Origin of the sequence: Rahnella sp. BIGb0603, from assembly GCF_024808755.1 — a bacterium.
GTDB classification, from domain to species: Bacteria; Pseudomonadota; Gammaproteobacteria; order Enterobacterales; family Enterobacteriaceae; genus Rahnella; species Rahnella contaminans.
The window spans coordinates 1-115,343 of record NZ_JANUEX010000012.1 but is presented as its reverse complement, the minus strand read 5'-3'; the positions used below and the strand labels follow the sequence as shown (position 1 = coordinate 115,343).

General features: G+C 53.8%; 102 protein-coding genes, 4 tRNA genes and 1 other RNA gene (1 of these 107 running past the window's edge). 76 read left to right on the top strand and 31 right to left on the bottom strand.

The window, feature by feature from the left end:
* Together ilvD and ilvA are read left to right on the top strand one after the other, a co-directional pair.
* Positions 1-1,268: the 3' portion of a dihydroxy-acid dehydratase gene (ilvD, locus tag M2403_RS23765; protein WP_259231160.1), read on the top strand. Its footprint begins 583 nt before the window's first position; the window shows 1,268 of its 1,851 coding nt (coding positions 584-1,851); its start codon lies beyond the left edge, outside the window; it ends in the stop codon at positions 1,266-1,268.
* A gap of 5 nt (positions 1,269-1,273) precedes the next feature.
* Positions 1,274-2,818 (top strand): threonine ammonia-lyase, biosynthetic, encoded by a 1,545-nt coding sequence (gene ilvA, locus M2403_RS23760; protein WP_208949955.1) that lies wholly within the window; start codon positions 1,274-1,276, stop codon positions 2,816-2,818.
* A gap of 50 nt (positions 2,819-2,868) precedes the next feature.
* On the opposite strand, the gene ilvY is transcribed toward ilvA, so the two are convergent.
* Entirely contained in the window at positions 2,869-3,750 is an 882-nt protein-coding gene (ilvY, locus tag M2403_RS23755) for an HTH-type transcriptional activator IlvY (protein WP_165061941.1), read from the bottom strand.
* A 186-nt stretch (positions 3,751-3,936) separates the two neighbouring features.
* Here ilvY and ilvC point away from each other — a divergent pair, with 186 nt between their 5' ends.
* Positions 3,937-5,412 carry a ketol-acid reductoisomerase gene (gene ilvC, locus M2403_RS23750; RefSeq protein WP_259231159.1) on the top strand — a complete coding sequence of 492 codons (1,476 nt, stop codon included), beginning with the start codon at positions 3,937-3,939 and terminating at the stop codon, positions 5,410-5,412.
* Positions 5,413-5,514: 102 nt separating this feature from the next.
* Here the strand turns inward: ilvC and ppiC are convergent, their stop codons facing one another.
* Entirely contained in the window at positions 5,515-5,796 is a 282-nt protein-coding gene (ppiC, locus tag M2403_RS23745; RefSeq protein WP_152324755.1) for a peptidylprolyl isomerase PpiC, read from the bottom strand.
* A gap of 177 nt (positions 5,797-5,973) precedes the next feature.
* Between ppiC and rep the strand changes: the two genes are divergently transcribed.
* Positions 5,974-7,998: a DNA helicase Rep gene (gene rep / locus M2403_RS23740; protein ID WP_152324756.1), complete on the top strand. Its 2,025-nt coding sequence runs from the start codon at positions 5,974-5,976 to the stop codon at positions 7,996-7,998.
* Between the two features lie 62 nt (positions 7,999-8,060).
* Here rep and gppA read toward each other — a convergent pair whose 3' ends face one another.
* Entirely contained in the window at positions 8,061-9,554 is a 1,494-nt protein-coding gene (gene gppA, locus M2403_RS23735) for a guanosine-5'-triphosphate,3'-diphosphate diphosphatase (protein WP_152324757.1), read from the bottom strand.
* Between the two features lie 6 nt (positions 9,555-9,560).
* The gene (gene rhlB / locus M2403_RS23730; RefSeq protein WP_101079469.1) at positions 9,561-10,853 is read right to left on the bottom strand and encodes an ATP-dependent RNA helicase RhlB; all 1,293 of its coding nucleotides are present in this window, start codon (positions 10,851-10,853) and stop codon (positions 9,561-9,563) included.
* Positions 10,854-10,971: 118 nt separating this feature from the next.
* Between rhlB and trxA the strand changes: the two genes are divergently transcribed.
* From trxA to M2403_RS23640, 18 genes are all read left to right on the top strand, one after another.
* Positions 10,972-11,298: a thioredoxin TrxA gene (gene trxA / locus M2403_RS23725; RefSeq protein ID WP_013577537.1), complete on the top strand. Its 327-nt coding sequence runs from the start codon at positions 10,972-10,974 to the stop codon at positions 11,296-11,298.
* A gap of 416 nt (positions 11,299-11,714) precedes the next feature.
* A complete protein-coding gene (gene rho / locus M2403_RS23720; RefSeq protein WP_101079467.1) occupies positions 11,715-12,974 on the top strand; it encodes a transcription termination factor Rho in 1,260 nt (419 codons plus the stop codon).
* A gap of 288 nt (positions 12,975-13,262) precedes the next feature.
* On the top strand, positions 13,263-14,348 hold the full coding sequence (wecA, locus tag M2403_RS23715) for a UDP-N-acetylglucosamine--undecaprenyl-phosphate N-acetylglucosaminephosphotransferase (RefSeq protein ID WP_152324758.1): 1,086 nt from the start codon (positions 13,263-13,265) through the stop codon (positions 14,346-14,348).
* A gap of 44 nt (positions 14,349-14,392) precedes the next feature.
* Positions 14,393-15,445: an ECA polysaccharide chain length modulation protein gene (wzzE, locus tag M2403_RS23710; protein WP_152324759.1), complete on the top strand. Its 1,053-nt coding sequence runs from the start codon at positions 14,393-14,395 to the stop codon at positions 15,443-15,445.
* Entirely contained in the window at positions 15,442-16,566 is a 1,125-nt protein-coding gene (gene wecB, locus M2403_RS23705; RefSeq protein WP_195825706.1) for a non-hydrolyzing UDP-N-acetylglucosamine 2-epimerase, read from the top strand. The genes wzzE and wecB overlap by 4 nt, the downstream gene beginning before the upstream one ends.
* A gap of 2 nt (positions 16,567-16,568) precedes the next feature.
* A complete protein-coding gene (gene wecC, locus M2403_RS23700; RefSeq protein ID WP_259231153.1) occupies positions 16,569-17,831 on the top strand; it encodes a UDP-N-acetyl-D-mannosamine dehydrogenase in 1,263 nt (420 codons plus the stop codon).
* Between the two features lie 2 nt (positions 17,832-17,833).
* Entirely contained in the window at positions 17,834-18,523 is a 690-nt protein-coding gene (gene rffC, locus M2403_RS23695) for a dTDP-4-amino-4,6-dideoxy-D-galactose acyltransferase (RefSeq protein ID WP_193333099.1), read from the top strand.
* A gap of 4 nt (positions 18,524-18,527) precedes the next feature.
* Positions 18,528-19,658 carry a dTDP-4-amino-4,6-dideoxygalactose transaminase gene (gene rffA, locus M2403_RS23690; RefSeq protein WP_259231152.1) on the top strand — a complete coding sequence of 377 codons (1,131 nt, stop codon included), beginning with the start codon at positions 18,528-18,530 and terminating at the stop codon, positions 19,656-19,658.
* A gap of 1 nt (position 19,659) precedes the next feature.
* Positions 19,660-20,910 (top strand): lipid III flippase WzxE, encoded by a 1,251-nt coding sequence (wzxE, locus tag M2403_RS23685; RefSeq protein ID WP_259231151.1) that lies wholly within the window; start codon positions 19,660-19,662, stop codon positions 20,908-20,910.
* Positions 20,907-21,989 carry a TDP-N-acetylfucosamine:lipid II N-acetylfucosaminyltransferase gene (locus tag M2403_RS23680; RefSeq protein WP_208949949.1) on the top strand — a complete coding sequence of 361 codons (1,083 nt, stop codon included), beginning with the start codon at positions 20,907-20,909 and terminating at the stop codon, positions 21,987-21,989. The genes wzxE and M2403_RS23680 overlap by 4 nt, the downstream gene beginning before the upstream one ends.
* Positions 21,986-23,359: an ECA oligosaccharide polymerase gene (gene wzyE / locus M2403_RS23675; RefSeq protein WP_259231149.1), complete on the top strand. Its 1,374-nt coding sequence runs from the start codon at positions 21,986-21,988 to the stop codon at positions 23,357-23,359. The genes M2403_RS23680 and wzyE overlap by 4 nt, the downstream gene beginning before the upstream one ends.
* A complete protein-coding gene (gene wecG, locus M2403_RS23670; RefSeq protein ID WP_152324767.1) occupies positions 23,349-24,089 on the top strand; it encodes a lipopolysaccharide N-acetylmannosaminouronosyltransferase in 741 nt (246 codons plus the stop codon). The genes wzyE and wecG overlap by 11 nt, the downstream gene beginning before the upstream one ends.
* A 240-nt stretch (positions 24,090-24,329) precedes the next feature.
* Positions 24,330-25,724 carry an amino acid permease gene (locus tag M2403_RS23665; RefSeq protein WP_152324768.1) on the top strand — a complete coding sequence of 465 codons (1,395 nt, stop codon included), beginning with the start codon at positions 24,330-24,332 and terminating at the stop codon, positions 25,722-25,724.
* 143 nt (positions 25,725-25,867) lie between these two features.
* Positions 25,868-25,944: transfer RNA gene (locus tag M2403_RS23660), tRNA-Arg, on the top strand.
* 63 nt (positions 25,945-26,007) lie between these two features.
* Positions 26,008-26,083, top strand: a tRNA-His gene (locus M2403_RS23655).
* Between the two features lie 29 nt (positions 26,084-26,112).
* Positions 26,113-26,198, top strand: a tRNA-Leu gene (locus tag M2403_RS23650).
* Positions 26,199-26,258: 60 nt separating this feature from the next.
* Positions 26,259-26,335: transfer RNA gene (locus tag M2403_RS23645), tRNA-Pro, on the top strand.
* Between the two features lie 34 nt (positions 26,336-26,369).
* Positions 26,370-26,499: non-coding RNA, RtT sRNA (locus M2403_RS23640), on the top strand.
* Positions 26,500-27,093: 594 nt separating this feature from the next.
* Here M2403_RS23640 and hemY read toward each other — a convergent pair.
* From hemY to hemC, 4 genes are read right to left on the bottom strand one after another with little or no spacing between them, the layout of a single operon-like run.
* The gene (gene hemY, locus M2403_RS23635; protein WP_259231147.1) at positions 27,094-28,290 is read right to left on the bottom strand and encodes a protoheme IX biogenesis protein HemY; all 1,197 of its coding nucleotides are present in this window, start codon (positions 28,288-28,290) and stop codon (positions 27,094-27,096) included.
* Between the two features lie 3 nt (positions 28,291-28,293).
* Positions 28,294-29,445 (bottom strand): uroporphyrinogen-III C-methyltransferase, encoded by a 1,152-nt coding sequence (hemX, locus tag M2403_RS23630; RefSeq protein WP_259231146.1) that lies wholly within the window; start codon positions 29,443-29,445, stop codon positions 28,294-28,296.
* A gap of 13 nt (positions 29,446-29,458) precedes the next feature.
* Positions 29,459-30,208 carry a uroporphyrinogen-III synthase gene (gene hemD, locus M2403_RS23625; protein WP_165061917.1) on the bottom strand — a complete coding sequence of 250 codons (750 nt, stop codon included), beginning with the start codon at positions 30,206-30,208 and terminating at the stop codon, positions 29,459-29,461.
* Positions 30,205-31,146: a hydroxymethylbilane synthase gene (gene hemC / locus M2403_RS23620; RefSeq protein WP_259231145.1), complete on the bottom strand. Its 942-nt coding sequence runs from the start codon at positions 31,144-31,146 to the stop codon at positions 30,205-30,207. Before hemC ends, hemD begins: the two co-directional genes overlap by 4 nt.
* A gap of 330 nt (positions 31,147-31,476) precedes the next feature.
* Between hemC and M2403_RS23615 the strand changes: the two genes are divergently transcribed.
* The 7 genes from M2403_RS23615 (at position 31,477) to uvrD (ending at position 39,895) form a co-directional block, all read left to right on the top strand.
* Positions 31,477-34,035, top strand: a complete 2,559-nt coding sequence (locus tag M2403_RS23615) for a class I adenylate cyclase (protein WP_152324773.1) — start codon at positions 31,477-31,479, stop codon at positions 34,033-34,035.
* A 158-nt stretch (positions 34,036-34,193) separates the two neighbouring features.
* A complete protein-coding gene (locus M2403_RS23610; RefSeq protein WP_152324774.1) occupies positions 34,194-34,397 on the top strand; it encodes an LPS translocon maturation chaperone LptM in 204 nt (67 codons plus the stop codon).
* A gap of 97 nt (positions 34,398-34,494) precedes the next feature.
* Complete coding sequence (gene dapF, locus M2403_RS23605; protein WP_152324775.1) at positions 34,495-35,319, top strand: diaminopimelate epimerase; 825 nt, start codon at positions 34,495-34,497, stop codon at positions 35,317-35,319.
* Complete coding sequence (locus M2403_RS23600) at positions 35,316-36,020, top strand: DUF484 domain-containing protein (RefSeq protein ID WP_101079448.1); 705 nt, start codon at positions 35,316-35,318, stop codon at positions 36,018-36,020. The genes dapF and M2403_RS23600 overlap by 4 nt, the downstream gene beginning before the upstream one ends.
* Positions 36,017-36,928, top strand: coding sequence for a tyrosine recombinase XerC (gene xerC / locus M2403_RS23595; protein WP_165061908.1), 912 nt, complete (start codon positions 36,017-36,019; stop codon positions 36,926-36,928). The genes M2403_RS23600 and xerC overlap by 4 nt, the downstream gene beginning before the upstream one ends.
* The gene (yigB, locus tag M2403_RS23590; protein ID WP_152324838.1) at positions 36,928-37,644 is read left to right on the top strand and encodes a 5-amino-6-(5-phospho-D-ribitylamino)uracil phosphatase YigB; all 717 of its coding nucleotides are present in this window, start codon (positions 36,928-36,930) and stop codon (positions 37,642-37,644) included. Before xerC ends, yigB begins: the two co-directional genes overlap by 1 nt.
* An 85-nt stretch (positions 37,645-37,729) precedes the next feature.
* Complete coding sequence (uvrD, locus tag M2403_RS23585; RefSeq protein WP_259231143.1) at positions 37,730-39,895, top strand: DNA helicase II; 2,166 nt, start codon at positions 37,730-37,732, stop codon at positions 39,893-39,895.
* A gap of 122 nt (positions 39,896-40,017) precedes the next feature.
* Here the strand turns inward: uvrD and M2403_RS23580 are convergent, their stop codons facing one another.
* On the bottom strand, positions 40,018-40,494 hold the full coding sequence (locus M2403_RS23580; RefSeq protein ID WP_259231142.1) for a WbuC family cupin fold metalloprotein: 477 nt from the start codon (positions 40,492-40,494) through the stop codon (positions 40,018-40,020).
* A 419-nt stretch (positions 40,495-40,913) separates the two neighbouring features.
* On the opposite strand from M2403_RS23580, the gene corA reads away from it, so the two are divergent.
* A complete protein-coding gene (corA, locus tag M2403_RS23575) occupies positions 40,914-41,864 on the top strand; it encodes a magnesium/cobalt transporter CorA (protein WP_104924058.1) in 951 nt (316 codons plus the stop codon).
* A 138-nt stretch (positions 41,865-42,002) separates the two neighbouring features.
* Positions 42,003-43,070: an AbrB family transcriptional regulator gene (locus M2403_RS23570; RefSeq protein WP_405047855.1), complete on the top strand. Its 1,068-nt coding sequence runs from the start codon at positions 42,003-42,005 to the stop codon at positions 43,068-43,070.
* Here M2403_RS23570 and rarD read toward each other — a convergent pair.
* Together rarD and M2403_RS23560 are read right to left on the bottom strand one after the other, a co-directional pair.
* A complete protein-coding gene (rarD, locus tag M2403_RS23565) occupies positions 43,035-43,949 on the bottom strand; it encodes an EamA family transporter RarD (RefSeq protein WP_259231141.1) in 915 nt (304 codons plus the stop codon). The genes M2403_RS23570 and rarD overlap by 36 nt on opposite strands.
* Before the next feature lie 46 nt (positions 43,950-43,995).
* Positions 43,996-44,478 carry a thioesterase family protein gene (locus tag M2403_RS23560; protein WP_152324780.1) on the bottom strand — a complete coding sequence of 161 codons (483 nt, stop codon included), beginning with the start codon at positions 44,476-44,478 and terminating at the stop codon, positions 43,996-43,998.
* 250 nt (positions 44,479-44,728) lie between these two features.
* Here M2403_RS23560 and pldA point away from each other — a divergent pair, with 250 nt between their 5' ends.
* The 3 genes from pldA (at position 44,729) to rhtC (ending at position 48,223) form a co-directional block, all read left to right on the top strand.
* Entirely contained in the window at positions 44,729-45,607 is an 879-nt protein-coding gene (pldA, locus tag M2403_RS23555; RefSeq protein ID WP_152324781.1) for a phospholipase A, read from the top strand.
* Between the two features lie 128 nt (positions 45,608-45,735).
* A complete protein-coding gene (recQ, locus tag M2403_RS23550; RefSeq protein ID WP_165061894.1) occupies positions 45,736-47,568 on the top strand; it encodes an ATP-dependent DNA helicase RecQ in 1,833 nt (610 codons plus the stop codon).
* Between the two features lie 37 nt (positions 47,569-47,605).
* Positions 47,606-48,223, top strand: a complete 618-nt coding sequence (gene rhtC, locus M2403_RS23545) for a threonine export protein RhtC (protein ID WP_165061892.1) — start codon at positions 47,606-47,608, stop codon at positions 48,221-48,223.
* A 64-nt stretch (positions 48,224-48,287) separates the two neighbouring features.
* On the opposite strand, the gene rhtB is transcribed toward rhtC, so the two are convergent.
* Positions 48,288-48,908 carry a homoserine/homoserine lactone efflux protein gene (gene rhtB, locus M2403_RS23540; RefSeq protein ID WP_152324784.1) on the bottom strand — a complete coding sequence of 207 codons (621 nt, stop codon included), beginning with the start codon at positions 48,906-48,908 and terminating at the stop codon, positions 48,288-48,290.
* Between the two features lie 121 nt (positions 48,909-49,029).
* Here rhtB and pldB point away from each other — a divergent pair, with 121 nt between their 5' ends.
* Together pldB and yigL are read left to right on the top strand one after the other, a co-directional pair.
* Complete coding sequence (gene pldB, locus M2403_RS23535; RefSeq protein WP_208951475.1) at positions 49,030-50,022, top strand: lysophospholipase L2; 993 nt, start codon at positions 49,030-49,032, stop codon at positions 50,020-50,022.
* Between the two features lie 48 nt (positions 50,023-50,070).
* Positions 50,071-50,880: a sugar/pyridoxal phosphate phosphatase YigL gene (gene yigL, locus M2403_RS23530; protein ID WP_152324786.1), complete on the top strand. Its 810-nt coding sequence runs from the start codon at positions 50,071-50,073 to the stop codon at positions 50,878-50,880.
* Positions 50,881-50,956: 76 nt separating this feature from the next.
* On the opposite strand, the gene glpT is transcribed toward yigL, so the two are convergent.
* From glpT to M2403_RS23515, 3 genes are all read right to left on the bottom strand, one after another.
* Positions 50,957-52,309, bottom strand: a complete 1,353-nt coding sequence (glpT, locus tag M2403_RS23525; protein ID WP_208951476.1) for a glycerol-3-phosphate transporter — start codon at positions 52,307-52,309, stop codon at positions 50,957-50,959.
* A gap of 238 nt (positions 52,310-52,547) precedes the next feature.
* Positions 52,548-53,114 carry a DcrB family lipoprotein gene (locus M2403_RS23520; protein ID WP_165061883.1) on the bottom strand — a complete coding sequence of 189 codons (567 nt, stop codon included), beginning with the start codon at positions 53,112-53,114 and terminating at the stop codon, positions 52,548-52,550.
* Between the two features lie 124 nt (positions 53,115-53,238).
* The gene (locus M2403_RS23515) at positions 53,239-53,910 is read right to left on the bottom strand and encodes a 7-cyano-7-deazaguanine/7-aminomethyl-7-deazaguanine transporter (RefSeq protein ID WP_152324789.1); all 672 of its coding nucleotides are present in this window, start codon (positions 53,908-53,910) and stop codon (positions 53,239-53,241) included.
* A gap of 221 nt (positions 53,911-54,131) precedes the next feature.
* Between M2403_RS23515 and tusA the strand changes: the two genes are divergently transcribed.
* Positions 54,132-54,392, top strand: coding sequence for a sulfurtransferase TusA (gene tusA / locus M2403_RS23510; protein WP_217153499.1), 261 nt, complete (start codon positions 54,132-54,134; stop codon positions 54,390-54,392).
* A 17-nt stretch (positions 54,393-54,409) separates the two neighbouring features.
* Here tusA and M2403_RS23505 read toward each other — a convergent pair whose 3' ends face one another.
* From M2403_RS23505 to rsmD, 4 genes are all read right to left on the bottom strand, one after another.
* Complete coding sequence (locus M2403_RS23505) at positions 54,410-56,767, bottom strand: zinc/cadmium/mercury/lead-transporting ATPase (protein WP_259231138.1); 2,358 nt, start codon at positions 56,765-56,767, stop codon at positions 54,410-54,412.
* Positions 56,768-56,881: 114 nt separating this feature from the next.
* Complete coding sequence (locus tag M2403_RS23500; RefSeq protein ID WP_101079422.1) at positions 56,882-57,508, bottom strand: lysoplasmalogenase; 627 nt, start codon at positions 57,506-57,508, stop codon at positions 56,882-56,884.
* Positions 57,509-57,729: 221 nt separating this feature from the next.
* On the bottom strand, positions 57,730-58,008 hold the full coding sequence (locus M2403_RS23495) for a DUF1145 family protein (RefSeq protein ID WP_152324792.1): 279 nt from the start codon (positions 58,006-58,008) through the stop codon (positions 57,730-57,732).
* 1 nt (position 58,009) lies between these two features.
* Complete coding sequence (gene rsmD, locus M2403_RS23490; protein ID WP_165061869.1) at positions 58,010-58,621, bottom strand: 16S rRNA (guanine(966)-N(2))-methyltransferase; 612 nt, start codon at positions 58,619-58,621, stop codon at positions 58,010-58,012.
* A 226-nt stretch (positions 58,622-58,847) separates the two neighbouring features.
* Here rsmD and ftsY point away from each other — a divergent pair, with 226 nt between their 5' ends.
* From ftsY to rpoH, 4 genes are all read left to right on the top strand, one after another.
* Positions 58,848-60,290 carry a signal recognition particle-docking protein FtsY gene (gene ftsY, locus M2403_RS23485; RefSeq protein WP_259231137.1) on the top strand — a complete coding sequence of 481 codons (1,443 nt, stop codon included), beginning with the start codon at positions 58,848-58,850 and terminating at the stop codon, positions 60,288-60,290.
* 5 nt (positions 60,291-60,295) lie between these two features.
* The gene (ftsE, locus tag M2403_RS23480) at positions 60,296-60,961 is read left to right on the top strand and encodes a cell division ATP-binding protein FtsE (RefSeq protein WP_152324795.1); all 666 of its coding nucleotides are present in this window, start codon (positions 60,296-60,298) and stop codon (positions 60,959-60,961) included.
* Positions 60,961-61,941, top strand: a complete 981-nt coding sequence (gene ftsX, locus M2403_RS23475; protein ID WP_259231136.1) for a permease-like cell division protein FtsX — start codon at positions 60,961-60,963, stop codon at positions 61,939-61,941. The genes ftsE and ftsX overlap by 1 nt, the downstream gene beginning before the upstream one ends.
* Positions 61,942-62,260: 319 nt before the next feature.
* Positions 62,261-63,118 (top strand): RNA polymerase sigma factor RpoH, encoded by an 858-nt coding sequence (gene rpoH, locus M2403_RS23470; RefSeq protein WP_152324796.1) that lies wholly within the window; start codon positions 62,261-62,263, stop codon positions 63,116-63,118.
* A 69-nt stretch (positions 63,119-63,187) separates the two neighbouring features.
* Here rpoH and panM read toward each other — a convergent pair whose 3' ends face one another.
* The gene (gene panM, locus M2403_RS23465) at positions 63,188-63,568 is read right to left on the bottom strand and encodes an aspartate 1-decarboxylase autocleavage activator PanM (RefSeq protein ID WP_165061863.1); all 381 of its coding nucleotides are present in this window, start codon (positions 63,566-63,568) and stop codon (positions 63,188-63,190) included.
* Between the two features lie 404 nt (positions 63,569-63,972).
* Between panM and M2403_RS23460 the strand changes: the two genes are divergently transcribed.
* From M2403_RS23460 to ugpQ, 11 genes are all read left to right on the top strand, one after another.
* Positions 63,973-65,085, top strand: a complete 1,113-nt coding sequence (locus M2403_RS23460; protein WP_152324798.1) for a branched-chain amino acid ABC transporter substrate-binding protein — start codon at positions 63,973-63,975, stop codon at positions 65,083-65,085.
* Positions 65,086-65,317: 232 nt separating this feature from the next.
* Positions 65,318-66,244, top strand: coding sequence for a high-affinity branched-chain amino acid ABC transporter permease LivH (gene livH / locus M2403_RS23455; RefSeq protein ID WP_095924234.1), 927 nt, complete (start codon positions 65,318-65,320; stop codon positions 66,242-66,244).
* Positions 66,241-67,530 (top strand): high-affinity branched-chain amino acid ABC transporter permease LivM, encoded by a 1,290-nt coding sequence (locus M2403_RS23450; RefSeq protein WP_152324799.1) that lies wholly within the window; start codon positions 66,241-66,243, stop codon positions 67,528-67,530. Before livH ends, M2403_RS23450 begins: the two co-directional genes overlap by 4 nt.
* Positions 67,527-68,297, top strand: coding sequence for a high-affinity branched-chain amino acid ABC transporter ATP-binding protein LivG (gene livG / locus M2403_RS23445; protein WP_165061854.1), 771 nt, complete (start codon positions 67,527-67,529; stop codon positions 68,295-68,297). Before M2403_RS23450 ends, livG begins: the two co-directional genes overlap by 4 nt.
* Before the next feature lie 27 nt (positions 68,298-68,324).
* Positions 68,325-69,026 (top strand): high-affinity branched-chain amino acid ABC transporter ATP-binding protein LivF, encoded by a 702-nt coding sequence (gene livF / locus M2403_RS23440; RefSeq protein WP_259231135.1) that lies wholly within the window; start codon positions 68,325-68,327, stop codon positions 69,024-69,026.
* A 131-nt stretch (positions 69,027-69,157) separates the two neighbouring features.
* Entirely contained in the window at positions 69,158-70,345 is a 1,188-nt protein-coding gene (locus tag M2403_RS23435) for a PLP-dependent aminotransferase family protein (protein ID WP_259231134.1), read from the top strand.
* Positions 70,346-70,567: 222 nt separating this feature from the next.
* Positions 70,568-71,881: a sn-glycerol-3-phosphate ABC transporter substrate-binding protein UgpB gene (gene ugpB / locus M2403_RS23430; RefSeq protein ID WP_165061849.1), complete on the top strand. Its 1,314-nt coding sequence runs from the start codon at positions 70,568-70,570 to the stop codon at positions 71,879-71,881.
* A gap of 100 nt (positions 71,882-71,981) precedes the next feature.
* Positions 71,982-72,869 carry a sn-glycerol-3-phosphate ABC transporter permease UgpA gene (gene ugpA / locus M2403_RS23425; protein WP_152324804.1) on the top strand — a complete coding sequence of 296 codons (888 nt, stop codon included), beginning with the start codon at positions 71,982-71,984 and terminating at the stop codon, positions 72,867-72,869.
* Complete coding sequence (ugpE, locus tag M2403_RS23420; RefSeq protein ID WP_152324805.1) at positions 72,866-73,711, top strand: sn-glycerol-3-phosphate ABC transporter permease UgpE; 846 nt, start codon at positions 72,866-72,868, stop codon at positions 73,709-73,711. The genes ugpA and ugpE overlap by 4 nt, the downstream gene beginning before the upstream one ends.
* 5 nt (positions 73,712-73,716) lie before the next feature.
* Positions 73,717-74,790: a sn-glycerol-3-phosphate import ATP-binding protein UgpC gene (locus M2403_RS23415; RefSeq protein ID WP_120134718.1), complete on the top strand. Its 1,074-nt coding sequence runs from the start codon at positions 73,717-73,719 to the stop codon at positions 74,788-74,790.
* Between the two features lie 2 nt (positions 74,791-74,792).
* Positions 74,793-75,533 carry a glycerophosphodiester phosphodiesterase gene (ugpQ, locus tag M2403_RS23410; protein ID WP_152324806.1) on the top strand — a complete coding sequence of 247 codons (741 nt, stop codon included), beginning with the start codon at positions 74,793-74,795 and terminating at the stop codon, positions 75,531-75,533.
* 47 nt (positions 75,534-75,580) lie between these two features.
* Here ugpQ and M2403_RS23405 read toward each other — a convergent pair whose 3' ends face one another.
* The gene (locus M2403_RS23405) at positions 75,581-75,883 is read right to left on the bottom strand and encodes a DUF2756 domain-containing protein (protein WP_152324807.1); all 303 of its coding nucleotides are present in this window, start codon (positions 75,881-75,883) and stop codon (positions 75,581-75,583) included.
* Positions 75,884-76,085: 202 nt separating this feature from the next.
* On the opposite strand from M2403_RS23405, the gene M2403_RS23400 reads away from it, so the two are divergent.
* A complete protein-coding gene (locus tag M2403_RS23400; RefSeq protein WP_152324808.1) occupies positions 76,086-76,985 on the top strand; it encodes a carboxylate/amino acid/amine transporter in 900 nt (299 codons plus the stop codon).
* On the opposite strand, the gene metR is transcribed toward M2403_RS23400, so the two are convergent.
* Complete coding sequence (gene metR, locus M2403_RS23395; protein ID WP_165061841.1) at positions 76,891-77,826, bottom strand: HTH-type transcriptional regulator MetR; 936 nt, start codon at positions 77,824-77,826, stop codon at positions 76,891-76,893. The genes M2403_RS23400 and metR overlap by 95 nt on opposite strands.
* 104 nt (positions 77,827-77,930) lie before the next feature.
* Between metR and metE the strand changes: the two genes are divergently transcribed.
* The 3 genes from metE (at position 77,931) to M2403_RS23380 (ending at position 82,218) form a co-directional block, all read left to right on the top strand.
* Positions 77,931-80,210, top strand: coding sequence for a 5-methyltetrahydropteroyltriglutamate--homocysteine S-methyltransferase (gene metE, locus M2403_RS23390; protein ID WP_259231132.1), 2,280 nt, complete (start codon positions 77,931-77,933; stop codon positions 80,208-80,210).
* Between the two features lie 224 nt (positions 80,211-80,434).
* Entirely contained in the window at positions 80,435-81,199 is a 765-nt protein-coding gene (locus M2403_RS23385) for an SDR family NAD(P)-dependent oxidoreductase (protein WP_152324811.1), read from the top strand.
* Positions 81,200-81,354: 155 nt separating this feature from the next.
* Positions 81,355-82,218 (top strand): AraC family transcriptional regulator, encoded by an 864-nt coding sequence (locus M2403_RS23380; RefSeq protein WP_259231129.1) that lies wholly within the window; start codon positions 81,355-81,357, stop codon positions 82,216-82,218.
* A gap of 18 nt (positions 82,219-82,236) precedes the next feature.
* On the opposite strand, the gene M2403_RS23375 is transcribed toward M2403_RS23380, so the two are convergent.
* From M2403_RS23375 to M2403_RS23355, 5 genes are read right to left on the bottom strand one after another with little or no spacing between them, the layout of a single operon-like run.
* Positions 82,237-82,581, bottom strand: coding sequence for a PTS fructose-like transporter subunit IIB (locus tag M2403_RS23375; protein ID WP_152324813.1), 345 nt, complete (start codon positions 82,579-82,581; stop codon positions 82,237-82,239).
* Positions 82,582-82,606: 25 nt separating this feature from the next.
* Positions 82,607-83,464, bottom strand: a complete 858-nt coding sequence (locus M2403_RS23370) for a [formate-C-acetyltransferase]-activating enzyme (RefSeq protein WP_259231166.1) — start codon at positions 83,462-83,464, stop codon at positions 82,607-82,609.
* 13 nt (positions 83,465-83,477) lie between these two features.
* On the bottom strand, positions 83,478-85,775 hold the full coding sequence (locus M2403_RS23365; RefSeq protein ID WP_259231127.1) for a formate C-acetyltransferase: 2,298 nt from the start codon (positions 85,773-85,775) through the stop codon (positions 83,478-83,480).
* Between the two features lie 16 nt (positions 85,776-85,791).
* Positions 85,792-86,121 carry a PTS fructose-like transporter subunit IIB gene (locus M2403_RS23360; protein WP_259231126.1) on the bottom strand — a complete coding sequence of 110 codons (330 nt, stop codon included), beginning with the start codon at positions 86,119-86,121 and terminating at the stop codon, positions 85,792-85,794.
* A gap of 29 nt (positions 86,122-86,150) precedes the next feature.
* Complete coding sequence (locus M2403_RS23355; RefSeq protein WP_152324817.1) at positions 86,151-87,230, bottom strand: PTS fructose transporter subunit EIIC; 1,080 nt, start codon at positions 87,228-87,230, stop codon at positions 86,151-86,153.
* 351 nt (positions 87,231-87,581) lie between these two features.
* Here M2403_RS23355 and ptsP point away from each other — a divergent pair, with 351 nt between their 5' ends.
* Both ptsP and fsa read left to right on the top strand, forming a co-directional pair.
* Positions 87,582-90,086 (top strand): phosphoenolpyruvate--protein phosphotransferase, encoded by a 2,505-nt coding sequence (gene ptsP / locus M2403_RS23350; protein WP_259231125.1) that lies wholly within the window; start codon positions 87,582-87,584, stop codon positions 90,084-90,086.
* 11 nt (positions 90,087-90,097) lie between these two features.
* Positions 90,098-90,760 (top strand): fructose-6-phosphate aldolase, encoded by a 663-nt coding sequence (fsa, locus tag M2403_RS23345; protein WP_259231124.1) that lies wholly within the window; start codon positions 90,098-90,100, stop codon positions 90,758-90,760.
* Positions 90,761-90,850: 90 nt separating this feature from the next.
* Here fsa and M2403_RS23340 read toward each other — a convergent pair whose 3' ends face one another.
* Complete coding sequence (locus M2403_RS23340) at positions 90,851-91,681, bottom strand: dienelactone hydrolase family protein (RefSeq protein ID WP_259231122.1); 831 nt, start codon at positions 91,679-91,681, stop codon at positions 90,851-90,853.
* 171 nt (positions 91,682-91,852) lie between these two features.
* On the opposite strand from M2403_RS23340, the gene katE reads away from it, so the two are divergent.
* The 11 genes from katE to tatD all read left to right on the top strand — a co-directional run bounded on the left by katE (position 91,853) and on the right by tatD (position 103,376).
* Positions 91,853-94,135, top strand: a complete 2,283-nt coding sequence (gene katE, locus M2403_RS23335; RefSeq protein ID WP_165061824.1) for a catalase HPII — start codon at positions 91,853-91,855, stop codon at positions 94,133-94,135.
* Between the two features lie 289 nt (positions 94,136-94,424).
* Entirely contained in the window at positions 94,425-95,186 is a 762-nt protein-coding gene (gene udp / locus M2403_RS23330; protein WP_101079380.1) for a uridine phosphorylase, read from the top strand.
* 194 nt (positions 95,187-95,380) lie between these two features.
* Positions 95,381-95,908 carry a DedA family protein gene (locus tag M2403_RS23325; RefSeq protein WP_152324822.1) on the top strand — a complete coding sequence of 176 codons (528 nt, stop codon included), beginning with the start codon at positions 95,381-95,383 and terminating at the stop codon, positions 95,906-95,908.
* A gap of 157 nt (positions 95,909-96,065) precedes the next feature.
* Positions 96,066-97,586 (top strand): DNA recombination protein RmuC, encoded by a 1,521-nt coding sequence (gene rmuC, locus M2403_RS23320; RefSeq protein ID WP_259231119.1) that lies wholly within the window; start codon positions 96,066-96,068, stop codon positions 97,584-97,586.
* Between the two features lie 147 nt (positions 97,587-97,733).
* Entirely contained in the window at positions 97,734-98,489 is a 756-nt protein-coding gene (gene ubiE / locus M2403_RS23315; protein WP_101079375.1) for a bifunctional demethylmenaquinone methyltransferase/2-methoxy-6-polyprenyl-1,4-benzoquinol methylase UbiE, read from the top strand.
* A gap of 13 nt (positions 98,490-98,502) precedes the next feature.
* On the top strand, positions 98,503-99,111 hold the full coding sequence (locus M2403_RS23310; RefSeq protein ID WP_165061961.1) for an SCP2 domain-containing protein: 609 nt from the start codon (positions 98,503-98,505) through the stop codon (positions 99,109-99,111).
* Positions 99,108-100,739, top strand: a complete 1,632-nt coding sequence (ubiB, locus tag M2403_RS23305; protein ID WP_152324824.1) for a ubiquinone biosynthesis regulatory protein kinase UbiB — start codon at positions 99,108-99,110, stop codon at positions 100,737-100,739. The genes M2403_RS23310 and ubiB overlap by 4 nt, the downstream gene beginning before the upstream one ends.
* A 73-nt stretch (positions 100,740-100,812) precedes the next feature.
* A complete protein-coding gene (tatA, locus tag M2403_RS23300) occupies positions 100,813-101,079 on the top strand; it encodes a Sec-independent protein translocase subunit TatA (protein WP_101079372.1) in 267 nt (88 codons plus the stop codon).
* Positions 101,080-101,082: 3 nt separating this feature from the next.
* Entirely contained in the window at positions 101,083-101,760 is a 678-nt protein-coding gene (tatB, locus tag M2403_RS23295; RefSeq protein WP_259231118.1) for a Sec-independent protein translocase protein TatB, read from the top strand.
* Between the two features lie 2 nt (positions 101,761-101,762).
* A complete protein-coding gene (gene tatC / locus M2403_RS23290; RefSeq protein WP_259231117.1) occupies positions 101,763-102,530 on the top strand; it encodes a Sec-independent protein translocase subunit TatC in 768 nt (255 codons plus the stop codon).
* A gap of 57 nt (positions 102,531-102,587) precedes the next feature.
* On the top strand, positions 102,588-103,376 hold the full coding sequence (tatD, locus tag M2403_RS23285; RefSeq protein WP_259231116.1) for a 3'-5' ssDNA/RNA exonuclease TatD: 789 nt from the start codon (positions 102,588-102,590) through the stop codon (positions 103,374-103,376).
* A gap of 83 nt (positions 103,377-103,459) precedes the next feature.
* Here the strand turns inward: tatD and rfaH are convergent, their stop codons facing one another.
* Positions 103,460-103,948 (bottom strand): transcription/translation regulatory transformer protein RfaH, encoded by a 489-nt coding sequence (gene rfaH / locus M2403_RS23280; protein WP_193333097.1) that lies wholly within the window; start codon positions 103,946-103,948, stop codon positions 103,460-103,462.
* A 173-nt stretch (positions 103,949-104,121) separates the two neighbouring features.
* Between rfaH and pepE the strand changes: the two genes are divergently transcribed.
* From pepE to fre, 3 genes are all read left to right on the top strand, one after another.
* Entirely contained in the window at positions 104,122-104,847 is a 726-nt protein-coding gene (gene pepE, locus M2403_RS23275) for a dipeptidase PepE (protein WP_259231115.1), read from the top strand.
* A gap of 164 nt (positions 104,848-105,011) precedes the next feature.
* Positions 105,012-106,502, top strand: a complete 1,491-nt coding sequence (ubiD, locus tag M2403_RS23270; protein WP_152324831.1) for a 4-hydroxy-3-polyprenylbenzoate decarboxylase — start codon at positions 105,012-105,014, stop codon at positions 106,500-106,502.
* 48 nt (positions 106,503-106,550) lie between these two features.
* On the top strand, positions 106,551-107,252 hold the full coding sequence (gene fre / locus M2403_RS23265) for an NAD(P)H-flavin reductase (RefSeq protein ID WP_165061809.1): 702 nt from the start codon (positions 106,551-106,553) through the stop codon (positions 107,250-107,252).
* A 125-nt stretch (positions 107,253-107,377) separates the two neighbouring features.
* Here the strand turns inward: fre and fadA are convergent, their stop codons facing one another.
* Positions 107,378-108,541, bottom strand: coding sequence for an acetyl-CoA C-acyltransferase FadA (gene fadA, locus M2403_RS23260; RefSeq protein WP_259231114.1), 1,164 nt, complete (start codon positions 108,539-108,541; stop codon positions 107,378-107,380).
* 11 nt (positions 108,542-108,552) lie between these two features.
* On the bottom strand, positions 108,553-110,745 hold the full coding sequence (gene fadB / locus M2403_RS23255; RefSeq protein ID WP_259231113.1) for a fatty acid oxidation complex subunit alpha FadB: 2,193 nt from the start codon (positions 110,743-110,745) through the stop codon (positions 108,553-108,555).
* Positions 110,746-110,934: 189 nt separating this feature from the next.
* On the opposite strand from fadB, the gene pepQ reads away from it, so the two are divergent.
* From pepQ to hemG, 4 genes are read left to right on the top strand one after another with little or no spacing between them, the layout of a single operon-like run.
* Positions 110,935-112,266, top strand: coding sequence for a Xaa-Pro dipeptidase (gene pepQ / locus M2403_RS23250; RefSeq protein ID WP_165061805.1), 1,332 nt, complete (start codon positions 110,935-110,937; stop codon positions 112,264-112,266).
* A complete protein-coding gene (locus tag M2403_RS23245) occupies positions 112,266-112,877 on the top strand; it encodes an IMPACT family protein (protein ID WP_259231112.1) in 612 nt (203 codons plus the stop codon). Before pepQ ends, M2403_RS23245 begins: the two co-directional genes overlap by 1 nt.
* A 37-nt stretch (positions 112,878-112,914) precedes the next feature.
* The gene (trkH, locus tag M2403_RS23240) at positions 112,915-114,366 is read left to right on the top strand and encodes a Trk system potassium transporter TrkH (RefSeq protein ID WP_101079360.1); all 1,452 of its coding nucleotides are present in this window, start codon (positions 112,915-112,917) and stop codon (positions 114,364-114,366) included.
* Between the two features lie 20 nt (positions 114,367-114,386).
* Positions 114,387-114,926: a menaquinone-dependent protoporphyrinogen IX dehydrogenase gene (gene hemG / locus M2403_RS23235; RefSeq protein WP_152324837.1), complete on the top strand. Its 540-nt coding sequence runs from the start codon at positions 114,387-114,389 to the stop codon at positions 114,924-114,926.
* Positions 114,927-115,343: the final 417 nt, after the last annotated feature.

The window sequence follows — 115,343 nt, the reverse complement described above, 5'->3', positions numbered from 1 at the left end:
GTTCCGGTATGTTTACCGCTAACTCCATGAACTGTCTGACCGAAGCGTTGGGTCTGTCTCAGCCGGGTAACGGTTCATTGCTGGCAACGCACGCCGATCGCCGTGACCTGTTCCTGAACGCCGGTCGCCGCATCGTTGAGCTGACCAAGCGTTATTACGAACAGGATGACGCCAGCGCCTTGCCGCGCAGCATTGCCAGCAAAGCTGCATTCGAAAACGCCATGACGCTGGATATCGCGATGGGCGGCTCCACCAACACCGTTCTGCATCTGTTAGCGGCAGCGCAGGAAGGCGAAATCGACTTCGACATGACCGACATCGACCGTCTGTCACGCAAAGTACCGCATCTGTGTAAGGTTGCGCCAAGCACCCAGAAATATCACATGGAAGACGTTCACCGTGCCGGTGGCGTACTGGCGATTCTGGGTGAACTGGATCGCGCCAACCTTCTGAACCGCGACGTAAAAAATATTCTCGGTCTGACCCTGAACCAGACGCTGGATCAGTACGACATCATGCTGACCCAGGACGAAGCGGTGAAAAAAATGTTCCGTGCCGGTCCGGCGGGCATCCGTACCACACAGGCATTCTCACAAGATTGCCGCTGGGACACACTCGATGATGACCGCGCCGAAGGCTGTATCCGCTCTCTGGAACATGCGTTCAGCAAAGACGGCGGTCTGGCTGTGCTTTACGGCAATATCGCCGAAGCGGGCAGTATCGTTAAAACCGCAGGCGTGGATGAATCCAACCTGACGTTCCGGGGGCCGGCCAAGGTTTATGAGAGCCAGGACAGCGCAGTTGAAGCGATTCTCGGCGGTAAAGTGGTTTCCGGCGACGTGGTCGTTATCCGCTACGAAGGGCCAAAAGGCGGGCCTGGCATGCAGGAAATGCTGTATCCGACCACGTATCTGAAATCCATGGGGCTGGGTAAAGAGTGTGCGCTGATCACCGATGGTCGTTTCTCCGGCGGGACGTCCGGTCTGTCCATCGGCCACGTTTCTCCCGAAGCGGGCAGCGGCGGCCTGATTGCACTGGTTGAAGATGGCGACATCATCGACATCGACATTCCAAACCGCAAAATGGTGCTGGACGTTCCGGCGGCGGAACTGGCAGCGCGTCACGAAGCCGAACTGGCACGCGGCGATAAAGCCTGGACGCCTAAGAACCGTGAACGTGTGGTTTCTCTGGCGCTGCGTGCTTATGCATTGCTGGCGACCAGTGCGGACAAAGGCGCAGTACGCGACAAGTCTAAGCTGGGAGGCTGACAGTCATGGCGGTATCACAACCTTTACCCGACCAGCCGTGCGGCGCAGAATATCTGCGTGCCGTGCTGCGTGCGCCGGTTTATGAAGTCGCCCAGGTGACGCCTTTGCAGGTCATGGAAAAAATCTCTTCCCGGCTGGGTAACACCATTCTGGTGAAGAGGGAAGACCGCCAGGCTGTTCACAGTTTTAAACTACGCGGTGCGTATTCGATGATTGCCAGCCTGACCGAAGAACAGGCTGCACGCGGCGTCGTTACGGCGTCAGCGGGCAACCATGCGCAGGGTGTTGCGCTTTCAGCCACCAAAAAAGGCATCAAATCTCTGATTGTGATGCCGGTGGCGACTGCGGATATCAAAGTTGATGCGGTGCGTAATTTCGGCGGCGAAGTCCTGCTGTTTGGCGCGAATTTCGACGAAGCTAAAGGCAAAGCTATTGAGCTTTCGCAAAAGCAGGGCATGACCTTTGTGCCGCCGTTTGACCATCCGGCGGTGATCGCCGGACAAGGCACGCTGGCGATGGAACTGCTGCAACAGGATGCGCATTTGGATCGCGTTTTTGTTCCCGTCGGCGGCGGTGGTCTGGCCGCCGGTGTGGCGGTGCTTATCAAACAGCTGATGCCGCAGATTCAGGTGATCGGCGTCGAAGCCGAAGATTCTGCCTGTCTGCGTGCGGCGCTGGATGCCGGTGAACCGGTGGATCTGGCGCGTGTCGGCTTGTTCGCCGAAGGCGTGGCGGTAAAACGTATTGGCAACGAAACCTTCCGTCTGTGCCGCGAATATCTCGATGACGTGATCACTGTCGACAGCGATTCTATCTGTGCGGCGGTGAAAGATTTGTTCGAAGACGTGCGTGCGATTGCAGAACCTTCCGGCGCATTGGCGCTGGCGGGGCTGAAGAAATACGTGCAGCAGCACAACATTCAGGGCGAGCGTCTGGCGCATGTGCTTTCCGGCGCGAACGTCAATTTCCACGGTCTGCGTTATGTGTCAGAACGCTGCGAGCTGGGCGAACAACGCGAAGCACTGCTGGCGGTGACTATCCCTGAGCGCAAAGGCAGCTTCCTGAAATTCTGTCAGTTGCTGGGTGGCCGTTCGGTGACGGAGTTTAACTACCGTTATGCCGATGCGGACAATGCCTGCATTTTCGTCGGTGTGCGTCTGACGCGCGGTCACGCAGAGCGTCAGGAAATTATCGACGAACTGAACCACGACGGTTATCAGGTTGTGGATTTGTCCGACGATGAAATGGCGAAACTTCACGTGCGTTATATGGTGGGTGGGCGTCCGACCAAACCTCTGCGTGAGCGGCTTTACAGCTTTGAATTCCCGGAATCCCCGGGTGCTTTGCTGAAATTCCTGCATACGCTGGGCACGCACTGGAATATTTCACTGTTCCATTACCGCAGCCACGGCACTGATTTTGGTCGCGTGCTGGCGGCGTTTGAGCTCAATGAACAAGAGCCGGAGTTCGAACAGAACCTGACGGCGCTGGGCTATGACTGTCACAACGAAAGTGATAATCCGGCGTTCCGCTTCTTCCTGGCGGGCTAAAATCAAACGGGGCACCTTAAAAGTGTCCCGTTTTTTTTATCCTGAGACGCTCAGAGTAATTGCCAGAACGCCTCGATCAGGGGTTCGTTCAGCCTTTTTTTCTGCACGCAGACGCCCAGTTCCAGCGGCGCGCCGAGCGTGACGTTATCCAGAACAGAAATACGGTTGCGAACCGGTTCCGGGCTGTTATCAACGACTACCGAGGGGATGAGTGCGATGCCGCAACCGAGCGCGACCATCGACACAATGGCTTCGTGGCCGGACACCGTGGCGTAAATCAGCGGGTTGCTCAGACGGTTTCGTTTGAACCAGATGTCGATACGTTTTCGCGCCGGGCCGTGTTCCGGCAGGATAAACGGAATCTGTGACCAGTCGGGATGTGGCACGCTGACTTGCGTTCGCACCGCGCCCGGCAGAGACGGGGAAATCAGGATCATCGGGATTTCGCCGATCTGCGTGAAATCGACGCTGCCCGGCAGACTTTCCGGGCGGCCTGCAATCCCCAGGTCCGCTTCGGTGGACTGAACTTTTTCGACCGCGTCGGCGGCGTCGCCGGTGGTCAGTTTGATTTCGACCAGCGGATGTTGCGCGCGGAAGCGGTCAAGAATAGGGGGCAGGTGGCTGTACGCAGCGGTGACCGAGCAGAACAAATGCAGCTCACCACTGAGCGTCGGGCCATGCTGATCCAGCCCGCTGCGCAGTTGCTGGTAACTCAGCAGCGTTTGCTGGGCAAAAGTTTTGAGCTGTTCACCCGCGCTGGTCAGTTGCACGGTGCGGTTGTCACGCTGAAATAACGGCTGGCCGAGTTCTTCTTCCAGCCGCTGGATCTGGCGCGATAATGTAGACGGGCTGACATGCATCGCCTTCGACGAACGGCCAAAATGGCGGCTTTCCGCCAGATGTAAGAACAGTTTCAGATCACGCAAATCCATAAAGAAGTCCCGGCTTTTTAGTTACGCAAAGGTCAAACGAAGTATATTGCATTTTTTGCAACGTCATCTTCGTAATATATCAATTTAAGCAATGTGTCGCATGACATATAGTGAATTCACGGCGTTCACCGGCTCACCGGTGAAACAAAAAATAACAGCACTTACCTCGATAGAACGGAGCAAGACATGGCTAACTATTTCAACACACTGAACCTGCGTCAGCAGCTGGCACAACTGGGCAAATGCCGCTTCATGGGGCGCGATGAATTCGCGGACGAAGCCAGCTACCTCAAAGGTAAAAAAGTGGTGATTGTAGGCTGTGGCGCACAGGGCCTGAACCAGGGTCTGAACATGCGTGATTCCGGTCTGGATGTTTCCTACACCCTGCGTGCAGAAGCGATTGCTGAGAAGCGTGCTTCATGGCGTAAAGCGACCGAAAACGGCTTCAAAGTCGGCACTTACGAAGAACTGATCCCACAGGCTGACCTGGTCGTTAACCTGACGCCAGACAAACAGCACAGCGCTGTGGTTAAAGCGGTTCAGCCTCTGATGAAAGATGGCGCAACGCTGGGTTACTCACACGGCTTCAACATTGTTGAAGTGGGCGAGCAAATCCGTAAAGACATCACCGTCGTGATGGTTGCGCCGAAATGTCCGGGTACTGAAGTTCGTGAAGAATACAAACGTGGTTTCGGCGTTCCGACGCTGATCGCTGTTCACCCGGAAAACGACCCGAAAGGCGAGGGCATGGCGATTGCTAAAGCCTGGGCAGCAGCAACGGGCGGCCACCGCGCCGGTGTTCTGCAATCTTCTTTCGTTGCAGAAGTAAAATCTGACCTGATGGGCGAGCAGACTATCCTGTGCGGTATTTTGCAGGCCGGTTCTCTGCTTTGCTTTGACAAACTGGTTGCTGACGGCGTGGATGAAGCGTACGCAGAAAAACTGCTGCAATTCGGCTGGGAAACCATCACCGAAGCGCTGAAACAAGGCGGCATCACGCTGATGATGGATCGTTTGTCAAACCCGGCGAAACTGCGTGCTTATGCGCTGTCCGAACAACTGAAAGAGATCATGGCGCCGCTGTTCCAGAAACACATGGACGACATCATCTCCGGCGAATTCTCCCGCGGCATGATGGCTGACTGGGCGAACGACGACAAAAACCTGCTGACCTGGCGTGAAGAAACGGGCGCAACTGCGTTCGAAAATGCACCACAGTTCGACGGTAAAATTTCTGAGCAGGAATACTTCGACCACGGCGTTGTGATGATTGCGATGGTGAAAGCGGGCGTTGAGCTGGCCTTCGAAACCATGGTGGCTTCCGGCATCATCGAAGAATCCGCTTACTACGAATCACTGCACGAACTGCCGCTGATCGCCAACACCGTTGCGCGTAAGCGTCTGTACGAAATGAACGTGGTTATCTCTGATACCGCAGAATACGGTAACTACCTGTTTGCTAATGCCGCAGTACCGTTGCTGAAAGAGTTTATGACCACCCTGCAGGCGGGTGATTTGGGCAAATCTGTTGCAGAAACGCAGGTCGATAACGCACAGCTGCGTGACGTCAACGAAGCGATTCGCAACCACCCGATCGAGTCAATCGGCCGCACTTTACGTGGTTATATGACTGATATGAAACGCATCGCAGTAGCGAGCTGATCCTCTTCTTACTCGAATTCTTCCGGGTTTTCGGAAGATAAATAAAAAGGGCACTGCATGAAAATGCGGTGCCCTTTCTTTTTACTGCGCCGGAACGGTAACTCAGTTGCGGTACAGGATCTTAATGATGTGGTAACCGAACTGCGTGTGCAGCGGGCCTTGTGGCTCGATCAGCGGCGCAGAGAAAACCACTTTATCGAAAGCTGGCACCATTGCGCCTTGCTTGAATTCACCTAAATGGCCGCCTTTTTTGCCTGACGGGCAGGTAGAATGTTTTTTAGCCAGTTTTTCGAAATCGCCGCCATTCTTCAGTTGTTCCAGAATATCGAGCGCCTGTGCTTCTTCCTTAACAAGGATATGCATTGCTGCAGCAGTTTTTGCCATGATTGAGACCTTTTATGCGAGAGTGTTTCCAGGGGCGTAATGTAACATCTGCAACGCCGTATGTGGACTCCGGCCTGCATTCCAGACATCACAAATTGCACCGTAAAGGCTGTCAATCTCAGGCGACGTTTCTGCTACAATCGCCGTCCTTGTCCATCAGGTGAGCAAAAATACGCCATGCGATTAAACCCCAGCCAACAACATGCCGTCGAATTCGTCACCGGACCCTGCCTGGTTCTGGCGGGGGCTGGCTCCGGCAAAACCAGGGTGATTACCAATAAAATCGCACACCTGATCCGTGAATGCGGCTATCAGGCCCGCCACATTGCGGCTGTGACCTTCACCAATAAAGCAGCGCGCGAGATGAAAGAGCGTGTGGCGCAAACCCTTGGGCGTAAAGAATCACGCGGCTTGCTGATCGCGACTTTCCACACGCTGGGGCTGGAAATCATCAAGCGCGAATTTGCCGCGTTGGGCATGAAATCCAATTTCTCCCTGTTCGACGATCAGGATCAGCTGGCGCTGCTCAAAGAGCTGAGCGAGAAGTGGCTGGAAAATGACAAAACGCTGTTGCAACAGCTGATCTCGACGATCTCAAACTGGAAGAACGATCTGGTTGATCCGTCCCATGCGGCGGGCCTTGCGCGATCGGAACGCGATCAGATCTTCGCGCACTGCTACGGGCTTTATCATGACCATATGCGCGCCTGTAATATCCTCGATTTCGATGACCTGATCCTGCTGCCGACGCTGCTGTTGCAGAAGAATGAAGAAGTGCGCGAGCGCTGGCAGAACAAACTGCGCTATCTGCTGGTCGATGAATATCAGGACACCAACACCAGTCAGTACATGATGGTGAAACTGCTGGTTGGCAACCGCGCACGTTTCACTGTGGTGGGCGACGACGATCAGTCAATCTACTCCTGGCGCGGTGCGCGGCCGCAAAACCTGGTGCTGCTGAAAGAAGATTTCCCGCAGTTGCAGGTCGTTAAGCTTGAACAGAACTATCGTTCCTCGCAGCGCATTCTGAAAGCGGCTAACATCCTGATCGCCAACAACCCGCATGTGTTCGAGAAGCGGCTTTTCTCTGAGCTGGGTTACGGCGAAACGCTAAAAGTGGTGACCGCCAACAATGAAGATCACGAAGCCGAGCGCGTGGTTGGCGAGCTGATTGCGCATCACTTTATCAACAAGACCGGTTATGGCGATTACGCGATTTTGTATCGCGGTAACCACCAGTCACGCCTGTTTGAAAAAATGCTGATGCAGAACCGCATTCCGTACCGCATTTCCGGCGGCACGTCGTTCTTCTCGCGGCCTGAAATTAAAGATTTGCTTGCCTATCTGCGCGTCCTGACTAACCCTGACGATGACAGCGCTTTCCTGCGTATTGTGAATACACCGCGTCGTGAAATCGGTGCAGCGACGTTGCAGAAACTGGGTGAGTGGGCAAATCAGCGTAACAAAGGTTTGTTCAAAGCCAGTTTCGATATGGGGCTGAGCCAGTATCTGACTGGGCGTGGCCTGGAATCACTGCAACGGTTCACGCACTGGATGGGCACTATTTCTGAACTGGCCGAACGCGAACCGGTTGCGGCGGTACGGGATCTGATCCACGGCATCGATTACGAAAGCTGGTTGTTCGAAACCTCGCCGAGCCCGAAAGCGGCCGAAATGCGCATGAAAAACGTCAATCAGCTTTTCAGCTGGATGACCGAAATGCTTGAAGGTACCGATCTGGATGAGCCGATGACGCTCACTCAGGTGGTCACGCGCTTTACGCTGCGTGACATGATGGAACGTGGTGAAAGTGACGAAGAACTGGATCAGGTTCAGCTGATGACGCTGCACGCTTCGAAAGGTCTGGAATTCCCGTATGTGTTTCTGGTCGGCATGGAAGAAGGATTGTTGCCGCATCAGAGCAGCATCGATGAAGACAATGTCGATGAAGAACGGCGTCTGGCGTATGTGGGCATTACCCGCGCCCAAAAAGAGCTGACTTTTACCCTTTGCCGTGAACGCCGCCAGTACGGGGAATTAATTCGTCCGGAACCCAGCCGCTTCTTGATGGAACTGCCGCAGGATGATTTGGCCTGGGAAAGTGAGCGTAAAGTGGTCAGTGCGCAGGAGCGTATGGTGAAAGGGCAAAGCCATCTGGAGAAAATCCGTGAACAACTGGCGAAAGCCAAAGGCGGAAACTGACAGGCAAAGAAAAGGCAGGGGATAAGCCCTGCCTCATTCGGTGCGTTTTTTTACGAAAAAAATCAGAGCTGTTCTTCGACGAACAGCGGCCAGTGGACATAACTTTGCCAGTGGCTTTCCTGTTCCAGCTCTTCTGCCCGTAACGGATGCTGAGCCAGCCAGCCCTGCGGCACAATCACATTCAGTTCATCATCATTTGCCCGTAAACGCACGGCAGGCAACGTGTCGTCGCGGCGACGGCTGGCAAAGATAATCGCAAGCCGGAGAATGCGACAAAGACGTTGTGCCTGACGCGGCGGGACGGCGTTTTGCTCATTGAGCAACGGTAAATCGAGCGTCCCGTTCTGGTTTTGCAACAGCGTCGCCAGCAGTTTTTTCTGCGCCGGCGTAAAGCCCGGTAAGTCTAAATGACTGATCAGATAGGCTGCGTGCTGCGGCGCTTTTTTGAAATCAACACTCAGCCCGATTTCGTGGATCAAACAGGCGCTATTCAGCAGCTCACGGGCGCGGGCATCGAGCTTCCATTCCTGTGACACCTGCAACGAAAAGTTCTCTGCAAGCTGTGCTACGCGCTGTGCCTGTTCATTATCAAGCAGATAGCGGCGTTGCAGATTTCGCAATGTGCGCTGGCGAATATCCTGTTCAATCGGCAGGTGCAGCATGCCGTAAACCAGACCTTCACGCAGTGCGCCACCGGCCAGCGTCATGGTTTCGATATTCAGGGTTTTGAAAATGGCGATGAGAATCGACAGACCGCTTGGGAAAACCAGCGCACGTTCAAGCGTCAGGCCTTCAATTTCCAGCTCTTCCAGTTTTCCGCACTGAATCGCACGCTGTTTGAGCTGTTGAAGTTTCGGCAACGTAATGCGCTCATCCATACCCTGAGCGACCATGATTTCCTGAAGCGCCTGAACGGTGCCGGAAGCACCAACACAAATTTGCCAGCCATTGGCGATCAGTTGAGGCGCTATCGGAAGGATCATGTCGGTCGCGGCCTGTTCGGCCTGATCGAAGTTTTCCTTTGCCAGATTTCGGTCGGTAAAATAGCGCTCCAGCCAGGTCACGCAGCCCATCGAAAGGCTGAAAAGCGTGGTGGCCTGTGCGCCGATACCAGTGACCAGCTCTGTACTGCCGCCGCCAATATCGACGACCAGACGTTTATCCGGGCCACCCGTGGTATGGGCAACGCCGTGATAAATCAGACGGGCTTCTTCTTCACCGGCAATGACCTGAATCGGGCAACCGAGAATTTCCTGAGCTTTCCTCAAAAATTCGTCCGCATTACTGGCAAGCCGCAACGTTGCGGTGGCAACGACGCGGATTTGTTCGCGGGGAATATCCTGCAATCTTTCGGAAAACAGCTTCAGGCATTGCCAGCCACGTTGCATGGCTTCCTGAGAAAGCAGGTTTTGCTTATCCAGACCGGCAGCCAGACGCACTTTGCGCTTAATTCTGGCGAGGGTCTGGATACTGCCTGCCACCTCACGAACAACCAGCATGTGAAAGCTGTTAGAGCCCAAATCAATTGCTGCATAGAGTGAGGTGGAGCTTAGCATAGGTTATCAGCCCGGACGTTTACGGTTGCTACGTGGTGCGCTGCTGCGACGTGAAGACGAATTGCTGTTACGACGCGGACCGTTTCCGGTACGAGAGCGAGCCAGACGTTTCGGCGCAGGTAAATCAGTTAACAGCGCTTCGCTGCTGTATTTGCTGACAGGAATGCTGTGACCGGTGTAGGTTTCGATTGCCGTCAGGTTCAGCGCGTACTCTTCACAAGCCAGGCTGATGGAATGACCGCTCAGACCCGCACGGCCGGTACGACCAATACGGTGAACATAGTCTTCACAGTCGTCAGGCAGATCATAGTTAAAGACGTGCGTAACGGCAGGAATGTGCAAACCACGGGCTGCAACGTCAGTCGCAACCAGAATATCCAGCGTGCCTTTGGTGAAGTCTTCCAGAACGCGCAGGCGTTTTTTCTGCGGGACATCGCCGGTTAGTAAACCTACGCGATGACCGTCGGCTGCCAGATGGCCCCAGACGTCTTCACAACGGTGTTTAGTGTTAGCAAAAATGATGCAACGGTCTGGCCATTCTTCTTCAATCAGCGTCTGTAACAGGCGCATTTTCTCTTCATTCGAAGGGTAGAAGAGTTCTTCTTTAATACGGTGGCCCGTTTTTTGCTCCGGTTCGATCTCAATCGACTCGGCATTATTCATGTTTTCGAACGCCAGTTCTTTCACACGATAGGAAAGGGTTGCTGAGAACAGCATGTTGAGGCGTTGAGTCGCAGGTGGCATCCGGCGGAAGATCCAGCGGATATCTTTGATGAAGCCCAGATCGAACATGCGGTCTGCTTCATCCAGCACCACTACCTGAATCGCGCCCAGGTCGATGTGGTTCTGTTTTGTGTAATCGATTAAACGGCCGGTGGTTCCGATCAGGATGTCCACGCCGCTTTCCAGCACTTTAAGCTGTTTATCGTAACCGTCGCCGCCATAGGCCAGACCTAATTTCAGCCCGGTAGATTCAGATAATGCTTCGGCGTCGGAGTGGATCTGCACCGCGAGTTCACGCGTAGGTGCCATGATCAAGGCACGCGGCTGGTTAGTCTGACGACCTTCCGCAGCAGGGTGAGAAAGCAGATAATGGAAAGTAGACGCCAAAAAAGCCAGCGTCTTGCCGGTACCGGTTTGCGCCTGACCTGCAACATCACGCCCAGCGAGCGTGATCGGCAATGCCAATGCCTGAATAGGCGTACAGTAATGGAACCCTTTCTTTTCAAGGGCTTCTACTGCCAGCGGGTGCAGGGCGAAGTCGGAAAACTTCTGTTCGGTCAAGTGTGTTTTGCTCATAGTGTGGTAGAATATCAGCTAACTATTGCTTTACGAAAGCGTATCCGGTGAAATAAAGTCAACCTACTGTTGGTTAATGCTACATCAACAAGGTAAAGATAATCCTTTGGAGTAGAACATGAGCGATAAAATTATTCACCTGACCGATGACAGTTTCGACAACGACGTATTGAAAGCTGAAGGGCTGGTACTGGTCGATTTCTGGGCAGAGTGGTGTGGTCCTTGTAAAATGATCGCTCCGATTCTGGATGAAATTGCCACTGAGTTCGAAGGCAAGCTGACCATCGCGAAGCTGAACATTGATGAAAACCCAGGTACTGCACCTAAATACGGCATCCGTGGTATTCCTACCCTGCTGTTATTTAAAGGCGGCGAAGTCGCAGCAACTAAAGTTGGCGCACTGTCGAAAGGTCAGCTGAAAGAGTTCTTAACAGCTAATCTGTAATCGGTCGGGATGACCAAAGCCAGGTGTTTAGCGGGCTGCCGTGTTTTTCACATTGTCCGCTAGACGCCTGTCAAGAAGCGTGCTAAGTTTACGCTTACTGCAAATAGAGCTTACCTGTAGTTTGATTCTTACGTTTTACTCTGTTGTGTCAAAAACATCTGCCTATAAAGTTTCTTTGAATAATAATTAAATTGAACTGGCACTGTGCTTGACCATCTAACGGTTTTAACAAAAATCGGCTTTAAGACACCTTCAATATCATTGCCCCTCTAGAATATCGCCCGCGAGCGACTGCCTGCGGCTGGATTTCAAAGCTGTGATTTGAAGTGTCATACAATAAACAGGCATGGATGACCCTGCCATACCCATTCACGACAGATGTTCGAGACATACCCCGAGTTTAAGAACCCACCATTATGAATCTTACCGAATTAAAGAATACGCCGGTCTCTGACCTGATTGCACTCGGCGAAAATATGGGGCTGGAAAACCAGGCCCGCATGCGCAAGCAAGACATTATCTTTTCAATATTGAAGCAGCATGCGAAAAGCGGAGAAGACATCTTCGGTGATGGCGTACTGGAGATATTGCAGGATGGATTTGGTTTCCTCCGCTCCGGAGACAGTTCCTACCTCGCAGGCCCCGACGACATCTACGTATCACCAAGCCAAATTCGCCGCTTCAACCTTCGCACTGGCGACACCATTTCCGGTAAAATCCGCCCACCTAAAGAAGGTGAACGTTATTTTGCCCTGTTGAAAGTTAACGAAGTTAACTACGACAAACCAGAAAACGCCCGCAGCAAAATCCTGTTCGAAAACTTAACCCCTCTGCATGCAAATTCCCGTCTGCGTATGGAACGTGGTAATGGTTCAACGGAAGATTTAACCGCGCGTGTACTGGATCTGGCTGCTCCGATTGGCCGCGGCCAGCGTGGTCTGATTGTTGCTCCGCCGAAAGCGGGTAAAACCATGCTGCTGCAAAATATCGCGACAAGCATTGCGTACAATCATCCTGACTGTGTGCTGATGGTTCTGCTGATTGACGAACGTCCGGAAGAAGTGACCGAGATGCAGCGTCTGGTTAAAGGTGAAGTTATCGCTTCTACCTTTGATGAGCCGGCATCCCGTCACGTTCAGGTGGCTGAAATGGTCATCGAAAAAGCCAAACGCCTGGTTGAGCACAAGAAAGACGTCATCATCCTGCTGGACTCCATTACCCGTCTGGCTCGTGCTTACAACACCGTGGTTCCGTCATCAGGCAAAGTTCTGACCGGTGGTGTGGATGCTAACGCCTTACACCGTCCAAAACGTTTCTTCGGTGCAGCACGTAACGTGGAAGAGGGCGGAAGCCTGACCATCATCGCTACTGCGCTGGTCGATACCGGTTCTAAAATGGATGAAGTTATCTATGAAGAATTCAAAGGTACCGGCAACATGGAATTGCATCTGGCGCGCAAAATCGCTGAGAAACGCGTATTCCCTGCGATTGATTACAATCGTTCTGGTACCCGTAAAGAAGAGCTGCTGACCACGTCAGAAGAACTTCAGAAGATGTGGATCCTGCGTAAAATCATTCACCCGATGGGTGAGATTGATGCAATGGAATTCCTCATCAACAAACTCGCCATGACGAAAACCAATGACGACTTCTTCGATATGATGAAACGTTCGTAATTTGGTGTAAAACTCAAACTAACGCCACGCTAAGCCGTGGCGTTTTTTGCTTTTGGTAGCTACCATAATGCTACTTTGGTGAAATTGTCAGACTATTCGGATAATAGCTGATGGTTTTTCCAGTGCCCTTTCTTTATTTTATCGGTTTACTGCCCAAGAAATGGCAACAGATAAGGTCTTGCCTGAGACAAAACCATAACTGTCACCATAGGATTTGATTTAAGGCTGTGAGGTTTATGATGCTCTCGATTCCACGCACCTTATTTTTGCAGAAGAGATCTCTTAACTGTGAATTTACTCAATATGAGTACTGAGCTTGCCATTGTTTTCGTATTTTCATTCCTGTTTCTGTTCGTTGCCCGGAAGGTGGCGAATAAAATCGGACTCGTAGATAAACCCAATTTTCGCAAACGCCATCAGGGTTTGATCCCGCTGGTCGGCGGTATTTCTGTGTATGCAGGGGTTTGTTTCGCCTTTCTTATCACCAGCTATGTCATTCCGCATGGCAACCTTTATCTCGCCTGCGCGGGCTTGCTGGTACTGGTCGGCGCGCTCGATGACCGTTTCGATATCAGTGTAAAAACCCGCGCAATGGTGCAGGCTGTGGTGGCCGTGGCGATGATGAGTTTCGCAAATCTCACGCTACGTAATCTCGGGCATCTTATCGGCCCATGGGAAATGGCACTCGGGCCGTTCGGCTATCTGGTGACCCTGTTTGCCGTCTGGGCGGCGATCAACGCCTTTAACATGGTGGATGGTATCGACGGGCTTCTGGGCGGATTATCCTGCGTCAGTTTCGGTTCTTTAGGCATCATCATGTATGGCAGTGGTCACATGGAACTGGCGCTCTGGTGCTTCGCCATGATTGCCGCCATTTTGCCTTATATCCTGCTCAATCTGGGCGTCTTCGGCCCTCGCTATAAAGTGTTCATGGGCGATGCGGGTAGTACGCTGATTGGTTTTACGGTCATCTGGATCCTGCTGCAAAGCACGCAAGGCGAAACGCACCCGATGAACCCGGTAACCGCACTCTGGCTTATCGCAATCCCTCTGATGGACATGGTTGCCATCATGTACCGCCGTCTGCGCAAAGGCATGAGTCCGTTTTCTGCCGATCGCCAGCACATTCATCATTTGATCATGCGCGCCGGCTTTACTTCCCGTCAGGCCTTTATGCTAATTACCGTGGCCGCTGCACTTCTGGCGGCGGTTGGCGTGATTGGCGAACATCTGCCTTTCGTGCCTGAATGGGTCATGCTGGCTTTATTCTTTGTCGCTTTCCTGTTGTACGGCGTTTGCATCAAGCACGCCTGGCGCGTGGCCCGGTTTATCAAACGTCTTAAAAGGCGTTTGCGCCGTTCATCTCCTCAATAATTCATCTTTTACACAAGGGCATACTGGCTGTGGATAAACCAGAAATGATAAGAAACCAGAATGATCGTGACATCGAAAATGAACTCGATATTCGTGGTTTGTGCTGCACCTTATGGAAAGGTAAATTTTGGATTGCGGGCCTGGCAATACTGTTCGCGTTAGTGGCTTTGGGCTCCTCTTATCTGATGAAACAGGAGTGGAGCTCGACGGCCATTACCGACCGTCCCACCGTGAACAATCTCTCGTCTTATTTCTCACAAGCGCAGTTCCTGCGTAATCTGGATGTGCGCACTGCGTTGCCGTCGGATACCGGTCGTCCGCCGATCTCTGATGAATCCTATAATGAATTTGTGATGCAGCTGGCCGCTTACGACACACGTCGTGATTTCTGGCTGCAAAGCCCTTATTACAAGCAGCGCCTGGAAAATGATGCGCGCGCGGATGCCGTTTTGCTCGATGATCTGATTAACGATATTCAGTTCACACCGCGCGATGCAATGAAAGTCCCGAACGACATTGTGAAACTGACGGCGGAAGATGCCGCTGATGCCAACAAACTTTTGCGTCAGTATGTTAATTTCGCCAGCCAGCGCGCGGCGCAGCATCTTTACGATGAGTTGCAGGGCGCATGGGCTGCCCGGACGCAGTCGATGAAAGCGCAGGTCAAACGCCAGGAAGAAGTGGCGCAGAGCATTTTCAAACGTACGGTGAATAATACCGAGCAGGCGCTGAAAATCGCTCAGCAGCAAAACATCACCAAAAGCGTGACGGACACGCCAGCCGAAGAGCTGCCTGATTCCGACATGTTCCTGCTGGGTGTGCCTATGTTGAAAGCGCGCCTGGAATTATTACAGGCTTCCGGGCCGGGTTATGATCTGGATTACGACCAGAACCGCGCCATGCTGTCGACGCTGAATGTAGGCCCGACGCTGACCGCGAAATTCCAGACTTACCGTTACCTCAGAACGCCTGAGGAACCTGTAAAACGTGACAGCCCGCGCCGTGTGTTCCTGATGATCATGTGGGGGATTGTCGGTGGTTTAATCGGGGCAGGAGTTGCCCTGACGCGTCGTAAAAATAAGAGAAACACATTGTGAAAGTGTTGACGATTTTCGGCACCCGTCCGGAGGCCATTAAAATGGCGCCGCTGGTGCTTGCTTTGTCGCAGGATGCGGCTTTTGAATCTAAAGTTTGTGTCACGGCACAGCACCGTGAAATGCTCGATCAGGTATTGCGTCTGTTTGAGATTACGCCCGATTATGACCTCAATATTATGAAACCGGGGCAGGGTCTGACGGAAATCACCAGCCGTATTCTGACCGGCCTGAAGCCGGTGCTTGATGAATTTAAACCGGACGTCGTGCTGGTTCACGGCGATACCACCACGACGCTGTCCGCGAGTCTGGCGGCTTTTTATCATCAGATTGCGGTCGGTCATGTCGAAGCCGGTCTGCGCACAGGTGATCTTTCTTCGCCGTGGCCGGAAGAGGGCAATCGCCTGCTGACCGGTCATCTTGCGCGCTGGCATTTTGCCCCGACGGAAAACGCCCGTTCGAATCTGACGCGGGAAAATATTCCTGAAAGCCGCATTTTCGTCACCGGCAATACGGTGATTGATGCGCTGTTGTGGGTCCGTGATCGCTTTAACAGCGATGCGTCTCTGGCGCAGCAGCTGGCCAATACCTATCCGTTCCTCGATGCCAGTAAAAAACTGATCCTCGTAACGGGTCACCGCCGTGAAAGTTTTGGCGGCGGTTTTGAGCGGATTTGCTCGGCGCTGGCCGATATCGCCCGCCAGCATCCGGATGTTCAGATTGTGTATCCGGTGCACCTCAATCCTAACGTCAGTGAGCCGGTAAACCGTATTCTGGCGGGCATCGACAACATCGTGTTAATCGACCCGCAGGATTATCTGCCTTTCGTTTATCTGATGGATAAAGCCTATCTGATTCTGACGGATTCGGGCGGTGTGCAGGAAGAAGCGCCTTCACTGGGGAAACCGGTGCTGGTGATGCGGGAAACCACAGAGCGTCCGGAAGCCGTTGATGCCGGTACGGTACGTCTGGTCGGGACTGATCCTGCAAAAATTGTTAAGGAAGTGAACCGTCTGCTGAGCGATGAAAACGAATACAACAGCATGAGCAGGGCGCACAATCCTTATGGTGACGGACACGCGTGTCGCCATATTCTTGATGCATTAAAAAATCATCGGGTATGACCATGAATTTCAATACTATTTCTGTAATCGGACTGGGTTACATCGGTTTGCCGACGGCTGCCGCCTTCGCCTCACGCCAGAAAAAAGTCGTGGGGGTGGACATCAATCAGCACGCGGTTGAGACCATTAACCGTGGCGCCATTCATATCGTTGAACCCGATCTCGACACGCTGGTAAAACAGGCGGTAGAAGACGGTTTCCTCCGCGCCGTCACTCAGCCCGAACCTGCGGATGCTTTCCTGATCGCCGTGCCGACGCCTTTTATGGGCGATCATCTGCCGGATATGAAATACGTGGAATCCGCCGCGCGCTCTCTGGCGCCGGTACTCAAAAAGGGTGACCTGATCATTCTGGAATCTACGTCTCCGGTCGGCGCGACAGAACAAATGGCAGCATGGCTGGCCGAAGTTCGCCCGGATCTGAGCTTCCCGCAACAGGCGGGTGAACAGGCGGATATCAATATTGCTTACTGCCCTGAACGCGTTTTGCCGGGCCAGGTGATGGTTGAGCTGATCAAAAATGACCGCGTGATTGGCGGGATGACCTCCGTGTGCTCGCAGCGCGCCAGTGATTTGTACAACATTTTCCTGAAAGGAGAATGTGTGGTTACGAATTCGCGTACGGCGGAAATGTGCAAGCTGACCGAAAACAGCTTCCGCGACGTCAACATTGCTTTCGCTAATGAGCTCTCACTGATTTGCGATGCGCAGGGCATTAATGTCTGGGAGCTGATCAGCCTGGCAAACCGTCATCCGCGCGTGAATATTTTACAGCCGGGACCGGGTGTTGGCGGCCACTGTATCGCGGTCGATCCGTGGTTTATTGTGGCGCAGAACCCTGAGCTTGCGCGGATCATCCGTACGGCGCGCGAAGTGAATGACAGCAAACCGCACTGGGTGGTTGATCGCGTGAAGGCCGCGCTGGCCGATTGCCTTACCACCACCGGCAAGCGCGCTTCTGAAATCAAAATCGCCTGCTTTGGTCTGGCGTTTAAACCGAATATCGACGACCTGCGCGAAAGCCCTGCCGTAGAAGTCACCCACCTGATTGCCGACTGGCATGCAGGCGAGACCTGGGCCGTTGAACCGAATGTTCATCAGCTTCCGGCATCGCTGGCAGAAAAAGTGACACTGCATTCTCTGGATGATGCCCTGAAAGACGCCGATCTGCTGGTGATGCTGGTTGATCACACCTCGTTTAAGGCGATCCCGGCCAGCGCGATCCGCCAGTCCTGGATCGTAGACACCAAAGGTGTGTGGCGGTGAGCCTGCACGTCCACGGCAATATTGAACCGCTCGACTGGGAGAGCGATTTCTTCCAGTTGCGCAGTGCCAAATTGAGCCTGGATGCGTCGGTGGAAACCGTCGTGACGCCTGAGGCGCTGGCGCAATATGCGCTGGTGCAGGCAAAAGTGGATGCGGATCAGACCGAAATGCTGGATGCGCTGTCCGCGCTCGGCTTTCGTCTGGCCGAAGGTGAAACCGATGTGTGCGTCGCGGTGAGTGCGCAGGATATCGCGTTGCCCGCCGGGCGTCTGGCGGTGCCGGAAGATATTGCAAACGTGGTGACGATCGCCCGTCAGGCATTTCGCCTGAGCCGTTTTCGGTCTCCGTGGTATCAGCCGGATGACAGCGCGCGATTTTACGCAATGTGGGCGGAAAAAGCGGTGCTGGGCACATTCGACCATCTTTGCCTGTGGGCCGATGACGCGAGCGGATTTGTGACGCTGCGCCAGCTAGCCAAGGGCGAAGCAAGAATTGGCCTGCTGGCCGTCAAACCTGAATGTCAGGGGCGGGGAGTGGGCAAGACATTAATGGCGGCTGCGAAACAATGGTGTGCCGGTCAGGGCGTTTCGCGTCTTCACGTCGCGACACAAACCGGCAACCTTCCGGCTTTAAACCTTTATCTCGCCAGCGGTGGCAAAGTCACACGCACGGCGTACTGGCTGTACAGGTGAAACGATGATCCCTTTTAATGCGCCGCCGATTGTTGGCACTGAAATTGATTTCATGCGCGAGGCGATGAACAGCGGCAAACTTTGCGGCGATGGCGGATTCACGCTGCGCTGTCAGAAATGGTTCGAACAGCATTTTAACTGCCCGAAAGTATTGCTGACGCCGTCCTGCACGGCGTCGCTGGAAATGGCCGCATTGCTGCTTGATATCCAGCCCGGCGATGAAGTGATTATGCCGAGCTTCACGTTCGTCTCGACCGCCAATGCGTTTGTTCTGCGTGGCGCGAAAATCGTCTTTGTGGATGTCCGCCCGGACACCATGAATATCGATGAAACCCTGATTGAAGCGGCGATTACGGCTAAAACCAAAGTGATTGTGCCGGTGCATTACGCAGGCGTGGCCTGTGAAATGGACGCCATCATGGCGCTGGCTGAAAAGCATCATCTGTTCGTGGTGGAAGATGCCGCGCAGGGCGTGATGTCGACTTACAAAGGCAAGGCACTGGGAACGATCGGCCACATCGGCTGTTTCAGTTTCCACGAAACGAAAAATTACACCGCAGGCGGCGAAGGCGGTGCGACGCTGATCAACGATCCGGCGCTGATTGATCGTGCTGAAATCATTCGCGAAAAAGGCACCAACCGCAGCCAGTTTTTCCGCGGGCAGGTGGATAAATATACCTGGCGCGATATCGGCTCCAGCTATCTGATGTCTGATTTGCAGGCCGCGTATCTGTGGGGAAATCTGGATGCCGCTGAAAAGATTAATCAGCGCCGTCTGGCTATCTGGAATCAGTATTATGAAGCCTTGCAGGATCTGGCCGATGCGGGACGTATCCAGCTTCCGGCTATTCCGCAGGAATGTGTGCAAAACGCCCACATGTTCTATGTTCGACTGAACGATATCGAAGATCGCGATGCGTTCATCCGTCATATGAAAGCGGCAGATATCCTCACCGTATTCCATTACATTCCGCTGCATGCCTGTCCGGCTGGCGAAAACTTCGGGCGTTTCTCTGGCACCGACTGCTTTACCACGCAGGAAAGTGAGCGTCTGGTGCGCCTGCCGTTGTTCTACAACATGACCGACGACACCCAGCGCACCGTGATTGCGGTCATGCTGCAATACTTCGCCTGACATGTCGCTGGCAAAAGCGTCAGTCTGGACCGCCGGTTCCACGCTGATTAAAATCGGCACCGGATTGCTGGTAGTCAAATTGCTGGCCGTGGCGTTCGGGCCGGAGGGCGTGGGGCAGGCGGGGAATTTCCGTCAGATGGTCACGGTGTTGGGCGTATTGTCCGGTGCCGGGATCTTCAATGGCGTCACCAAATACGTTGCCGAACACCATGATAATCCTGAGCGCCTTAAAGCCGTGCTCGGGACGTCATCATCGCTGATTTTAGGTTTCTCCACTCTGCTGGCGGCGATATTTCTGCTGCTCGCTGCGCCGATCAGTAGCGGTCTGTTCGGGCATGAGCGCTATCAGGCGGTCGTTCGCGCCGTGGCCTTTATCCAGATGGGCATCGCCTATGCCAACTATTTTCAGGCAATCCTGAAAGGGTATCGCGACGCGATGGGCAACGCGCTGGCGGTGATTGGCGGAAGTCTGATTGGTTTAGTCGCTTATCTGGCTTGCTTCAAACTGGGCGGTTACGAAGGCGCGCTGGCCGGTCTGGCGCTGGTGCCTGCGCTGGTCATCCTGCCCGCGGCTGGTATGTTGTGGAAGCGCAAATCCTTTCCGCTGGAATACTTAAAACCGGGCTGGGATCGTTTTATTGCCAGCCATCTCGGCAAATTTACGCTGATGGCGCTGATCACTTCTGTCACGATCCCGGTGGCGTATGTGATGATGCGAAATCTGCTGGCTGAACATTACAGCTGGAAAGATGTGGGGATCTGGCAGGGCGTCAGCAGTATTTCGGATGCTTATCTGCAATTTATCACCGCCTCATTCAGCGTGTATTTATTGCCCACATTATCCCGGCTGACCGATAAACGGGATATTTCCCGGGAAATCGTGAAGTCGCTGAAATTTGTCATCCCCGTCGTGGCCGCAGTCAGTTTCACGGTCTGGTTACTGCGCGATTTTGCTATCTGGCTGTTGTTTTCAAAACAATTTATCGCGATGCGCGATTTGTTCGCCTGGCAACTGGTGGGCGATATACTGAAAGTAGGCTCGTATGTTTTTGGGTATCTGGTGATTGCCCGCGCGTCTCTGCGCTTTTATGTGCTGACAGAAATCAGTCAGTTCGCGCTGCTGACCGGTTTTTCACACTGGCTGATCCCGGTTCACGGTTCTCTGGGCGCCGCGCAGGCGTATATGGCGACGTATATCGTCTATTTTGCCGCGTGCTGCACTGTATTTGTTATCTATCGTAGACGAGCATGACAACGCTGATTCACGTTTTGGGATCTGACATCCCTCATCATAATGTAACCGTACTGCGCTTTTTCAACGACGTGCTGGCCGAATGCACGCCTGAAAAGCGGATTTGTCATTTTATGGTCGCGGCGGCGGATGCTTCGGCGTTTGCTGAGTTTACGCGCCTGGACATTCGGGTTTATCCGGACAAAAAAACGCTGGCGGCGGCGGTGATTTCCCGCGCGCAAGACCGGACGCACCACTTTTTCTTCCATGGGCAATTTAATCCCACGCTCTGGCTCGCGCTGCTGACGGGCAAAATTAAAGCCTCGCAGGCGAACTGGCATATCTGGGGTGCAGATTTGTATGAATCTGCCGGAGGTCTGAAATTCCGCCTGTTTTATTTCATGCGCCGCCTGGCGCAGGGACGTATCGGGCATGTCTTTGCCACGCGAGGCGACCTGATTTATTTCCATCAGCGCTACCCGCGTACGCCGTCTTCTTTACTGTATTTTCCGACGCGGATGGATCCGACGCTGACCCAACCCGCTGATCTGCCGGAACCCGAAGGGCCGATGACAGTGCTGGTGGGGAATTCCGGTGACCGCAGTAACCGCCACATTGAAGCACTGCGTTCGCTGCATCAGCAGTTCGGCAGCGGTATCCGCGTGATTATCCCGATGGGATATCCGGCGGATAATCAGACTTATATTGAGCAGGTTCGCACTGAAGCATTAACGCTGTTTGCGCCCGAAAATGTTGACCTGATGACCGGCGCCATGGCGTTCGACGATTATCTGAATGTGTTGCGTCGTTGCTCGCTGGGCTATTTTATTTTCGACCGTCAGCAGGGTATCGGGACGCAATGCCTTCTGATTCAGTTCGGCGTGCCGTTTGTCGTCAGCCGTCAGAATCCTTTCTGGCAGGATCTGGCCGAGCAACATCTGCCGGTGCTTTTCTACGGTGATATGCTGGATGAAAAAGTGGTCGCTGAAGCGCGGCGTCAGTTACTGAATGCCGATCGCAAAAACATCGCCTTCTTTAATCCGAACTATATTTCGGGCTGGCAGCAGGCATTACTGCTCGCGGCGGGAGAAACGTCATGACGCTGGCACAATTAGGCGGCCTGACCGTCGTTTACGTGCTGTCGCTGTTGTTTATTCTCACGCTGACGTACAAAGAGTTCCGGCGCGTGCGTTTCAACTTTAACGTCTTATTTTCGTTACTGTATCTGCTGACGTTCTACTTTGGTTTTCCGCTGACCTGTCTGCTGGTTTTCCAGTTTGACGTCAAAGTGGTGCCGGTGGAAAATCTGTTGCAGGCCATGCTGGCCGCGACCTGTTTCTATGGCATTTATTACGTTTGCTACAAAACGCGGCTGAAGGCTAAACGCGACGGTCCTTCACGACCGCTGTTTACGATGAACCGGGTCGAAACCCATCTGACCTGGATGCTGCTGGCGCTGATTGCAGTCGTCACAGTTTCCATCTTCTTTATGCACAACGGTTTTCTGCTGTTTAAGCTGAAATCCTACAGCCAGATTTTCTCCAGCGATGTCTCCGGTGTGGCGCTTAAGCGCTTCTTTTACTTCTTCATTCCGGCGATGCTGGTGGTGTTTTTCATCAAACCGGACGTCCGCCGCTGGCTTTTTTTCCTCGCCAGCACCGTGGCTTTTGGTTTCCTGACCTACGTTATCGTCGGCGGAACCCGCGCCAATATCATCATCGCATTTGCGCTGTTTTTGTTTATCGGCATTGTGCGCGGCTGGATCAGCCTGTGGATGCTGGCGGTGGCGGGCGTGCTGGGCATTGTCGGCATGTTCTGGCTGGCACTTAAACGCTATGGCCTGAACGTCAGCGGCCCGGAAGCGATTTATACTTTCCTGTATCTGACGCGCGACACGTTTTCTCCGTGGGAAAATCTGGGGCTGTTGTTGCAGAACTACGACAAAATCAGCTTCCAGGGTCTTGCGCCAATTGCGCGTGATTTCTACGTTTTCATCCCGACCTGGCTTTGGCATGACCGTCCGGGCATCGTGCTCAATTCTGCCAACTATTTCACCTGGGAAGTGCTCGATAACCACTCCGGTCTGGCGATTTCTCCGACCCTGATTGGTTCTCTGGTGGTGATGGGCGGCGTGTGGTTTATTCCGCTGGGTGCTGTCGCCGTGGGCATGATCATGAAATGGTTCGACTGGTTGTACGAAAAAGGCAAAGCGGATACCAACCGCTATAAAGCCGCTATCTTGCAAAGTTTTTGCTTCGGTGCGGTCTTTAATATGATTGTGCTGGCCCGTGAAGGCGTGGACTCCTTCTTCTCACGGGTGGTGTTTTTCTGCCTGGTGTTCGGCGCGTGTCTGGTTGTCGCCAAACTCCTGTACTGGATGTTTGATGCCGCCGGGCATATCCGTGTCAAAATTCCGCGCAGAAAAAACCTCATGGAGCCTCACTCTGGCAGGAATTTGAATGAACTCTGAGAATAATGTTCCACAATACGATATTCGCGGGATCCGACTGTGGGGCTTCCGCGATATGGCACATTTTATTGATTATCTGTTTGCCGAAAATCAGGTGAAAACCGGTTCGCTGGTGGCGATGAATGCCGAGAAAGTGCTGACCATCGAAAGCAATCCGGAAATGGGCGCACTGATTAAAGTGGCGGAATACAAATATCCCGACGGCATCAGCATGGTGCGGGCTATTCGCCGAAAATATCCACAGGCGCAGGTGTCCCGTATCGCCGGTGCCGATCTCTGGGAAGGGCTGATGGAACGCGCCGGTCGTGAAGGCACGCCGGTCTTTCTGATTGGCGGTAAACCTGACGTACTGGCACAAACGGAAGAAAAATTGCGCGCCCAGTGGAACGTCAATATTGCCGGCAGCCAGAATGGCTACTTTACGCCGGAGCAACGAAACGCTTTATTTGAACGGGTCAAAAGCAGCGGGGCTGCAATTGTGACGGTGGCGATGGGCTCGCCGAAGCAGGAAATCCTGATGCGCGATTGCCGTGAAGTTTATCCGGATGCGCTCTATATGGGCGTCGGTGGGACTTACGACGTCTTCACCGGCCACGTTAAACGGGCGCCAAAAATCTGGCAAAGCATGGGGCTGGAATGGTTATACCGCCTGATTTTACAGCCCAGCCGTTTGCGCCGTCAGCTCAAACTGCTGAAATTTGTCCGTTATTACTATACCGGTCGTCTGTAATGATTTCGCCGTTCTGAATCTTCAGGACGGCGCGCTACCTCTCATTTCTTCACTTCTGTTGCATGAGTTTCCTGTCCGCTTTTCATATCAGTGCTTATCTTTCTCAATAGGCGTTTGCAACTCGTCGGGAAATACGGAAACATAACGCCGTTTTTCCGCCCCATACGGGCATCATCACTATAAAAATAACATTCCGGTCATTCCGGAAGGCAAACACAATGAGAGAGAAATTGAGGATCTATGGAGAATAAAGAAGAAAAGGGTGGACTACACCGGGGGCTGGAAGCGAGGCACATTGAGCTGATTGCACTGGGTGGCACCATCGGTGTCGGATTATTTATGGGCGCGGCAAGCACCCTGAAATGGGCCGGGCCGTCAGTGTTACTGGCGTACATTCTGGCCGGTGTGTTCGTCTTCTTTATCATGCGCTCGATGGGCGAAATGCTGCATCTGGAGCCGGTCGCCGGTTCATTTGCGGTCTACGCCCATAAATATCTCGGTCCGTACTACGGCTATCTGACGGCGTGGAGCTACTGGTTTATGTGGATAGCGGTGGGGATTTCTGAAATCACCGCGATCGGCGTCTACGCGCAATACTGGTTCCCCGAACTGCCGCAGTGGATCCCGGCGCTGATAGCCGTGGCGATTGTGGCGTCGGCGAATCTCGCCGCCGTGAAGCTTTATGGCGAAATGGAGTTCTGGTTTGCGCTGATCAAAATCACCACCATCATTGTGATGATTGTGGTCGGGCTGGCGGTCATTTTCTTCGGTTTTGGTAATCATGGCGAACCGGTGGGATTTGCCAATCTGACGGCGCACGGCGGCTTCTTTGCCGGTGGCTGGAAAGGGTTCCTCTTCGCGCTGTGTATCGTCGTGGCGTCGTATCAGGGCGTTGAGCTGGTGGGGATTACTGCCGGTGAAGCGAAGAACCCGCAGGTGACGCTCAAACGCGCTATCAATAATATCCTGTGGCGTATCCTGATTTTCTATGTGGGCGCGATTTTCGTCATCATCACGATTTTCCCGTGGAACGAAATGGGCACGCACGGCAGCCCGTTCGTTTTAACCTTCGCGAAAATTGGTATTGCCTCTGCGGCTGGTATCATCAACTTTGTGGTACTGACGGCGGCGCTGTCGGGCTGTAACAGCGGCATGTACAGCTGCGGACGTATGCTTTACGCCTTGTCAAAGAACCGCCAGTTGCCTTCGTTTCTGAGCCGGGTTTCAAAAAGCGGCGTCCCGGTTTATGGCATCGCGATTACGATTTTATGTCTGCTGGTGGGTTCATGCCTGAACTATGTGATCCCGAATCCGGAGAAAGTGTTCGTTTATGTCTACAGCGCCAGCGTGCTGCCGGGCATGGTACCGTGGTTTGTTGTGCTGATTAGCCAGCTGCGTTTTCGCGACGCACATAAAGAGAAACTGAAAAATCATCCGTTCAAATCCGTGCTGTTCCCTTATACCAACTATCTGACGCTGATTTTCCTGGCGTGCGTGCTGGTGGGTATGGCAATTAACCCGGATACGCGGGTTTCTTTACTGGTAGGCGGTATTTTCATCGCGGCGGTGTCACTGATATACTTCGGCCTGGGCATGCATAAGCGTGCCGCGCTGACGGCGGAAAAGGCAAAATAACGCTGTAAGTCATGGGTGGGGAAGGGAAGGCGCTTACTTTTAATGCGGATTGGATAAAGCGTAATCAAACGCAATATTTCTGATAAAAAGCACTAGACAGCTTGGCGTTAAAACCGTAGTATCCCCACCCGCAACGGCGCTAAGCGCCCGTAGCTCAGCTGGATAGAGCGCTGCCCTCCGGAGGCAGAGGTCTCAGGTTCGAATCCTGTCGGGCGCACCATTAGTTTGCGCTAGAGTTGCGGTGAATTGTTGAGTTAAACATTTCACGTTAGTTAGAGATATGGTGGCTATAGCTCAGTTGGTAGAGCCCTGGATTGTGATTCCAGTTGTCGTGGGTTCGAGCCCCATTAGCCACCCCACTCTAAAAATGATTTTGTGATTGTGACATGCGATGGTGGCGGAATTGGTAGACGCGCTAGCTTCAGGTGTTAGTGTCCTTCGGATGTGAGGGTTCGAGTCCCTCCCTTCGCACCACACACAAAATTCATTTTAAATGATGCGGTTAGCATCATATAATAGTAAGATGCACGACATCGGCGAGTAGCGCAGCTTGGTAGCGCAACTGGTTTGGGACCAGTGGGTCGGAGGTTCGAATCCTCTCTCGCCGACCACATTTGAAAGACCTGCTTTTTAAAGCAGGTTTTTTTTCGTCTGTAGTAAAAGAGGATGAGAACCTCCGAAGGAGGTTTGAGCCGAGCGAAGCGAGACCACGTTGCTTTAGCAACGGCCCGCAGGGCAAGCATCGAAGATGCGCGTAATCCTCTCTCGCCGACCACATTTGAAAAACCTGCTTTTTAAAGCAGGTTTTTTTTCGTCTGTAGTATTTCAACTCAGCTTGTTGTTTATCCGCGACATTTCTCTGTATGCCTGTCTCTTTCAGGAGACACTTATCTTATTGATAAGTAAAGCTTCATATAAGCTGACACTCATACGTCGTTCACTGGCGACAGAATCGCAGTCTGGTGCCCGTTTTCTGACAACACAGAAATTGGGTGTTAGTGTTAAATTAAAATAAAGCTATTATTTATCAGTGTAATAGGAAATTTTTAACAGACGCTTGCCATACTGGCACGCCTCCTGCATTATTCCTGCCGTAGATGCTCATTCCACCCATTATGTTTGCTCCGGCTTCATAAACCTGGGAATGATGCAGAGCCAATTTATAGTGCCTATTGTCATCCTGACCGATAACGCTGATGCGTTATCAACCAGAAGGCAAAACGTTGAGTGAGGCACTCATCTGTTGTCCTGGACCTGATTGTTTTTATACACCTGCTTATATTGCAGGTGTTTTTTTATGTGCGGTTTGCACCAGGCGTAAAAAAGGCTCCCAAAGGAGCCTTTTGCATAATGTGAAGTCCTGTTCTGATTAACGTTGCTGATCGTTATTGAGCGTCAGCATCAGCCCTTCACGGCGCATCTCAGCCGCTTCAGCCGGTTTATGCAGTTTATCCAGTGCATCAGCCAGCCACGCGTAATCGTAAGCATCAGGACGCTGCTTCAGCGCTTCACGGAAAGCCTCGCTCGCTTTTAGCCATTCGCCATGCTTCATCAGCAACTGTCCCAGCGTGCTGCTCAGCAGCGGCGACGGACCGTTTTGTTTAATCAGTTGATACAGCGTTTTTTCCAGTTGCTCCGGATTACCGGAACGCAGTTTAGGCATCAGCGCGACCAGACGGTCGTCATACTGGCGTTTAAGGCCGTCGAGAATCACTTCCTGCGCCAGATCCTGATCGTTGCATTCAATCAAATGTTTCGCCATCGCGATCTGCAACGCCACTTCATGACGGGTCTTGCGACTCTGATCTTTCCACCAGCGCTTAAGGCCGTCGCTGCCTTCTTCTGCCATCAGCTGGTTCATCATGCCGATATACGCTTGTTCCTGAAGAACACGCAGTTCGTCGTCGGTATGAGTTTCCGCTTTCGCCATCGAAGGCAAAATTTCCAGCAGCGAACCGTAAGCGCCGGTGCGAAGATAAGCCTGCTCCGCCAGACGTAAAATTTCCGGATGGCGCGGCGACTGCCCGAGCAACCGGTCAACGCCGTGGCGCGCAGCATGGATTTCACCTTGCGCCAGCTGGATGCGGACACGGGTGATATCCACCGGCATCTGGTCGGTATCGGCAATTTCTGCCGCACGTTCAAGATACTGATTCGTGCGGATATCATCACCACGCTGTTGCGCTGCTTCAGCGGCAAGCAGGTAATTCACCACCGGCTGATCGGCGTGATCGGCATTGCGGGCCAGCAATTTCTCCATCTGACGATGATCGCCTTCCGCCAGTTTCAGCATGGCGGCTTTGGTCTGCTTGCGTGCTTTTGAGCTTTTACGCCCGGCAAACCAGCCGCGTGTTCGTGCGCCAGTGCGCAGAACGCGGCGAAGGATCCACTCGATGAAAAACAGCACCAGAATCAGGACGACCAGCATGATGACCAGACCGGTGACGCTGGTTTCAATGTTGTAATTGTCCGTCTGAATCAGAACGTAGCCCTGATGGCCGGCCAGTATCGGGCCGACGATGATCCCGGCAAACACAATCAGGAACAGCACGAAAACTCGTAACATGCGTTATTCCCCCTGTGTTGCGGCGGCGGGCTGCTGAAGCAGGTTACGCACGCGGGTCTGCATCAGTTTTTCCAGCATCGGCTGGCTTTTCAGCTCATCCGGCACATCCATCGAAACAGATTGCTGGCTGAGGTTGTCCAGTTCTTCCAGGAAAGCTTTGGTCGACGGATCTGACGTATCAAAGTAGGCGCGAACCCAGGTGGATACGCTTTCCAGCGACTGTTTGTAGACTTCATCCTGATGGCGCGGGACGGCTTGCGCAGCAATCAGCAGGCGCGAGCGGATATTTTCCCGCAGATACACATCCTGATTTGGCGCCAGCAGCGGTTCTGCGCTGGTATCACGACGGCGGATGGTGATGAAGTCATCCATAAAGTTGTGCCAGCTTTTGGTCAGATTCTGACGCCATTCGGCCAGTGAGCCGGATAAACTGGAACTGTCGCTGTCCATCGGGGAATCGTCGGTGTCATTGTCTGCCAGACGCAGGTTATCCACCTGATTCGACAGCTGATTCAGTTTCAGAATGATGCCGTCGAAATCGACCTGAGCTACAGCGGACAAACTGCCGACGTCTTCGTTCAGCGCACGGCGAACGTCGATGAGGCTGGGATCGTTCATATCAGCCAGGCTTGCATCAGCACTTTTCAGGAGCGCAGCGGCAGTCGTGACATCCTGATCGCTCCAGAGTTTACGGCCCGCCAGTTTCACCAGATAGTCGGCTTGCGCCAGTAACCAGGTTTTGGCATCGCTGCCGGAAATACTGGCCACTTTGTCCTGCAATTCGTTCAGCTGACGGCCGAATGATGCCTGCTGACGCTCGGCGTCCTGCCGGGTTTTGTCCTGCTGAGCGAGCAGGGCAGCAATTTGCTGTTTATCCTGTTGCTGGGTTTTTTGCAGGGCATCGAGTTGTTCAGAAAGCGCTTCGTTGGAAGCCGCCTGAGCCAGCGATTGCTGATGGCCGTGGTAATAAAGGCCCGCGCCAAGCGCAATCACTAAAATAATTGCGATAGCGCCTAACACCGGCGCGGTACGCTGCTTTCTTCGCAACGATTTCAGCTCCTGGTCGCGGCCGGAGGCGTCTGGCCGGGGGCTCTCAACCGCGCTGGAGATCATCACTTCGTCATCCGCAGCGGAAGGATTTTTTTGTTCCGTCATTTTGGCACATCCCTTAGTCAGGTAGTTGTAATGCGCGGATCAGCGCATCATTATCTGCATTATCGGCAACCCGAATGGCGCTCCAGCCAAGCTGGCGGGCAAGGGTTGCCAAACGTTCGCTGACCACCACCAGATTACAGCGCAGTAACCATGAGTTTCGGTAGTAATCAGGAACTAACTGGTACAGCTGTTGCAGCATTTCTCCGCTGGTTACCACCAGCGTGTCAATTCCGGCGCGTTGCCATTGGGCGCTTTGCTCGCTGGCATCGTAATGAATCGGGCTGCGCTGATAGCACTCGCAGTACGTCACGTCGACGCCCCGTTCAGTCAGTGTTTCCGCCAGGAGTTCACGCCCGCCGTTGCCGCGCAGTATCAGCGCTTTTTTGCCTTCGAGGCGGCGCAGCGTCGGAAGCTTGAGCAGCATTTCGCTGGTTTCACCGTCCTGCGGATAAAGTACAGGCAGGCTGCTGACCCGGTGAAAAAGCAGGCCGGTGGTTCGGCCAATCGCGTAATAATTGAGGCTCTCCGGCCAGCGAACCACGGCCTGACGTAATGCGCGATCGGCGTAATTCACGGCATGTTGTGAGAGTACAAACACCAGATCCTGCTGATTTAATGAGGATAGCAGGTTCGGCAACATTGCGAGCTGGTTCCCCGGTGCAAATTCAATCAGCGGGGAATGGAAGGCCACCCGGCCTAAAGTGCGCAACCGGCTGACCAGTGCTTCTCCTCCCGGAGAGGGGCGGGTGACCAGAATGGTCATTTCGGGGCGTTTCCCTGATAGACCTCATGCAGAATTTCACGGGCACCGTTGGCCAGCAACTCTTCGGCCAGATCAACACCCATGCTTTCGGCATTTTCTGAAGGGCCGCGACGTTCGCCACACACCATCTGACTGCCGTCCGGTGCGCCAACCAGCGCACGGAGCCACAGTTCATTACCTTCCAGCTCGGCGTAACTGCCGATAGGCACCTGACATCCGCCTTCAAGGCGCATATTCATGGCGCGTTCGGCCTCCACGCGCACTGTGGTTTCGCGGTGCGCCAGAGGCGCGAGTAGATCGCGGGTGATCTGGTCATTAAGGCGGCATTCGATACCGACAGCGCCTTGTCCGACAGCGGGCAGACATTCTTCCGGCGTCAGGGCTGTGCGGATACGGTCTTCCAGACCCAGACGTTTCAGCCCGGCAACGGCCAGAATAATGGCATCGTATTCGCCGTTATCGAGTTTGGATAAACGTGTGCCGACGTTCCCGCGCAAATCGCGGATCTGCAAGTCAGGACGTTTCTGACGCAGCTGACACTGACGGCGCAGGCTGGACGTTCCAACGATGCTACCGTGCGGCAAGTCGGCCAGGCTGGCGTAATGATTGGAGACGAAAGCATCGCGCGGATCTTCGCGTTCGCAAATAGTGACCAGGCCGAGACCTTCGGGGAATTCAACCGGCACATCTTTCATGGAATGTACGGCGATATCTGCGCGTCCATCCAGCATGGCCAGTTCAAGCTCTTTAACGAACAAACCCTTGCCGCCCACTTTGGCCAGAGGAGTATCTAAAATGATATCTCCCTTCGTGACCATTGGGACCAGTTCCACCTGTAAACCGGGGTGACAGGCCATCAGCCGGGTTTGAACATATTGTGCCTGCCACAAAGCCAGAGGGCTCTGCCGGGTGGCAATTCGAATGATTTTGTCTAACATGTTTGTTACCGTTTAACTGTCTCTGCGACCATCCTACCACTGACAATAGAAAGCTGTCAGCGTAAGAAGGCATTCGTAAAAGAGGGTTAACGATGATGGAGGTCATTTGTTCCATTCAGGAACAGGCAGTAAAATCCAGAGAAGCGGAAGAGTAATTGTGGTGCGTTACTTTCTTTACGGTCAATCAGCAAGGTGTTAAATTGATCACGTTTCCAGCAATTATTCGTCAACTATTTGCACAATCGCGGTTGTTCAAAGCATAAGCATCACGATAAATGACGGATTTGGAACGGGGTTATTTCCAGACACTGTATAATCAGGCGAAACGTCTTGTACCTCTACATCGAGACATTGAAGCAAAGATTGGATGCGATCAACCAGTTACGAGTCGATCGTGCACTGGCAGCAATGGGCCCTGCGTTTCAACAGGTCTACCAGCTGCTTCCCGTCTTTCTACATCAACATCACCCTCTGATGCCGGGATACCTTGAAGGTAAGGTTCCGCACGGTATCTGCGTTTTCACGCCTGATGAATCCCAAAATACCTATTTAAATGACCTCGAAGATAAATGGGGAAGCGCGCTCGAACCTCTGGCGAAAGGCGAATTGCCGATTACTGGCGTGTATTCGATGGGGAGCACCTCCTCCATTGGTCAGAGCCAAAGCTCAGATCTCGATATCTGGGTATGCCACCAGTCCTGGCTTGATAACGAAGAGCGCAACCGCTTACAGCAAAAATGCAGCCTGTTAGAGAAATGGGCGGCGTCGCTGGGCGTGGAAGTCAGTTTCTTCCTGATTGATGAAAACCGCTTCCGCCACAATGAAAGCGGCAGTCTGGGCGGTGAGGACTGTGGTTCCACGCAGCACATTTTATTGCTCGACGAATTCTACCGGACGGCAGTCCGTCTGGCCGGTAAACGTATTCTCTGGAATATGGTGCCGGGCGAAGAAGAAGGGCATTACGATGAATATGTTCTTTCTCTTTATGCACAGGGCGCGCTGACGCCTAATGAATGGCTCGATCTCGGTGGCCTCAGTACGCTTTCGGCAGAAGAGTATTTTGGCGCGAGCCTCTGGCAGCTCTATAAAAGTATTGATTCGCCGTACAAAGCGGTGCTGAAAACGCTGCTGCTGGAAACCTATTCGTGGGAATACCCGAAAACACAATTGCTGGCGATGGATATCAAACAACGTCTGCATCAGGGTGAAATCGTCTGCTTCGGTCTTGATTCATATTGTATGATGCTCGACCGGGTGACCCGTTACCTCACCCAGATTGAAGATTTCACCCGCCTTGATTTAGTCCGCCGCTGTTTCTATTTAAAAGTCTGCGAAAAGCTGTCCCGCGCCCGTGCGTCGGTGGGATGGCGTCGCGAAATTCTCAGCCAGCTGGTGGGAGAATGGGGTTGGGATGAAGAGCGTCTGGCGATCCTGGATAACCGGGCGAACTGGAAAATCGAGCGCGTGCGCGAAGCGCATAACGAACTGCTTGATGCCATGATGCAAAGCTATCGCAACCTTATTCGCTTTGCCCGTCGCAACAATTTAAGCGTCAGCGCCAGCCCGCAGGATATCGGCGTGCTGACCCGTAAGTTGTACGCCGCATTCGAAGCGCTGCCGGGTAAAGTCACGCTGGTGAATCCACAGATTTCACCTGATCTGTCCGAAAACGATTTAACCTTCATTCATGTGCCGATTGGCCGTGCGAACCGCACCGGCTGGTACCTGTATAACCAGTCGCCGTCGATGGAGTCTATCGTCAGCCATCAGCCGCTGGAATATAACCGTTACCTGAATAAACTGGTGGCATGGGCGTATTTCAACGGCCTGCTGACATCGACCACGCGCCTGCACATTAAAAGTGGCAGTCTGTGTGACATCGCTAAACTGCGCGAACTGGTGGCCGATGTGTCCCACAGTTTCCCGCTGCGTTTACCGGCACCGACGCCAAAAGCGTTGTACAGCCCGTGCGAAATCCGCCATCTGGCGATTATCGTTAACCTAGAACACGATCCGACTGCAGCATTCCGCAATCAGGTCGTGCATTTTGATTTCCGTAAGCTGGATGTTTTCAGCTTCGGTCAGAATCAGGAATGCATGGTTGGCAGCATTGATTTGCTTTACCGCAACTCGTGGAATGAAGTGCGTACGCTGCATTTCAGCGGCGAGCAGGCGGTGCTGGAAGCGCTGAAAACCATTCTGGGTAAAATGCATCAGGACGCCGCGCCGCCGGAATCGGTGGAAGTGTTCTGCTACAGCCAGCATTTGCGCGGGCTTATCCGCACGCGCATTCAGCAACTGGTATCGGAATGCATTGAGCTGCGCCTGTCCAGCAAACGTCTGGAACCTGGCCGTTTCAAAGCGGTACGCGTTTCCGGGCAGACCTGGGGACTGTTCTTCGAGCGTCTGAGCGTTTCCGTGCAGAAACTGGAAAACGCCGTCGAGTTTTACGGAGCCATTTCCAATAACAAACTGCACGGTTTGTCGGTGAAATTGCAGACCGATCAGGCGCATCTGCCCGCGGTTATTGACGGCTATGCGAGCGAAGGTATCATCCAGTTCTTCTTCGAAGACAGCGCTGACGATATCGGCTTTAACATCTATATTCTTGATGAGTCAAACCGCGTCGAGGTGTATCACCACTGCGAAGGCAGCAAAGAAGATCTGGTGCGCGACGTCAGCCGCTTCTACTCTTCCTCACATGACCGCTTCACCTATGGCTCTAGTTTCATTAACTTCAACCTGCCTCAGTTCTACCAGATTGTGACGCTTGATGACCGTATCCAGGTGATCCCATTTCGCAGCAACGCGTTATCTGCGACCTGCGCCGTTATCCCGGAAAGCGACGCGGAACCCTCCCGCCTGAAACAGCAATTCCAGCTGCATTAGAAAAAGTGTTCCTCTGGCGGACACGCGGCAGAATATCCGGCTTTCTTTCCCTTTAAATCCCAAAAATGTGCCCGCGGGTTTTATCGATTCCTGTTGCTTTTCATGATCCACCTGCGATGATAGAGAGCTTGGTCGCATGAATTACAGGCATTCATAAAATGAAAAACGTTTTACGCTGGTCTCTGGCCGCGACGATACTATTTGCTCTCTCCGGTTGCGGGCTGAAAGGGCCGCTTTATTTCCCACCACCGGAAAAAGCCACAAAGCAAAAAACCAGCAATGTACCGGGTACTGCTAACGACGGTTCTTCGCAGCAGAAAGGTGTATCACCCGAAGATCTCACGACGAACTCCAGAGATTAATCAGCACTTTGTGTCGGCGTGCCGGCGGCTGTGTGCCGGTTCGTATCATGAAGGGATCATCGCGACTGGATTTGACCAGCGGTAAACGGAGTCAGTTATGCAGTTCTCCAAAATGCACGGCCTGGGCAACGATTTTATGGTCGTTGACGCCGTCACTCAAAATGTCTATTTCTCTCCTGAGTTGATCCGTCGATTGTCCGATCGTCACCGTGGTGTGGGTTTTGACCAACTGCTGGTGGTAGAGCCTCCTTACGATCCCGAATTAGACTTCCATTACCGTATTTTCAACGCGGATGGCAGCGAAGTGGCGCAATGTGGTAACGGTGCGCGCTGTTTTGCCCGCTTCGTGCGCATCAAAGGTCTGACCAACAAACGCGACATTCGCGTCAGTACGCAGACTGGCCGTATGACGCTGACTGTCACGGAAGATGAAGACGTTCAGGTCAATATGGGCGAGCCGGTTTTCGAACCGCAGCAGGTTCCTTTCCGTGCAGCAAAACCGGAAAAGACCTATATTCTGCGTGCAGAAGAGCGCACAGTATTTTGCGGCGTCGTGTCGATGGGAAACCCGCATTGCGTATTGCAGGTTGAGGATGTTCTGACGGCAGAAGTCGAAATCCTCGGCCCGGTGCTTGAAAGCCACGAGCGTTTTCCTGAGCGCGTGAACGTCGGGTTCATGCAGATTGTCAGCCCGGAAAGCGTCAAACTTCGCGTATATGAGCGCGGAGCGGGAGAAACACAGGCATGCGGAAGCGGTGCCTGTGCGGCGGTTGCCATAGGAATTCAGCAAGGTTTACTTGCAGAAGAAGTTCAGGTGGAACTGCCGGGAGGCAGCCTCGATATTCACTGGAAAGGGCCGGGTCATCCGCTGTATATGACCGGACCTGCCACTCATGTTTACGACGGATTTATTCATCTATGAACAATCTTGATGACCAGATTGAACCGGTGATTGCGCTTGACGACGACAGCGTCATGCAATATCTGCTGCAAAACCCGGATTTCTTTATCCGCAATGCCCGCAGCGTTGAACAGATGCACGTTCCGCACCCGGTAAAAGGCAGCACTTCGCTGGTGGAGTGGCAGCTCGGACGTCAGCGTCATCAGATTGCGCAGCTGGAAGAAGAAATTACCTTGCTGATGGAGCAGGCGTCGATCAATGAATCGCTGTTCGGGCGGATGATTGAACTGCAGGCCACGCTCGCGGCGGCCAGCAGTTTGCAGGATATGTTGAACCGCCTGCAACGCTGGGCGCGCAGTCTCGGACTGGCGGGCGCCAATGTGCGCCTGTTCAGCGAAGGCTGGCGTATCGGTGCGCCTTCTGATTTCACCCATCTGGCGGTGAGTCGCAGCGCATTTGAATCCATGCGCATTCAGCGTCTGGGCGAAACACCCCACTATCTTGGCGGCCTGAACGGTCCCGAACTGTTACTGTTATTGCCGCAGGCCAAAGCCGTGGGTTCTGTCGCGCTTTCCCTGATGGGTGAGCAAGGCGAACTGGGCGTGCTGATTTTCAGCAGCCGCGACCCGCAACACTATCAGCCGGGAATGGGCACCGTCTTACTCGATCAGTTGGCTAAAATGCTGCCTGGCCTGCTGGAACGTTGGATCGAACGGGTATGAGCCACACCGAATCGCCTCTGTATCCCGCAGTCGAGGCGTTTCTGCGTTATTTGCACGTCGAACGTCAGCTCAGTCCGTTAACGACTACCAATTACAGCCGTCAGTTAGACGCCCTGATCGTGATCGCTGGCGAGATTGGCATTGCTCACTGGCAACAGCTTGATGCGCCGAAAGTGCGTATGTTGCTGGCCCGCAGTAAACGCGCCGGTCTTGGCGCATCCAGTCTGGCGCTGCGCATGTCTTCGCTGCGCAGCTTTCTCGACTGGCTGGTGCGTCAGGGCGTGTTAAGCGCCAATCCTGCCAAAGGGATTTCCACCCCGCATTCTCCAAAACATCTGCCGAAAAATCTCGACGTCGATGAAGTGAATAAACTGCTGGAAATCGATCTCGACGATCCGCTTTCCGTGCGTGACCGCGCGATGCTGGAAGTGATGTACGGCGGCGGGTTACGTTTATCCGAACTGGTGGGCATCGACTGCAAGCATATTGATATGGCTTCAGGCGAGGTTCGTGTTCTGGGGAAAGGCAGCAAAGAGCGCAAAGTGCCCATCGGTCGAACGGCGGTGACCTGGCTGGAGCACTGGCTGGAAAGACGTGCGCTGTTTGGCCCGAAGGACGACGCGCTGTTTCTGTCGAGCCAGGGCAACCGGATTTCCGCCCGCAACGTACAAAAACGCTTCGCCGAGTGGGGCGTGAAACAGGGCGTGAACAGCCATATTCATCCGCATAAACTGCGTCACTCGTTTGCCACGCATGTGCTGGAATCCAGCGGCGATTTACGCGCGGTACAGGAACTTTTGGGCCACGCGAATTTGTCTACTACGCAAATCTACACCCATCTGGACTTTCAACATCTGGCGACGGTTTACGACGCCGCGCATCCCCGCGCAAAACGAGGAAAATCATGATGAAGTTCTATCGTCCGCTGAAACGCATTGAAGCGATCACCTTCGATTTAGACGACACGCTGTATGACAATTACGATGTTATCCGTCGTACCGATTCTGAAACGCTGAAATCGATTCAGGGTTTTCATCCGGCACTGGCCGACATGGCACCGGATACCATCCGCCTGATGCGTGCAGAATTGCTGGCAGAGGACGCAGAGATTTATCACGACGTTACTGAGTGGCGTCGTCAGGCAGTGCATCTGGCCATGACCCGCGCGGGTCTCGGTGAAAGCGATGCAAAACAGGGTACGAAAGCCGCCATGGAAACCTTCGCCCTGTGGCGCAGCCGTATTTATGTACCGGAAGAAAACCACGATGCGCTGGCCGCACTGGCTGAACGCTGGCCTTTAGTGGCGATCACCAATGGCAATGCCGATCCACACGCCTGTGGTCTGGCGCAATATTTTCAGTTTACCCTGCGCGCAGGGGATCATGGCCGGGCGAAACCTTACGCCGACATGTATAAAAAGGCGTCGATGAAGCTGGATATTCCGCTGGAAAACATCCTTCATGTCGGCGATGACCTGACGACAGACGTCGCGGGTTCCGTCCGTTGCGGCATGCAATCGTGCTGGATTAATCTGCGTAAAGGCGACCTGATGCACATTAAGGATGCCCGTCTGTTGCCGCATATTGAGATTTCGCAGTTGGCATCGCTGACAGCATTGCTATAATCCCTTCATAAATTACTCTGTATAAATTCACAGTAGAAAAGCATTCATCTGATGAGTGCTTTTCTCATCCTGACAAACGGTGCCTATGGACGTTTCTGACCTGCTCGACAGCCTGAATGAAAAACAACGTGAAGCCGTGGCCGCGCCGCGCAGCAATCTGTTGGTGCTGGCCGGGGCAGGCAGTGGCAAAACCCGCGTGCTGGTTCACCGCATCGCGTGGCTGCTGGCGGTAGAAAAGTGCTCGCCGTATTCCATTATGGCGGTCACCTTCACTAACAAAGCGGCAGCAGAAATGCGCCACCGTATCGACCAGCTGATTGGCACCAGTCAGGGCGGCATGTGGATTGGTACCTTCCACGGCCTCGCGCACCGATTGCTGCGCGCACATCACCTGGACGCCAAACTGCCGCAGGATTTCCAGATCCTCGACAGCGACGACCAGATGCGTTTGATCAAGCGCCTGATAAAAGCCCTGAACATTGATGAGAAACAATGGCCACCGCGGCAGGCGATGTGGTACATCAACGGCAAAAAAGACGAAGGGTTGCGCCCGCAGCACGTTGAAACATATAACAATCCTGTCGAGGCAACCTGGTTACGAATTTATCAGGCCTATCAGGAAGCCTGTGACCGCGCCGGGCTGGTGGATTTCGCCGAGTTATTACTGCGCGCCCACGAACTCTGGCTGAACAAGCCGCATATTTTGCAGCATTACCGCGAACGCTTTACCAATCTGATGGTGGACGAATTCCAGGACACCAACAGCATCCAGTATGCGTGGATCCGTCTGCTGGCGGGCGACAACAATAACGTGATGATCGTCGGCGACGATGACCAGTCGATCTACGGCTGGCGCGGCGCGCAGGTCGAAAACATCCAGCGCTTCCTGAAAGATTTCCCGAATGCGGAAACCATCCGTCTGGAGCAGAATTACCGCTCGACCAGCACCATTCTGAAAGCCGCCAACTCGCTGATTGAAAATAATAACGGTCGTATGGGGAAAAACCTGTGGACCGAAGACGGCGAGGGCGAACCGATATCACTGTATTGTGCATTCAATGAACTGGATGAATCGCGCTTTGTGGTTAACCGTATAAAAACCTGGCAGGACAACGGCGGTGCGCTGAAAGATTGCGCCATTCTTTACCGCAGCAACGCCCAGTCGCGTGTGCTGGAAGAAGCGTTACTGCAGATGGCGATGCCATACCGCATTTACGGCGGGCAGCGGTTCTTTGACCGTCAGGAAATCAAAGATGCGCTGGCGTATCTGCGTCTGATGTCCAACCGTAATGATGATGCGGCGTTTGAGCGCGTGGTGAACACCCCGACGCGCGGTATCGGCGACCGTACGCTGGATGTGGTGCGCCAGACCGCCCGTGACCGCCAGCTGACCATGTGGCAGGCCACGCGTGTCTTGTTACAGGAAAAAGTGCTGGCAGGCCGTGCGGCATCTGCCCTGCAGCGTTTCACCGAACTGGTGGACGCACTGGCGCATGAAACGTCAGACATGCCGCTGCACGTCCAGACCGACCGTGTTATCAAAGATTCCGGCCTGTTCATCATGTATGAGCAGGAAAAAGGCGAAAAAGGTCAGGCGCGTATCGAAAACTTAGAGGAACTGGTGACGGCGACGCGTCAGTTCAGCTATCAGGATGAAGACGAAGATCTGATGCCGTTGCAGGCATTCCTGTCGCACGCCGCGCTCGAGGCAGGCGAAGGGCAGGCAGATGCCAATCAGGACGCCACGCAACTGATGACGTTGCACTCGGCGAAAGGCCTGGAGTTCCCGCAGGTGTTTATCGTCGGCATGGAAGAGGGCATGTTCCCGAGCCAGATGTCACTGGAAGAAGGCGGGCGTCTGGAAGAAGAACGCCGTCTGGCGTACGTGGGTGTCACCCGCGCCATGCAAAAACTCACCCTGACCTACGCCGAAACCCGCCGCTTATACGGCAAAGAAGTCTCCCATCGTCCGTCACGATTTGTCGGAGAATTACCGGAAGATTGTGTCGAAGAAGTCAGAATGCGTGCCAATGTATCGCGCCCGATGAATAACCGCAGCGTCGGCACGCCAACCAGCGTCAGCGATACCGGCTTCAAACTCGGCCAGCGCGTGACACACCCTAAATTTGGCGAAGGCACCATTGTCAACATGGAAGGCAGCGGCGAACACAGTCGCCTGCAGGTCGCATTCCCGGGGGAAGGGATTAAGTGGCTCGTCGCCGCCTACGCCAGGTTAGAGGCCGCAAGCTAGCTTACTTGCGATCTTGAGCCCGGGGAGTGCTCGACATCCTCATGGACTACGTGTCCATTCCGGTGTCTCCGCTCTGGCCGGACTCAACCTCGCTCCGCCGCTGACGCTTGCACAACGGCGCATTAAAGGGCGAAAACCTCACCCACTTCTGCTTTCGCATACCATTCCAGCGTTTCTTTTACGCCTTCTTCGCCTTCCGGCGGGGTGCCCGGCAGATAATCGTGTTCCTGTACCGGCTGATAAGCGCCGTGTTTCACTTCAAAAATCACGCCGCCTTCGTCGAGGGATAACACGCTGTGCCAGGTATTGGCCGGGATTTCCAGCAGACGGGTTTCTGCGCCGAGCCACAGACGGTCGGTCACTTTTCCGCTGGCATCATAAATCAGCACCAGAAAACGTCCGCGCAGGGCGGTCAGCATTTCCCAGGTGTGCGGATGGCGGTGAATACGCACGTAAGTGCCCGGCTCCATGGCGATCGCCAGACGCTGAACGTCGTCTTCCGGTGCCGGATGCATATTCAGGTTCTGACGCAGTCTTGGCGAGTGAGCCGCCTTGGTGATCAGGTCGCACAGCGTGTCTTGGTTAATCTGCTTAATCATTAGGGTCATCTGAAAAGTGTGGGGAAATCAGGTCTCTGAGTGTAGCCAAAAAAACGGCTGCACATAAGCCGGGAACGTTGCTAACAATGCCTGAAATTTACGCATAAATGTTGCCAGAATCGATTTACTGGCGGTTGACAGTCTTTTTATTCCCGGCGTAACATGCGCGCACTATTATCAATGAGGAACTGCGCCTTGGACACACCCAGTAGATACTGGCTCAATAACCTGTTCATTAGGTACCACTTCTAAGGCCCTCCTCTTTGCTGATGGCCTTAGTGGTTGTCAGCGACCCCCGTTTTGTCGCTGTGAGTCAGATCTGAATTTGGTCTGAATTACGCCGGTGACATCTCTCACCTCGTGATTTTCTGTGCTTCAACGCGTTGTCCACTTTCCGTATTTATTGGGAGAACGGGCACATGCTGAGTGCTTTTAAATTAGAAAACAGCCGCTTATCCCGTTTAGAGCTGGACGAGTCAGACGATCTCAAAACCTCATTGTGGGTGGATTTGGTTGAACCTGACGAACAGGAGCGCGAACGCGTTCAATGTGAATTAGGGCAAAGCCTGGCGACGCGTCCTGAACTGGACGACATCGAAGCCTCCGCACGTTTCTTTGAAGACGAAGACGGTCTGCACATTCACTCCTTTTTCTATTACGAAGACGCTGAAGATCACGCGGGTAACAGCACCGTCGCCTTTACCGTGCGCGAAGGGCGTCTTTATACCCTGCGCGAGCGCGAATTACCGGCGTTTCGACTCTACCGTATGCGCGCCAGAAACCAAAAACTGGTCGATGGGAATGCGTACGAACTGCTGCTGGACTTGTTCGAAACCAAAATCGAACAGCTGGCGGATGAAATTGAAAACATCTACAGCGATTTGGAAAAACTCAGCCGGGTGATTATGGAAGGGCATCAGGGCGACGAATATGACGCTGCGCTTTCCACGCTGGCGGAGCTGGAAGATATCGGCTGGAAAGTCCGCTTGTGCCTGATGGATACCCAGCGCGCACTGAACTTTCTGGTGCGTAAAGCCCGTTTACCGGCAGGTCAGCTGGAGCAGGCGCGCGAAGTATTACGCGATATCGAATCCCTGCTGCCGCACAACGAATCCCTGTTCCAGAAAGTAAACTTCCTGATGCAGGCGGCGATGGGCTTTATCAACATCGAACAGAACCGCATCATCAAGATTTTCTCGGTGGTTTCCGTGGTATTCCTGCCGCCAACGCTGGTGGCCTCCAGCTACGGGATGAACTTCGAATTCATGCCTGAACTGAAATGGTCCTTCGGGTATCCGGGCGCTATTGCGCTGATGATCCTCGCCGGCCTGGCACCTTATCTGTACTTCAAACGTAAAAACTGGCTGTAACCGGCCAGACAAAATTTCCCCCTCTTGCGCCTTGCCGCGGCGGGGGATTCCGTCTTTGTTGTGTCTTTGCGGTTCCCTCTCCTGTTTGAAATATGTTAATAAAGAGCGCTGAACTCTCTTAAAAACAGACCAACTGCCATGTTGATGGAAAGGATGGCTCCGGCGGGCCAGTGGATAATCCTCGTCGTTTCCTCGCTGATTCTCGGTATTATATTTCAAGCATTCCATGTCCCGGCTGCGTTGTTGCTCGGGCCGATGATTGTCGGCGTGCTGATGGGGCTGCTGGGCGCCAGTGTGCGCATTCACCCGTTGTTCTTCAAAATCTCGCAGGGCGTGCTGGGCTGCATGATTGCGCAAAGCCTTTCGCCATCCATTTTGCCTCCGCTTCTGAATGACTGGCCGCTGGTGCTGATGGTGCTGGTGGCGACGCTGCTGGCCAGCGGGCTTTCCGGCTGGCTGCTGGTGCGGTTCAGCCAGTTACCCGGCCCGACCGGTGCGTGGGGCTCTTCCCCCGGCGGTGCCAGCGCAATGGTGGCGATGGCCGGTGATTTCGGTGCGGACGTTCGTCTGGTGGCATTTATGCAGTATCTGCGCGTGTTGTTTGTTGCGACCGCTGCCGCATTTGTCGCCCGTATGGCGATGGGCGACGGCGCGTCGCTTGCCGCTGCGGTCGTGTGGTTTCCGCCGCTGACGTGGCGTTTCTTTGCCACCGTTTTTCTGGCGCTGGCCGGTGTCTGGCTCGGGCCGCGTTTGCGTATCCCTTCCGGCGCGCTGCTGCTTCCGGCCGTCGTCGGCGCGGTGCTGCATTCCACCGGCACTGTCACTTTAGAAGTGCCCGAATGGCTGCTGGCGATGGCATACACGCTGATTGGCTGGAGCGTTGGCCTGCGGTTCACCCGGCCCATCTTCAAGCTGGCGCTGCGTACGTTGCCGCAGATGATTGCGTCGATTATCGGCCTGATGCTGATTTGCGGGGGAATGGCGTGGGTGCTGACGAAATTACTGCATGTGGATATGCTCACGGCGTATCTGGCGACCAGCCCCGGAGGGCTGGACACCGTCGCGATTATTGCGGCGGGAAGTCATGCGGATTTGGGCTTTGTGATGGCGATGCAGACGTTGCGTCTGATCACCATCCTGGCTACCGGTCCCGCGATGGCGCGTTTTATATCACGCAGCGCTGTGCCCGCTTCTTCCTCGTCTTAGGCGGCCTTGCGTGTAAAGTGCATCGCCAATAAAGAACAGCAGCCCGATCCAGATAAAACCGAACGTAATCAACTGGGAAGGGTGAACGGTTTCACCGTAGAACACCACCGCCAGCAGGAACATCAGCGTCGGGCCGAGATACTGGAAAAAGCCCAGCGTTGAAAGCTTCAGGCGGGCAGCGGCAGCGGTGAAGAACAGCAGCGGAATAGTAGTAATAATCCCTGCGGCCATCAGCATTAAGTCCAGCGACCACGGATTAGCGGCCAGATTGCTGGTCGGGCTGTTGGCGATAAAGAACAGATAGACTCCCGCAACCGGCAGCAGCCACAGCGTTTCAATCAGCATACCGGTCTGGGAATCCACACCGATTTTTTTACGCAGCAGACCGTAAAAGGCAAACGTCAGTGACAGACCGATGGCAATGATCGGCACAGAGCCAAATAACCACACCTGTACCAGTACTCCGGCAAACGCCAGCGCCACGGCAAACCATTGCAAACTGCGGAACCTTTCCCGCAAAAACAGCATCCCCAGCACCACATTCACCAGCGGATTGATAAAGTAGCCGAGGCTGGCTTCGAGAATGTGGTCATGGTTAATGGCCCAGATGAAAATCAGCCAGTTCCCACCGACAAGCAGGGCAGTAATCAGTAACATCCCGACTTTCTTCGGTTGTGCCAGTACCCGCCGGACGTCGCCCCAGCTGCGGCTGACGGAGAGCAGCACTAACATAAAGAAGAATGACCAGATCACCCGGTGAGTCAGAATTTCGTCAGCAGGCACCTGTCTGATGAGCTTGAAGTACGCCGGAGCGATCCCCCAGATCAGATAGGCAATAAAGGCAAAAATAATGCCCTGCCGGGTACGGTGTGCGTCCATGAGGTACCTGAAAAAGAGTAGGGAAAGAAGCGGAGTTTACCCGATTTCAGCCGACCATATAGGTCGCCGTGGTCGTGGCAATGTGTACGCCGGTATCGTTGTGCAGATCAACACGCGCCACGGACACTTTATTCCCGGCGCGGACCAGACTCGCGGACGCAATAAAGTAGTCGCCACGGCCCGGACGCAGATAATCCACACGTAAATCGATGGTGCCCATTTTCGACAGCCGCTGACGCATTTCCGCTTCCAGCAGAGGATGGTCGGGTTTATCGCGGCGGATAAGCGAACTGGTTACGCAGACCAGACCGGCGGCGACATCCAGCACCGCGGCAATTACGCCGCCATGCAGAATTTTTTGTGCCGCATTGCCCACCAGTTTAGTCTGATTGGAAAATTTCAGCTCAGCGTAATCAACGTCAAGGCGTTTAAGTTCAAGCCCAAGTTCGCGGTTAAACGGCATGTCATAAACGAAAATATTGCCGATCAGTTGCAGGGCAGCCTCGTGGCTGAGGGATGAAGCAGACATGGAGTGATTCCTGACGAAAATGTAAGACGCGTATGTTCGCCGAAAAAGTTAACGGGATGTTGATTTTAGGTGCGGAAGAAAGGGAATTCCAGAGTGCGACCGATAAATGTATTCAGTGGTCATGTAGAAATGTATTTGTGTGTAAAATGTCCCGCTTTGGATTTCCGGACTTAAGTCTGCAGGAAAACGGCCAGGTAGCGGGCCAATAAACAATAACTCATTTTAAAATTTTAGGGCGAGGGTAAGGAAAATGCGTAAAATTTGGGCTGTCGGTGCCGCCATTCTGGCGTTGCCAGCGTTGAGCTATGCGGCTGAAGCCACCATTCAGGAAGTGCATGATAAACCGGCTGTTCGTGGCAGCATTATCGCCAGTATGTTGCAGGATCACGACAACCCGTTCACGCTTTATCCTTATGAATCAAACTATTTGCTGTATACCGATACCAGCAATATTAACAAAAAAGCCATTCAGTCTTATGACTGGGCGGACAATGCCAAGCACGATGAAGTTGAGTTCCAGCTGAGTCTGGCATTCCCGCTGTGGCGTGGTATCGCCGGGGATAACTCGGTGCTCGGCGCGTCTTATACGCAGAAATCGTTCTGGCAGCTTTCCAACCGTGGTGAATCTTCACCGTTCCGCGAAACTAACTATGAGCCGCAACTGTTCCTGGCCTGGGCGACGGATTACGACTTCCTGGGATGGACGTTACGCGAAGCCGAATACGGCGTGAATCACGATTCCAACGGACGTTCTGACCCGACTTCGCGCAGCTGGAACCGCGTCTATGCGCGCTTTATGGCGCAGCACGGCAACTGGCAAGTCGATGTCAAACCCTGGTATCGCCTGCCGGAAAGTGACAAAAATGACGATAATCCGGACATCACCAAATACATGGGATATTACCGTCTGAAAGTCGGGTATGCCCTCGGTGACAGCGTGTTCAGCGTGGAAAGCCGTTACAACTGGAACACCGGCTACGGCGGCGCGACAACGGGCTGGAGCTATCCGATCAGCAAACACGTTCGCTTCTACACGCAGGTGTTCAGCGGTTACGGCGAATCGTTGATCGACTACAACCACAAGCAAACTCGCGTCGGTGTCGGTATCATGCTTAACGACATGATGTAATATCCGTCATACTCAGGTTGCATGCCCTTTGGCTGCAACCTGAATTATTTAGGGTATATTATGTCGGTGCAGTACAGCCCCGGCGGCTTTAGGGTTTAGCCGGGTGGTTTGAACAGTTGGGGAATTGAGTGTCTACGGCGGCAGTGATAAACAAAGAAGAGCTGGCTCATCAGGTATTACGCGATACCTTCGGCTATCAGCAATTCAGACCAGGCCAGCAAACTATCATCAACACCGCCATTTCTGGCCGTGATTGTCTGGTAGTGATGCCCACAGGCGGCGGTAAATCGCTGTGCTATCAAATCCCCGCACTGGTGATGGACGGCCTGACGCTGGTCGTTTCGCCGCTCATTTCCCTGATGAAAGATCAGGTCGATCAGCTGATGGCGGCAGGTGTTGAAGCCGGTTGCCTGAACTCGACACAAACCCGTGAGCAACAGCTGGAAGTGATGGCTGGTTGCCGCGCGGGGCGCATCAAAATGCTGTATATCGCGCCGGAACGTCTGATGATGGGCGATTTCCTCGAACAGCTGCAACAGTGGAATCCGGCGATGCTCGCCGTCGATGAAGCCCACTGTATTTCTCAATGGGGCCACGATTTCCGTCCGGAATATCGCGCGCTCGGCCAGCTGAAACTGCGTTACCCGCAATTACCGGTGATCGCGCTGACCGCGACCGCCGATGAAGCCACCCGTAACGACATTGTTCGTCTGCTTGAGCTGAACGATCCGCTGATTCAGGTCAGCAGTTTTGACCGTCCGAATATCCGTTACACGCTGGTGGAAAAATTTAAACCGCTCGATCAGCTGATCCGCTTTGTGCAGGATCAGCGCGGCAAAAGCGGCATTATTTACTGTAACAGCCGTGCCAAAGTTGAAGACACCGCCGCGCGATTGCAAAGCCGCGGGCTAAGTGTTGGCGCGTATCACGCCGGACTGGATAACGAAACCCGCGCCCGCGTGCAGGAAGGGTTTCAGCGCGACGACCTGCAAATTGTGGTCGCGACCGTCGCATTCGGGATGGGCATCAACAAGCCTAACGTCCGTTTTGTGGTGCACTTCGATATTCCCCGCACCATTGAGTCTTATTATCAGGAAACGGGCCGTGCCGGACGTGATGGTCTGCCCGCCGAAGCGGTGCTGTTGTACGATCCGGCGGATATGGCCTGGCTGCGCCGCTGTCTGGAAGAAAAACCGGCCGGTGCGCAACAGGATGTGGAACGCCACAAACTGAATGCGATGAACGCATTTGCCGAAGCGCAAACCTGCCGCCGTCTGGTGCTGCTTAACTATTTTGGTGAAGGCAAACAAAATGCCTGCGGCAACTGCGACGTGTGCCTGGATCCGCCAAAACGCTACGATGGCCTGCTGGACGCGCAAAAAGCGCTGTCGGTGGTGGCGCGCGTCGGGCAACGCTTTGGTTTGGGTTACGTGGTCGAAGTACTGCGCGGCTCGAACAACCAACGTATCCGCGAATACGGCCACGAAAAACTGACCGTCTACGGCATCGGTAAAGAGCACAGCAATGAGCACTGGACCAGCGTGGTACGCCAGCTGATCCATCTCGGGCTGATTACTCAGAACATCGCCATGCATTCGGCGCTACAACTGACCGAATCTGCCCGTCCGGTATTGCGCGGCGAAATTCCGTTGCAACTGGCGGTGCCACGTATTCAGACGCTCAAAATTAAAAGCAGTGCCAGCCAGAAAACTTATGGCGGGAATTACGACCGTAAGCTGTTTGCCAAATTGCGTAAACTGCGTAAGTCGCTGGCGGACGACAATAATGTGCCGCCGTACGTGGTCTTCAATGACACGACGCTGCTGGAAATGGCCGAACATCTGCCTGTCAGTCCAGGTGATTTGCTGGATATCACCGGCGTCGGTCAGCGTAAGCTGGAGAAATTTGGTCGGCCATTTATGAATATGATCCGTGACCATATCGATAACGGTGACGAATAAGAATTCTGTTTCCTACACATAACACTGAGAGTTGATCATGCTGATGTTATTCCTGACGGTTGCGATGGTTCATCTGATCGCGCTGATGAGTCCGGGACCGGACTTCTTCTTTGTTTCACAAACTGCCGCCAGCCGGTCACGTAAAGAAGCCATGATGGGCGTGATTGGCATTACGCTGGGCGTGCTGGTCTGGGCGGCGGTTGCGCTGATGGGTTTACACTTAATTCTGCAAAAAATGGCCTGGCTGCATCAGATCATCACCGTCGGTGGTGGCCTGTATCTGTGCTGGATGGGCTGGCAGTTGCTGAAATCCGCACGGGCTAAAAAGCAGAATGGCGATGAAACGCCGGTGGTTCTGCCCGCGCGTGGCCGGACTTTTATGCGCGGCCTGCTGACCAACCTCTCGAACCCGAAAGCCGTGATTTACTTCGGCAGCGTGTTTTCCATGTTCGTCGGTGACAGCGTCAGCGGCGGCGAGCGGCTGGGTATCTTCCTGCTGATCGTGGTGGAAACGCTGGCGTGGTTCTCTTTAGTGGCGATGGTGTTTGCGCTGCCGAAAATGCGTCGCGGGTATCAGCGTTTAGCGAAATGGATCGACGGCGTGGCAGGTGTGGTTTTCGCTGGCTTCGGTATTGCGCTGATCGTAAATCGCTGATTAAAACGTTCTGCATAAAAAAGGGTCCGGTGATTTGCCGGACCCTTTTTTGCATTTCAGCGAATTACACTTTTCGCGCACTCGCCAGCAACACGCCCACCAGCATAAACAGCGAGCCAAAGATGCGGTTCAGCAACTGCATTTGTTTTGGCGCTTTTACCCAGTTAGCGATTCGGGTCGCCAGCGTCGCGTAACCGATCATCACAATGATATCGACGACCACGGTGGTGACGCCCAATACCACGTATTGTGCAGCCTGTGGCTGGTGCGGAATGATAAACTGCGGGAATAATGCGGCCAGGAACACAATGCTTTTGGGATTGGTCAGATTCACCAGAATGGCGCGTTTGAACAAACGGCGGCGCGGCATACTGCTGGCGAGTGCGTTCAGGTCAATTGCACCGGCAGAACGCCACTGGCAAATACCCAGCCAGATCAGGTACGCCGCGCCCAGCCATTTGAGAATTTCAAAGGCCATCAGCGAGGATGAAATCAGCGCCCCGAGTCCGATACCGACCAGCACGATGTGAATGGCCAGACCGAGTTGTAATCCGGCAATCGAGGCTACGGCACCACGATAGCCGTGGCTGATGCCCGTGCTCATGGTATTAATCGCACCGGAACCGGGTGATAAACTTAAAATAGAAGTGGTGAGCAGGTAGGTTAACCACCAGTCCAGTGTCATTGCGGGACTCCCTGAGTACGTTTTAGGTTGTTTTATGGCACAATACGCCATTGTCTATAATTGCGCTATAGCTCACAAATAACACTTTCCTCCTGCCTGTCTGACGACGTTGGATCATTGAATGCCTGTGAATTATGCGAAGTGGTTAACACGCGAGAAGGAGTTTGCAGCCTTTGCGACCGGGCCTTTGCTGGATTTCTGGCGAACGCGCGAAGAGGGTGAGTTTAGCGGCGTTGATGATGTGCCGATCCGCTACGTCCGCTTTTGTTCGCCTGAGCACGATAAAGTCATCGTGGTGTCACCGGGGCGTATTGAAAGCTACGTAAAATATCCTGAAGTAGCCTACGATTTATTCCATTGCGGCTACGATGTCATGATTGTCGATCACCGCGGTCAGGGGCGTTCCGGGCGGATGCTTGACGATCCGCATTGCGGTCACGTGAAACACTTTGATGATTATGTCGAAGATTTTGACCGCTTTTATCAGCTGGAGATTGCGACGCGTCAGTATGCGAAAAAGTTCGCGCTGGCACACTCCATGGGTGGTGCGATTCTGGCGCTGTATCTGGCGAAAAATCCGCAGAATTTCGATGCCGCGGCGTTACTCGCGCCGATGACCGGTATCTATCTTCCGATGCCCGGCTGGGTTTCGCGCCGTATTCTTAACTGGGCGGAAAATCGTCCGGTTCGCCGTGACGGCTATGCGCTGGGTACCGGACACTGGCGGCCGCTGCCGTTTGTGGTGAATCAGCTGACGCACAGCCGCGCACGTTATCGCCGCAATCTGCGCTTTTATGCTGATTATCCGGAGTTGCAGGTCGGCGGACCGACCTATCACTGGGTGCGTGAAGGCATTGAGGCGGGGATGCATATCCTGAAAGAAGCCGAAAAAATCACCACGCCGGTTCTGTTATTGCAGGCGAGCGAAGACCGCGTAGTGGATAACCGGTCCCATCTTGCTTTTTGTCAGGCCATGGCCGTTGCGGGACATCCTTGTGAAGGGGAAAAACCGCTGGTCATTGAAGGCGCGCGCCATGAGATCCTGTTTGAACGGGACGACCTGAGGGCACAGGCGCTGGACGCTATCATGCGCTTTTTTGCGCGACAGCTTTAATCCGCGGTTCGCCGCGCACAACTCCATCAGAGGTTAGAACCTAACGCTATGTACCATGTTGTTGCTTCCGATTTAGATGGCACGCTGCTATCACCTGATCATACCCTGAGCCCGTTCGCCAAAGAGACGCTGAAACTGCTGACTCAGCGCGACGTGCATTTCGTGTTCGCCACCGGGCGTCACCATATCGACGTGGCGCAGATGCGCGATAATCTGGAAATCAGTGCGTACATGATCACCTCCAACGGTGCGCGTGTGCATAACACTGACGGCGATCTGATTTTCTCGCACAATCTGGATGAAGACATTGCCAGAGACCTGTTCGGCATCATGCATAACAACCCGGATATTCTGACCAACGTTTATCGCAACGATGACTGGTACATGAACCGGGACCGCGCCGATCAGGATGATTTCTTCCGTGAATCCGTCTTCAAATACAAATTGTATGAACCGGGTTTGCTGGAAACCGACGGCATCTGCAAAGTGTATTTCACCTGTGAAGATCATGAAAAACTGTTGCCGCTGGAAGAAGCCATCAACGCGCGCTGGGGCGACCGTGTCAACGTCAGCTTCTCATTGCCGGTATGTCTGGAAGTGATGGCGGGTGGCGTATCGAAAGGCCACGCGCTGGAATATGTTTCTAAGCTGATGGGCTATTCGCTGAAAGATTGCATCGCCTTTGGTGACGGTCTGAATGACCTCGAAATGCTGTCGATGGCCGGTAAAGGGTGCCTGATGAGTGGCTCATTGCCACGTCTGAAAGCTGCCCTGCCGGATGCGGAAATTATCGGCTCCAACGCCGACGACGCCGTGCCGCATTACCTGCGTAAGATGTATCTTGCACAAGAAAGCTGATCTGCTGTAAATCCAGCGTCATAAAAACGAAAGCAGGGCGTTTGCCCTGCTTTGCTAATCTTATTACCCTCTTAAATCAGACGCGTCCGGCCAGCTGTGCTTTGTGTTTATTTTCACTCAGCATGGTCAGCAACAGCAGCACAACGGCCAGCACGCAACCGGCTATCATCACGATAAAACCGCCGTCCCAGCCAAAGTAGTCCACGGTATAACCGACAATCGCACTTGCGGCGACTGAGCCGCCGAGATAACCAAACAGACCGGTAAAGCCTGCCGCCGTCCCCGCCGCTTTCTTCGGTGCCAGTTCCAGCGCATGTAAACCAATCAGCATGACCGGGCCATAAATCAGGAAGCCGATGGTGATCATACAAGCCATATCGATACCCGGATTACCGACCGGATTGAGCCAGTAAATCACGGTGGCGATCGTCACCAGCACCATAAAGAATACGCCGGTTGCGCCACGATTCCCTTTGAAGACTTTATCCGACATCCAGCCGCACAGCAGCGTGCCCGGTATACCGGCATATTCATACAGGAAATACGCCCACGAGGATTTATCCAGCGCAAAATGCTTCACTTCTTTCAGGTAAGTCGGTGACCAGTCCAGAATGCCGTAACGCAGCAGATAGACAAACACGTTAGCCAGGGCGATGTACCACAGCAATTTGTTCGGCAAAATGTACTGCATGAAAATCTGTTTCGCCGTCAGTTCCTGCTCGGAAGACTCTTTTACATAGTCCGGCGGATAATCGTTTTTGTATTCTTCAATCGGCGGCAGACCACAAGATTGTGGCGTATCGCGCATGGTCATGAAGGCGAATACCGCCAGCAGAATAGCGCCGAAAGCAGGCATATAAAGCGCCGCGTGCCAGTCGTTAAACCACGCCATACCCAGCAGGAACAGCAGCGGGGGAATACCACCGCCGACGTTATGCGCACAGTTCCATACAGACACCACGCCGCCGCGTTCTTTCTGCGACCACCAGTGGACCATGGTGCGACCGCACGGCGGCCAGCCCATCCCCTGAAACCATCCGCACAGGAACAGCAGTACAAACATAATGGCGATGCTCGACGTTGCCCATGGCACGAAGCCCATAAACAACATCACCGCCGCGGCCAGAATCAGACCAGCAGGCAGGAAAACGCGCGGATTCGAGCGGTCAGAGACCGACCCCATAATAAATTTTGAGATGCCGTAGGCAATAGAAATCCCGGACAGCGCAAAGCCTAAATCACCCCGGGAAAAGCCCTGATCAATCAGATAAGGCATGGCCAGGGCGAAGTTTTTGCGCACCAGATAGTAGGCCGCATAACCGAAGAAAATCCCCATGAAGATTTGCCAGCGGAGACGGCGGTAAAGCGGATCGACGTGAGCCTCATCAACAGGAGCTTTGTGGGGCGCGGGTTTAAAGATACTGAGCATAAATGCCTCCGATGGCATAAATCAGGTCGGACTCATCGTGAGTCACGAACGAAATGGCGGAGCCAGTGTGTTCCAAAACGAACATCATTTTAGCTATTCGCGCACAAACGAACTGTGATTTATGACGGAATTGTTACATTTATATTACATCTGAGGCAGATTTTGTGAGTACGAGTAACAGCATAAGACAAAAAAGGCGGAGCCTGAGCTCCGCCTGATATTTTCACAACATCTGAATTTACTGAATTTTCAACGTATTAATAATCGCTTCGGCATCGGTCTGTGCCTGTTGCTGATTATCTGCTGGTAGCGTGATTTGCATGGTCAGCAAATGGCTGTCGACTTTGCCCAGCACGATAGAGGAATACGCTTTCTGACCGGCAGAGGTGATGACGCTGTCGTACTGCTGCAACGTCTGGCCGTTCACCTGAATGGATTTATTGGTGACGACTTGCAGATTGGTATCACGCGCTTTTTGCTGATCCTGTAAACGACCCGCCAGAACGTCCAGTGACTCGGTGGTGTTATCACCCAGGATCACAATCACCGCTTTCTGGCCGGTGCTGTCTGCGTAGACGTGCATATTGTTTGCCTGAGTGCCCAGCTTACCGCTCTGGTCGCTCATTCCCTGCGGCAGGGAGAAAGTGACTTTACCTTCCAGCAGGCTGACCGGCGTGGTCGCTGCCGTCGCTGCGGCCGCTGGCGCACCTTTATCTGCGGCAGGTGCATCGGTGGTTTTACCGTCACACGCAGCCAGACCGGCGATCAGTACTGCCATTCCCATCATTTTCGCGATATTACGCATCGGGCTTCCTTAAGTGGCCTGTCTATCAGGCTTACATGTTGACTTAACAGTCGTTATGGCAACCTATTCAGGCCACAAATGCAAGTCAGATTATGGCGCGATTTGTGTTTTACCAGAGCCCTGTTCAGTGTGCGCGGATAGCCGAATGCGGGTTATGTCCCTGTGCGGATAAACGCTTAAGCAGCATATTCAGCAGCATGCCGTACATCGGCAGGAAGAACACCAGGCAGATCAGCACTTTGAAGCTGTAATCCACCAGCGCGATTTCTACCCAGTGCGCCGCCATAAAGGCATCGGTACTTTTGTAGAACGCGATGAAGAAGAAGGACAACGTATCACTGATATTGCCGAGGAACATCGAGGCGACCGGCGCAATCCACCAGCGGCGGTTCTGGCGCAGGCGGTTAAACACGTGAACGTCGAGGATTTGTCCCAGCACGTAAGCCATAAAGCTGGCGGTCGCGATGCGGGCTACCATGATGTTCAGGCTACTGAGCGCTTCAACGCCCTGCCACTGTGCTTCAAAGAACAGCGCGGAAATCACGTAAGAGATTGCCAGTGCCGGGATCATGACGGAAAGGATAATCCGTCGTGCCAGCGGTGCGCCAAAGATTCGCACCGTGAGATCGGTAGCCAGGAAAATAAACGGAAAAGTGAACGCGCCCCAGGTGGTATGGAAACCAAAAATGGAGACAGGCAGCTGAACCAGATAGTTGCTGGACGTAATGATGGCAATGTGGAATAGAGAAAGCCATATCAACGCGGAAAACCGCTGCTGAGCAGTAAAAGAGTACATAGATGTGACCTTTTTTTATAAAGAAATTGGGGTGAGGGAACCCAAACGTATTTTTACTTCTGCAGTGAGTCATCACGTGCGGCGCGCATATTACCTGTTTGCGCATCGTTTGCGCAACAGCTTCAATGGTTAATTTTAGCGCAATGCGCCTTGTTTGTTGCACCAGAAAACCAGCGGGTTAAACTGTCGCGCATTCACGTATGAAGATGTTGAGACACGAAATGAACAACCCCTTTATCAATCCCGACCATCAGCTTGATGCGCTGGGACTGCGTTGCCCGGAACCTGTAATGATGGTTCGCAAAACGGTGCGCACCATGAAAGACGGCGAAACGCTGCTGATCATCGCCGATGATCCGGCAACGACTCGCGATATTCCCGGATTCTGTCGCTTTATGGAACACCGGCTTTTAGCGTCTGATACTGAAAACCTGCCGTACCGCTATTTGCTGTGCAAAGGTCTGGTGGAAAAACAGGGCTGATTGCTCAGCCCTGACGGTCAGTGTGATTTCTTGCGCAACAGCCGCAGGGCATTGGCGGTGACTAGCGCCGTGGCGCCGGAATCGGCCAGCACCGCCAGCCATAAACCGGTCAGCCCCATAATGGTGGTCACCAGAAATATCGCCTTCAGCCCCAGCGCAATCGTAATGTTCTGACGGATATTCGCCCGCGTTGCGCGTGACAAACTGATCATCTGCGCCAGCCCGCTCAGGCGGTTGTGCGTCAGCGCCGCGTCGGCGGTTTCCAGCGCAACGTCAGTGCCACTTCCCATCGCAATCCCTATCCTAGCGGCTTTCATGGCCGGCGCATCGTTAATGCCGTCGCCGACCATCGCCACCGGTTTAACTGCATTCAGCGCGGTGACCGCCGAGACTTTATCCGCTGGCAGCAGGCCTGCACGGAAATCAATGCCCAGCCGGTCGGCAATGTTTTTCGCTGCACGCGGATTGTCGCCGGTGAGCATTACCGCCGACACGCCGAGGGCTTTGAGCTTCTGCAAGGCTTCTGCGGCGTCATCACGCAGGCGGTCCTGCATTGCAATCAGGCCGATGGCGTTATCTTCCTGCAAAACAACCACCACGGTGTTCCCGGTGGATTCCCAGTCAGTAATTTGCGCAAGGGTTTCTGTTGTTAGCGTATTTTCTGCCACACTTTTTGGAGTCAGCACCTGAACTTTACGGCCAGAAACAATGCCCTCCACGCCTGTACCGGCCAGCGCACGGCGATCCTGCGCCGTAAGCGGTAAAGGATTACTGATTTTTGCACGGGCTAAAATCGCCTGCGCCAGCGGGTGATGCGAACCTTCTTCGACCGCCGAGGCCAGACTTAACACTTCGCCTTCACTGATACCGTTCAGGGTTACAACGTGGGTGACTTCTGGTTTCCCTTCGGTCAGCGTACCGGTTTTATCCAGCGCGACGGTCTGAATGAGTGCCAGCTGTTCCAGCGCTGCACCGCCTTTGATTAATGCGCCCTGGCGGGTCGCTGCGGCCAGCCCGGAGGTGATCGCCGCCGGCGTCGAAATCACCAGCGCACAAGGGCAGCCAATCAGCAGCAACGTCAGCCCGCGGTAAATCCAGGTTTCCCATGAAAGTCCCATCGCCAGCGGGGGAACGATAATCACCAGCAGCGCCATCAGCATAATGACCGGCGTGTAATAGCGGCTGAAAGTATCGAGGAAACGCTCGATAGGCGCACGGCGTTCGTCAGCTTCTTCAATCAGTTGCAGGATGCGGTCGATGGCGCTGTTGCCGGGCGCGGAAGCCACTTCAAGGCGCGCCAGACGGTCAACGCACAGGCTTCCCGCCGGGACTTTTTCGCCGGGCTGATGTTCAACAGGCACTGATTCGCCGGTTAATGCGCTTTCATCGAAACTGGCGTGGCCTTGTAAAATGGCGTCTGCGGGCAGGCGCGCGCCCGCTGCGATCTCAATGATATCGCCGGGGCGCAGGCTGCTGACCGGCACCGTTTCTGTTTTGTCATTTACCACGCGTACGGCGGTATCCGGGATCAGCGCCATCAGGGATTTCACGCCACTTCGTGCGCGGCTCGAGGCGAAGGATTCCAGACGCTCGCCCACCATAAACAGCAGCAACACCATCGCGGCTTCGGCGGTTGCACCAATGAGCAGCGCACCGAGCGCCGCAATACTCATCAGCGTTTCGATGGCAAAAGGCGAACCGGAGCGCGTCTGGCGGATGGCCTGAAGGAGCACCGGCCTCAATCCCACCAGTGTGGTGGCGATAAACGCAATTTTACCCATTTGCGGGTTGAAATGATCGAGCGCCCAGCTCAGCAGCATCAGCACCGACAGGACGATCAGCGGCAGCATTTCTTTCAGACGTGACTCTTCCGCTTCCGGGATATTTTGTTTGTTATCGAGAGATTGCAGGGTGAATCCTGCGGCGGTAACGGCATTCTGCACGTTTTTTGTGATATCAAAACCGGCATCAATGACCAGTTTTTCAGTAGCAAAAAGCACTCTGGCGCGGTTTACGCCATCAAGGCCTGCAACAGAATTTTCGATTTTGCGGGCGCACGCCGGGCAATCCATTCCTTCCACCTTCCAGCTGTATTGATGGCTGGCGGAAAGCGGCGCGCTGGGGTCATCTTCGCCCGGCGAGCCTTCTGCGCTGCCATCGTCGGAAGTGTGTGAGTGCTCACCTGTTTTCGGAGTGCAGCAGCTGTCGGACGCCGTAGCGCAAGCTGATGCCGCCAGCGGAGCTTTGTCACTGCAACAGCCCGCAGGATGTGTGCCGGACTGCGCGGGCATGCTGATTTTGTTGATATGCAGTGCAGGCGCGCGTTTGCCCTGACATCCGCAGTTACAGCTGTTGTTATTTTTCATTGGGATCATAAAGCCTCCGGTTCGAAACCGAGTGGAATTACTCCCAGTGTAAACCCTGGAGTCAGCTCTAAGGTCAATAACAATTTCGAGATAGCGGAACCAGAACGATTCCGCCGCAGGAATTTACAGGTAAAGCGACCGGACAATCAGGAAGTGACCGCCGAAATAACACGCGGCAACCAGTGCGTCGGAGGCGCGGAAAGTGAAGCGATAACGGCTGGTGAGCCAGAAAATATTCCCCAGCAACAGCAGCGCAGCGCCGCAAAACAGCGAGAACGCCATGTCGGTGCTGCGCGCGAAATACTGTTCACCCGCCAGCCAGACCATCAGCAGCGTCATCGCGATGTAAGTGGTCACTGCCCAGCGAAGTTCCGCCAGGCGCGTCCAGATCACCGCCAGTAATATCGCGCCGATAATCAGCAGCGTCAGCGGTAAAGGCCAGAAGAACGTAATCGTCATCTGGCTGGCAAAACTGAGCGTATACAGCAGATGCGAGAGGAAGAACGCGCCGATGGCGTACATAAACCGCTCTTCCGGCAGCAACAGCAGACCGTCGGCAACCAGCGTCGCGGCCAGACCCAGCAGGATCAGATAGCTGTAAACATTGAGCGTCGGTGCCTGCCAGGCAAGTAAAAGCAGCAATAATAAGGTGACGGGTTTGAATACCCAGCGTTGCCAGCGCGGGCCGCGATAGCTGGCGTCAACGAACAACCAGCCTGAGAAAAATACTGCGAGGAATGGCCAACTCATTGTTTATCCTTTTATATCTAAAAAACAGAAGATAAAACCAACGCAAGGATCTGCCTTCAGGAAAACACATCCTGGTTTCCCGTACTTATTCTCAGTGTAGGAGAGGCGCGGTGCCGCAGACAATCAGAAATAACCTTATCAGGCCGTCTGTTCAGGCAGAGTTGAAGAATAGCAGCCGCAGAGGGGCTTTTTACGGCGCACTACGCGCCGTAAAACGGGGATTACTTCTTGGTGGGCAACGGAGGCTGTTTTTTCTGCCAGGCCAGCAATTCAAACACGCCGAACAGGAAAATACGGGTTTGCAGCCAGCCACCAATGGTGTCCTTTTCCTTGCCCTGCGTGGCTTTGAGCAACATCACCTGCAAGCCGTGCATGAAAAACATGAACACAATCGCCACATCTAAAAAATACTTGATCGGTTTCGGGAAAGGGTGAATCAGGTTAAACGCCAGAAACGCCCAAATACACAACATCAACAACCGACCAATATTGATCAACATCTTACAGCTCCTGTTCTGGTGAGCCGGTTTCAGGCGTCACATCGCGATGGTAAAGGCGATAAGCAACTTGTCCGGCGACTTTCTCACGATGTAAACGCCAGCTGGCAGGCACATCCAGAGTGTCGTGTTCGGCTTCTGTTTCGACATAAATCCAGGCTTCGTCTGCCAGCCAGTTATTTTGCTCCAGCAGATTCAGCGTGTCTTGCAGAATACCTTTACGGAAAGGCGGATCGAGGAAAACCACATCAAAGGCATTCCCGGCTTTTGCCAGCCAGTTCAATGTATTGACGTTAAGGACTTGCGCATCTTTGGCGTTTAGCAGCGCCAGGTTTTTCTCTAACTGTTGCGCAACCGGGCGCTCAAACTCCAGCAGGGTGGCGCTGGCGGCGTAGCGCGATAACGCTTCCAGACCGAGTGCGCCGCTGCCTGCAAAACAGTCCAGACAATGTGCGCCCTGCAAAACCGGCGCGAGCCAGTTAAACAGCGTTTCGCGCACGCGATCGGTGGTCGGGCGCAGTCCCGGACTGTGTGGAACCGGAAGTTTGCGTCCGCGCCAGAGACCGCCAATAATTCGGATCTGGCCTGCGGCTGGAGTGTTGGGTTTCTTTGCCATAGTTCGCTTGTGTAATCCAAAGCCGTCGGGCTTCGTTGCATATCGTTTGGAGGGCTATTCTACCGGTGTGCGGGCATTGGGCAAATGTTTAACATTGTCGATTGAAAAACCACCGGAATTCACTACGCGGGCGTGTTGCCGGAAGGGGAAAGTGATAGACTGCCCGACCATAACCCGATTAATAATCCGTTCGCCAATCATTAGCGGCGAGGAGTGAAGTTGTAAAATGGCAAAAGATAAAAAACGCGGTTTCTTCTCCTGGTTTGGCCGTGGCCGTCAGGAAGAAGAGCAGCAGAAGGAAGAAATCCGCGAAGAACCGCCGGTTGCCGAAGCGCTACGGAGCGATACGCCTGCACAGGAAGCGCCACCGGCACCTGAAGAATCTCACGAACAGGCGGCGGCGGAACTGGCCGAAGAAATTGTTCACATCACCGAACAGGTCGCTGCGCAGCCCGTTGCTGAAACGCCTGTGGTTGCAGAAGTCGTCACCGAAGAACCGGTCATTGAAGAAACCGTCGCCGAAGAACCGGTGCTGGTTGAAGAACAGGTTGTTGAAGACGAATTCGTTGAGTCAGCCGCTGAGATTGCAGAAGACGCCCGCGAAGATTCTCTCGACGCCGTCGACGACAGCCTGGTGGTGGAAGATCACGTTGCTGAAGAAGAACCTGTTGAAGACGCGCCGCTGCCTGTTGCGCTCGATCCTATCGTTGTGCTGCCTGCCGGTGAAACTGAGCAGGAACGTCCGACCAAAGAAGGTTTCTTTGCCCGCCTGAAACGCAGTCTGGTCAAAACTAAGCAGAATCTCGGCTCCGGTTTTGTCGGGTTGTTCCGCGGTAAAAAAATCGACGACGATCTGTTTGAAGAACTGGAAGAACAACTGCTGATCGCCGACGTTGGTGTTGAAACCACGCGTAAAATCATCACTTCGCTGACCGAGCACGCTTCGCGCAAGCAGCTGAAAGACGCCGATGCGCTCTACGGCAAGCTGAAGGAAGAAATGTCCGAAATTCTGGCGAAAGTTGACGAGCCACTGGATGTCAGCGGAAAAACCCCGTATGTCATTCTGATGGTTGGCGTGAACGGCGTCGGTAAAACGACCACCATCGGTAAGATGGCGCGTCAGTTTGAAGCGCAGGGCAAATCTGTGATGCTGGCGGCGGGTGATACTTTCCGTGCGGCCGCTGTTGAACAGCTGCAGGTCTGGGGCCAGCGCAACAAGATCCCGGTGATTGCCCAGCATACCGGTGCCGATTCCGCTTCCGTGATTTTCGATGCCATTCAGGCGGCGAAGGCCCGTAATATCGACGTACTGATCGCCGATACCGCCGGGCGTTTGCAGAACAAAGCGCACCTGATGGAAGAGCTGAAGAAAATAGTTCGTGTGATGAAAAAGCTCGACGAAGATGCGCCGCATGAAGTGATGCTGACGCTCGACGCCAGTACCGGCCAGAATGCCGTCAGTCAGGCAAAATTGTTTAACGAAGCGGTCGGGCTAACCGGCATTACGTTGACTAAACTGGACGGCACCGCAAAAGGCGGCGTGATATTCGCCATCGCCGATCAGTTCAGTATCCCGATACGTTATATCGGTGTCGGCGAAGGTATCGAAGATTTGAGGCCGTTTAAGGCAGACGATTTTATTGAGGCACTTTTTGCCCGAGAGGATTAATACGGATGATTCGCTTTGAACAGGTCAGTAAAGCTTATCTGGGCGGACGACAGGCGCTTCAGGGCGTCAATTTTCACATCCAGCAAGCGGAAATGGCATTTCTGACCGGACACTCTGGCGCGGGTAAAAGTACCCTGCTCAAGCTGATTTGCGGCATTGAGCGCCCGAGTGCCGGACACATTTTGTTTGGCGGCCATGACATCAGCCGTCTGAAATCCAGCGAAGTGCCGTTCCTGCGTCGTCAGATCGGCATGATCTTTCAGGATCACCATCTGCTGATGGATCGCACTGTGTATGACAACGTGGCAATGCCGCTGATCATTTCCGGCGCCAGCAGTGAAGATATCCGCCGTCGTGTTTCAGCGGCGCTGGATAAAGTCGGGTTGCTGGATAAAGCCAAAAACCTGCCGATTCAGTTATCCGGTGGTGAACAACAGCGCGTGGGCATTGCCCGCGCCGTCGTGAACAAGCCTGCGGTGCTGCTGGCGGATGAACCGACCGGTAACCTCGACGGCGAATTGTCGGAAGGCATTTTGCGTCTATTCGAAGAATTTAACCGCGTGGGCGTCACCGTTCTGATGGCGACGCATGATGTGGGTCTGATTGCCCGTCGAAATTATCGCACGCTGACGCTGAGTCAGGGGCGTATGTCGTCGGGAGGGGTGTACTAATGGCGAACAGTCCTAACCCGGCGAAAACCGCAAAAAGCGCACGCGCTGCGAAAAGTAAAGCATTGCAGGGTGGCTGGCGCGAACAGTGGCGCTATGCGTGGATGAACGCGCTGGCTGACATGCTGCGTCAGCCGCTGGCGACATTGCTCACGGTGATGGTCATCGCGATTTCCCTGACGCTGCCGAGTGTCTGTTATCTGGTGTGGAAAAACGTCAGTACTGCGGCTGAACAGTGGTATCCGACGCCGCAGCTGACGGTGTATCTCGACAAAGCACTGGATGATGACGCCGCAGAAAACGTGGTGAAAACCCTCAAAACTGAAGCGGGCGTGGATAAAGTCAATTATCTCTCCCGTCAGGAAGCGATGGGTGAATTCCGCAACTGGTCAGGCTTTGGCGGCGCAATGGATATGCTCGAACAGAATCCGCTGCCTGCCGTGGCTATCATCACCCCAAAAATGAATTTCCAGGACTCCGCCACGCTGAACACCCTGCGCGATCGCGTTGCGGCGGTTCACGGTGTGGATGAAGTGCGTATGGATGACAGCTGGTTTGCCCGCCTTGCGGCGCTGACCGGTCTGGTGGGGCAAATTGCCGCGATGATTGGCGTGCTGATGGTGATTGCTGTCTTCCTGGTCATTGGTAACAGTGTGCGACTGAGTATCTTCAGCCGTCGCGATACCATCAACGTTATGAAGCTGATTGGTGCGACCGATGGCTTCATTTTAAGGCCGTTCCTGAACGGTGGCGCGATGCTCGGTTTTACCGGCGCGTTGTTGTCGCTGATCCTGTCGGAAGTGCTGGTACTGCGCCTTGAGAGCGTGGTGACGCAAGTCGCGCAAGTGTTCGGCACGACCTTTGATCTGCACGGTTTGGGCTGGGACGAAAGTCTGTTGCTGTTGATCGTGTCCGCAATGATTGGCTGGATTGCGGCGTGGCTGGCGACCGTTCAACATTTACGGCGATTTACACCACAGTAGCGAGAATTTGCTATAATGTCCCCCTGCTGCTCAGTAATTGTGTCTCAGGGGGAAGCTGTTTTCGGCCTTTCCGCCACATCATTTCCCTGCTTTCTCCGCAATGGCACAAATTCACTATCCAATAGTCAGTCTGTCACATACAGTCGTCAGACTGTTGAATCCGGCCGTGAACTTTATGTAAAATTCGGGGTCGAATAGCAGCGGATATTAAGGGCTCGGCGTTGCTTCTGTGGTCGCCAGATGGCACACAGCGTAGCGGTATCATCCCGCAGCAACGTGGTATAAAACCTGCACAACGTCATACATGAGAGGCTTTTGAATGACTAACGAAATGCGCACTTTAGCATTAGTACCCCAAGGTAGCCTGGAAGCCTATGTTCGGGCAGCCAATACTTATCCTATGCTTACCGCAGAGGAAGAACGGGCACTGGCTGAGCGGCTGCATTACGACGGTGACCTGGACGCAGCGAAAGAGCTGATCCTGTCTCACCTGCGCTTTGTTGCTCATATTGCCCGCAACTATTCAGGCTACGGTTTGCCACAGGCAGACCTTATCCAGGAAGGTAACATCGGCCTGATGAAAGCGGTTCGCCGTTTTAATCCGGAAGTCGGTGTACGTCTGGTGTCCTTTGCGGTGCATTGGATAAAAGCAGAAATTCACGAATACGTGCTGCGTAACTGGCGCATCGTGAAAGTCGCGACGACGAAAGCACAGCGTAAGCTGTTCTTTAACCTGCGTAAAAACAAACAACGTCTGGGTTGGTTCAGCCACGACGAAGTGGAGCACGTTGCCCGCGAACTGGGTGTGACCAGCAAAGATGTGCTGGAAATGGAATCGCGCATGGCCGCACAGGACATGACGTTCGACCCGACACCGGACGACGAACCACGCGACGGCGCCGCGATGGCACCGATGCTGTATCTGCAAGATAAAAGCTCTGACTTTGCAGAAAGCATCGAAGAAGATAACTGGGATCGCGATGCGACAGACAAACTGAGCTACGCGCTGGAAGGTCTGGACGAACGCAGCCAGGATATCATCCGTGCCCGCTGGTTAGATGACGATAACAAATCGACTCTGCAGGAACTGGCCGATAAATACGGTGTTTCAGCAGAACGTGTTCGTCAGCTTGAAAAGAACGCGATGAAGAAACTGCGTCTGGCGATTGAAGCCTGATACGACAGCTTTCTGAAAACAAAAAGCGACCTTCGGGTCGCTTTTTTTATGCCTGAAATTCAGCGCGGATTAGGGCTTCTTCCAGATATTCCCTGTCAGGGAAAAACCGCAGGCCTGCATAAAGGCGTCGGTCACGGCTTCGCCATCGGACGGCATTTCCCAGCTTTTGACCTGCGGCAGTTGCGCCTGCATATCTTCCATCAGATACAGCCCGACGCCGCGACGCCGCGTCACTTCGCGAACCCGCAGATCCCTGAGCTCGCCGTGGTCGCCGTTCAGCCGGACTTTCACCGCGCCAAGAATGCGCTCGTTAAACACGGCGGCGAACAGCGCGTGGTGTTCGCTCAGGCTGCCTTGCCAGTCACTTTCCGTTTGCTCAGGCCAGACTTTTGCCAGATCGATGAGATCCTGCGTGCTGAGCGAAGTGAGTTTTTGGATGGTTAATTTCATGATGTGGATGGTCAGAAAAAAGAGGCGTTTAGTGTAGCGGATCCGTCTGAAAATCGGGCGTAACTTTTTTTGTACAGTAACAGGTTGAAAACTTTTTCAGCGATCCCTGTATAAGCGATAAATGTTGGCTTTAATCAATAATGCCAGCGTTAACGGCTGATTGTTTAAAAGAGAACCGATTTTCCATCCAAATAAAATTCTGTTTACACCTCATATTTCTGACTGTGCCATTTGATTTGCAGAAGAAAATTCCTGTTTAATGATATGAATTATAAAGTCTTATTCGAAAATAAGGCGAAATAAGCCGGTAACTCATTATTACTTATACTAAATTTCTTAAGTGATGATGTTTTGAACAGGCAGGCAAAGAGCAAACCACAACACACATCAAACGGGGTAATCGGATGAAAGTAACAAAGGGTAAGATCTGGCTGGCAGGGTGTATTGCATTAGCAATGAGTCAGGCGGCATTCGCGAAAGATATCAAAGTCGCCATCGTTGGTGCTATGTCAGGTCCGGTCGCCCAGTATGGTGATATGGAGTTTACAGGGGCTAAACAAGCGATCGCAGACATCAATGCCAAAGGCGGCGTGAAAGGCGATAAATTGGTTGGCGTCGAATATGACGACGCGTGTGATCCGAAACAAGCGGTCGCCGTTGCCAACAAAGTGATCAACGACGGTATCCGTTACGTGATTGGCCACCTGTGTTCATCCTCAACACAGCCTGCTTCTGACATTTATGAAGACGAAGGCGTGCTGATGATCACGCCAGCTGCAACCAACGCAGACCTCACCACCCGTGGTTATAAAATGGTAATGCGCACCACCGGTCTGGATTCTGACCAGGGTCCGACCGCAGCCAAATACATCCTCGACACCATCAAACCAAAACGCATTGCTGTTGTGCATGATAAACAACAGTACGGCGAAGGCCTGGCCCGTTCCGTACAGGACGCGCTGAAAAAAGGCGGCGGCAACGTCGTTCTGTTTGAAGGTGTGACCGCCGGCGATAAAGACTTCTCTACGCTGGTTGCGCGTCTGAAGAAAGAAAACGTCGATTTCGTCTACTTCGGCGGTTACTACCCGGAGATGGGGCAGATCCTGCGCCAGTCTAAACAAGCCGGTCTGAACGCCAAATTTATGGGTCCGGAAGGCGTGGGTAACTCCTCACTGTCTAACATCGCCGGTGATGCCTCTGAAGGTATGCTGGTGACGCTGCCAAAACGTTATGACCAGGTTCCGGCTAACCAGCCAATCGTGGATGCCCTGAAAGCCAAAAAACTGGATCCAACCGGTCCGTTCGTCTGGACGACTTACGCCGCATTACAGGCGCTGACTACCGGTATGGAACGCAGCGGCAGCATGGAACCGGCTGACATCGCTAAAAATCTGAAATCAGCTTCCGTGGACACCGTCATGGGCCCCCTGAGCTGGGATGAAAAAGGTGACCTGAAAGGATTCGAATTCGGTATTTTCGAGTGGCATAAGGACGGCACGTCTACCCCTATCAAATAAATGCCCGGCATCCTTCGCGCCGCCTCTGCGTTGGCCGCCTTCATTCACCCCGGTCACTTACCTGTGTAAGCTCCCGGGGATTCATTCAGTTGCCGCCTTGAGGCAACACGAATGATTTTGGGCATTATGTTTCAGAACAGCGCATTACTCTGCCCGGCGTCTGGTGTTATAAAAGGCGCCGGGTTGCAGTCTCAGCACAAGTTATCAAACCCTTGATTAATAAGGATAGGGTATGTCAGAGCAGTTCCTCTATTTCATTCAGCAGATGTTCAACGGCGTGACGTTGGGCAGTACTTATGCGCTGATCGCCATTGGTTACACCATGGTTTACGGCATTATCGGCATGATCAACTTCGCACACGGCGAGGTGTATATGATCGGCAGTTATGTCTCTTTTATCGTAATCGCCGCTTTGATGATGATGGGTATCGACGCCAGCTGGTTGCTGATCGGTGCCGGTTTTATCGCCGCGATTGTGATTTCCAGTGCCTACGGCTGGAGCATTGAACGCGTGGCATATAAGCCGGTGCGTAACTCCAAGCGTCTGATTGCACTGATTTCTGCCATCGGGATGTCAATTTTTCTGCAAAACTACGTCAGCCTGACTCAGGGCTCGCGCGACCTTGCTTTACCGAGCCTGGTGACCGGCCAGTGGAAACTGGGCGAGGCGAATGGTTTCGCCGCGACAATCAGCACCATGCAACTGATTATCTGGATCGTGACCTTTGTGGCCATGCTGGCGCTGACGCTGTTCATCCGTTATTCACGTATGGGGCGTGCCTGCCGTGCCTGTGCGGAAGATCTCAAAATGGCCAGCCTGCTGGGGATCAGCACTGACCGCGTGATCTCGCTGACTTTCGTTATTGGCGCATTAATGGCGGCAGTGGCGGGCGTTCTGCTGGGGCAATTCTATGGCGTGATTAACCCGTACATTGGCTTTATGGCCGGGATGAAAGCCTTTACCGCAGCGGTTCTCGGCGGTATCGGCAGTATTCCTGGCGCGATGATTGGCGGCCTGATTTTAGGCGTGGCCGAAGCGCTGACCTCGGCGTATCTGAGCACCGAGTACAAAGATGTGGTGTCCTTCGCATTGCTGATCGTGGTGTTACTGGTGCTGCCGACCGGTATTCTCGGACGTCCGGAGGTTGAGAAAGTATGAAGCGCCTGAATCTGTTAAATGCGCTGGTCTCCGCTTTCGTCCTGCTGGTACTGGCTGCATTCATCATGGGATTACAGCTGAGCCTCGATGGCACAAAGCTGGTGGTGAACGGTGCCGGTGAAGTGCGCTGGACGTGGATTGCCATCGGTTGTGCCATCGTTTTCGTGTTTCAGCTGTTCCGTCCGATGGTCAGCAGTGGCCTGAAAAAAGTGTCCGGTCCGGGCTGGGTACTGCCGAGCTTTGACGGCTCGACGCCGAAACAAAAGTTGCTGGCGCTGGTGCTGATTATTGCCGCCATCGCCTGGCCGTTTATCGTTTCACGCGGCACGGTGGATATCGCCACGCTGACGCTTATCTACATTATGCTCGGCCTCGGTCTGAACGTGGTGGTCGGGTTGTCCGGTCTGCTGGTGCTGGGTTACGGCGGCTTTTACGCCATCGGCGCTTACACCTATGCGCTGCTCAATCACTATTACGGCATCGGTTTCTGGGAAGCATTACCGCTGGCCGGTCTGGTGTCGGCGGCGTTTGGTTTCCTGCTCGGGTTCCCGGTGCTGCGGCTGCGGGGCGATTATCTGGCGATTGTGACGCTCGGCTTCGGAGAGATCGTGCGTATCCTGCTGCTTAACAATACCGAACTGACCGGCGGGCCGAACGGCATCAGCCAGATCCCCAAACCGACGCTGTTCGGGCTGGAATTCAGCCGCACGCCACGCGACGGTGGCTGGGATACCTTCAGCAACTTCTTTCACGTCACCTACGACCCGAGTGACCGCATCATCTTCCTGTACATGGTGGCGCTGTTGCTGGTGATTGCGACATTGTTCATCATCAACCGGCTGCTGCGCATGCCGCTGGGCCGTGCGTGGGAAGCATTGCGTGAAGATGAAATTGCCTGCCGCTCGCTCGGGCTGAATCCGACCCGGATCAAACTGACGGCATTCACTATCAGCGCCGCGTTTGCCGGTTTCGCCGGTACGCTGTTCGCCGCGCGTCAGGGCTTTGTCAGCCCGGAATCCTTCACCTTTGCGGAGTCCGCCTTTGTGCTGGCTATCGTGGTGCTCGGCGGCATGGGCTCACAGTTTGCCGTCATTCTGGCGGCCATTCTGCTGGTAGTTTCCCGCGAGCTGATGCGTGACCTCAATGAATACAGCATGTTACTGCTCGGTGCGTTAATGGTGCTGATGATGATCTGGCGTCCGCAGGGCTTGTTGCCGATGAAACGTCCGCAACTCAAACTGAAACTCTCTAAGAAACAAATCGCCGATCAGGGGGAACAGGCATGAGCACGCAACCTCTGTTAGCCGTTGAAGGTTTGATGATGCGTTTTGGTGGCCTGCTGGCGGTCAACAATGTGGCGCTGAATCTCAATCAGGGCGAAATTGTGTCGCTGATTGGCCCGAACGGTGCCGGTAAAACCACGGTATTTAACTGTCTGACCGGTTTCTACAAACCGAGCGGCGGCACCATTAAACTGCGTGACCAGCATCTGGAAGGATTGCCCGGGCAGAAAATTGCCCGCATGGGTGTGGTGCGAACCTTCCAGCACGTGCGTCTGTTCCGTGAAATGACGGTGATTGAAAACCTGCTGGTTGCCCAGCATCAGCACCTGAAAAGCGGTGTGCTGGCGGGGCTGTTCAAAACGCCGGGATTTCGTCGCGCCGAAGCGGAAGCGCTCGATCGCGCTGCCGACTGGCTGGAACGTGTCGGATTGCTCGAACTGGCGAACCGTCAGGCGGGTAATCTGGCGTACGGCCAGCAGCGCCGTCTGGAAATCGTCCGCTGCATGGTGACGCGCCCGGAAATCCTGATGCTCGACGAACCGGCTGCCGGTCTGAATCCGCGCGAAACCGAAGAGCTGAATCAGCTGATTGCCGAACTGCGTAACCAGCACAACGTGTCGGTGCTGCTGATTGAGCACGACATGAAGCTGGTGATGGGCATTTCCGACCGCATCTACGTGGTGAATCAGGGCACGCCGCTGGCGCAGGGCACTCCGGCTGAAATTCGTAACAATCCTGACGTGATCCGCGCCTATTTAGGCGAAGGTTAATGGGCGAAGGCTAAGGGACAGAACAAGATGTTGTCATTTAATCAGGTATCCGCCCATTACGGCAAAATTCAGGCGCTGCATGAAGTCAGCCTGAACATTAATAAAGGGGAAATCGTCACGCTGATCGGCGCGAACGGCGCGGGGAAAACCACGCTGCTCGGCAGCTTGTGCGGCGAACCGCGTGCAACGAACGGCTCGATCATTTTTGAAGGGCAGGACATCACGCAGTGGCAGACCGCCAAGATCATGCGCGGCGATATCGCAATAGTGCCGGAAGGCCGCCGTGTGTTTTCGCGCATGACCGTGGAAGAAAATCTGGCGATGGGCGGTTTCTTTGCCACGCGCGACCAGTTTCATGCCCGTCTGGAGCGTGTGTTTACACTGTTCCCGCGTCTGAAAGAGCGTCGTATTCAGCGTTCAGGCACTATGTCCGGCGGCGAGCAACAGATGCTGGCGATTGGCCGTGCGCTGATGAGCCAGCCGCGTTTACTGCTGCTCGACGAGCCGTCGCTGGGGCTGGCGCCGATCATCATCCAGCAGATTTTTGACACTATCCAGCAACTGCGCGAAGAAGGGATGACCATCTTCCTGGTCGAGCAAAACGCCAATCAGGCGCTGAAACTCGCCGATCGCGGTTATGTGCTGGAGAACGGTCATGTGGTGCTGGAAGATACCGGCGCGGCATTGCTGGCCAACGAAGCTGTGCGTGCGGCCTATCTCGGCGCATAAATTGGCTTCTGATTTTAAAAATCTATGATAAATCTACTAAACCGCACGGCAAGCGCTTTGCGGTTTTTATTTTGTGGATAAATTAACATCTCTTACATTCTTATAACTTTGCACATCATCAGGAACATGTCATGAACACAGAAGGTTTACTCGCCGCCCGTATGGTCAGGCTTAAAAGTTCGGCCATCCGGGAATTGCTGAAACACAGCAAAATGGAAGGCGTTATTTCACTGGCGGGTGGTATTCCTTCTTCAGCGCTTTTTGATTTCGACGGCCTGCGTGAAGCCACACAGCTGGCGATAACAGAACAGCCGGAGCACGCATTCCAGTATGGCCTGACAGAAGGCAGTTATACGCTGCGTGAGCGTATTGCTTCTCTTTGTCAGGAACGTGGCGTGGTCGCGCAGCCTGAAGATATCGTAGTGACCGCCGGATCCCAGCAGGCGCTGGATCTGGTGATGCGCGCCGTGGTGAACCCGGATGATATTTTCGTGGTGGAGCGCCCGACCTATCTGGCCGCATTGCAGACTCTGGAACTGGCCGAAGCGCAAATCCTCTCCGTCGGTTCAGACGGCGACGGCATGATTGTCGATGAGCTGGCGGAACTGCTGAAAACACAAAAGATTAAAGGCGTGTATCTGGTGCCGACGTTCGGTAACCCGAGCGGCGTGACCCTGAGCCGTGTGCGCCGTGAGCAGCTGGTGAAACTGGCGGCACAGCACGAATTCCTGATTGTAGAAGATGATCCGTACGGCGAACTGCGTTTCACCGAAGAACGCCAGCCGACGCTGTTTGAGCTGTCGAAAGCACTGTTCGGTCACGCGGATAACATTATCTACACCTCGACGTTCTCTAAAATTCTGGCGCCGGGTTTGCGTCTGGGCTGGGTGATTATGCCTGACTGGCTGCTGCATAAAGTCGCCATCATCAAACAGGCGGCAGATTTGCACGCCAGCGCGTTGTCGCAGAGCATTGCGGAATATTATCTCGGTCTTGGCCGTCTGCCGAAGCAGATCGAAACCATTCGTGCCGCGTATAAAAAGAAATGCCAGGTCATGGCCGAACTGCTGGAACGCGAACTGGGCGACGTGCTGACGTTTGAATATCCGAAAGGCGGCATGTTCCTGTGGGCACGTTTCCGCGAGCCGCGTAACTGCGCTGAGTGGATGAAAAAGACGCTGGAGCAGGGCGTGGTGTTTGTGCCTGGCGAATTCTTCTATGCCGATAATCCGGATCACTCGACCTTCCGTCTGTCGTTCGCCACCGCGACCGAAGAGCAGATGCACGAGGCGGTTGCCCGCCTGAAACGCGCGTTGTAAAACCCCCGGATTTCCCTTCTTTATAAGGCGCATCGTTCACCCGATGCGCCTTCTTTTTTGCCATCTGTTCGTCACCTGCACTTCATGCTGCTGTAACGTTAATGTCATTTAACTGTTATTTATCTGTAATTTAGCCGTGTCATGTTACCTCCGCATAAAAACGTTTCTCAATACCCCATTTATCTCTGCCCCTTTTACACCAGCAGAATTCAGGAGACAGGCATGTTCATCAACCTCAAAAAAACGGTCATCGGCACCGCGCTGACGCTGGCTTTCAGCGCCAATGCCTTCGCTGTGACAGAAATTCCTTTCTGGCACTCAATGGACGGCGAATTAGGCAAAGAAGTGAACTCGCTGGCCGACCGTTTTAACCAGACACACCCTGATGTCAAAATCGTGCCTGTCTATAAAGGCAAATACGACGAAAGCCTGGCGGCCGGTATCGCGGCATATCGCACCGGCAATGCTCCGGCTATCTTGCAGGTTTACGAAGTAGGCACCGCGACCATGATGGCCAGCAAAGCCATCAAACCGGTCTACGAAGTGTTCAGTGATGCAGGCATCAAAGAAGACGTTTCCCAGTTCGTGCCGACCGTTTCCGGTTATTACTCCGATTCCAAAGGCCGTCTGTTATCCCAGCCTTTCAACAGCTCCACGCCGGTGCTGTATTACAACAAAGATGCGTTTAAGAAAGCCGGTCTGAACCCGGATCAGCCGCCGAAAACCTGGCAGGATATGGCCGCGTACACCGAAAAACTGCGTGAAGCCGGCATGAAGTGTGGCTACGCCAGCGGCTGGCAGGGCTGGATCCAGATTGAGAACTTCAGCGCGTGGCACGGTCTGCCAATCGCTACCAAAAACAACGGCTTCGACGGCACCGATGCGGTTCTGGAATTCAATAAACCAGAGCAAATCAAACACATTCAGATGCTCGAAGACATGAACAAAAAAGGTGATTTCACCTATTTTGGTCGTAAAGACGAATCCACCGCCAAGTTCTATAACGGCGACTGCGCGATGACTACCGCATCTTCCGGTTCACTGGCCGACATCCGTCAGTATTCCAAATTCAACTACGGCGTGGGCATGATGCCTTACGACGCAGACATCAAAGGCGCACCACAAAACGCCATCATCGGCGGCGCAAGCCTGTGGGTGATGAACGGCAAAGACAAAGACACTTACAAAGGCGTCGCCGAATTCCTGCAATTCCTGACCACGCCGGAAATCGCTGCCGAATGGCACCAGAAAACCGGTTATCTGCCGGTGACGACTGCGGCGTATGAGCTGACCAAAAAAGAAGGCTTCTACGAGAAGAATCCGGGTTCTGACGTTGCCACCCGCCAGATGCTGAACAAGCCGCCATTACCGTTCACCAAAGGTCTGCGTCTGGGCAACATGCCGCAGATCCGTACCATCGTTGATGAAGAACTGGAAAGCGTCTGGAGCGGTAAGAAAAGCGCCAAAGAAGCACTGGATACCGCAGTACAGCGCGGGAATCTGCTGCTGCGTCGCTTCGAAGCTTCTGCCAAATAATTTTCTTGCACCTCCCCCCGCGAAGGGGAGGGAGCAAAACAGCCTCCCCCTTTGCAGGGGGAGGAGCCAAACCCGTCATCGCATTAACGAGTAAACCATCATGAGTTCACACCGTCCCGGTTTTGGTTGCAGCTGGTTGCCGTACGCGCTGGTGTTGCCGCAGCTGTTGATCACCGCGATATTTTTCCTGTGGCCTGCCGGTCAGGCGCTGTGGTATTCGGTACAGACACTGGATCCTTTCGGCTTATCCAGCACCTTCGCCGGTCTGACTAACTTCACACAGCTGTTTCAGGACCCGTACTATCTCGACTCTTTTTATACCACGCTGAAATTCAGCTTTATGGTGGCATTCATCGGACTGGCCGTTTCGCTGTTTTTCGCGGCGCTGGTCGATCACGTGGTACGCGGCAGCCGGATTTATCAGACGCTGATGATCCTGCCTTACGCCGTGGCGCCAGCCGTTGCCGCCGTTTTGTGGATGTTTCTGTTCAGCCCCGGTCTGGGCCTGATTACTCATTTCCTGGGCTCGATAGGCTACAACTGGAACCACGCGCAAAACAGCGGTCAGGCGATGTTCCTGGTGGTGCTGGCGTCGGTCTGGAAGCAGGTCAGCTACAACTTCCTGTTCTTCCTGGCGGCGTTGCAGTCGATCCCAAAATCTCTGGTAGAAGCGGCGGCTATCGATGGCGCAGGCCCGGTACGTCGCTTCTTCAATCTCGTATTACCGCTGATTTCACCGGTGAGCTTCTTCCTGCTGGTGGTCAATCTGGTGTACGCCTTCTTTGATACCTTCCCGGTGATTGATGCCGCGACAGCCGGTGGCCCGGTACAGGCGACGACCACGCTGATTTATAAAGTGTATCGCGAAGGTTTCTCCGGCCTGGACTTGTCCAGCTCCGCCGCGCAGTCCGTCATTCTGATGCTGCTGGTTTGCGGCCTGACGTTCATTCAGTTCCGCTTTGTCGAGCGTAAGGTGCGTTACCAATGATTGAGAACCGCAGAGGGCTGGATATCTTCAGCCACATCATGCTGCTGCTTGGCGTGCTGGTGATTTTATTCCCGCTGTACGTCGCGTTTGTGGCGGCCTCGCTGGATAACAAACAGATTTTCGATGTGCCAATGACGCTGATCCCGGGCACCCATTTATGGGAAAACATCACCACCATCTGGACGCAGGGGGCAGGGAACAGCAGTCCGGCATTCGGACGGATGCTGATCAACAGCTTCATCATGGCGATGGTGATCACCATCGGTAAGATTTCGGTGTCAATGCTTTCGGCTTACGCGATTGTCTATTTTCGTTTTCCGCTGCGTAACCTGTTCTTCTGGCTGATTTTCATGACGCTGATGTTGCCGGTGGAAGTGCGTATTTTCCCGACCGTTCAGGTCATCGCTAATCTGCATATGCTCGACAGCTACACCGGCCTGACGTTGCCGCTGATGGCCTCGGCGACCGCGACTTTCCTGTTTCGCCAGTTCTTTATGACCTTGCCGGATGAATTGCTGGAAGCCGCACGTATCGACGGCGCAGGCGCGATGCGCTTTTTCTGGGACATCGTGCTGCCGCTGTCGAAAACCAATCTGGCGGCGCTGTTCGTCATCACCTTTATTTATGGCTGGAACCAGTACTTGTGGCCGATTCTGATCACCAGCGATGCCTCGATGGGCACGGCGGTGGCGGGGATCAAAAGCATGATTTCCTCCGGCGACGGCTCGACCCAATGGAATCAGGTGATGGCGGCCATGATCCTGACCTTATTGCCACCGCTGGCGGTGGTGCTCCTGATGCAGCGCTGGTTTGTGCGCGGCCTGGTAGACAGTGAGAAGTAACTGAAATGGCAAATTTGAAATTACAGGCAGTGACCAAATCCTACGACGGCAAAAACCAGATCATCCAGAGCATCGATCTGGACGTGGCCGACGGCGAGTTCATCGTGATGGTCGGGCCTTCCGGCTGCGGAAAATCGACTCTGCTGCGCATGGTGGCCGGGCTTGAGCGCACGACCTCCGGTGATATCTACATTAACGACCAGCGCGTCACCGAGCTGGAACCGAAAGATCGCGGCATCGCAATGGTCTTCCAGAACTATGCGCTGTATCCGCACATGAGCGTGTACGACAACATGGCGTATGGCCTGAAAATCCGCGGCTTCGGCAAAGCGCAAATCAACGATCGCGTTGAGGAAGCGGCGCGCATTCTGGAACTGGGGCCGTTGCTCAAACGAAAACCGCGTGAGCTTTCCGGCGGCCAGCGTCAGCGTGTGGCAATGGGGCGTGCCATCGTGCGGGAACCGGCGGTATTCCTGTTCGACGAACCGCTTTCTAACCTCGACGCTAAACTGCGCGTCCAGATGCGCCTTGAACTACAACAATTACATCGTCGTCTGCGCACCACCAGCCTGTACGTCACCCACGATCAGGTGGAAGCCATGACCCTGGCCGAACGTGTGATCGTGATGAACAAAGGTATTGCCGAACAAATCGGCACGCCGTCGGAAGTCTATCGCCGTCCGGCCAGCCTGTTTGTCGCCAGCTTTATCGGCTCTCCGGCCATGAACCTGTTACCGGGCCAGCTCACCACGGACGGCACGTCGCTGGTGATGGAAGGCGGGTTTGAACTGCCGCTGCCGGTGGCGCGTCCTGAGTGGGGCGGTCGTGAGCTGACGGTCGGTATTCGCCCTGAACATATTCATCTGACTGATGACACACAAAACGGTATTCCGATGGTGCTCAATACGCTGGAACTGCTGGGTGCGGATAATCTGGCACACGGCAAACTGGCGGGCAGCGGCGTTGTGGTGCGTTTATCGCATGAAGTGTTCCCGACAGCCGGTTCGCTGTTGCGCTTGGTTTTCCCGGCGAAAGCGTTACACTTTTTCGATACTCACACCGGATTACGGATGGAATGAACATGAAAGCCTGGCCTTATCCTCGCATTGTGGCGCACCGCGGCGGCGGTGCTCTGGCACCGGAAAACACGCTGGCGGCTATCGATATGGGCGCGAAATACGGTCATACGATGATCGAATTTGACGCCAAACTGGCGCAGGGCGGGGAAATCTTCCTGTTGCACGACGATACCCTGAACCGCACCAGCAATGGCTGGGGTGTGGCAGGTGAATTGCCGTGGGAAAAACTCGAACGGCTCGACGCCGGCGATTGGTATGGCGCAGAGTTCAAAGGAGAAAAACTCCCGCTGCTCTCGCAGGTCGCCGAACGTTGTGCGCGCCACAACATGATGGCGAATATCGAAATCAAACCGACCACCGGGCTGGATGAAAAAACCGGAACCGACGTCGCGCTGGCCGCCCGTGAATTGTGGAAAAACCAGGCCGTGCCGCCGCTGCTTTCTTCGTTCGAATTTGACGCACTGGTTGCTGCGAAAAAAGCCGCCCCCGAGCTTCCGCGCGGTCTGCTGATCGACTCGTGGCACGAAAACTGGAAAGCACTGACCGACGAACTGGAATGTGCGTCTCTGCATCTCAATCACAAACTGCTTAATGAAGAACGCGTGAAAGCAATCAAAGCCGCCGGTCTGCATATTCTGGTGTATACCGTGAATAATCCGGCGCGCGCCCGTGAATTACTGGGCTGGGGCGTGGACTGTATTTGTACCGATAAGATTGATGTGATCGGGCCGGATTTCGTTTAAGCGGGTAACGCGGATCAGGCGCAGTGAACACCGCGCCTGAAGGGGGATTACGGCGTCTGATTCAGCTTCTGACCCAGCGTCTGGTTATTCTGCTGGATCTGTAAACGTTGCTGATTGCTCTGGATCTGCGATTTCAGCTTCAGCTGCTGTTGCTGCTGACTGTTACGCATGTCCTGCTCTTGCTGACGTTTCTGCATCTGCTGATTGTTCTGCTGTTGTTGTTGCATGCGTTGTTGCGACGGATTGTTCAGCAGCGGATCGTCAGGGTTCGGCACTTTTTCGACTGCACTGGTGGTCTGAACAGCAAACAGCAGCGGCAGCGCGGCGAGCATTCCATATAAACATTTCATCAGTTCATCCTCCGTTTTCAGTCATCCGTTAAGTGTATGCCATCGCAGCCGTGAACGTGTCCTTTGAGCGCACGTTTCCCTCAAAGCGTGCTGTCGCTCTCGTTTGCTCTATAATTGAACAGATGTAAACCATCTTCACGCACCGCGGTTTCCTTCATTCCGTTACAATCGTGCATCTTTATCATTTTAGGGCTCAACTGCCGTGCCTTTACTCATTATCACCACCATTTTGTGGGCCTTTTCGTTCAGCCTGATCGGCGTCTATCTGGCCGGACAGGTTGACAGCGTGTTCTCCGTATTAGTCCGTTTAGGACTGGCGGCGCTGGTTTTCCTGCCGTTCCTGCGCTGGAAAGGTCATCAGCTCACCACCATTTTGTTGTACATGGCGGTGGGCGCGATGCAGCTTGGCATCATGTATCTCATCAGCTTCGAAGCGTATCTGTACCTTTCGGTACCGGAATTCCTGCTATTTACAGTGATGACGCCGCTGTACGTCACACTGATTTATGACCTGATCAGTGGCCGCAAAATCCGTATCGGTTATGCGCTGAGCGCCCTGCTGGCGGTCGCGGGCGCGGCGATTATTCGTTACGACCACATCAGCGAACATTTCATCATTGGTTTGCTGCTGGTGCAGGCGGCGAACATCTGTTTTGCCATCGGGCAGGTGGGCTATAAACGCCTGATGGAAACCCGTCCGATGCCGCAGCATACGGCGTTTTCCTGGTTCTATCTTGGGGCACTGTTGTGCGCGGTGGTGGCCTGGTTCCTGTGGGGCAATCCGCAAAAATTACCGACCACGAACCTGCAATGGGGGATTCTGGTGTGGCTGGGCATTGGTGCTTCAGGGCTGGGGTATTTCATGTGGAACTACGGTGCGACGCAGGTTGATGCGGGAACGCTGGGAATTATGAACAACTTCCACGTCCCGGCGGGGCTGCTGGTGAATCTGGCAATCTGGCAACAGCAGCCGCACTGGCCGAGCTTTATTATTGGCGCAGCAGTGATTATGTCCTCACTGTGGGTACACCGGCGTTGGGTCGTGCCGCGTCGCGAACAAACGGCAGATGATCGCACGCGTGCTGGCGCGCCGAACGAATAAACGCTTCGGTCACCGGCTGACGCTGTTCGCCGTCGCGCACGGCGGCGAACAGACGGCTCCATAAACCTTCGCCCAGGGTCTTCGTTACGACGAGGCCCTGGCGCTCAAAACTTTCTACGACCCAGTGCGGTAACGCCGCAATCCCCATTCTCGCCGACACCATCTGGATTAATAACAATGTGTTATCGACGCTTTTCAGCGACGGGCTGACCCCTGCCGGTTGCAGAAAATGCCGCCAGATATCCAGACGCTGACGCTGAACCGGATAAATCATCAGGGTTTCAGTACTCAAATCTTCCGGCGAAATCACGGTTTTAGCCGCCAGCGGATGATCCGGTGCCAGCACCAGACGGACTTCGTAATCGAACATCGGGGAGTAGTGCAAACCGCTGCGCGGCAGAATATCGGAGGTCAGCACGATATCCAGCTCGCCCTGTTGCAGCGCCGGTTGCGGGTCAAACGTCACGCCGGATTTGAAATCCATCACCACATGCGGCCAGTTCTGGTGGAAGTTATCCAGCGCGGGCGTCAGCCACTGAATACAGCTGTGGCACTCAATCGCGATGCGCAGTGAAGTCTGGTGCGGCTCATTGCACGCCTGCAACGCCTGCTGGATTTGCGGCAGCACCTGTTCTGCCAGATTCAGCATGATTTCGCCCTGCGGCGTAAAGCGTAAAGGCTGACTTTTCCGCACGAACAACCTGAAACCCAGCCGTTGCTCAAGGTCGCTGAACTGGTGCGACAGGGCCGATTGTGTCTGATGAAGCTGCGAGGCGGCGGCGGCCAGTGACCCGGTGTTGCGCAGTGCTTGCAACGTTCGCAGGTGTTTCAGTTCGATCATGAGAGTCCTTCACTGTGTCATGAATAATTTGCGCTTGTGGATTATACAGTACCTGCGGATTATGGATGTGTAAACATCTGGATGGCTAAACAGGAACTAAAAAGATGACGATACTGAATCACACTCTGGGTTTTCCACGCGTTGGTCTGCGTCGTGAACTTAAAAAAGCACAAGAAAGCTACTGGGCAGGCAATTCCACTCAGGAAGAACTGCTGGCAACCGGACGTGAACTCCGCGCCCGTCACTGGAAGCAACAAGCTGAAGCAGGCGTGGATTTAGTGCCGGTGGGCGATTTCGCCTGGTACGATCACGTACTGACCACCAGCCTCCTGCTGGGCAACGTGCCGGCACGTCATCAGAATGACGACGGCTCTGTGGATCTCGATACCTTATTCCGCCTTGGCCGTGGCCGCGCACCGACCGGTAAACCGGCGGCGGCAGCGGAAATGACCAAATGGTTTAACACCAACTATCACTACATGGTGCCGGAGTTTGTGAAAGGGCAGAAATTTAAACTGACCTGGACACAACTGCTGGAAGAAGTGGACGAAGCGCTGGCGCTCGGCCACAAAGTGAAACCTGTTCTGCTGGGCCCGCTGACCTATCTGTGGCTCGGCAAAGTCAAAGGCGAACAGTTTGACCGCCTTTCCCTGCTCAACGACATTCTGCCTGTTTATCAGCAGGTGCTGGCTGAACTGGCAAAACGCGATGTTGAGTGGGTGCAGATTGACGAACCGGCGCTGGTGCTGGAATTACCGCAGGAATGGCTGGACGCGTACAAACCGGCTTATACCGCACTGGAACAGAGCAAAACCAAACTGCTGCTGACCACCTATTTCGACAGCGTCGGACATAATCTCGACACTATCCGTCAGCTGCCGGTTCAGGGGTTACACATTGATGCCGTCGCTGGTCGCGATGATTTGCAAGCCGTCATCAGTAAACTGCCAAAAAACTGGCTGATTTCTCTGGGGGTGATCAATGGCCGTAACGTCTGGCGTGCTGATCTGAGCACCTGGTTTGACCGTCTGAAACCTCTGGTTGCAGGGCGCAACGTCTGGATCGGCAGCTCTTGTTCCCTGCTGCACAGTCCGATTGATTTAAGCGTCGAAAGCCGTCTGGATGAAGAAGTGAAAAGCTGGTTCGCCTTCGCCCTGCAAAAATGTGCCGAGCTGTCACTGTTGACGTCTGCGCTGAACCATCCGACTGAGGAAGCGCAGCTGAAACTGGCCGAATACAGCGCGCCCATCCGTGCCCGCCGTGAATCCGCCCGTGTGAATAATCCGGCAGTCGGTCAACGCGTGGCGGCGATTACGGCCACAGATATCGAGCGTCAGCACGTTTACACCGAACGTGCTAAAGCGCAGCGTGCCCGTTTCAACCTGCCTGCCTGGCCGACCACCACCATCGGCTCATTCCCGCAAACCACTGAAATTCGCGGCCTGCGTCTGGACTTTAAACAAGGTCGGCTGGATAACACCAAATACCGCACCGGTATCAGCGAACATATTAAGCAGGCCATTAAAGAACAGGAACGTCTGGATATCGACGTGCTGGTGCATGGTGAAGCTGAACGTAACGACATGGTGGAATATTTCGGCGAGCATCTGGACGGTTTTGTATTCACGCAAAACGGCTGGGTACAAAGCTACGGTTCACGTTGCGTGAAACCGCCGGTGATTATCGGCGATGTCAGCCGTCCGCAAGCCATTACCGTGGAGTGGGCGAAGTATGCGCAGTCGCTGACCGAAAAACCGGTGAAAGGCATGCTGACCGGCCCGATCACTATTCTCTGCTGGTCCTTCCCGCGTGAAGATGTCAGCCGCGAAACCATCGCTAAACAAATCGCGCTGGCGCTGCGTGATGAAGTGGAAGATCTGGAAAAAGCCGGTATCGGTATCATTCAGATTGACGAACCGGCACTGCGCGAAGGCCTGCCGCTGCGCCAGTCTGAATGGAATGCTTACCTCCGCTGGGCGGTAGATGCGTTCAAACTGAACGCCGCGATTGCCAGCGATGACACGCAGATCCACACCCACATGTGTTACTGCGAATTCAACGACATCATGGATTCCATTGCCGCGCTGGATGCTGACGTGATCACCATCGAAACCTCGCGTTCCGATATGGACTTGCTGGAATCGTTTAAAGACTTCGAGTACCCGAATGAAATCGGGCCGGGCGTTTACGACATTCACTCACCTAACGTGCCAGGCGTGGAGTGGATTGAGGATTTACTGCGTAAAGCCGCGGATCGTATTCCGGCGGAACGCCTGTGGGTCAACCCGGACTGTGGCCTGAAAACCCGCGGCTGGCCGGAAACCCGCGAATCGCTGGAAAACATGGTTAAAGCCGCCAAGCGTCTGCGCGCTGAGAAAGCCTGAATTAAAGAGTCGTTGTGTTGTTGCTGACACGTTTTGGGGCACTCCGGTGCCCCTTTTTTTTGGTGCACATTCGCACTTTGTTACGTCTGTTTCAGCCCCCGTCATACGGCGGCTGTAGCGCGATTACGGCACTCAGCCTCAGGCAGTTTCCACGCGTTGCGCCTTTCTCCGCTAGGCTTAAATCAGGATTAACTTTCTTTTTACCCAACAGACAGGGAGAAAATATGAACCGGTTTACAGACAAAGTCGTGGTAGTAACGGGCGCAGGTTCCGGTATGGGTGCGGCATCCGCACGGCGTTTTTCTTCAGAAGGCGCGATAGTCGTGCTGGTGGGGAGAACGAAAGAGAAACTGGAGAAAGTCGCCAAAACGCTGAGCAGTACGCAGTATTACATTCATCTGGCGGATGTTTCTTCCGCGCAGGATGTGGAGCGGATGGCGGCGGTGATCGAAGACAAATTCGGGCGTGTTGATGTGCTGGTTAACGCAGCAGGCGTGGTTGTGCAGGGTAAAGCGACCGAAGCGAGCCTTGATGACTGGCAGAAAATTATCGCCATCGATCTGAGCGGCGTCTTTTACTGCACGCGATTCTTCATGCCTGCATTGATCAAAAGTAAGGGAAATATTGTCAACATTTCCTCGGTTTCCGGTACCGGCGGCGACTGGGGAATGAGTTTCTATAACGCAGCGAAAGGCGGCGTGACGAACTTTACCCGCTCGATTGCGATGGACCACGGTAAAGACGGCGTGCGTGTTAACGCGGTGTGTCCGTCGCTGACCTTTACGGAGATGGCGGCCGGAATTAAAGACAACAAGCCGTTGCTGGCTAAATTTGCCGAACGAATTCCGCTGGGACGTGGTGCGGAGCCGGAAGAAATTGCTGATGTGATTGCGTTTCTCGCCAGCCATGATGCCCGCTTCGTGACGGGCGTAAATCTGCCGGTTGATGGCGGTTTGTCGGCGTCCAACGGCCAGCCTCCGCAGGCATAAGCTCCACCCTCCGCAGGTATAAGCTGATGTTTCCGGCCCGCCGCTTCACCGGCAGGCCGGATTTCCCGGTACTCCTCCCAAATTTGTGACTTCCTTTTCTTTCTGCGTCGCAGGTTAGTTATGATGGCGTGATTCCGCTGACAGGTAATCCGAACATGACGCATCCTCTTTTTTCCGTTTTATCTCCGGTAATTGAGCAACCCGAAGGCGTCCGGCAGGTCTTTTTTGCCGGTGCCCTGCATCCGGTGCCGGCACTTGCGTATCAGGTAGATTTTCCGCGTCTGGAACTCGTCCTCGAAGGGGAGCAGATGATGGAATGGGAAAATGAGCAGGGCGTGAGTCAGGTTGTCTGCATGCAGGCAGGGGATGTGCTATTTGTGCCGGCAAAAGGCTGGAATAGTCCGCAGTGGCAAACGCCGGTTCGCACCCTGAGCCTGTTATTTGGCAAACAACAGCTGGGTTTCAGCCTGCTCGGCTGGGACGGCAAACAGTTTAATTCACGTGAAAAAGGCAATACTGGCAGGCGCGGGCCGCGCGTAGGCGCTTTTATGTTGCAGGCGCTCAATGAACTGGCGTGGCACCAGGCGGATCAGCTGACGGCGCGGTTCGTGGTGAAAGGGTTACTGAGCCATGCGCAGGATTTATTCAGTTACTCGGCGCATACCGCCTCACGCAGCCAGGCGCTCTTCGGCGCGGTACGCCAGCATATCGAAGAGCATTACCGCGAACCGCTCACCCGCGATTCAGTCGCCAAGGCGTTTTATATTTCACCGAATTATCTGTCACATTTGTTTCAGAAAAGCGGCGGGATTGGGCTGAACGAATACCTGAACTATGTCCGGCTGGAGCAGGCAAAAAATCTACTGAAAGGATATGACATGAAAGTGAAAGAAGTCGCCCATGCCTGCGGGTACATCGACAGCAACTATTTTTGCCGCCAGTTTAAGAAAAGCACCGAACGTTCCCCTTCCGAATACCGCCGCCAGTATCGCAGCCAGTTTGAGAGTCTGGAGCCGTAGAAGCGCTGACGGCCCTTATTATGCGAGAACGATGCGCGTACCCTGCGGAGATGAGGCGATCTTTTTCACGGCGGCCATGACTTTATCCGGCGTGCGCAAAAAAGTGTGAATGCCTGTCTGTACGCAGCGGCTGTGAGTAAAACGGTCACTGTTTTCCAGCTGGATCTCCGTGATAAGCAAAACGATATCTGCCTGAGCAATATCGCTTTCCGAGAGCGCGTTTTCGACACCCAGCGCGCCCTGCGTCTCCACTTTCACCTGCCATTTTTCCTGCAAACACAGCTTTTCCAGGCGTTCAGCCGCCATATATGTGTGGGCGACACCGCTGATGCAGGCCGTGACTCCGACCAGTTTTAATGACATTTGCCGTTCCCCGTAGCTGGAAATTTTACCCGCCCATCGTCACGGTATACCCATCGCTTTCAGCCATTGCGCGCAATGGCGCAAGTGCGACGGCATCCGGCACCAGTGTTTTGTGCATCGAATAGGTTTTTCCTAATAACGGATATTTTGCTTCTCCGTATTTGTGGAAGGGTAACAGATGGATTTCATTTAAGTTGAAGGGCTTAAGGAAATCCAGGATCTGACGCAGATTTTCCTGTGTCAGCGTGTAGCCAGGGATCAGGGGAACGCGCGGAAGCAGTTCCACATCGCGCTGGGTCAGCGCCTGAAAATTCTCCAGCACCCGAGGTTGATTCATGTTGAGCAGGGTGCGGGCCAGCGTGGCGTCCATGATTTTGAAATCAAATAAAACCTGATCGCAGTGTTCAACCACCGAAAGCAAATGATCCCGCGGGACATCGCCTGCGGTTTCAATGGCCGTGTGGATCCCGAGGCCCTGTAATTCCTTCAACAACTCGCGGGCAAAAACCGGTTGCATCAGCACTTCGCCACCGGAAAGCGTGATGCCACCGCCGGATGATCGGAAAAAAACTTCATCCTTGAGCAGGCGGGACATCAGCGCTGGCAGCGTAATGTCTTCGCCTACATATTCCAGTGCGCCGCTCGGGCATTCCTGCGGATCCTGCAAACAGGTCCGGCAGTTCAGGCATTTCGCCTGACGTTTGATGGTCTGGATCCGGGGCGACATGGATTCCGGGTTAGCGCACCACGGGCAGCGGTGCGGGCAACCTTTGAAGAAAACCATCGTGCGGATCCCCTGACCGTCGTTGAGAGAAAATCGCTGAATGTTAAAAATGCGCCCCGTCGGGGATTTTTCAGTGGTTTCACAAGCTCCGTTGACCATGGGGATCCGCAGGTCAGAGCTGGTGTGCGGTGCGACCGATAATGTCATCCTGAATCTCCTTTGACAGTTCGACAAAGAACGCGCTGTATCCGGCGACCCTGACCACTAATCCGGCGAAATCCTGCGGACGCTTTTGCGCTTCACGAAGCTGTTCTGCATTCACCACGTTGAACTGAACATGCTGTAATTTCAGCCGGGTGAAGGCGCCGAGAAAATCAGCCAGCTTATTCAGACCCTGCAAACCTTCCAGCGTTGATGGCGTAAATTTCACGTTCAGCAAAGTGCCGTTTGAGAGCAGCATATTGTCGAGCTTACTGACGGATTTCAGTACCGCGGTTGGCCCCTGATGATCCTGCCCGAGCATCGGTGAAAGGCCGCCGTCGGCCAGCTGTTCACCGGCAAAACGACCGTCCGGTGTAGCTCCGACTACTGCGCCTAGCGGCACATGTGCAGAGACAGTGTAAGAGCCCGGCGTAAACTGGCCGCCGCGCGGGTTGCGGTAATGTTCGACTTCTTTGCAATAAAACCGCAGCAAGTCGGCACTGATTAAATCCACTTCATCGACGTCGTTGCCGTACTTCTCGAAGCGGTTGATCAGGCGGGCGCGGATCGCGCGGCCTTCTTCGCTGGCGAAATTCTCTTTCAGCGAGGCAAGCAGTTCATCAAAGCTCAGGCGTTGCTGATCAAACACCATCCCATTCAGCGCATGCAGTGAGTCACTGAGGTTTGCGATGCCGATGCCCTGAACGCCGGAAAAATTATAGCGCGCGCCACCTGCAGTAATGTCTTTCCCGCTTTTCAGACAACCTTCAATGAAAGACGACAGCAACGGAACCGGTGCCCAGTCGCGGTGGCCGATATCGCAGATATTGCTGCCCTGCGCCATTAGTTTCACGTAGTGGCTGATTTTCTGGCGGATCTGTTCCACCAGCTCAGCATAGTTAATCGCAGAATTTCCTTCGTTCTCATGCAGCGTTAACTCCATGACTTTCAGCATGTTGAACATCGCGATGTCATGCAGCCCGTACGTTTTCCCTGGGATAGACAATTCGACGCAGCCGACGACCGCATAATCCCGGGCATCTTCGAGGCTCACGCCGCGGTTCAGGAAGGCCGGAACCACCACTTCATCGTTGAAGATTTGCGGAATGCCGGTGCCGAGACGGATAGTTTCGGCTGTTTTCAGCAGGAACGGACGGTCGATGAGTTCGTTGACCCGCACACCAAGATTGGGCTGCGGCAGGCAGATGCTCTGATAAGCGTCCAGACACAGGAATGACAACACGTTGACCGCGCTGCGCCCCGTCTCCGTTAAACCGCCGAGTAAAATCGTATAACCCGTGGGAAAACCGGCGAAATACCGGGCGCTCGACGTCGAACGTAACAGCACGATGTCATTGCATTTCACCCACAGGCTTTCCAGCAGCTCTTTCAAAAACTCCGGCTGTTCGCCGTGTGAAAGGGAATGCTGATAGAACGGCAGCATGTACTGATCAAAGCGTCCGAGCGAGAGCGAACTGGCGTTGGATTCGTACTGCAAAATAATATTCATGTACCAGAACAGCTGACAGGCCTGATAGAAATCCTGCGGCTTATTGCCGGAAATATGCTGCGATATGCGGGCAATACGTTCGAGTTCAGCCTTTCTTTGCAGATCACTGCATGCCAGCGCCATCTGCTCTGCCAGAGCCGCATAACGCAAAATATGCCGCTGCGAAGCCTCCAGCAAAATTAGTGCCGCCTGATAAAACGCATTATCCGGCGCGTCGTTAACATGCTGCTTAAGTTCTGCGACTAAGTTATCCAGACCGCCGCTGAGCAGGCGAGGGTAATCAATAATGATGTGCCCCTGGCCTTTATCGGTCTGGTTGATGCTGAAAATCTGTGTTTTGGTAGCCGCTTTGACGTCTTCCGGTATCTGACTGTTGATGAAATCTTTCATCGAGCGCGATTCCCAGTAAGGGAAAAGCTGTTCGCGGTAAATCTGTTTATCCTGCTCAGAAATCGCAAAGCGATCCTGTGGACGGGTGGAAAATGCATCCAGTTCTTTAAGCAGCCAGTAAGGGTCCATTTCAGGAGAGACGATTCCCGCTCGCGGTTTTACAGTGCGATTACCGGCGATCAGTTCGTCTTCACGCAGGGTAATTTCAACGTTGTCCAGAATGTAAGCCGTCGATTTAGCGCGACGAAGCAGCGTGCATTCGCCTTCGGTGCTGCGGTGGCTTTCGGTGTACAGCAGAGCCCGTTCCAGCGAGATTTCACGCGGGTTAGCGAAAAGCGCAGTTTTCAGACGTTCGATGCGGGAAGTCATCCTGTTCTCCTTACTTTCAGTCCGTGACAGCGGCTTTGGCGAGATGTGCCGCGATTTTTTCCATAATGGCATCAGCGCGTTTAACGGCATCGCTGATGGCGACCCGAACGGTGACTTTGCCCTTAAAGCGTTCTTCCTGTTTGATACCAATATCTTTGGTCAGGATCACGATATCTGCGGCCGCGACATCGGCCGTGGTCAGCTCATTTTCCAGGCCTATCGAGCCCTGAGTTTCGACTTTGCATTCCCAGCCTCTGGCTTTCGCCGCGCGTTCAATGGCTTCCGCCGCCATATAGGTGTGGGCAACGCCGGAAGGGCAGGCCGTTACAGCAATAATTTTGGTCATGATCTTCACCTTTGGTTTTACGTCTGAGGTCAGTTAATTTCGAAATCCAGATCCAGGTCGGATTCCGGATGTTTTTTAGCGGATTGTTTTTTGGCAGCCAGATGTTTCAGCAGGTTGACGCAAAGAGCCGTCACCACCATGCCGACCAGCAATGCGCCGATGTAGCCCAGTTTTCCCTGCACCACAGGCAGAACAATCAGCCCGCCCCAGCCGGCATAGCATTGCGCGCCAACCAGTGCGGCGGTCACGGCGGCACAGGCAGAACCCATCATGATGGAAGGAATAACGCGCAGCGGGTCGGCGGCGGCGAAAGGGATCGCGCCTTCAGTGACGCCGACGCAGCCCATCAGCAGGGCGGCTTTTCCGGCTTCCCGTTCTTCAGTGGAATAGTATTTACGGCCAATCAGCGTGGCGAAACCCAGCCCCAGCGGTGGTGTAGCGATAGCGACTGCGGCAATTGCCACGACGCTATAAACGCCCTGTGCCACGCAAATCAGCATAAAGGCGTAGGCGACTTTATTGACCGGGCCGCCCATATCGAAGGCCAGCATCAGCCCCATAATGATGGCGAGCACGACAATGCTGCCCTGCTGCAGACCTTGCAGCCAGTGGGTCAGCGAGGAAGTCAGCAGCCCGACCGGTTCCCCCAGCCCCCACATCATGATGCCCGCCGTCAGTAAGGTACCGATAATCGGGATCACAAAGATCGGCATCACGGAACGCAGGATCTTCGGCACCGGGATCTTCTTCAGGTAGAAGACGATGATCCCCCCGAGAAGACCGGCGATGATCGCGCCGAAGAAGCCCGCACCAAAGGAAGCGCCGACCCAGGCACCGATGGCTGCGGGCGCGAGCGCAGAGCGGTCGGAAATGGAATAACCGATGTAAGCCGCCAGGAAAGGCACCATCAGCGTCAGACCGGCCACACCAATATCAAACAGTTTTTTCAGATTCGGATCGGTCGCTGCGTCAGGCACGGCGCCTTTGCCGTAAAGCATGACGGAGACCGCCAGCAGAATGCCGCCCGCAACCACAAAAGGGATCATATGGGATACGCCGGTCATCAGGTGCTGACGGGTATTTTTCAGAATATTAAGCAATTCTTTCATGGTGGGCTCCGGTGTCGGGCGAAAATAACGGAACGTCCTTTTCAGCAAAACCTCGGAAGCTGAAAGGATATTGACGACCACAATAGGCCGCCGTCAGGGGCGCTAATAGTGGACAAATTTGTGTTTTACTGGACTTTTGTAAGCTCAGTTCAAAAATGCGAGCAGGTTCAAATAACCCGAGTCGGGGAGAGGTTTTTACGTCAGAACTCAATGTGAGCTGCCTCGCAAAAAGCGACGGACATTACATTTGTCCAGTGTTTGTCATTTTTGTCTGGTAGCAAGTTGGCCCGCGCGACTCTTATCCTGCAATGAGCCGGTTTATCCGCCGGAATTTGGGATGAGGATTCAGAAATGACCAAGAAGTTGAGCTTCACCTGCGTACTGGTAAATGGTGTTCATGCCCGTCCGGCCAGCCATATTGAAACGCTGTGCAATGGATTTGATTCTTCTTTTCACTGGCACAATGTCCGTTCTGACCGCAAAGCCGATGGCAAAAGTGTTCTGTCGCTGATTGGCGCGGATATTTTGCTGGGTGATGAATGTCACGTCACCGTGGAAGGGGAAGATGAAGAGGCCGCCTGTGCCGCGCTGGCGCATTTTATTGAACACCAGTTTCCGCTGTGTGATGAAGCCCTGCCTGAACATGATGATCAGGCGGAGCGGGAACCTCTTCCTGAATCTCTGGCAAATCTTTGTCCGCTGGTCTTTCGGGCCCGTTCCGTCAGTGAAGGCTGCGCGCTGGGGAAACTGGTCAGCCTTGCCCGCGTGAATCTTGCTACGCTGGCGGATTTACCCGAGACGCAAGGCACGGATAAAGAACAGAGTTTACTTTCTCACGGGCTGACAGGGCTGGAGAAGTCTATCGAACTTCAGCTGATGGCAGGGAATGGCACGGTGACCGCGGTGCTGGAGGCGCATCGTTCTTTGCTGCGTGATAACAGCCTGCGTGACGCGCTGCATAAGCATGTCATGGAAGGAAAAAGTTGCGCGCAAAGCATCGTGGAAACAGCTCAGCATTTCAGCCAACAGCTGGCGCAATCTTCCAGTGCTTATCTGCGTGAACGCGAACTGGACATTCGTGATGTCAGCTTCCAGCTGTTGCAGCAAATCTATGGCGAGGATTGTTTTGCATCCCAGCAAAAACTGAGTGAAGCGAGCATTTGTCTGGCGGATGAACTGACGCCAAGCCAGTTTCTCGAACTGGATAAACAACACCTTAAAGGATTACTGCTCGGCAGCGGTGGCAGCACATCGCACACGGTGATCCTCGCGCGGTCTTTCAATATTCCCACGCTGGTTGGGGTCGATCCGCAGCCATTACAGGCATATCTGCGGCAGGATGTGCAGATTGACGGCGATCTCGGGCTGGTGGCTTGTGCGCTCAGTGAGCCGGTAAGGCGCTATTATCGTCAGGAACAGGCGGTGCATCAGGCACTGCGCAATCAGCAAAGCGAATATCTGGATAAACCGGGTTATACCGCCGACGGCGTGCGTCTTGAAGTCGCGGCCAATATTGCCCACTCGGTGGAAGCCTGTGCGGCATTTGACAATGGCGCGGAAGCTGTCGGGCTGTTCCGTACAGAAATGCTGTATATGGATCGCGCCAGTGCGCCTTCCGAAGACGAGTTATACAACATTTACTGCCAGGCAACAGAAGCGGCTAAAGGCAAAACCATTATCGTCCGCACCATGGATATCGGGGGCGATAAACCGGTCAATTATCTGAATATTCCTGCCGAAAATAACCCGTTCCTCGGTTATCGCGCAGTGCGTATTTATCAGGAATTCCTGCCGTTATTCCATACGCAACTGCGTTCAATTCTGCGTGCTTCCGCGCACGGATCGCTGAAAATTATGATCCCGATGATTTCTTCGATGGAAGAGATTTTATGGGTGAAAGAGAAACTGGCGGAAGCCAAACAGTCGCTGCGCAGTGAGCAAATCCCGTTCGATGAAAAAATTCAGCTGGGGATCATGCTGGAAGTGCCGTCGGTAATGTTCATCATCGATCAGTGCTGTGAAGAGATTGATTTCTTTAGCATCGGCAGCAATGACCTGACGCAATACTTGCTTGCCGTCGACCGGGATAACAACAAGGTTACCCGTCATTACAACAGCCTGAATCCGGCATTCCTGCGTGGTCTTGACCACGTCGTACGCGAAGTTCATCACCACGGGAAATGGATTGGCTTATGCGGCGAACTGGGTGCAAAAGGTTCCGTACTGCCGCTGCTTGTCGGCCTCGGGCTGGATGAAATCAGCATGAGTGCGCCGTCGGTGCCGGTGACGAAAGCGCGTCTGGCAAATCTCGACAGCCGGGAATGCCGTCAGTTGCTCAACCGTGCGATGCAGTGCCGCACGTCGCTTGAGGTTGAACATTTGCTGGCGCAGTTCCGTATGGCTGTGAACGATGCACCGCTGATCACCACAGAATGCGTAGCGCTCAATGCGGACTGGCGCAGCAAAGAGGAAGTGATTAAAGGCATGGTCGATAACCTGATGCTGGCCGGACGTTGTCGCTATCCGCGAAAACTGGCAGCAGACGTCTGGGCGCGTGAAGCCGTATTTTCGACCGGACTGGGTTTCGGTTTTGCTATCCCGCATACCAAATCAGAACATATCGAACAATCGACGATCAGCGTCGCGAAGTTGCCTGAACCGGTGCAGTGGGGCGAGGAAGAAGCACAGTTTGTCATCATGCTGACGCTGAATAAACATGCTTCGGGCGACCAGCATATGCGGATTTTCTCAAAGCTGGCGCGACGAATCATGCACGACAGTTTCCGCGACGCGCTGATGAATTCAACGACAGCAGCGCAGATAGAAGCACTGCTCAAACAAGAACTTGAACTCTGACAGGAGAGGGTATGGAACTTTATCTGGATACGGCTGATATCAGCGCAGTAAAACGTTTATCCCGTATTTTGCCGTTGCAGGGCGTGACGACGAATCCGAGCATTGTGGCAAAAGCCCGGACGTCATTATGGGAAGTTTTGCCCGCGCTGCGTGATGCTTTAGGCGGAGAAGGAAAACTGTTTGCGCAGGTGCTGGCAAATCAGGCTGAACAAATGGTTGAAGAAGCCGAATTGCTTCATTCACGCGTTCCTGGGCTGGTGGTGAAAGTTCCGGTCACGGCGGAAGGGCTGGCAGCCATTAAAATCCTGCGTACCCGAAAAATTCCAACGCTGGGAACCGCCGTGTATGGCGCAGGTCAGGGGCTGCTTTCGGCACTGGCCGGGGCAGAATATGTCGCGCCGTATGTTAACCGGCTGGACGCGCAGGGCGGCGACGGCATTGCGATGGTGACTGAGCTTCAGCAATTGCTGTCGCTTCATGCACCGCACGCCAAAGTGCTGGCCGCCAGCTTTAAAACGCCGCGTCAGGTGCTGGCTTGTTTGCTGGCGGGATGTCAGTCGGTCACCATGCCGGTGGACGTGGCGGAGCAGTTCATCAGCGTGCCTGCGGTGCAGGCAGCCGTCGAGAAATTTGAACAGGACTGGCAGGGCGCCTTCGGGAAGTTGTCGTTATAACCTTCTGAAATCCAACAAAAAACCCGACAGGAAAACCGGCCGGGTTTTTTATTTGTTTCACTTTTGATTGTTTACTTCACACCGTGTTTTTTATTTCACCCCATACTGTGCAAAGAAATCCAGCATACGCTGCCAGCCATCGGCGGCGGCTTCGGCATGATAACTCGGGCGGTAATCTGCATTAAACGCATGGCCGGCATCCGGATACACTACGATTTCCGCCGTCGCATTGGCCGCGCGAATAGCCTGCCGCATAGTTTCGACTGTATCCAGCGGAATGCCGGTGTCCTGACCACCGTACAAACCTAACACCGGCGCATCAAGCGCGGCGGCACGGTCAACCGGGTTGGTCGGGCTGGTCAGTGTTTTGTTGCCGACCAGTTTTCCGTACCACGCCACGCCCGCTTTCAGTTGAGGGTTGTGCGCCGCATACAGCCAGGCGATCCGGCCGCCCCAGCAGAAACCGGTAATCCCGAGTTTGGAAATATCCCCGCCGTGCTGCGATGCCCAATGCGCGGTGTGGTCGAGATCGGAAAGTACCTGCTGATCCGGCACTTTGCTGACCAGTTTTTCGAACAGCTCGCTGATTTCGGTGTAATTGCGTGGATCGCCCTGACGGAAATACAGCTCAGGCGCGATAGCCAGATATCCTTGTTTTGCCAGCCGGCGGCAGACATCCTGAATATGTTCGTGAACGCCAAAAATCTCCTGAACCACCAGAATGATTGGTAATTTTCCGGAGAAGTTTTCCGGCCGGGCGAGATAGGCGGGAAGATCTTCACCCTGCGAAGGAATGGTCGTCTGACCCGCGTGAAGCCCGTCGGTGTCGGTATGAATAGTCGTGCTGGCAACCGGTGTCACGGCAGGGGCAAAGCTGGTCGGAGCCTGTTTCAGTGTCAGTAATTCTTCTTCTTTTTTCATCGTGGTCTCCATGCAAGTGTCCATACGGAAATCTGGCTCTATGGATTAAAACTATAGCCGGAAAGCTGGAACAGCAAGGCAGAACAGATGTTCTATACTTAAAAGTTATGCAGGAAATATGTCAGGGAAGAACCATAGAACGTCCGAATCTTTCATGAGGAGTCATGTTCAATGTCGAAATCACCGTCTAAAACGACCAAGAAAAGTGAGTCAAAATCGGTAAGCCGAGCCCCTGCCACAGGCAGTCAATCTTCTCAGCCGGGCCTGGGCAATCTCGCGCCATCCGACAGCGCTTATCAGGCTTCACCGCAACCCACGCCGCCCGGCAAAGAACCGACCGCCTCCGGCAGTGCCAAAAGCCCGGAGAACACCAACGCCAAACTCGATGCGCTGGAGCGACATCGAAAAAATGGCGAGAAGCAGCCGCTGACAACCAATCAGGGCACCAAAATTGCTGATGACCAGAACTCGCTGAAAGCAGGCAGCCGTGGGCCGACGCTGCTGGAAGATTTCATCCTCCGCGAGAAAATTACCCATTTTGACCATGAGCGGATACCTGAACGTATCGTTCATGCGCGCGGTGCCGCCGCGCACGGTTATTTCCAGCCTTACCGCAGCCTGAAAGCGCTAACGAAAGCCAGTTTCCTCTCCGACCCGAAAAAGATAACGCCGGTCTTTGTGCGTTTCTCGACGGTGCAGGGCTCGAAAGGGTCTGCAGATACGGTTCGTGATATTCGCGGCTGGGCCACCAAGTTTTATACCGATGAAGGGATTTATGATCTGGTCGGTAATAACACGCCGGTCTTCTTCATTCAGGATGCCCATAAATTTCCTGATTTTGTCCACGCCGTAAAACCCGAGCCGCACAACGAAATTCCGCAAGGTGCCAGCGCGCATGACTCCTTCTGGGACTATGTTTCCCTCCAGCCCGAAACGCTGCATAACGTTTTTTGGGCGATGTCTGACCGGGGCATTCCGCGCAGTTACCGCACGATGGAAGGTTTCGGGATCCACACTTTCCGCTTTGTGAATGCCAAAGGGAAAGCGACGTTTGTCCGTTTTCACTGGAAACCGCTGGCGGGTAAGGCTTCTCTGTTGTGGGACGAGGCACAGAAACTGGCGGGAAAAGATGCCGATTTCCACCGGCGCGATTTGTGGGAGGCCATCGAAGCCGGCGATTATCCCGAATATGAACTGGGCGTTCAGCTGATCCCGGAAGAAGACGAATTCAAGTTTGATTTCGATTTGCTCGACCCTACCAAGCTGATCCCTGAAAAACTGGTGCCGGTGGAGCTTGTCGGGAAAATGGTGCTCAACCGTAATCCGGACAACTATTTCGCGGAAACCGAGCAGGTCGCTTTCCATCCGGGACATGTTGTGCCCGGCATTGATTTTACAAATGATCCGCTGTTGCAGGGGCGTTTGTTCTCTTACACCGATACGCAAATCAGCCGTCTGGGCGGGCCGAATTTCCATGAAATCCCGATTAACCGGCCAACCTGTCCGTACCATAACTTCCAGCGTGACGGGATGCACCGGCAGGATGTAGATACCAATCCGGCGAATTACGAGCCGAATTCCATCAACAATAACTGGCCGCGAGAAACGCCACCGGCTGCGTCCGGAGGCGGATTTGAAAGTTACCCTGAGCGTATTGATGCTGAAAAAATTCGGCAGCGAAGTGAATCCTTCGCAGAATACTATGCGCATCCGCGCCTGTTCTGGCTGAGTCAGACGCCAGTGGAGCAGGATCATATCGCCGGAGCATTCTCCTTTGAGTTGTCCAAAGTGGTTCGGCCGTATATTCGCGAACGCGTGGTGGATTTGCTGGCGCACGTTGACCAGACTCTGGCGGCCATCGTCGCGAAAAATCTGGGCATCACACTTTCCGCGCAGACAAGAAAGGTTAAGCCTCCGAAACCGGTTAATGGTCTGGAAGCCGATCCATCACTGAGTTTGTACGCCAGCGGAAAAGGGACGATAAAAGGGCGTCAGGTGGCCGTGCTGCTGGGCGAAGGCGTCAACGCGGCTGATGTGCTGGAAACCTTGCAGGCGTTACAGGCTGCCGGTGTTCATCCCAAACTTCTGGCCAGCCATTTGGGAAATGTAATTGCCGATGATGGTTCGGCATTGCCAGTAGACGCCACGTTTGCCGGTTCGCCGTCGATTACCGTGGACGCTGTTATTGTGCCTCACGGCCACATTGATGCTTTGCTGATGAACGGCGATTCCCGTCATTATGTGCTTGAAGCCTATAAACATTTGAAAGTTATCGGGCTGAGCGGAGACGCCCGTCGCTTTAAACCGCTGCTTGGGCTGACGGATGACGTACCGGAGGACGGGATTATCGAGGGCGAAAAGGCGGAAGGAAAATTGCTGAAAGAGTTCCTGAAAGAAATGGCTAAACATCGCGTCTGGTCGCGTAGTGCGGCAGCCGGAGCGGTTCCGGCCTGACTTGAATTTTTATCAGCCTCACTGGCAGGCGGCGTCATTCATCAGTGATATGGCAACGCCTGCTTTTATTTTTCCGTTCGGGAAAATACTTCATCCTGCAAAGTATCAGTCTGGTTAAAATTTCGGCGTAATACATTTAATTTGTGATTTATGTCACAAATTAAATGTATGCGTGATTCTTGTTGTTACATCATAGTGACTGCCGTCACGAAATAACGTCACAATGTTCAGTACAGTTGCCGGGTGTTCCTCCTGCCAATAAATGACCTTACATACAGAGGAGTTTGTTATGTCTCAGCCTGAAGTTTTCCATCTTGGCCTGGCCAAAAAAGATTTAAACGGTGCCACGCTGGCGATTGTTCCCGGCGACCCGGAACGCGTGGAGAAAATTGCCAAACTGATGGAGAACCCGGTGCGTCTGGCTTCTCATCGCGAATTTACCTCATGGCGTGCTGAGCTTGACGGCAAATCTGTGATCGTTTGTTCAACCGGTATCGGCGGCCCGTCTACGTCCATCGCGGTGGAAGAGCTGGCACAGCTGGGCATCCGGACTTTCCTGCGCGTAGGTACGACCGGCGCTATTCAGCCGCACATCAATGTGGGCGATGTTCTGGTCACAACGGCTGCTGTTCGTCTTGATGGCGCGAGCCTGCACTTTGCACCGATGGAATTCCCGGCTGTCGCCGATTTCGCCTGTACCACGGCGCTGGTCGCGGCGGCAGAATCTGTTGGCGCTGCAACGCACATCGGCGTAACCGCGTCTTCTGACACCTTCTATCCGGGTCAGGAACGTTACGACACCTTCTCTGGCCGCGTTGTTCGTCGCTTCAAAGAATCGATGAAAGAATGGCAGGAAATGGGCGTGATGAACTATGAGATGGAATCCGCCACACTGTTGACCATGTGTGCAAGCCAGGGCCTGCGCGCAGGTATGGTTGCCGGTGTTATCGTAAACCGCACGCAGCAGGAAATTCCTGACGCGGAAACGATGAAAAAGACCGAAAGCCACGCGGTGAAAATCGTTGTAGAAGCCGCTCGTCGCCTGATCTAAAAAATACTAAAACAAACACATCACATCTGTGGGCTGCCTCTGGCGGCCCATTTTTTTGTCCCGATAATCAGATCTGTTAAGGTCGTGTTAGTAAAGTGTCTGGAATAATTTATCAATCCGGCTATTTATCTGCTGATAAAAAACTGCTGATAAAAAGCCGCTGGCACAAAACCGCTGACAAAAGGAACTGCTTTTTGACTGTTCACGACATTCTGGATTACACAACGACCTTTATTCGCGCACATCAGGTGTGGGCTGCGCCCATCGTCTTCTTTCTGGCTTTTGGTGAGTCTCTGGCATTTCTTTCCTTGTTGCTTCCTGCGACGTTTATCTTATTAGGGCTGGGAGCGCTGATTGGCGAAACCGGTATTCCTTTCTGGCCCATCTGGGCCGCTGCCGCGGCGGGTGCTTTCTTCGGCGACTGGCTTTCTTATTGGGTCGGCAACCATTTTCAGGACAGAGTGGGCAACTTCTGGCCGTTCTCCCGCCATCCGCAAATGCTGATCCGCGGGCATGCATTCTTTGAAAAATGGGGCATGCCGGGCGCGTTTATCGGCCGCTTTTTTGGTCCGTTGCGCGCCGTAGTGCCGCTGGTAGCGGGGATATGTGGCATGCCAAAGAAATATTTCCAGATTGCCAACGTGACCTCCGCACTGATCTGGGCATTCGGCATTCTGGCGCCGGGCGCTTTTGGCATCCAATGGCTGAGCCGCTGGTTCTGAATCCTGCGCTGCATCGCTGAAGTCTTCAAGCGGCGCGGGCGGGAGAAATTCCTTTTTGGAAGACGTCTCGCAAAGGCGTCATGCCCCTGAAAATAGACTGGACATCCATACAGCCTGCTATTACCGTGACCGCAAGTGATTTTAAGAAGGAATGCGCGTGGATATCAGTATTTTGTACGCCCTGGGCGCAGGGCTAATCGGCCTGTTATTCGGCTGGCTGGTCGCCAGTTTGCGGCAACAGCGGCAGCAGGCGGAGTACGAAACACAGCGCCGGTTGCTGGAGCATTCGCTGGAGCAAATGAAGGCGGAAAATGACGCGCACAAAAATGAGCGACAAGCCGTTCAGCAGCAAATGCGTGAAGCGGAACTTGAGCTGCGCAAATTGCACAGCGCGGCGGCAGCCAGCCAGGAGAAATTGCAATTGCTGGCTCACTGGCAAAATGAATGCGAGCAGCTGAACCAGGAATTACGTGCCCAGCGTGAAATTAACAGCGCTCAGGAAGCCGAGCTGCGCGAGGTTTCTACGCGGCTGGACGAAACGCGCATGGCGGCAGAAGACAAACAGCGCCTGCTGATCAACAGCGAACAGCGCCTGAGCAGCCAGTTTGAAAATCTGGCTAACCGTATTTTTGAACAAAATGGTCGCCGGGCCGACGAACAGAACAAGCAAAGCCTGGATAAACTTCTGCTGCCGTTGCGCGAGCAGCTTGATGGTTTCCGCCGTCAGGTGCAGGACAGTTTTGGTCAGGAAGCCCGTGAACGTCACACGCTGGCGCACGAAATCCGTAACCTGCAACAACTGAACGTTGAGATGGCGCGTGAAGCGGTGAACCTCACCAAAGCGCTGAAAGGCGATAATAAAACGCAGGGGAACTGGGGCGAAGTGGTGCTCAGCCGCGTGCTGGAAGCGTCCGGCCTGCGCGAAGGTTACGAATATCAGACGCAGGTCAGCGTTCAGGTTGATACGAACAGCCGAATGCAGCCCGATGTGGTGGTGCGTCTGCCGCAGAATAAAGACGTGGTGATCGACGCGAAGATGACGCTGGTGGCCTACGAGCGTTACTTCAACAGTGAAGATGACAGCGAGCGTGAAGCGGCGCTGAATGAGCATATCGCGTCCGTTCGCGGCCATATCCGTTTGCTGGGTCGTAAGGATTATCAGCAGCTTCCCGGTTTGCGCAGCCTTGATTACGTCCTGATGTTTATCCCCGTTGAACCCGCTTTTTTACTGGCTATCGACCGGGAGCCAGAATTGATCAGCGAAGCACTGCGTCACAATATTATGCTTGTCAGCCCGACAACGCTGCTGGTGGCTTTGCGTACAATCAGTAATTTATGGCGCTATGAGCATCAGAGCCAGAACGCCAAACGCATTGCCGATCGCGCCGCCCGTTTGTATGACAAGCTGCGGTTGTTCGTGGATGACATGGAGTCGATGGGACAAAGCCTCGACAAAGCGCAGGGAAGTTATCGCTCCGCGATGAATAAACTCACGCAAGGCCGTGGTAATCTTATCGGGCAGGTTGAAAGTTTCCGTGCTCTGGGGGTCGAAGTTAAACGGCCTATCAGCCCCTGTCTGGCTGAGATAGCGAAAGCGGAAAATGAACCAGAAGATACCGCATCTCTGCCCGATATCTCTGATGCGGAAGAAGAACAGGCGCTGAACCCGCGTGAATAATTAAAGCTGGCAAAGGTTTCCACTGGGTCGGACTGATTCAATAAGTGAATCTTTGCAATATGTTGAATCACCATCGGTGATGGGGCTTTCTAACGGGTTCTGGTACACTTCTCCCCAAGAGTTTGACTGAAAAAGCAGGCATAAATAATGGAAAAGCAGACGCAGGAAACCACCCATTTCGGTTTTCGTACAGTAGCCAAAGATGAGAAGCAGGAAATGGTGGCGGAAGTCTTCCATTCCGTTGCGGCAAAATATGATTTGATGAATGACCTGATGTCTTTCGGCATTCATCGCATCTGGAAACGTTTCACCATTGATTGCAGCGGTGTGCGTCAGGGCCAGCGTGTGCTGGATCTGGCCGGTGGCACCGGCGATCTGACCGCGAAGTTCTCCCGTCTGGTGGGCGAAAAAGGCGAAGTTGTGCTGGCAGATATTAACGACTCCATGCTGAAGATGGGCCGCGAAAAGCTGCGTAATCTCGGCATTGTGGGCAACGTTAATTATGTTCAGGCCAACGCTGAAGCTCTGCCTTTCCCTGATAATTATTTCGACTGCATCACCATTTCTTTCGGTCTGCGTAATGTGACTGAAAAAGAAAAAGCGCTGCGTTCGATGTTCCGCGTGCTCAAGCCGGGTGGCCGTCTGCTGGTTCTGGAATTCTCCAAACCGGTTTTGAAACCGCTGAGCAAAGCTTACGACACCTACTCTTTTCATATTTTGCCGCGCATTGGCGAACTGGTTGCACAAGACGCTGAAAGTTATCGCTATCTGGCCGAATCCATCCGTATGCACCCTGATCAGGAAACCCTGAAAGGCATGATGGCGGATGCAGGTTTTGAGAATGTGACGTATCACAATCTGACCGGTGGCATTGTTGCGCTGCATCGGGGTTTCAAATTCTGATATGAGTATGCCGATGTTGTTAACGCCGTTGCTGACTGCCGCTATCGAGACGCCGCTTAATTTTCTGCTTTTCAAAGATCGCAGCATGAAGGCGGCGCGCACGCGTCTGGCAGGCAAAGTTTTACGTGTTGAACTACAGGAACTGAGTGCACCGCTGACGTTTGTTTTCAGCGAGCAAAAAATCGATGTGCTCGGACAATGGGAAGGTGTGGCCGATTGCACCGTTACTTCACGGATTTCATCGCTGCAAAAATTACGCGATCGCCAGCTGTTGTCGCCAATGATGCGCAGTGGCGAACTGGTGGTCGATGGTGATATTTCCGTGGTTCAGCAGTTTTCTGCATTGCTGGATATGGCTGAATTCGAGCCCGCAGAATTCCTGGCCCCTTATATCGGTGATATTGCCTCTCAGGGATTAAGTCAGGCGGTTCAGGGCGGTTTCCGTTTTCTGCAAAAAGGCCTTAAGCACCAGCAAAGCTATTTAGCGCAAACCCTGACCGAAGAGTGGAAAATGGCACCCGGTTCGCTGGAAGTGGTCTGGTTTAGCGATGAAGTCTCTGCACTGGTGCGGGAACTGGATGCGCTGGATAGACGTATCGAAAAACTGGAGGGTAAACCGTGACGCCTAGGGAAATGCGACGTTTATATCTGATCATCCGCATGTTTCTGATCTATGGCCTTGACGAACTCATCCCTAAAATCCGCTTAACGCTGCCGCTGCGCATTGGTCGTTATCTTTTTTTCTGGTTGCCTAATCGTCATAAAGAAAAGCCGTTGGGCGAGCGTATGCGTATGGCGCTGGAAGAACTGGGGCCGGTATGGATCAAGTTCGGGCAGATGATGTCAACGCGCCGTGACCTTTTCCCTCCTCAGATTGCCGATCAGCTTGCTTTGCTTCAGGACCACGTTCCGCCTTTTGATGGCGCAAAAGCGCGTCAGCAAATTGAAGTGGCGCTCGGTGGTCCGGTGGAAACCTGGTTTGATGAGTTCGACCAGACGCCGCTGGCTTCTGCCTCGATTGCTCAGGTTCATACTGCCATTTTGAAAGAAAACGGTAAGCCGGTGGTTCTGAAAGTGATCCGTCCGGATATTTTGCCGACTATCGTGGCGGATATCCGTCTTATGTCACGTCTGGCTGGCTGGTTACCGATTCTGTTGCCCGATGGTCGCCGTTTGCGCCCCCGTGAGGTGGTACGCGAATATGAAAAAACGCTGCTCGATGAACTGAATTTACTGCGTGAAGCGGCGAATGCTATTCAGCTACGCCGTAATTTCGAAGGCAGCCCGATGTTGTATGTGCCTGAGGTTTACCCGGATTACTGTAGCGAACGTCTGATGGTGATGGAGCGTATTTACGGTATCCCGGTTTCTGATATTGAAGCGCTGAAGAAACAGGGCACCAATATGAAACTGCTGGCCGAACGCGGCGTGCAGGTTTTCTTCACTCAGGTTTTCCGCGACAGTTTCTTCCATGCCGATATGCATCCGGGCAATATTTTCGTGAGCTATGAAACGCCCGAAGACCCTTGCTACATAGGGATCGATTGCGGCATAGTGGGTTCGCTCAACAAGGAAGACAAACGGTATCTTGCGGAGAATTTCATCGCTTTCTTTAACCGTGATTATCGTAAAGTGGCTGAATTACATGTCGATTCCGGCTGGGTTCCCCGCGATACTAACGTCGAAGAGTTCGAATTCGCTATCCGTACGGTTTGCGAACCGATTTTTGAGAAACCGCTGGCAGAAATTTCTTTTGGTAACGTGCTGCTGAATCTGTTTAATACGGCCCGCCGTTTTAATATGGAAGTTCAGCCTCAGCTCGTATTGCTGCAAAAAACGTTGCTGTACGTAGAAGGTCTCGGACGTCAGCTTTATCCTCAACTCGATTTGTGGACCACAGCGAAACCTTTCCTCGAAAGTTGGGTGCGCGATCAGGTCGGGTTGCCGGCAATGATCCGTGCATTGAAAGAGCGTGCGCCGTTCTGGCTGGAGAAAATGCCTGAGTTGCCGGATCTGGTTTACCAGAGCCTGCATCAGCATAAGTTGTTGCAATACAACATTGAGAAGCTTTCCTCCCAGATCCATAACCAGAGTTCCCGTCAGGGGCAGTCTCGTTATCTTCTGGGGATTGGTGCGACGCTGCTGTTGAGCGGAACTCTTTTACTGTTGGGCGATGTTAAGGTTTATCCGGCATGCCTGATGATTGCGGGTGCAATTTCCTGGTTGATTGGATGGAAGCGCGCCAGCTGAATACTTTGCGTTAAATTGAATGCCGTTTGCGAACGGCAATGAACGTCGTTCCTTCCTGTTTGAGGTGAAAATAATGGGTGGTATTAGTATTACAAAAATCCTGATTCTCGTTGTACTCGTGGTACTGCTGTTCGGTACTAAGAAACTGCGCGGTCTGGGTTCTGATCTGGGTGCTTCCATCAAAGGCTTTAAAAAAGCCATGAGCGATGATGAAGGTCAGAAAACTAACAAAGATGCTGACACTTCTGCTTCTGATGCTGATTTCATCGCTAAGTCTGTTGAAAGCAAACCAGCAGCCAAGGCAGATGAAACCAAGAGCCAAAACAAAGAGCAGGTATAAGCCGTGTTCGATATTGGATTTAGTGAACTGCTGCTGGTATTGGTGATTGGCCTGGTAGTCCTTGGGCCGGAGCGTTTACCTGTAGCAGTAAGAACAGTAGCAGGCTGGATCCGCACACTGCGTACCATGGCGGCTTCTGTTCAGAGTGAGCTTTCGCAAGAACTGAAACTTCAGGAATTGCAGGACAGCTTGAAAAAAGCTGAAGAAGCTGGACTGAAGAATTTAACGCCAGAAATCAAAGCGTCTATGGATGAGCTGAAAGAAGCGGCTGAGTCTATGAAGCAGTCGATCAACTCAGGGCTGAACCCTGCGGAGAAAGCTGTCGAAAACGCCAAAGCTGAAGGCAACACCATCCACAACCCGGTTCTGGATGAAGCCGAAGCGCATCATGATGCAGGTATTTCTCCGGCCACGGCTGAGAAAGTAGCCTCCGCGCCTGTTGCCGCACCGCAAAGTGCCGTTGATGCTGCGCTGGCCTCCAATAAGACGGCGCATGCAGCAGCAGAACATGCTGAAACGCTGGCCGCTTCTGCGGACCCTTCGGTAACGGAATCAACCGCTGACGAGCCTTCTGTTGCCTCTGCGCCGGTAATGAAACCTGTCGCCGCTGAAGCCCCTGTTGCTGAACCCGTAGTACCGGTTAAACCGGTTTCATCAACTCAAACAACAGGTGAGCGTTAAACATGGCTGTTGAAGATACTCAACCACTTATCAGCCATCTGATTGAGCTGCGTAAGCGTCTGCTGAATGCCATTATCTGCATTATCGTGGTGTTCCTGGCACTGGTTTATTTTGCCAATGATATCTACCAGTTGGTCGCTTCTCCGCTGATCAAACAGATGCCGATGGGCGCGAGCATGATTGCGACTGACGTAGCATCGCCGTTCTTCACGCCAATCAAGCTGACGATGATTGTCTCGGTATTTCTTTCTGCACCGTTTATTTTGTACCAGGTCTGGGCGTTTGTAGCGCCTGCGCTGTACAAACATGAACGTCGTCTGATGATGCCGCTGCTGTTCTCAAGCTCTGCGTTATTCTATCTTGGCGTGGCTTTTGCGTACTTTGTCGTCTTCCCGCTGGCATTTGCGTTCTTTGCCAAAACCGCGCCCGCTGGCGTTCAGATAGCCACCGACATCAACAACTATCTCGATTTCGTGATGGCGCTGTTTATGGCGTTTGGCGTGTCCTTTGAAGTACCGATTGCGATCGTGTTGCTGTGCTGGAGTGGCGTAACCACACCGGAAGATCTGAAGAAAAAGCGCCCTTATGTGTTAGTCGGCGCTTTCGTCGTCGGTATGTTGTTAACGCCGCCGGACGTTTTCTCTCAGACGCTGCTGGCCATTCCGATGTACCTGCTGTTTGAGATCGGCGTGTTCTTTGCCCGGTTCTATGTAGGTGGCCGTCGTCGTGCTGATGTCGATAGCGAAGCTGATCCGGATCACCCTGCGTAATACATTCTTTGATGAAAAAAACCGCCCTGTTGGGCGGTTTCTGTTTTGGGACTCTTCATGTTTGAAATCGGTATTAACCTCACCAGTAATCAGTTTGATAAAGATCGTCCGCAGGTCGTTGAAAGAGCCAAATCGGCCGGTCTGAGCGGTATGTTGATCACCGGAACGTCCGCGCAGGAAAGCGTTGAAGCGCAGAAGATGGCGATGGAATATCCGGATTTCTGTTGGTCGACGGCGGGCGTGCATCCGCATCAGGCGAGTGACTGGACCGAAGACATTGAACGCAGTATTCGTGAGCTGGCTGCATTGCCACAGGTTGTCGCGATCGGCGAATGCGGGCTGGATTTCAACCGTAACTTTTCTCCGGCAGACAGTCAGGAAGCGGCGTTTACCGCGCAACTGTCGCTGGCGAAAGAGTTGCAGTTGCCGGTATTTTTGCACTGCCGTGATGCCGGAGAGCGGTTTGCCGCGTTGATCAAACCCTGGCTACCTGATTTGCCGGGCGGCGTAGTCCACTGTTTTACCGGTACGCGCGAAGAGCTGGAACTTTATCTGGCTCTCGGGTTATCGATTGGTATTACCGGCTGGGTGTGCGATGAACGTCGCGGGCTGGAACTGCGCGAAATGCTGCCGCTGATCCCTGCTGACCGGCTGATGCTGGAAACTGATGCACCTTATCTCTTGCCGCGTGATATGGAAAATAAGCCGAAGAATCGCCGTAACGAACCGGCTTTCCTGCCGCATATTGTGAATCAGGTGGCGATGTGGCGGGATGAAGACCCGCAATGGCTGGCAGATATTACGGATGAAAATGCGCGTAAGCTTTTTTCGCTGCCCGTACGTTGAAATTGATGCGTTGAAATAATGCCCCTGAAATAAAAAAGCACCGGCTACCGGTGCTTTTTTATCAGGACGTCAAAGAACGCAAATCAGATTTTCTGAAAATGCGTATTTTCGATGCTCTGACGGACCGGCTGGTTTATCAGGTTCAGCATCAGCAGTGAACGCGCTTCGCCATCGGGTTCGGTATATATGGCTTCGATACCGGTGAAAATCCCGTCAGTAATCACGACATGGTCGCCTTCATACGGCGTCTCGGGGTCGCGGTATTCAACCGAAGGCGGTTCCATCAGCTGTTTGATAACGTCCGGCTGAACCGTCGCCAGTTTTGCACCGAATCGGATGAAGTGACTGACGCCACGCGTCGCGTTGATCGTCGTGGTATGGATCCGCTCAGGGTCGAACTCGATGAACATATAATTCGGAAACATAGGTTCGCTGACGGCCGTACGGCGTCCGCGCACCATTTTTTCCAATGTGATCATCGGTGTCAGGCAGTTAACTTCCTGGCGCTCCAGATGTTCTTTCGCGCGAAGCAGCTGACCACGTTTGCAATAGAGTAAGTACCAGGATTCCATAGTTTCCCACATTAAAACGTTGAGCGGGGCAGCATACCAAAAGCCGCTCATGAGATACAGACAGTGCAAGTCAGTGCAGACGCTTGCTGATTGTCGGCCCGTTATCTTTTATTATCGAAGAAAAGCGCGGTCTTATCCCCTCTATTCGTCCTAAATTAATCAGGAGAAGTCTCATGGAGTTGTTCTTGCTGAGTAACGGTAAACTCTCAGGTGAATCCGAGTTACTGGGTTATGCAAAAGAGCGTATTCAGGCAATGTTGCAGGCGAAAAACATCCGTTCTGCTGTTTTGATTCCTTACGCCCTGATCCGCAGTGATTATGACGCCCGTGCGAAAGAGCTTTCGGAAGCGCTGGGTATTAATGTAGACAGCATTCATCACGACGCCAGCCCTGCCCAGGCCATTGCCAGCGCAGAATGTATTTTGATCAGCGGCGGCAATACCTGGATGCTCAACCAGCTGCTGCATGAAAATGGCCTGATTGTGCCGATCCAGCGTGCAGTGCGTGAACGCAATGTGCCTTACATCGGCTGGAGCGCGGGGTGTAACGTAGCCACGCCCAGCATTCGCACCACCAATGATATGCCGGTTCGCAACTCTGTGGTTCTGCCTTCTCTGGGTCTCTTCCCGGTACAGATTAACCCGCACTATATCGACGCGCATTTAAGCGGTCATATGGGGGAAACGCGCGATGAGCGTATTGCCGAATTCTGTGCGGTTAATCCGTCGGAGTCCGTGCTGGCATTGCGTGAAGGCAGCCTGTTGCAGATTTCCGGCAATACTCTGAGCTATTTCAGCGCGAAAGGGCAGGGTTTCAAAGTATTCCGCCACGGGCAGGAAACGCAGGAATATCAGGATACTCAGGCCATACAGCCGCTGGTGCCTTTTAACTGTCAGTAACGCTGTTGCTCAGTCACATCCGCATCGCCAGACCTGCAGCGTTTAAGTCTGGCGGTTATACTGCTTTTTCGTTATCAGTGTTTACCTGCTGATAACAAAAAGACAGCAACAACACCGGAGAGGCTCTATAATGCCCTCCTTCAACCCGGCGACTCAGAATCAGCATGAAATACCGTGATTTACGTGACTTCCTCTCGTTACTTGAAAAGAGAGGCCAACTGAAACGCATCAGCCAGTCTGTTGACCCTTATCTGGAAATGACCGAAATTGCCGATCGCACTTTGCGGGCAGGTGGTCCGGCGTTGCTGTTTGAAAATCCGAAAGGTTATGACATGCCCGTGCTGTGCAATTTGTTCGGCACGCCGCAGCGTGTGGCGATGGGTATGGGGAAAGAAGACGTCAGCGCGCTGCGTGAAGTGGGTGAATTGCTGGCGTTTCTGAAAGAGCCTGAGCCTCCGCGGGGTTTCCGCGATTTATACGATAAGGCACCCAAGTTTAAACAGGTGCTGAATATGCCGACCAAAGTGCTGCATTCCGCACCTTGTCAGCAGCAGATTTGGGAAGGCGACGCGGTTGATATCACGAAGATCCCGGTGATGCAGTGTTGGCCGGAAGATGCGGCGCCACTCATCACCTGGGGCCTGACCGTAACCCGTGGCCCGAACAAACCGCGCCAGAATCTCGGCATTTATCGCCAGCAGGTTCTGGGCAAAAACAAAGTGATTATGCGCTGGTTATCGCATCGCGGTGGCGCGCTGGATTATCAGGAATGGTGCCAGCAGAATCCGGGAAAACGCTTCCCGGTGAGTGTCGCGCTCGGCGCGGATCCGGCCACCATTCTTGGCGCGGTGACGCCGGTGCCGGACACGCTGTCTGAATATGCTTTCGCAGGTTTGCTGCGCGGCAATAAAACCGAAGTTGTGAAGTGCATTTCCAACGATCTCGAAGTCCCGGCCAGCGCCGAAATCGTGCTGGAAGGGTATATCGAACCGGGTGAAATGGCGCCCGAAGGCCCTTATGGCGACCATACCGGCTACTATAATGAAGTAGACAGTTTCCCTGTTTTCACGATTACGCACATGACGCAGCGTAAAGACGCCATTTATCACTCCACCTACACAGGCCGTCCGCCGGATGAACCTGCGGTGCTGGGCGTCGCACTCAATGAAGTGTTTGTGCCGATTTTGAAGAAACAATTCCCGGAAATTGTTGATTTTTATCTGCCACCGGAGGGTTGCTCCTACCGTCTGGCGGTCGTTACCATGAAGAAGCAGTACGCCGGTCATGCGAAACGCGTCATGATGGGAGTCTGGTCCTTCCTGCGTCAGTTCATGTACACCAAGTTTGTGATTGTGTGTGATGACGACGTGAATGCCCGCGACTGGAATGACGTGATTTGGGCGATCACTACCCGGATGGATCCTGCGCGCGATACCGTACTGGTGGAAAATACGCCCATCGATTATCTCGATTTTGCCTCTCCGGTTTCGGGACTTGGCTCAAAAATGGGGATGGATGCGACCAACAAATGGCCGGGTGAAACGCAGCGTGAATGGGGGCGTCCGATTGTGAAAGATCCGGAAGTCACCGCGCGTATCGACGCCATCTGGGAAGAACTCGCTATTCTTAATGATAAAGACGATGCGAAAAAATAATCGAATCTTTGTCCTACGCTTTGCTTTGATGACCCACAGAGGGAACGCATGACAATATTGAGCTGTAAAGTGACCTCGGTTGAGGCGATAACGGATACGGTTTACCGTGTCCGGCTGGTTCCGGAAGCGCCTTTTACTTTCCGCGCGGGCCAGTATCTGATGGTGGTAATGGACGAGCGTGATAAGCGTCCGTTCTCTCTGGCCTCGACGCCTGCTGAAAACAACGTCATTGAGCTGCACATCGGCGCGTCTGAGCTGAATTTGTACGCGATGGCAGTGATGGATCGCATTCTGAAAGAACAGGCGATTACTGTGGATATTCCCCACGGCGACGCATGGTTGCGCGAAGATGGCGAGCGTCCGCTGGTGCTGATTGCCGGGGGGACCGGATTCTCCTACGTCCGTTCGATTCTTATTACCGCACTTGAGCAGCAACCGCACCGTGATATCTCCATTTACTGGGGCGGGCGTGAGCTGAAGCATCTGTATGATCTCGGCGAGCTGGAAGCGATGAGCATTAACCATCCTAACCTGAAAGTAATCCCGGTGGTTGAACAGCCGGAAGAGGGCTGGCAGGGTAGAAGCGGAACGGTGCTGAGTGCGGTGATGGAAGATTTCTCATCACTGTCTGAGCACGATATTTATATCGCCGGTCGTTTTGAAATGGCAAAAATTGCCCGTGAACGTTTTGTTGCGGAGCGCGGTGCGCAGGAAGACCGTCTGTTTGGCGATGCCTTCTCTTTCATCTGATTGAGATTTAGAGATAGAGATGAAAAAGCCCGCCCCTGACAGGCGGGAAAACGGCAACTAAAACGGGAAGAACAAGATTTAAAAAGCGGGCATTTAGCCCGCTTTTTCTTTTTTACAGACTTACGTCAGATGCGTTCGAAGACGGTGGCGATACCCTGACCTAAACCGATACACATGGTGGCGACGCCAAACTGCACATCGCGACGTTCCATCAGGTTCAGCAAAGTCGTGGAAATACGCGAACCGGAGCAACCGAGCGGATGTCCGAGCGCAATAGCACCGCCGTTCAGGTTGACGCGTTCTTCCATCGTTTCGAGCAACCCCAAGTCTTTTACGCACGGCAACGCCTGCGCGGCAAAGGCTTCGTTGAGTTCGAACAGGCCGATGTCCTGCACGCTCAGACCGGCGCGTTTCAACGCCAGACGCGTTGCAGGGACCGGACCGTAACCCATAATCGACGGGTCGCAGCCGACCACCGCCATTGCACGGATGCGGGCGCGGGCTTTCAGTCCTAAAGATTTGGCATGGGATTCGCTCATCAGCAGCATCGATGATGCACCATCGGACAGGGCAGAAGAAGTCCCCGCCGTGACGGTGCCGTTCACCGGATCGAATGCCGGACGAAGGGCTGCCAGCGTGGCGACCGTGGTTTCCGGGCGGATGACCTCGTCGAAATCATAACGGGTCAGCACCCCTTCGGCGTTATGGCCTTCGGTCGGAACAATTTCATTGGCGAAATGACCGGCGACCGTGGCGGCATGTGCACGCTGATGAGAACGTGCGGCAAATTCATCCTGCATTTCACGGCTGATCTGATGCATTTTTGCCAGCATTTCTGCGGTCAGCCCCATCATCCCCGCCGCTTTCGCCACGGTTTTGCTCAGGCCCGGATGGAAATCCACGCCGTGATTCATCGGCACGTGGCCCATATGTTCTACGCCGCCAATCAGACTGACTTGTGCGTCGCCGACCATAATAGCGCGGGCCGCGTCGTGAAGAGCCTGCATGGAAGAACCGCACAGACGGTTGACCGTGGTCGCAGGAACGCTGTGTGGAATTTCTGCCAGCAGGGCGGCGTTACGGGCAATATTGAAGCCCTGTTCCAGCGTCTGCTGTACGCAGCCCCAGTAAATATCATCAATCGATTTGGCATCGACCGACGGGTTGCGTACCAGCAGGGCGCGCATCAGATGTGCCGATAAGTCTTCAGCCCTGACCTGGCGGAATGCGCCGCCTTTCGAACGACCCATCGGCGTGCGGACTGCATCAACAATGACTACGTTTTCCATGATTTCGGTCCTTATGCCTGATTGCCGGTGCTGAGATTTTCCAGCGGAGCTGCAACCGGATAGTAACTTTCATTGGTTTGCGCTTTGGCGCGTAACCCTTCTGGTGCCTGATACATCGGCCCCAGATGTGCGTACTGTTCGGTCATTTTCAGATATTCGGCGGTGCCGAGGGTATCGAGATAACGGAACGGGCCACCGTGGAACGGAGGGAATCCGAGGCCGTAAACCAGTGCCATATCGGCTTCTGCCGGGCTGGCGATAATGCCTTCTTCCAGGCATCGAACGACTTCGTTAATCATCGGTATCATCATGCGGGCAATGATGTCCTGCGGTGAGAAATCGGAATGTGCAGGTTTCAGGTTATCGGCCAGCAGGCTGATCGCCTGATCGTCGACGTCTTTACGCGGCTTGCCTTTGCTGTCCTGGCTGTAACGGTAAAAGCCCAGTTGGTTTTTCTGACCAAAGCGGCGGTTGTCAAATAAGACGTCCACGGCGTCACGGTAATTGCGTGCCATACGCTGCGGGAAACCGGCGGCCATAACGGCCTGCGCGTGGTGCGCGGTATCGATGCCCACGACATCCAGCAAATAAGCCGGGCCCATCGGCCAGCCGAACTGTTTTTCCATCACTTTGTCGATCTGGCGGAAATCGGCACCGTCGCGCAGCAGCAGGCTGAAGCCCGATAAATACGGGAACAGCACGCGGTTAACAAAGAATCCCGGGCAGTCGTTGACCACGATCGGTGTTTTGCCCATCGCCAGCGCGTAAGAGACGATGCGCGAAATTGTTTTGTCCGAGGTTTTCTCGCCACGTACGATTTCAACCAGCGGCATACGGTGAACCGGATTGAAGAAGTGCATACCGCAGAAGTTTTCCGGACGTTTCAGCGAGGACGCCAGCTGATCGATAGGAATGGTTGAGGTATTCGAGGCCAGAACGGTATCGGCACCGAGCAGGGATTCTGCTTCAGCCAGTACCGCCGCTTTCACTTTTGGATTTTCCACGACCGCTTCGACCACCACTTTGGCGCGTTCGATGCCGCTGTAATCCAGTGTCGGATGAATGGTCGACAGCACTTTTGCCATCTTCATGCCGTCCAGCTTGCCGCGTTCCAGCTGTTTATTCAGCAGTTTAGCCGCTTCATTCATGCCGAGCGTTAGGGACTGTTCGCTGATGTCTTTCATCACGACAGGCACGCCTTTCAGCGCAGACTGATAAGCGATACCGCCGCCCATAATCCCCGCGCCGAGAACGGCAGCCTGCGCCGGTTTTTCGCTGTCCTGCGCCAGTTTTTTGGCTTTGCCTTTTACGAACTGATCGTTAAGGAAAATGCTGACCAGTGCGCGTGCTTCTTTAGATTGCGCGAGAGGAACAAAACTGGCGGTTTCCAGCTTAAGTGCTTCTTCACGGCCAAGGCGCGCAGCAGCTTCGATCGTTTTCACCGCGGTCATCGGTGCCGGGTAATGCTTCCCGGCATTTTGCATGACCATGCTTTTCGCCACGCTGAAGCTCATCGCCGCTTCAACCTTGCTGAGTTTCAGAGGCTGAAGTTTCGGTTCGCGGCGGCTGTGCCATTCCAGTTTCCCCGCGATGGCCTGTTGCAGCACGCTGATACCGGCATCGCGCAGTTTTTCTGCATCAACGACCGCATCCACCAGCCCGATTTTCAGGGCATCTTTGCCGCTGATATTTTTGCCTGCGGCGATAATTTCCAGCGCGCTGTCTGTACCAATCAGGCGCGGAAGGCGCACCGAGCCGCCAAAGCCCGGCATAATGCCTAAGCTGGTTTCCGGCAAACCGATGCGCGCGTCAGCCGTAATGATACGGAAATCGGTGGCCAGTACGCATTCGCAGCCTCCGCCCAGCGCATACCCGCTGATGGCAGAAAGCGTCGGAACCGGTAAATCTTCCAGGCGGTTGAAAATGCTGTTGGCGAAATTCAGCCACTCGTGCAGTTTTTCCGCCGGTGCGTTAAACAGAGATAAAAACTCGGTGATATCCGCACCCACAATGAAAGCGGATTTCGCTGAACTGAGCAGCAAGCCTTTCAGCTCGGACTGTTTTTCCAGTACCGCAATGGCTTCGCCGAGGCTGGCGACCGTTTGGGTATCGAGCTTGTTCACCGAGCCCGGAGCGTCAAACACCAGCTCAGCAATACCGCCATCGAGCCAGTGCAGATGTAATGTTTCGCCTTGGTAGAGCATGTGTCTCTCCTGAATCATCTGGGATGATCTGGTATGACCAGATGCTTTCGAGTGTGGTTTTTATGTTAATAATTTGCAAATGAGATGTGTTTTATTTGCAGGCAAGATCACAAACCTTCCAGGACTATGGTCACGGTGAGGCTGTGGTAAGATGCTGCATCGTCTTTCCGGTGAAAAAAGGACAGTTGGATGGAATCGCTTACTACGCTTTATAAAGAACATATCGCCACGCTGCAGGCGCGTGCCCGTGAAATTCTGCAACGTTCTCAGCTTGATGCGTTACTCATTCACTCCGGTGAACTGATAACGACCTTCCTTGATGATCACAGTTATCCCTTCAAAGTTAACCCGCAATTCAAAGCTTGGGTGCCGGTCACTAAAGTGCCGAACTGCTGGCTGTGGGTGGATGGCGTTAATGCGCCGAAGCTGTGGTTCTATTCGCCGGTGGATTACTGGCACAGCCATGAGCCATTGCCTGAGAGTTTCTGGACCAAAGAAATTTCGCTGACGCCACTGGCAAATGCGGACGATATTAAAGGCCAGTTGCCGGTGGATCTGAAGCGCGTGGGCTATATCGGCTCCAGCCAGGATCGCGCCATCAGCATGGGCGTTCCGGCGTCGAACGTGAACCCGAAAACGGTGCTGGATTACCTGCATTATCATCGCGCCTACAAAACTGATTACGAGCTGGCCTGTATGCGTGAAGCGCAGAAAGTCGCCGTAAGCGGTCACCGTGCTGCGAAAGAAGCGTTTCTGTCGGGGATGAGTGAGTTTGATATCAATCTCGCGTATCTCACCGCGACCGGTCACCGCGACACTGATGTGCCTTACGACAACATCGTGGCGCTCAATGAACACGCTTCCGTGCTGCATTACACCACGCTTGATAACCAGCCTCCGGCCGAAATGCGCAGTTTCCTGCTTGATGCGGGCGCAGAATATAACGGTTATGCCGCTGACCTGACGCGTACCTATGCTGGAAAACCTGACAGCGATTTTGGCGCATTGGTTAAAGATCTGAACACCGAACAACTGGCGTTAATTGATTCGATTAAATCCGGTGTGCGCTATACCGACTATCATGTTCAGATGCACCATCGCATCGCCAAACTGCTGAAAGCGCACAAGCTGGTGGTCGATATCAGCGAAGACTCGATGGTTGAACAGAACCTGACCGGGCCTTTCCTGCCGCATGGTCTTGGGCATCCGCTGGGGTTGCAGGTTCATGATGTTGCCGGTTTTATGCAAGATGATCAGGGCACGCATCTGGCCGCGCCTTCGCAATATCCCTATCTGCGTTGTACGCGTGTGATTGAACCACGAATGGTTCTGACCATCGAACCGGGCCTCTATTTCATTGATTCGCTGCTTATGCCGTGGCGCGAAGGGCAATTCAGTAAGCACTTTGCCTGGGATCGTATTAATGCAATGAAGCCATTTGGCGGGATCCGTATCGAAGACAATATTGTCATTCATGACAATCGTATCGAGAACATGACCCGTGATCTGAAGCTGGCCTGATGCAGCCGTATTCCGTCCCCGCTGAACCGGTCAGTTACAGCGAAGAAATAAAGAAGAGCCGTTTCATCACCTTGCTGGCAAGAACGGAAGGCGTTGAGGCGGCGAAAGTTTTTGTTCAGAACGTCAGAAATCAACATCCGGCAGCGCGTCATCACTGCTGGGCATTTGTGGCTGGCGCGCCGGATGATTCTCAGCAACTGGGCTTTTCCGATGATGGTGAACCTGCAGGCACAGCGGGCAAACCTATCCTCAGCCAGCTGATGGGAAGCGGGGTGGGAGAAATAACCGCCGTCGTTGTGCGTTATTACGGCGGCATTATGCTGGGCACCGGCGGGCTGGTGAAAGCCTACGGTGGCGGCGTCCAGCAAGCATTAAAGCTGCTGGTGGTGCAGCAAAAAGTCCCTCTGGCGGAGTACGCGGTGCAGTGTGATTACAGCCAGTTACAGCTGGTGGAAACGCTGCTCTCGCAGGTTGGCGGGCATATTTTACGCAGTGAATACGGGGCTTCGGTCGATCTCGTTCTGGCTTTGCCTGCCGCACAGGCGCAGGCCGCAATCAGTCAGCTTTTCGATATCAGCCGTGGCGCGCTCATCTTGCGTCCGGTTTCTTAAATTTTTCTATGGTTAATTCGCTGAGGAACGCACCAGCATGCATTTTCGTGCCATAACACGCATCGTCGGGGTGCTCGTCATCCTTTTCTCCGGAACGATGATTATTCCCGGCCTGGTCGCTTTAATTTACCGCGATGGCGCGGGTCGTGCGTTCAGCCAGACCTTCTTTGTTGCTCTGGCCATTGGGTTATTCCTCTGGCTGCCCAACCGTAAGCAAAAAAGCGAGCTGAAGCCGCGCGAAGGTTTCCTGATTGTCGTGCTCTTCTGGACGGTGCTGGGCAGCGTCGGGGCATTGCCGTTTCTGTTCTCCGAGCGACCCAATCTTTCCCTGACGGATGCGTTCTTCGAATCCTTTTCAGGTCTGACAACGACGGGCGCGACCACGCTGGTCGGACTGGATTCCCTGCCGAAAGCGATCCTTTTCTACCGGCAGATGCTGCAATGGTTTGGCGGCATGGGGATCATTGTGCTGGCGGTGGCGATTCTGCCGATACTGGGCGTCGGGGGGATGCAGTTGTATCGCGCCGAAATGCCGGGGCCGTTGAAAGATAACAAAATGCGCCCGCGAATTGCTGAGACGGCCAAAACGCTGTGGCTTATCTATGTGCTGTTGACGATTGCCTGTGCGCTGTCACTCTGGGGCGCGGGGATGTCGGTTTTCGATGCCATCGGACATAGCTTTTCAACCATTGCTATCGGTGGTTTCTCGACGCACGACGCCAGTATCGGTTATTTCCACAGTGGCACCATTAATACGATTGTCGCCGTTTTCCTGCTTATCTCCGGTTGTAACTATGGCCTCCACTTTGCTGTGCTGAGCGGACGCAACCTGAAAGTCTACTGGCGTGACCCGGAATTCCGGATGTTCATCGGCGTGCAATTTACGCTGGTAGTGATCTGTACGTTTATTTTGTGGATCCATAATACCTACGGCTCAGGACTGGAAACGCTGAATCAGGCATTCTTCCAGGTGGTGTCGATGGCAACGACGGCAGGGTATACCACCGACAGCATTTCCAAGTGGCCGCTGTTCCTGCCTCTTCTATTATTGTGTTCTGCGTTTATTGGTGGCTGTGCGGGTTCGACCGGCGGCGGTCTGAAGGTTATCCGTATCCTGCTGCTCTATTTACAAGGCACGCGGGAACTGAAAAGACTGGTTCACCCGAATGCGGTTTACACCATCAAGCTGGGTAACCGCGCATTACCGGAACGTATTATTGAAGCAGTATGGGGTTTCTTCTCGGCTTACGCGCTGGTATTTATTGTCAGCATGCTGGCAATAGTGGCGACGGGCGTGGATAACTTCTCTGCTTTTGCCGCAGTCACGGCCACGCTCAATAACCTGGGGCCGGGGCTGGGCGTCGTGGCAGATAACTTCGCATCAATGAATTCCGTGGCGAAATGGATCCTGATTGTCACGATGCTCTTTGGCCGCCTTGAGGTCTTCACATTATTAGTGCTGTTCACGCCGACATTCTGGCGCGAATGAGTTTTTGAAAGGGAATAAGAATGAAAGCGTTGATCCTCTACTCAAGCCGTGACGGCCAGACTCATGCCATCGCTTCCTTTATAGCAAATGAGCTGAAAGAGAAGTGCAACTGTGATGTTGTCGATCTGGCTCACGCGGGCCACGTTGATTTAAAGCATTACGACCAGGTCATGATCGGCGCGTCCATTCGCTACGGTCATTTTAATGCTGTGCTGGATAAGTTCGTTAAGACGCATTCGAAAACGCTGAATCAAATGCCTTCTGCATTTTTCGGCGTGAACCTGACAGCCCGTAAGCCGGAGAAGAGAACGCCGCAGACGAATGCCTATGTGCGAAAGTTCCTGCTGACGTCACCGTGGGAACCGGCAATCTGCGGTGTCTTCGCCGGAGCATTACGTTATCCGCGTTATCGCTGGTTCGATAAGGTGATGATCAAACTGATTATGCGAATGACAGGCGGCGAAACGGATACGAGTAAAGAAGTTGAATACACTGACTGGCAACAGGTGGCTAAATTCGCTAAAGATTTTGGGCAGATATCGTTTAAAAAATCGCACTAATGCGGGCTTAATAGACGTTTAGGACAAAAAGAAAGCATTCGGAAAGTTTTTTGAAATTAAGGGTTGCGGCCTTCTGAGAACTCCCTATAATGCGCCTCCACTGACCGGGAACAACGACTCCTCTAACGAGAACCAAGTCGCCCAGTCAGGGAGAATCAACCCGGTGAAAACGCCGCATCTTGTAAAAGAAAATGGTTGACTCTTCAGGGAGAAAGAGTATTATCTGCCTCCCACGTTGCTGAGTTAATTCTCGCAACGTACGCTCTTTAACAATTTATCAGACAATCTGTGTGGGCACTCACAAGACGATATCAGCCACCTTGGTGGCAAAAAATATCAAGTCTTAGAGTGACCAAGCAGTAATTCATTTAGTTGAATTATTACGAAAGTAAACTTTGAGCACCGCTTAACGTGTTT

What these genes read in the sequence shown, in the direction of transcription:
- M2403_RS23520 (WP_165061883.1), bottom strand. Translation starts at nt 53,114, where the DNA reads ATGCGTAATATCGCGAAAATGATGGGAATGGCAGTACTGATCGCCGGT.
- metE (WP_259231132.1), top strand. Translation starts at nt 77,931, where the DNA reads ATGACGATACTGAATCACACTCTGGGTTTTCCACGCGTTGGTCTGCGT.
- M2403_RS23370 (WP_259231166.1), bottom strand. Translation starts at nt 83,464, where the DNA reads ATGGTCAACGGAGCTTGTGAAACCACTGAAAAATCCCCGACGGGGCGC.
- ugpA (WP_152324804.1), top strand. Translation starts at nt 71,982, where the DNA reads ATGAGTTCACACCGTCCCGGTTTTGGTTGCAGCTGGTTGCCGTACGCG.
- trkH (WP_101079360.1), top strand. Translation starts at nt 112,915, where the DNA reads ATGCATTTTCGTGCCATAACACGCATCGTCGGGGTGCTCGTCATCCTT.
- rpoH (WP_152324796.1), top strand. Translation starts at nt 62,261, where the DNA reads ATGACTAACGAAATGCGCACTTTAGCATTAGTACCCCAAGGTAGCCTG.
- M2403_RS23580 (WP_259231142.1), bottom strand. Translation starts at nt 40,494, where the DNA reads ATGATTAAGCAGATTAACCAAGACACGCTGTGCGACCTGATCACCAAG.
- wecG (WP_152324767.1), top strand. Translation starts at nt 23,349, where the DNA reads ATGAACTCTGAGAATAATGTTCCACAATACGATATTCGCGGGATCCGA.
- rhtB (WP_152324784.1), bottom strand. Translation starts at nt 48,908, where the DNA reads ATGACACTGGACTGGTGGTTAACCTACCTGCTCACCACTTCTATTTTA.
- pepE (WP_259231115.1), top strand. Translation starts at nt 104,122, where the DNA reads ATGGAGTTGTTCTTGCTGAGTAACGGTAAACTCTCAGGTGAATCCGAG.
- rsmD (WP_165061869.1), bottom strand. Translation starts at nt 58,621, where the DNA reads ATGGCAAAGAAACCCAACACTCCAGCCGCAGGCCAGATCCGAATTATT.
- rhtC (WP_165061892.1), top strand. Translation starts at nt 47,606, where the DNA reads ATGCTGATGTTATTCCTGACGGTTGCGATGGTTCATCTGATCGCGCTG.
- M2403_RS23460 (WP_152324798.1), top strand. Translation starts at nt 63,973, where the DNA reads ATGAAAGTAACAAAGGGTAAGATCTGGCTGGCAGGGTGTATTGCATTA.
- M2403_RS23365 (WP_259231127.1), bottom strand. Translation starts at nt 85,775, where the DNA reads ATGACTTCCCGCATCGAACGTCTGAAAACTGCGCTTTTCGCTAACCCG.
- hemC (WP_259231145.1), bottom strand. Translation starts at nt 31,146, where the DNA reads ATGTTAGACAAAATCATTCGAATTGCCACCCGGCAGAGCCCTCTGGCT.
- livG (WP_165061854.1), top strand. Translation starts at nt 67,527, where the DNA reads ATGAGCACGCAACCTCTGTTAGCCGTTGAAGGTTTGATGATGCGTTTT.
- ugpB (WP_165061849.1), top strand. Translation starts at nt 70,568, where the DNA reads ATGTTCATCAACCTCAAAAAAACGGTCATCGGCACCGCGCTGACGCTG.
- M2403_RS23610 (WP_152324774.1), top strand. Translation starts at nt 34,194, where the DNA reads ATGAAAAACGTTTTACGCTGGTCTCTGGCCGCGACGATACTATTTGCT.
- M2403_RS23375 (WP_152324813.1), bottom strand. Translation starts at nt 82,581, where the DNA reads ATGTCATTAAAACTGGTCGGAGTCACGGCCTGCATCAGCGGTGTCGCC.
- glpT (WP_208951476.1), bottom strand. Translation starts at nt 52,309, where the DNA reads ATGCTCAGTATCTTTAAACCCGCGCCCCACAAAGCTCCTGTTGATGAG.
- fre (WP_165061809.1), top strand. Translation starts at nt 106,551, where the DNA reads ATGACAATATTGAGCTGTAAAGTGACCTCGGTTGAGGCGATAACGGAT.
- M2403_RS23385 (WP_152324811.1), top strand. Translation starts at nt 80,435, where the DNA reads ATGAACCGGTTTACAGACAAAGTCGTGGTAGTAACGGGCGCAGGTTCC.
- hemY (WP_259231147.1), bottom strand. Translation starts at nt 28,290, where the DNA reads ATGTTACGAGTTTTCGTGCTGTTCCTGATTGTGTTTGCCGGGATCATC.
- gppA (WP_152324757.1), bottom strand. Translation starts at nt 9,554, where the DNA reads ATGCTAAGCTCCACCTCACTCTATGCAGCAATTGATTTGGGCTCTAAC.
- ftsX (WP_259231136.1), top strand. Translation starts at nt 60,961, where the DNA reads ATGGCGAACAGTCCTAACCCGGCGAAAACCGCAAAAAGCGCACGCGCT.
- M2403_RS23245 (WP_259231112.1), top strand. Translation starts at nt 112,266, where the DNA reads ATGCAGCCGTATTCCGTCCCCGCTGAACCGGTCAGTTACAGCGAAGAA.
- yigL (WP_152324786.1), top strand. Translation starts at nt 50,071, where the DNA reads ATGTACCATGTTGTTGCTTCCGATTTAGATGGCACGCTGCTATCACCT.
- M2403_RS23415 (WP_120134718.1), top strand. Translation starts at nt 73,717, where the DNA reads ATGGCAAATTTGAAATTACAGGCAGTGACCAAATCCTACGACGGCAAA.
- ugpQ (WP_152324806.1), top strand. Translation starts at nt 74,793, where the DNA reads ATGAAAGCCTGGCCTTATCCTCGCATTGTGGCGCACCGCGGCGGCGGT.
- tatA (WP_101079372.1), top strand. Translation starts at nt 100,813, where the DNA reads ATGGGTGGTATTAGTATTACAAAAATCCTGATTCTCGTTGTACTCGTG.
- katE (WP_165061824.1), top strand. Translation starts at nt 91,853, where the DNA reads ATGTCGAAATCACCGTCTAAAACGACCAAGAAAAGTGAGTCAAAATCG.
- uvrD (WP_259231143.1), top strand. Translation starts at nt 37,730, where the DNA reads ATGGACGTTTCTGACCTGCTCGACAGCCTGAATGAAAAACAACGTGAA.
- ilvC (WP_259231159.1), top strand. Translation starts at nt 3,937, where the DNA reads ATGGCTAACTATTTCAACACACTGAACCTGCGTCAGCAGCTGGCACAA.
- M2403_RS23505 (WP_259231138.1), bottom strand. Translation starts at nt 56,767, where the DNA reads ATGATCCCAATGAAAAATAACAACAGCTGTAACTGCGGATGTCAGGGC.
- ptsP (WP_259231125.1), top strand. Translation starts at nt 87,582, where the DNA reads ATGACCAAGAAGTTGAGCTTCACCTGCGTACTGGTAAATGGTGTTCAT.
- M2403_RS23495 (WP_152324792.1), bottom strand. Translation starts at nt 58,008, where the DNA reads ATGTTGATCAATATTGGTCGGTTGTTGATGTTGTGTATTTGGGCGTTT.
- dapF (WP_152324775.1), top strand. Translation starts at nt 34,495, where the DNA reads ATGCAGTTCTCCAAAATGCACGGCCTGGGCAACGATTTTATGGTCGTT.
- wecC (WP_259231153.1), top strand. Translation starts at nt 16,569, where the DNA reads ATGAATTTCAATACTATTTCTGTAATCGGACTGGGTTACATCGGTTTG.
- wzzE (WP_152324759.1), top strand. Translation starts at nt 14,393, where the DNA reads ATGATAAGAAACCAGAATGATCGTGACATCGAAAATGAACTCGATATT.
- udp (WP_101079380.1), top strand. Translation starts at nt 94,425, where the DNA reads ATGTCTCAGCCTGAAGTTTTCCATCTTGGCCTGGCCAAAAAAGATTTA.
- rfaH (WP_193333097.1), bottom strand. Translation starts at nt 103,948, where the DNA reads ATGGAATCCTGGTACTTACTCTATTGCAAACGTGGTCAGCTGCTTCGC.
- ftsE (WP_152324795.1), top strand. Translation starts at nt 60,296, where the DNA reads ATGATTCGCTTTGAACAGGTCAGTAAAGCTTATCTGGGCGGACGACAG.
- M2403_RS23600 (WP_101079448.1), top strand. Translation starts at nt 35,316, where the DNA reads ATGAACAATCTTGATGACCAGATTGAACCGGTGATTGCGCTTGACGAC.
- M2403_RS23570 (WP_405047855.1), top strand. Translation starts at nt 42,003, where the DNA reads ATGTTGATGGAAAGGATGGCTCCGGCGGGCCAGTGGATAATCCTCGTC.
- M2403_RS23560 (WP_152324780.1), bottom strand. Translation starts at nt 44,478, where the DNA reads ATGTCTGCTTCATCCCTCAGCCACGAGGCTGCCCTGCAACTGATCGGC.
- M2403_RS23665 (WP_152324768.1), top strand. Translation starts at nt 24,330, where the DNA reads ATGGAGAATAAAGAAGAAAAGGGTGGACTACACCGGGGGCTGGAAGCG.
- hemG (WP_152324837.1), top strand. Translation starts at nt 114,387, where the DNA reads ATGAAAGCGTTGATCCTCTACTCAAGCCGTGACGGCCAGACTCATGCC.
- tusA (WP_217153499.1), top strand. Translation starts at nt 54,132, where the DNA reads ATGAACAACCCCTTTATCAATCCCGACCATCAGCTTGATGCGCTGGGA.
- pldB (WP_208951475.1), top strand. Translation starts at nt 49,030, where the DNA reads ATGCCTGTGAATTATGCGAAGTGGTTAACACGCGAGAAGGAGTTTGCA.
- M2403_RS23355 (WP_152324817.1), bottom strand. Translation starts at nt 87,230, where the DNA reads ATGAAAGAATTGCTTAATATTCTGAAAAATACCCGTCAGCACCTGATG.
- corA (WP_104924058.1), top strand. Translation starts at nt 40,914, where the DNA reads ATGCTGAGTGCTTTTAAATTAGAAAACAGCCGCTTATCCCGTTTAGAG.
- wzxE (WP_259231151.1), top strand. Translation starts at nt 19,660, where the DNA reads ATGTCGCTGGCAAAAGCGTCAGTCTGGACCGCCGGTTCCACGCTGATT.
- rhlB (WP_101079469.1), bottom strand. Translation starts at nt 10,853, where the DNA reads ATGAGCAAAACACACTTGACCGAACAGAAGTTTTCCGACTTCGCCCTG.
- M2403_RS23360 (WP_259231126.1), bottom strand. Translation starts at nt 86,121, where the DNA reads ATGACCAAAATTATTGCTGTAACGGCCTGCCCTTCCGGCGTTGCCCAC.
- rarD (WP_259231141.1), bottom strand. Translation starts at nt 43,949, where the DNA reads ATGGACGCACACCGTACCCGGCAGGGCATTATTTTTGCCTTTATTGCC.
- M2403_RS23310 (WP_165061961.1), top strand. Translation starts at nt 98,503, where the DNA reads ATGTTGTTAACGCCGTTGCTGACTGCCGCTATCGAGACGCCGCTTAAT.
- yigB (WP_152324838.1), top strand. Translation starts at nt 36,928, where the DNA reads ATGAAGTTCTATCGTCCGCTGAAACGCATTGAAGCGATCACCTTCGAT.
- tatC (WP_259231117.1), top strand. Translation starts at nt 101,763, where the DNA reads ATGGCTGTTGAAGATACTCAACCACTTATCAGCCATCTGATTGAGCTG.
- M2403_RS23515 (WP_152324789.1), bottom strand. Translation starts at nt 53,910, where the DNA reads ATGTACTCTTTTACTGCTCAGCAGCGGTTTTCCGCGTTGATATGGCTT.
- rho (WP_101079467.1), top strand. Translation starts at nt 11,715, where the DNA reads ATGAATCTTACCGAATTAAAGAATACGCCGGTCTCTGACCTGATTGCA.
- tatD (WP_259231116.1), top strand. Translation starts at nt 102,588, where the DNA reads ATGTTTGAAATCGGTATTAACCTCACCAGTAATCAGTTTGATAAAGAT.
- xerC (WP_165061908.1), top strand. Translation starts at nt 36,017, where the DNA reads ATGAGCCACACCGAATCGCCTCTGTATCCCGCAGTCGAGGCGTTTCTG.
- M2403_RS23380 (WP_259231129.1), top strand. Translation starts at nt 81,355, where the DNA reads ATGACGCATCCTCTTTTTTCCGTTTTATCTCCGGTAATTGAGCAACCC.
- M2403_RS23680 (WP_208949949.1), top strand. Translation starts at nt 20,907, where the DNA reads ATGACAACGCTGATTCACGTTTTGGGATCTGACATCCCTCATCATAAT.
- ilvA (WP_208949955.1), top strand. Translation starts at nt 1,274, where the DNA reads ATGGCGGTATCACAACCTTTACCCGACCAGCCGTGCGGCGCAGAATAT.
- trxA (WP_013577537.1), top strand. Translation starts at nt 10,972, where the DNA reads ATGAGCGATAAAATTATTCACCTGACCGATGACAGTTTCGACAACGAC.
- fadB (WP_259231113.1), bottom strand. Translation starts at nt 110,745, where the DNA reads ATGCTCTACCAAGGCGAAACATTACATCTGCACTGGCTCGATGGCGGT.
- livF (WP_259231135.1), top strand. Translation starts at nt 68,325, where the DNA reads ATGTTGTCATTTAATCAGGTATCCGCCCATTACGGCAAAATTCAGGCG.
- M2403_RS23405 (WP_152324807.1), bottom strand. Translation starts at nt 75,883, where the DNA reads ATGAAATGTTTATATGGAATGCTCGCCGCGCTGCCGCTGCTGTTTGCT.
- metR (WP_165061841.1), bottom strand. Translation starts at nt 77,826, where the DNA reads ATGATCGAACTGAAACACCTGCGAACGTTGCAAGCACTGCGCAACACC.
- M2403_RS23435 (WP_259231134.1), top strand. Translation starts at nt 69,158, where the DNA reads ATGAACACAGAAGGTTTACTCGCCGCCCGTATGGTCAGGCTTAAAAGT.
- rffA (WP_259231152.1), top strand. Translation starts at nt 18,528, where the DNA reads ATGATCCCTTTTAATGCGCCGCCGATTGTTGGCACTGAAATTGATTTC.
- hemD (WP_165061917.1), bottom strand. Translation starts at nt 30,208, where the DNA reads ATGACCATTCTGGTCACCCGCCCCTCTCCGGGAGGAGAAGCACTGGTC.
- fadA (WP_259231114.1), bottom strand. Translation starts at nt 108,541, where the DNA reads ATGGAAAACGTAGTCATTGTTGATGCAGTCCGCACGCCGATGGGTCGT.
- ppiC (WP_152324755.1), bottom strand. Translation starts at nt 5,796, where the DNA reads ATGGCAAAAACTGCTGCAGCAATGCATATCCTTGTTAAGGAAGAAGCA.
- ubiE (WP_101079375.1), top strand. Translation starts at nt 97,734, where the DNA reads ATGGAAAAGCAGACGCAGGAAACCACCCATTTCGGTTTTCGTACAGTA.
- M2403_RS23450 (WP_152324799.1), top strand. Translation starts at nt 66,241, where the DNA reads ATGAAGCGCCTGAATCTGTTAAATGCGCTGGTCTCCGCTTTCGTCCTG.
- rep (WP_152324756.1), top strand. Translation starts at nt 5,974, where the DNA reads ATGCGATTAAACCCCAGCCAACAACATGCCGTCGAATTCGTCACCGGA.
- pldA (WP_152324781.1), top strand. Translation starts at nt 44,729, where the DNA reads ATGCGTAAAATTTGGGCTGTCGGTGCCGCCATTCTGGCGTTGCCAGCG.
- fsa (WP_259231124.1), top strand. Translation starts at nt 90,098, where the DNA reads ATGGAACTTTATCTGGATACGGCTGATATCAGCGCAGTAAAACGTTTA.
- M2403_RS23340 (WP_259231122.1), bottom strand. Translation starts at nt 91,681, where the DNA reads ATGAAAAAAGAAGAAGAATTACTGACACTGAAACAGGCTCCGACCAGC.
- panM (WP_165061863.1), bottom strand. Translation starts at nt 63,568, where the DNA reads ATGAAATTAACCATCCAAAAACTCACTTCGCTCAGCACGCAGGATCTC.
- ilvY (WP_165061941.1), bottom strand. Translation starts at nt 3,750, where the DNA reads ATGGATTTGCGTGATCTGAAACTGTTCTTACATCTGGCGGAAAGCCGC.
- livH (WP_095924234.1), top strand. Translation starts at nt 65,318, where the DNA reads ATGTCAGAGCAGTTCCTCTATTTCATTCAGCAGATGTTCAACGGCGTG.
- ftsY (WP_259231137.1), top strand. Translation starts at nt 58,848, where the DNA reads ATGGCAAAAGATAAAAAACGCGGTTTCTTCTCCTGGTTTGGCCGTGGC.
- M2403_RS23500 (WP_101079422.1), bottom strand. Translation starts at nt 57,508, where the DNA reads ATGAGTTGGCCATTCCTCGCAGTATTTTTCTCAGGCTGGTTGTTCGTT.
- wzyE (WP_259231149.1), top strand. Translation starts at nt 21,986, where the DNA reads ATGACGCTGGCACAATTAGGCGGCCTGACCGTCGTTTACGTGCTGTCG.
- ubiD (WP_152324831.1), top strand. Translation starts at nt 105,012, where the DNA reads ATGAAATACCGTGATTTACGTGACTTCCTCTCGTTACTTGAAAAGAGA.
- ugpE (WP_152324805.1), top strand. Translation starts at nt 72,866, where the DNA reads ATGATTGAGAACCGCAGAGGGCTGGATATCTTCAGCCACATCATGCTG.
- pepQ (WP_165061805.1), top strand. Translation starts at nt 110,935, where the DNA reads ATGGAATCGCTTACTACGCTTTATAAAGAACATATCGCCACGCTGCAG.
- hemX (WP_259231146.1), bottom strand. Translation starts at nt 29,445, where the DNA reads ATGACGGAACAAAAAAATCCTTCCGCTGCGGATGACGAAGTGATGATC.